Source organism: Phycisphaerae bacterium, assembly GCA_041652575.1.
Taxonomy (GTDB): domain Bacteria; phylum Planctomycetota; class Phycisphaerae; order Sedimentisphaerales; family UBA12454; genus UBA12454.
This window is the reverse complement of the sequence record JBAZHC010000009.1, coordinates 1-115,343: the sequence shown is the minus strand read 5'-3', so window position 1 is coordinate 115,343 and position 115,343 is coordinate 1. Positions and strand designations below refer to the sequence as shown.

Annotated in this window: 90 protein-coding genes (1 of these 90 running past the window's edge); 32 read left to right on the top strand and 58 right to left on the bottom strand. The window is 44.6% G+C overall.

Annotated features, from left to right (window positions below; all coding sequences use genetic code 11):
• The 23 genes from WC496_08245 to WC496_08135 all read right to left on the bottom strand — a co-directional run.
• Positions 1 to 221, bottom strand: the 5' portion of a protein-coding gene (locus tag WC496_08245) for a phosphodiester glycosidase family protein (GenBank protein ID MFA5293008.1). Its footprint begins 1,381 nt before the window's first position; only the first 221 of its 1,602 coding nucleotides appear in the window; the start codon lies at positions 219 to 221; its stop codon lies off the left edge, out of view.
• Entirely contained in the window at positions 202 to 1,245 is a 1,044-nt protein-coding gene (locus WC496_08240; GenBank protein MFA5293007.1) for a CehA/McbA family metallohydrolase, read from the bottom strand. Before WC496_08240 ends, WC496_08245 begins: the two co-directional genes overlap by 20 nt.
• Positions 1,246 to 1,269: 24 nt before the next feature.
• A complete protein-coding gene (locus tag WC496_08235) occupies positions 1,270 to 2,874 on the bottom strand; it encodes a sulfatase (protein ID MFA5293006.1) in 1,605 nt (534 codons plus the stop codon).
• A 31-nt stretch (positions 2,875 to 2,905) separates the two neighbouring features.
• Positions 2,906 to 4,939, bottom strand: coding sequence for an alginate lyase family protein (locus WC496_08230; GenBank protein ID MFA5293005.1), 2,034 nt, complete (start codon positions 4,937 to 4,939; stop codon positions 2,906 to 2,908).
• Positions 4,932 to 6,431 carry a sulfatase gene (locus WC496_08225; GenBank protein ID MFA5293004.1) on the bottom strand — a complete coding sequence of 500 codons (1,500 nt, stop codon included), beginning with the start codon at positions 6,429 to 6,431 and terminating at the stop codon, positions 4,932 to 4,934. The genes WC496_08230 and WC496_08225 overlap by 8 nt, the downstream gene beginning before the upstream one ends.
• Positions 6,432 to 6,450: 19 nt before the next feature.
• Positions 6,451 to 7,884, bottom strand: coding sequence for a sulfatase-like hydrolase/transferase (locus WC496_08220; GenBank protein MFA5293003.1), 1,434 nt, complete (start codon positions 7,882 to 7,884; stop codon positions 6,451 to 6,453).
• 14 nt (positions 7,885 to 7,898) lie between these two features.
• Positions 7,899 to 8,810, bottom strand: coding sequence for a hypothetical protein (locus WC496_08215; GenBank protein ID MFA5293002.1), 912 nt, complete (start codon positions 8,808 to 8,810; stop codon positions 7,899 to 7,901).
• On the bottom strand, positions 8,807 to 9,781 hold the full coding sequence (locus WC496_08210) for a family 43 glycosylhydrolase (protein MFA5293001.1): 975 nt from the start codon (positions 9,779 to 9,781) through the stop codon (positions 8,807 to 8,809). The genes WC496_08215 and WC496_08210 overlap by 4 nt, the downstream gene beginning before the upstream one ends.
• Positions 9,782 to 9,826: 45 nt before the next feature.
• A complete protein-coding gene (locus tag WC496_08205) occupies positions 9,827 to 10,903 on the bottom strand; it encodes a uroporphyrinogen decarboxylase family protein (GenBank protein ID MFA5293000.1) in 1,077 nt (358 codons plus the stop codon).
• Between the two features lie 29 nt (positions 10,904 to 10,932).
• Complete coding sequence (locus tag WC496_08200; protein ID MFA5292999.1) at positions 10,933 to 12,312, bottom strand: MFS transporter; 1,380 nt, start codon at positions 12,310 to 12,312, stop codon at positions 10,933 to 10,935.
• Positions 12,313 to 12,324: 12 nt separating this feature from the next.
• Complete coding sequence (locus WC496_08195; protein MFA5292998.1) at positions 12,325 to 13,566, bottom strand: hypothetical protein; 1,242 nt, start codon at positions 13,564 to 13,566, stop codon at positions 12,325 to 12,327.
• A gap of 15 nt (positions 13,567 to 13,581) precedes the next feature.
• Complete coding sequence (locus tag WC496_08190; protein MFA5292997.1) at positions 13,582 to 14,817, bottom strand: hypothetical protein; 1,236 nt, start codon at positions 14,815 to 14,817, stop codon at positions 13,582 to 13,584.
• A 24-nt stretch (positions 14,818 to 14,841) separates the two neighbouring features.
• Complete coding sequence (locus WC496_08185; GenBank protein MFA5292996.1) at positions 14,842 to 16,767, bottom strand: hypothetical protein; 1,926 nt, start codon at positions 16,765 to 16,767, stop codon at positions 14,842 to 14,844.
• Positions 16,768 to 16,780: 13 nt separating this feature from the next.
• Positions 16,781 to 17,998: a hypothetical protein gene (locus WC496_08180; GenBank protein ID MFA5292995.1), complete on the bottom strand. Its 1,218-nt coding sequence runs from the start codon at positions 17,996 to 17,998 to the stop codon at positions 16,781 to 16,783.
• Between the two features lie 46 nt (positions 17,999 to 18,044).
• The gene (locus tag WC496_08175; GenBank protein MFA5292994.1) at positions 18,045 to 19,292 is read right to left on the bottom strand and encodes a hypothetical protein; all 1,248 of its coding nucleotides are present in this window, start codon (positions 19,290 to 19,292) and stop codon (positions 18,045 to 18,047) included.
• A 49-nt stretch (positions 19,293 to 19,341) separates the two neighbouring features.
• Positions 19,342 to 20,823, bottom strand: a complete 1,482-nt coding sequence (locus WC496_08170; GenBank protein MFA5292993.1) for an arylsulfatase — start codon at positions 20,821 to 20,823, stop codon at positions 19,342 to 19,344.
• A gap of 16 nt (positions 20,824 to 20,839) precedes the next feature.
• Positions 20,840 to 22,909 carry a sulfatase-like hydrolase/transferase gene (locus WC496_08165; protein ID MFA5292992.1) on the bottom strand — a complete coding sequence of 690 codons (2,070 nt, stop codon included), beginning with the start codon at positions 22,907 to 22,909 and terminating at the stop codon, positions 20,840 to 20,842.
• A gap of 44 nt (positions 22,910 to 22,953) precedes the next feature.
• Entirely contained in the window at positions 22,954 to 25,854 is a 2,901-nt protein-coding gene (locus WC496_08160; protein MFA5292991.1) for a glycoside hydrolase family 38 C-terminal domain-containing protein, read from the bottom strand.
• A gap of 48 nt (positions 25,855 to 25,902) precedes the next feature.
• A complete protein-coding gene (locus WC496_08155; GenBank protein ID MFA5292990.1) occupies positions 25,903 to 28,695 on the bottom strand; it encodes a dockerin type I domain-containing protein in 2,793 nt (930 codons plus the stop codon).
• 75 nt (positions 28,696 to 28,770) lie between these two features.
• Positions 28,771 to 31,008 carry a hypothetical protein gene (locus WC496_08150; GenBank protein MFA5292989.1) on the bottom strand — a complete coding sequence of 746 codons (2,238 nt, stop codon included), beginning with the start codon at positions 31,006 to 31,008 and terminating at the stop codon, positions 28,771 to 28,773.
• 172 nt (positions 31,009 to 31,180) lie between these two features.
• On the bottom strand, positions 31,181 to 32,083 hold the full coding sequence (locus WC496_08145; protein MFA5292988.1) for a PEP-CTERM sorting domain-containing protein: 903 nt from the start codon (positions 32,081 to 32,083) through the stop codon (positions 31,181 to 31,183).
• Positions 32,084 to 32,232: 149 nt separating this feature from the next.
• Positions 32,233 to 33,144 (bottom strand): type II secretion system protein, encoded by a 912-nt coding sequence (locus WC496_08140; protein MFA5292987.1) that lies wholly within the window; start codon positions 33,142 to 33,144, stop codon positions 32,233 to 32,235.
• Between the two features lie 8 nt (positions 33,145 to 33,152).
• On the bottom strand, positions 33,153 to 34,286 hold the full coding sequence (locus tag WC496_08135; protein ID MFA5292986.1) for a GntR family transcriptional regulator: 1,134 nt from the start codon (positions 34,284 to 34,286) through the stop codon (positions 33,153 to 33,155).
• A gap of 485 nt (positions 34,287 to 34,771) precedes the next feature.
• Between WC496_08135 and WC496_08130 the strand changes: the two genes are divergently transcribed.
• The 4 genes from WC496_08130 to WC496_08115 all read left to right on the top strand — a co-directional run bounded on the left by WC496_08130 (position 34,772) and on the right by WC496_08115 (position 41,595).
• The gene (locus tag WC496_08130) at positions 34,772 to 36,451 is read left to right on the top strand and encodes a phosphodiester glycosidase family protein (protein MFA5292985.1); all 1,680 of its coding nucleotides are present in this window, start codon (positions 34,772 to 34,774) and stop codon (positions 36,449 to 36,451) included.
• A 131-nt stretch (positions 36,452 to 36,582) separates the two neighbouring features.
• On the top strand, positions 36,583 to 38,589 hold the full coding sequence (locus WC496_08125) for a sodium:solute symporter (protein ID MFA5292984.1): 2,007 nt from the start codon (positions 36,583 to 36,585) through the stop codon (positions 38,587 to 38,589).
• Positions 38,590 to 38,637: 48 nt separating this feature from the next.
• Positions 38,638 to 39,624 (top strand): HAD family phosphatase, encoded by a 987-nt coding sequence (locus WC496_08120; protein ID MFA5292983.1) that lies wholly within the window; start codon positions 38,638 to 38,640, stop codon positions 39,622 to 39,624.
• Between the two features lie 12 nt (positions 39,625 to 39,636).
• Entirely contained in the window at positions 39,637 to 41,595 is a 1,959-nt protein-coding gene (locus tag WC496_08115) for a sodium:solute symporter (GenBank protein ID MFA5292982.1), read from the top strand.
• 41 nt (positions 41,596 to 41,636) lie between these two features.
• Here WC496_08115 and WC496_08110 read toward each other — a convergent pair whose 3' ends face one another.
• On the bottom strand, positions 41,637 to 44,543 hold the full coding sequence (locus WC496_08110; protein ID MFA5292981.1) for a DUF4861 family protein: 2,907 nt from the start codon (positions 44,541 to 44,543) through the stop codon (positions 41,637 to 41,639).
• 187 nt (positions 44,544 to 44,730) lie between these two features.
• The gene (locus WC496_08105) at positions 44,731 to 47,253 is read right to left on the bottom strand and encodes a glycosyl hydrolase family 28-related protein (GenBank protein ID MFA5292980.1); all 2,523 of its coding nucleotides are present in this window, start codon (positions 47,251 to 47,253) and stop codon (positions 44,731 to 44,733) included.
• A gap of 285 nt (positions 47,254 to 47,538) precedes the next feature.
• Here WC496_08105 and WC496_08100 point away from each other — a divergent pair, with 285 nt between their 5' ends.
• From WC496_08100 to WC496_08090, 3 genes are all read left to right on the top strand, one after another.
• A complete protein-coding gene (locus WC496_08100) occupies positions 47,539 to 49,503 on the top strand; it encodes a sialate O-acetylesterase (protein MFA5292979.1) in 1,965 nt (654 codons plus the stop codon).
• Positions 49,504 to 49,543: 40 nt separating this feature from the next.
• On the top strand, positions 49,544 to 52,651 hold the full coding sequence (locus WC496_08095) for a hypothetical protein (protein ID MFA5292978.1): 3,108 nt from the start codon (positions 49,544 to 49,546) through the stop codon (positions 52,649 to 52,651).
• A 66-nt stretch (positions 52,652 to 52,717) separates the two neighbouring features.
• The gene (locus tag WC496_08090) at positions 52,718 to 53,518 is read left to right on the top strand and encodes a platelet-activating factor acetylhydrolase IB subunit (protein MFA5292977.1); all 801 of its coding nucleotides are present in this window, start codon (positions 52,718 to 52,720) and stop codon (positions 53,516 to 53,518) included.
• 102 nt (positions 53,519 to 53,620) lie between these two features.
• On the opposite strand, the gene WC496_08085 is transcribed toward WC496_08090, so the two are convergent.
• On the bottom strand, positions 53,621 to 54,913 hold the full coding sequence (locus tag WC496_08085) for an ATP-binding protein (GenBank protein MFA5292976.1): 1,293 nt from the start codon (positions 54,911 to 54,913) through the stop codon (positions 53,621 to 53,623).
• A gap of 275 nt (positions 54,914 to 55,188) precedes the next feature.
• Between WC496_08085 and WC496_08080 the strand changes: the two genes are divergently transcribed.
• Positions 55,189 to 55,665, top strand: coding sequence for a ferritin family protein (locus WC496_08080; GenBank protein ID MFA5292975.1), 477 nt, complete (start codon positions 55,189 to 55,191; stop codon positions 55,663 to 55,665).
• 7 nt (positions 55,666 to 55,672) lie between these two features.
• On the opposite strand, the gene WC496_08075 is transcribed toward WC496_08080, so the two are convergent.
• Complete coding sequence (locus WC496_08075; GenBank protein MFA5292974.1) at positions 55,673 to 56,932, bottom strand: ATP-binding protein; 1,260 nt, start codon at positions 56,930 to 56,932, stop codon at positions 55,673 to 55,675.
• Positions 56,929 to 57,330 carry a response regulator gene (locus tag WC496_08070; GenBank protein MFA5292973.1) on the bottom strand — a complete coding sequence of 134 codons (402 nt, stop codon included), beginning with the start codon at positions 57,328 to 57,330 and terminating at the stop codon, positions 56,929 to 56,931. Before WC496_08070 ends, WC496_08075 begins: the two co-directional genes overlap by 4 nt.
• A gap of 240 nt (positions 57,331 to 57,570) precedes the next feature.
• On the opposite strand from WC496_08070, the gene WC496_08065 reads away from it, so the two are divergent.
• The 11 genes from WC496_08065 to WC496_08015 all read left to right on the top strand — a co-directional run bounded on the left by WC496_08065 (position 57,571) and on the right by WC496_08015 (position 70,232).
• A complete protein-coding gene (locus WC496_08065) occupies positions 57,571 to 59,274 on the top strand; it encodes a GspE/PulE family protein (GenBank protein ID MFA5292972.1) in 1,704 nt (567 codons plus the stop codon).
• Positions 59,274 to 60,473 (top strand): type II secretion system F family protein, encoded by a 1,200-nt coding sequence (locus WC496_08060; protein ID MFA5292971.1) that lies wholly within the window; start codon positions 59,274 to 59,276, stop codon positions 60,471 to 60,473. The genes WC496_08065 and WC496_08060 overlap by 1 nt, the downstream gene beginning before the upstream one ends.
• A 109-nt stretch (positions 60,474 to 60,582) precedes the next feature.
• Positions 60,583 to 60,909 (top strand): prepilin-type N-terminal cleavage/methylation domain-containing protein, encoded by a 327-nt coding sequence (locus WC496_08055; protein ID MFA5292970.1) that lies wholly within the window; start codon positions 60,583 to 60,585, stop codon positions 60,907 to 60,909.
• Positions 60,910 to 61,023: 114 nt separating this feature from the next.
• Positions 61,024 to 61,476, top strand: a complete 453-nt coding sequence (locus WC496_08050) for a hypothetical protein (protein ID MFA5292969.1) — start codon at positions 61,024 to 61,026, stop codon at positions 61,474 to 61,476.
• Complete coding sequence (locus tag WC496_08045) at positions 61,464 to 61,895, top strand: prepilin-type N-terminal cleavage/methylation domain-containing protein (GenBank protein MFA5292968.1); 432 nt, start codon at positions 61,464 to 61,466, stop codon at positions 61,893 to 61,895. Before WC496_08050 ends, WC496_08045 begins: the two co-directional genes overlap by 13 nt.
• A 432-nt stretch (positions 61,896 to 62,327) precedes the next feature.
• On the top strand, positions 62,328 to 64,538 hold the full coding sequence (locus WC496_08040; protein ID MFA5292967.1) for a LamG-like jellyroll fold domain-containing protein: 2,211 nt from the start codon (positions 62,328 to 62,330) through the stop codon (positions 64,536 to 64,538).
• Positions 64,539 to 64,550: 12 nt separating this feature from the next.
• Positions 64,551 to 64,955 carry a hypothetical protein gene (locus WC496_08035; protein MFA5292966.1) on the top strand — a complete coding sequence of 135 codons (405 nt, stop codon included), beginning with the start codon at positions 64,551 to 64,553 and terminating at the stop codon, positions 64,953 to 64,955.
• Entirely contained in the window at positions 64,952 to 66,448 is a 1,497-nt protein-coding gene (locus WC496_08030) for a PilN domain-containing protein (GenBank protein MFA5292965.1), read from the top strand. The genes WC496_08035 and WC496_08030 overlap by 4 nt, the downstream gene beginning before the upstream one ends.
• Before the next feature lie 11 nt (positions 66,449 to 66,459).
• The gene (locus WC496_08025) at positions 66,460 to 67,071 is read left to right on the top strand and encodes a hypothetical protein (protein ID MFA5292964.1); all 612 of its coding nucleotides are present in this window, start codon (positions 66,460 to 66,462) and stop codon (positions 67,069 to 67,071) included.
• Positions 67,049 to 68,353, top strand: coding sequence for a secretin N-terminal domain-containing protein (locus tag WC496_08020; protein MFA5292963.1), 1,305 nt, complete (start codon positions 67,049 to 67,051; stop codon positions 68,351 to 68,353). Before WC496_08025 ends, WC496_08020 begins: the two co-directional genes overlap by 23 nt.
• A gap of 91 nt (positions 68,354 to 68,444) precedes the next feature.
• Positions 68,445 to 70,232, top strand: coding sequence for a hypothetical protein (locus WC496_08015; GenBank protein MFA5292962.1), 1,788 nt, complete (start codon positions 68,445 to 68,447; stop codon positions 70,230 to 70,232).
• 10 nt (positions 70,233 to 70,242) lie between these two features.
• Here the strand turns inward: WC496_08015 and WC496_08010 are convergent, their stop codons facing one another.
• The 3 genes from WC496_08010 to pilM form a co-directional block, all read right to left on the bottom strand.
• Complete coding sequence (locus WC496_08010; GenBank protein ID MFA5292961.1) at positions 70,243 to 72,180, bottom strand: hypothetical protein; 1,938 nt, start codon at positions 72,178 to 72,180, stop codon at positions 70,243 to 70,245.
• Positions 72,181 to 72,241: 61 nt separating this feature from the next.
• A complete protein-coding gene (locus WC496_08005) occupies positions 72,242 to 73,513 on the bottom strand; it encodes a hypothetical protein (protein MFA5292960.1) in 1,272 nt (423 codons plus the stop codon).
• Positions 73,514 to 73,573: 60 nt separating this feature from the next.
• Positions 73,574 to 75,766 (bottom strand): pilus assembly protein PilM, encoded by a 2,193-nt coding sequence (pilM, locus tag WC496_08000; GenBank protein ID MFA5292959.1) that lies wholly within the window; start codon positions 75,764 to 75,766, stop codon positions 73,574 to 73,576.
• A gap of 84 nt (positions 75,767 to 75,850) precedes the next feature.
• Here pilM and mtaB point away from each other — a divergent pair, with 84 nt between their 5' ends.
• Positions 75,851 to 77,119, top strand: coding sequence for a tRNA (N(6)-L-threonylcarbamoyladenosine(37)-C(2))-methylthiotransferase MtaB (gene mtaB, locus WC496_07995; protein ID MFA5292958.1), 1,269 nt, complete (start codon positions 75,851 to 75,853; stop codon positions 77,117 to 77,119).
• A gap of 34 nt (positions 77,120 to 77,153) precedes the next feature.
• Here mtaB and WC496_07990 read toward each other — a convergent pair whose 3' ends face one another.
• The 4 genes from WC496_07990 to WC496_07975 form a co-directional block, all read right to left on the bottom strand.
• Entirely contained in the window at positions 77,154 to 78,569 is a 1,416-nt protein-coding gene (locus tag WC496_07990) for a hypothetical protein (GenBank protein MFA5292957.1), read from the bottom strand.
• Positions 78,570 to 78,580: 11 nt separating this feature from the next.
• The gene (locus WC496_07985) at positions 78,581 to 79,510 is read right to left on the bottom strand and encodes an ABC transporter ATP-binding protein (GenBank protein ID MFA5292956.1); all 930 of its coding nucleotides are present in this window, start codon (positions 79,508 to 79,510) and stop codon (positions 78,581 to 78,583) included.
• A gap of 126 nt (positions 79,511 to 79,636) precedes the next feature.
• Positions 79,637 to 80,932 (bottom strand): hypothetical protein, encoded by a 1,296-nt coding sequence (locus tag WC496_07980; protein ID MFA5292955.1) that lies wholly within the window; start codon positions 80,930 to 80,932, stop codon positions 79,637 to 79,639.
• A gap of 116 nt (positions 80,933 to 81,048) precedes the next feature.
• Positions 81,049 to 82,074 (bottom strand): LacI family DNA-binding transcriptional regulator, encoded by a 1,026-nt coding sequence (locus WC496_07975; GenBank protein ID MFA5292954.1) that lies wholly within the window; start codon positions 82,072 to 82,074, stop codon positions 81,049 to 81,051.
• A gap of 249 nt (positions 82,075 to 82,323) precedes the next feature.
• On the opposite strand from WC496_07975, the gene efp reads away from it, so the two are divergent.
• Entirely contained in the window at positions 82,324 to 82,881 is a 558-nt protein-coding gene (gene efp, locus WC496_07970; protein MFA5292953.1) for an elongation factor P, read from the top strand.
• 8 nt (positions 82,882 to 82,889) lie between these two features.
• Here efp and recO read toward each other — a convergent pair whose 3' ends face one another.
• The 15 genes from recO to WC496_07895 form a co-directional block, all read right to left on the bottom strand.
• Positions 82,890 to 83,633 (bottom strand): DNA repair protein RecO, encoded by a 744-nt coding sequence (gene recO / locus WC496_07965; GenBank protein ID MFA5292952.1) that lies wholly within the window; start codon positions 83,631 to 83,633, stop codon positions 82,890 to 82,892.
• Positions 83,614 to 84,096, bottom strand: a complete 483-nt coding sequence (ybeY, locus tag WC496_07960; protein MFA5292951.1) for an rRNA maturation RNase YbeY — start codon at positions 84,094 to 84,096, stop codon at positions 83,614 to 83,616. Before ybeY ends, recO begins: the two co-directional genes overlap by 20 nt.
• The gene (locus WC496_07955) at positions 84,089 to 85,609 is read right to left on the bottom strand and encodes an HDIG domain-containing metalloprotein (GenBank protein ID MFA5292950.1); all 1,521 of its coding nucleotides are present in this window, start codon (positions 85,607 to 85,609) and stop codon (positions 84,089 to 84,091) included. The genes ybeY and WC496_07955 overlap by 8 nt, the downstream gene beginning before the upstream one ends.
• Before the next feature lie 3 nt (positions 85,610 to 85,612).
• Positions 85,613 to 86,551, bottom strand: coding sequence for a PhoH family protein (locus WC496_07950; GenBank protein MFA5292949.1), 939 nt, complete (start codon positions 86,549 to 86,551; stop codon positions 85,613 to 85,615).
• Between the two features lie 109 nt (positions 86,552 to 86,660).
• Positions 86,661 to 87,524: a phosphatidate cytidylyltransferase gene (locus tag WC496_07945; protein ID MFA5292948.1), complete on the bottom strand. Its 864-nt coding sequence runs from the start codon at positions 87,522 to 87,524 to the stop codon at positions 86,661 to 86,663.
• A 197-nt stretch (positions 87,525 to 87,721) separates the two neighbouring features.
• Positions 87,722 to 88,504 carry an isoprenyl transferase gene (locus WC496_07940; GenBank protein ID MFA5292947.1) on the bottom strand — a complete coding sequence of 261 codons (783 nt, stop codon included), beginning with the start codon at positions 88,502 to 88,504 and terminating at the stop codon, positions 87,722 to 87,724.
• Positions 88,505 to 88,664: 160 nt separating this feature from the next.
• Positions 88,665 to 89,942: an adenylosuccinate synthase gene (locus WC496_07935; GenBank protein ID MFA5292946.1), complete on the bottom strand. Its 1,278-nt coding sequence runs from the start codon at positions 89,940 to 89,942 to the stop codon at positions 88,665 to 88,667.
• 89 nt (positions 89,943 to 90,031) lie between these two features.
• The gene (locus WC496_07930; protein MFA5292945.1) at positions 90,032 to 90,493 is read right to left on the bottom strand and encodes a hypothetical protein; all 462 of its coding nucleotides are present in this window, start codon (positions 90,491 to 90,493) and stop codon (positions 90,032 to 90,034) included.
• A gap of 38 nt (positions 90,494 to 90,531) precedes the next feature.
• Positions 90,532 to 91,281, bottom strand: a complete 750-nt coding sequence (locus WC496_07925; protein ID MFA5292944.1) for a hypothetical protein — start codon at positions 91,279 to 91,281, stop codon at positions 90,532 to 90,534.
• A gap of 168 nt (positions 91,282 to 91,449) precedes the next feature.
• The gene (locus tag WC496_07920; protein ID MFA5292943.1) at positions 91,450 to 93,915 is read right to left on the bottom strand and encodes a hypothetical protein; all 2,466 of its coding nucleotides are present in this window, start codon (positions 93,913 to 93,915) and stop codon (positions 91,450 to 91,452) included.
• A 66-nt stretch (positions 93,916 to 93,981) separates the two neighbouring features.
• Positions 93,982 to 94,467 carry a phosphatidylglycerophosphatase A gene (locus WC496_07915; protein MFA5292942.1) on the bottom strand — a complete coding sequence of 162 codons (486 nt, stop codon included), beginning with the start codon at positions 94,465 to 94,467 and terminating at the stop codon, positions 93,982 to 93,984.
• 359 nt (positions 94,468 to 94,826) lie between these two features.
• The gene (dgt, locus tag WC496_07910; GenBank protein ID MFA5292941.1) at positions 94,827 to 95,915 is read right to left on the bottom strand and encodes a dNTP triphosphohydrolase; all 1,089 of its coding nucleotides are present in this window, start codon (positions 95,913 to 95,915) and stop codon (positions 94,827 to 94,829) included.
• A gap of 2 nt (positions 95,916 to 95,917) precedes the next feature.
• A complete protein-coding gene (locus WC496_07905) occupies positions 95,918 to 96,427 on the bottom strand; it encodes an HIT domain-containing protein (GenBank protein MFA5292940.1) in 510 nt (169 codons plus the stop codon).
• 18 nt (positions 96,428 to 96,445) lie between these two features.
• Positions 96,446 to 97,489 (bottom strand): hypothetical protein, encoded by a 1,044-nt coding sequence (locus WC496_07900; protein ID MFA5292939.1) that lies wholly within the window; start codon positions 97,487 to 97,489, stop codon positions 96,446 to 96,448.
• A gap of 44 nt (positions 97,490 to 97,533) precedes the next feature.
• Positions 97,534 to 98,484 (bottom strand): DUF6263 family protein, encoded by a 951-nt coding sequence (locus WC496_07895; protein ID MFA5292938.1) that lies wholly within the window; start codon positions 98,482 to 98,484, stop codon positions 97,534 to 97,536.
• Between the two features lie 202 nt (positions 98,485 to 98,686).
• On the opposite strand from WC496_07895, the gene ilvD reads away from it, so the two are divergent.
• The 7 genes from ilvD (at position 98,687) to WC496_07860 (ending at position 103,614) form a co-directional block, all read left to right on the top strand.
• Complete coding sequence (gene ilvD / locus WC496_07890; GenBank protein ID MFA5292937.1) at positions 98,687 to 100,354, top strand: dihydroxy-acid dehydratase; 1,668 nt, start codon at positions 98,687 to 98,689, stop codon at positions 100,352 to 100,354.
• A gap of 40 nt (positions 100,355 to 100,394) precedes the next feature.
• Entirely contained in the window at positions 100,395 to 101,078 is a 684-nt protein-coding gene (locus tag WC496_07885; protein ID MFA5292936.1) for an HNH endonuclease, read from the top strand.
• 83 nt (positions 101,079 to 101,161) lie between these two features.
• Positions 101,162 to 101,476 carry a nucleotidyltransferase domain-containing protein gene (locus tag WC496_07880; GenBank protein ID MFA5292935.1) on the top strand — a complete coding sequence of 105 codons (315 nt, stop codon included), beginning with the start codon at positions 101,162 to 101,164 and terminating at the stop codon, positions 101,474 to 101,476.
• Positions 101,473 to 101,853 (top strand): HEPN domain-containing protein, encoded by a 381-nt coding sequence (locus WC496_07875; GenBank protein ID MFA5292934.1) that lies wholly within the window; start codon positions 101,473 to 101,475, stop codon positions 101,851 to 101,853. Before WC496_07880 ends, WC496_07875 begins: the two co-directional genes overlap by 4 nt.
• Positions 101,854 to 101,887: 34 nt before the next feature.
• Positions 101,888 to 102,310 carry a YkgJ family cysteine cluster protein gene (locus tag WC496_07870; GenBank protein MFA5292933.1) on the top strand — a complete coding sequence of 141 codons (423 nt, stop codon included), beginning with the start codon at positions 101,888 to 101,890 and terminating at the stop codon, positions 102,308 to 102,310.
• Entirely contained in the window at positions 102,276 to 102,908 is a 633-nt protein-coding gene (locus tag WC496_07865; protein ID MFA5292932.1) for a hypothetical protein, read from the top strand. Before WC496_07870 ends, WC496_07865 begins: the two co-directional genes overlap by 35 nt.
• Before the next feature lie 16 nt (positions 102,909 to 102,924).
• Positions 102,925 to 103,614 carry a LysE family transporter gene (locus WC496_07860; protein MFA5292931.1) on the top strand — a complete coding sequence of 230 codons (690 nt, stop codon included), beginning with the start codon at positions 102,925 to 102,927 and terminating at the stop codon, positions 103,612 to 103,614.
• 33 nt (positions 103,615 to 103,647) lie between these two features.
• Here the strand turns inward: WC496_07860 and WC496_07855 are convergent, their stop codons facing one another.
• The 6 genes from WC496_07855 to WC496_07830 all read right to left on the bottom strand — a co-directional run bounded on the left by WC496_07855 (position 103,648) and on the right by WC496_07830 (position 109,761).
• The gene (locus WC496_07855; protein ID MFA5292930.1) at positions 103,648 to 104,160 is read right to left on the bottom strand and encodes a hypothetical protein; all 513 of its coding nucleotides are present in this window, start codon (positions 104,158 to 104,160) and stop codon (positions 103,648 to 103,650) included.
• Positions 104,161 to 104,224: 64 nt separating this feature from the next.
• The gene (locus WC496_07850) at positions 104,225 to 105,307 is read right to left on the bottom strand and encodes a DUF4340 domain-containing protein (protein ID MFA5292929.1); all 1,083 of its coding nucleotides are present in this window, start codon (positions 105,305 to 105,307) and stop codon (positions 104,225 to 104,227) included.
• 66 nt (positions 105,308 to 105,373) lie between these two features.
• Positions 105,374 to 107,350, bottom strand: a complete 1,977-nt coding sequence (locus tag WC496_07845; GenBank protein ID MFA5292928.1) for a Gldg family protein — start codon at positions 107,348 to 107,350, stop codon at positions 105,374 to 105,376.
• Positions 107,347 to 108,078: an ABC transporter permease gene (locus WC496_07840; protein MFA5292927.1), complete on the bottom strand. Its 732-nt coding sequence runs from the start codon at positions 108,076 to 108,078 to the stop codon at positions 107,347 to 107,349. The genes WC496_07845 and WC496_07840 overlap by 4 nt, the downstream gene beginning before the upstream one ends.
• 56 nt (positions 108,079 to 108,134) lie before the next feature.
• Positions 108,135 to 108,854 carry an ATP-binding cassette domain-containing protein gene (locus tag WC496_07835; protein MFA5292926.1) on the bottom strand — a complete coding sequence of 240 codons (720 nt, stop codon included), beginning with the start codon at positions 108,852 to 108,854 and terminating at the stop codon, positions 108,135 to 108,137.
• A gap of 286 nt (positions 108,855 to 109,140) precedes the next feature.
• Positions 109,141 to 109,761, bottom strand: a complete 621-nt coding sequence (locus WC496_07830; protein MFA5292925.1) for an AP2/ERF family transcription factor — start codon at positions 109,759 to 109,761, stop codon at positions 109,141 to 109,143.
• Positions 109,762 to 110,130: 369 nt separating this feature from the next.
• Between WC496_07830 and WC496_07825 the strand changes: the two genes are divergently transcribed.
• Both WC496_07825 and WC496_07820 read left to right on the top strand, forming a co-directional pair.
• The gene (locus WC496_07825; GenBank protein MFA5292924.1) at positions 110,131 to 110,388 is read left to right on the top strand and encodes a type II toxin-antitoxin system RelB/DinJ family antitoxin; all 258 of its coding nucleotides are present in this window, start codon (positions 110,131 to 110,133) and stop codon (positions 110,386 to 110,388) included.
• On the top strand, positions 110,385 to 110,654 hold the full coding sequence (locus tag WC496_07820) for a type II toxin-antitoxin system mRNA interferase toxin, RelE/StbE family (GenBank protein MFA5292923.1): 270 nt from the start codon (positions 110,385 to 110,387) through the stop codon (positions 110,652 to 110,654). The genes WC496_07825 and WC496_07820 overlap by 4 nt, the downstream gene beginning before the upstream one ends.
• Positions 110,655 to 110,825: 171 nt before the next feature.
• Here the strand turns inward: WC496_07820 and WC496_07815 are convergent, their stop codons facing one another.
• Together WC496_07815 and WC496_07810 are read right to left on the bottom strand one after the other, a co-directional pair.
• Entirely contained in the window at positions 110,826 to 112,013 is a 1,188-nt protein-coding gene (locus WC496_07815; protein ID MFA5292922.1) for a DNA methyltransferase, read from the bottom strand.
• Positions 112,014 to 112,017: 4 nt separating this feature from the next.
• On the bottom strand, positions 112,018 to 112,797 hold the full coding sequence (locus WC496_07810) for a restriction endonuclease (GenBank protein ID MFA5292921.1): 780 nt from the start codon (positions 112,795 to 112,797) through the stop codon (positions 112,018 to 112,020).
• Positions 112,798 to 113,636: 839 nt separating this feature from the next.
• Between WC496_07810 and WC496_07805 the strand changes: the two genes are divergently transcribed.
• Complete coding sequence (locus WC496_07805) at positions 113,637 to 114,266, top strand: redox-sensing transcriptional repressor Rex (protein MFA5292920.1); 630 nt, start codon at positions 113,637 to 113,639, stop codon at positions 114,264 to 114,266.
• Between the two features lie 273 nt (positions 114,267 to 114,539).
• A complete protein-coding gene (locus WC496_07800; GenBank protein MFA5292919.1) occupies positions 114,540 to 115,148 on the top strand; it encodes an isoprenylcysteine carboxylmethyltransferase family protein in 609 nt (202 codons plus the stop codon).
• Positions 115,149 to 115,343: the final 195 nt, after the last annotated feature.

Below are 115,343 nucleotides of genomic sequence, written 5' to 3'. Positions count from 1 at the left end.
GCGGCACCGTTCGAGGGTGTTGCTATAAAACGTATATTGGGGTCATAGAGGTCAATGCGAATGGCGTTGACTATTTCCGGCCTGGGGACCCCATCGGAGCTGCCTGTCGCACGGTCAACACCTTTGAAAAGCGGAACCCATGAGCCGATTGTCACACAATGTGCCGATGTATTCAAAATACATATATAGAATAGAATTAGTTTACTTGTTTTGCTGAGCATTATTACCTCGCTTCCGATTTTTAACAGTTTTATTTTTTTTCTGTATGCCTGCCTGATTGTCAGTTGCTTTTATTACAATAGGGTTTGTCCATGCATGGTTGCCTTGCGCATCAATTACCTCCGCCCTTACAAAACCACAGTTTGGTGAAAATTTCCACTGGGCCTCAGTAAGTGAATTACCATCTTTTGGGCGGATAACGCGACCAAGATGCGCACTCGCAAAGAAATTAATTTGCACAGCCGGTGAACATTTAATATTCACAAAACCATTTTCAATTTTGAAATCTTCGATAGTCGGGCCGCAGGATGCGTAATAACAACCGCTGCGCAGTGAATTCATAACAGATTCCGCAGTAAGTTCTTTGGTTTTAATCATAATCCATCCGAGAGCAAGGATACTTCCGTCTTTGTGCGTATCATCAACCGCGATAGCAGGCAGATAGCGTTTCTGGTTAAGAAGCTGGTCCCAATGAACATTACCGTAGCCTCTTGCGTTGCTTTTGTCACAGACAGCGTTGTAAACCTCAATTCCAATATAATCCTGAAGTTCAAGAAGCCGCTGCAATGTGATATTATTCCAATATGGATGAGCGATAATTACTTCTCCGCCGGAGCGTTTAACTTCATTGATAAGCTGCTGGCCGGGAATATTATCTGCCAGTTTCAGACTACGCGGGGTATTCAGGCATAAAAAATGGCACGGCGATGCAGTGGTGGTAAGTTCCAGCCCGTTAATGGCAAGAAATTTTTTATTGTTAAATCCGCTCAAGTCGTTTGTCTTTGTTTTGTCGGTAACAAAAACCACATCAAAACCCTTTGCACGGTATTGCGCAATACGTATTGCAACATTAACATCGCCGACACTGGTTGACGTATGGACGTGGAGAGCGGCTTTATGCCAGTCGCCGGCCTGTTCAAAAGGATTTATGATGTCCTGAGCATTAGCATATAGGGTGAATGATATCAGGCACAGACCTGTGAAACAGAAAAGACGCCGCACTGCAAAGTTCAGATAGTTATACATATTTTTATCCTAATATTAATTTTTTTATGTTTTCGGCAAAAACTTTTGGTTCAACTCATCGCTGTCGCCATAATGTGTTCTCAATTGTTCCAATTGGTTTTTGAGCCGTTTTACAATATCGCCGTATTCAGGATCATCATAGAGATTTTTGAGTTCATCAGGATCTGTTTGCAAATCGTATAGTTCCCAGACATCTACGTCGTAGTAGAAATGAATCAGCTTATAGCGTTCGGTACGTATTCCGTAATGGCGTTTGACCTGATGAATGGCCGGAAAATCATAAAAATGATAATACATAGCATTGCGCCAGTCGGATGGATGATGGCCTTCAAGAATCGGGACAATGCTCTGCCCCTGAATATCCTGAGGGATTGCCGTGTGTGCCGCATTAAGAAAAGTGGAGGCAAAGTCCAGGTTCAGAACTATCTCCTGCGAGACAGCGGCGGCTTTTATCTTTTTCGGCCAGCGCATCAGCAGCGGCATTCGTAATGATTCCTCATACATAAACCGTTTGTCGAACCAGCCGTGATCGCCCAGGAAAAACCCCTGATCGGATGTATAAACAACGATGGTGTTATCCGCCAATCCATTTTTATCCAGGTAATCCAGCATTCGTCCGACACTATCATCAACTGCGGCAATGCTCCCCAGATAATCGTGCATATAACGCTGATACTTCCAGCGAACAATATCTTTTTCGCTCAATTTGCCGGCCTTCATCTGCGCAATAAATTCCTGATTTCTTGGCTCGTACCAATCGTCCCATTGTTTTTTCTCCTTCAGCGTCATTCGGTTGTATTCCGTATGCTGCAAATCAGATGTGAAATATTCCGGAAACAGATTTTCACCTTTGAATTTCATATCGTGCGACCAACTGAAATGTTTTCTTATAGACATTTCGCTTTGCGATGACGCTTTTGAACGGCCGGAATGATCGTCAAACAATGTAGCAGGTTCCGGAATCGTTCCTTCTTTGTATTTATCGAAATAACGGGCAGGCGGCGACCAGCAGCGATGAGGAGCTTTATGCTGGCTAATCAGTAAAAATGGTTTGCTTTTATCTCGGCGCTGCTCAAGCCAATCTATCGAGAAATCCGCGATAAGATCGGTACAGTAGCCTTGATAGCGTTTACGTGAGCCATCCATTTGGCGAAAGACGGGATTATAATAGAACCCCTGACCCGGAAGAATCTCCCAATGATCAAAACCGGTAGGATCGCTTTCCAAATGCCATTTACCAATCATTGCAGTCTCATAGCCTGCCTTACGGAGCAATTTGGGGCATGTTTGCTGGGTTCCGTCAAAAGGAGCCATATTGTCAATCTTGCCATTAATGTGGCTATATTTGCCGGTCAGAATAACCGCACGGCTTGGAGCGCATATCGAATTAGTGCAGAAGCAGTTTTGAAATCGCATTCCTTCGTTTGCCAGACGATCGATATTAGGAGTTGTGTTGATTCGGCTGCCATAACAACTCATCGCCCCGATAGCATGGTCGTCGGCCATTATAAAAAGAATATTTGGTGGATTTTTGTTTGAAGATTTAAGAAATTGCGGTTGTCGGCACCCAATAACAAAAGATGCCGCACAAAGTGTACCTGCATGTAAAAAATCACGACGATTCAACATAATAACTTTCCTGTTTCCAATTTATCTAACATTACGATTTTATTTCTACTGTAAGCAGACCGGCAAGCGGAATTTTTAATTCCATCGGAACTTTATCATCGGAGGCAATTTCCAGTACCACACTGTCATCTTCGACAGAAATAATTTTACCTTCCGCCATCGGAACTTTACCCATTGCAGGAACGAGCAGCCATGCAAAGACAGAAGTCTTTTCGATTCCTGCTGAGTATATCGACACTATTGAGGGAACGAATTGATTATATTCTCTGCTGTACCAACCCTGCATATTCGGTTCGCCGCGGCCTTTGACCAAATCCGTTTTCCAGTTAAGCTTACTTATGGGCACAATGCGAAGGTTGCCTTTATCAGTATCCACGGAAACCGTGGAAGAGTCATCTTCAATCTTAACCGTACATTCCGGATGCCAGTGCCACAACGCCTGAATATTTCGCGGCCGGTCCGTATCAATCCTGTCCACGACAATCCAGCAATTATTTCTTAGATAAACAACTGCGCGAGTGTGCGAGACCTGACCTTCGATATTAACGTAGCCACTGTCAAAAATGCCTCGCGCGTAATCATAGTCTTTGCTTATCAGAACGTTATCTTTTACCACCCTGGTTTCACGTTCACAATGTTTCTGACCCCGGCTGTCAATAAGAATAGTATTGTGAGCGGCTGTGCTGACAACATAATTGCGGGCTGGGCTGAGGCGGTAAGCGTATCGGCCGCTATCAACAAGAATATCCCTGCCGAAAGCAGCAACAGAGAGGTGGAGTTTGTCATCATGAAAGTGGCCTCCAGTTCCCAATTGTCCGAAATCGAAAAACGCCCATTGAGCATCAGCGGCATAGCTGTTGCGCATTATAAGCTGGCCTGCCCATGGGAAAACAATCGAAGGCTGCCCTGCCGGTACTTTGCCAAGCTTACCGTTAGAGGCAATCCATTGCCAATCCGGCCGATTTAAAATTTCGGCGTATTTGAGTACTATATCCCTGTTGAAATCTCTGTCCGAATCGTTATTAAGCAGACCATAACCATCAGGCCGCATTGAACAGGCCACATAGTTCCACATTTGCTCAAGACGCTGATTATATTCAGCAGGTACTGTCTTTTTGGAATGGCTTACTAAATCGGCAAAAAGCTGGAAGCCATCCTGCAATGAAGCCAGATGATAATGACCGGTCAGTTCTTTTTGGACTCCATCGGGATAGACCTGAGTGGAAATTTGCGACGACATTTTGGCAATTCCATAGTCGAGCCAGTCGGGGGAATTTTTAAACTCCGGCCAACATACTGTGGCGATAGCCAGGCCAGACATCTCCATTGTAATCCAGTTGCCGCCAGCCGCGTGAAAATTCCGCAGGTAGTGGGCGTGTTCAGGAATGCTCGAAAGCATCAAAATACGGGCCGCCGGGGTAAATTCATTGGAATCCTGCAGTGCGTAAAAAATCCGGCTCCAGTGACGGAGTCTCCAATACACCTCAAGGCCTCGCCACTGCGGCGTGTTACTTTTGACGCCGGGATACGGACTTGAGGCCGCCCAATCGCGGATATGTTCATCTATACAACGGGCATAAACGGCATTACCGGTTTGCAGATATGCATCTAATAATGTTTCAAGGTGATAATGGCGATTCAGGAACCATGCCCATTCCTTATCGTTATCAGGGCCGTTATAAGTCCAGTCGAGGCCGCCGTTATTCAATCTCGGAACTTTGGCGCGAACTGTTTGGGATGTAATAGTATCATCGATAATTTCCTGTGCCTGTTGAATCGTGCCGGCGTCGGTTTTGGGTAGTTGTTTTCTGAGCCAGCCGCCTGAATCGCATTTTTTATAATATTCAATAAGCGCATTACAGGCAGCAGGCAAATCGTTTTTCTTCACCGCGGCGGCAACCTGTTCTATTCCATCTTTTGTCAAATCAAGATTTTTAAAAAGGTTAACAACGCGTTCAGGATATTTGCCGCATACCCATTCTATGCCGGTTCCCGACGACCCGGCAAAGACCGGGCCATCCAGACATAATAAAATACTAAACAGAATAATAATCGTTTTATTCATTCGCTTCTTCCACCGCATCAAAACCATCCCATGGACTTTTGCCTTCTGCCCGCGGGTCTTTGGTTTTTTGCTGATATTGATAAAGCTTCTGTCGAATCTTTTTTTTTGTTTCAGCAAAAGCAGGTTTATCCGCAAGATTATTAAGCTGGTCCGGGTCATTTTCGGTATCGTACAGCTCTTCAGCAGGCCTTTTGGCAAATGCCTTTTGAAACAAAGGCATCACTTCAGGAACATTTTTATGCTCAACCATATACGCCTTGGTCGGCCCATTGTCGCAGTCTCCGAAATTCTCCGGATCGCCCGCCGGCCAGCGATCAGGTTCATAATTATGGATATAAAGCCAGCGATGGTCTCTTATTGCCCGTATAGGATAACCCTCTCCTTTGGGCCTGCACATACTGTGACGTTCCGTCGCGGTACATACAAAATCCCGCTTTGAATCCACTCTACCTTTCTTGGTTGATAATAAAATATCCATGAAGCTGCGGCCTGTCATCTCGACAGGGATTTGCAAGCCGGCAGCAGCAAGAAACGTAGGCGCAAAGTCAGTATGACTTATGAAATCATCTACGACACGACCGCCTCTGACATTTTCGGCCCAGCGTACAGCAAGCGGCATACGAACGCCAAGGTCATAAAGATTGGCCTTTGCGCGAGGGAAAGGCATACCATTGTCCGATGTCGCCACAATGAGTGTGTTATCAAGCTCGCCTTTATCTTTCAGAATCTTAAGCATTTGTCCGAGATGTTTATCGTACCACTCGATTTCCATATAATAATCCAGAATGTCGCTGCGTATTTCAGTGACATCGGGCAATGATTTCGGTACAGAGGCATCCTTCAGTTTTTTGCCGGATTTTAAACCGGAACCTTTTTCGTAATCTCGGTGAGGCTCCTTTGGGCCGAACCAGAAACAGAACGGCTGTTTGTCTTCTCGACAGCCGAGAAAACTATCAAAATTTGCCGCATAGTCCAATTTTCCTATCCCATTGGAAGGAGAAACAGTGGTTTTACTATTGTATTGTTTGCCGGCCGGGTTACGGTCGCCCCAGCCGCCGGCCCTTGTACTGCCCGGCGCCCAGCCTTTGCCTGTAAAACCGACATGGTAACCCGCCTCTTCCAAAAGCGATGTATAAACCTTAAACTTGTCCCTGGACAATGTTCCTTTCAGCATCGCGCCCTGTTCCAATCGCCATATTTCCTGGCCGGTCAGAACCGCCGCCCGTGAAGGCGTACAGGAAGGCGAGGAACAGAATGAATGCGTAAAAAGCACACCCTCTTTCGCAATCCGGTCGAAATTCGGTGTTTGCACAACCTTATCGCCATAAGCTCCTGCGTGCAGCCACGACTGGTCATCCGCAATGCAGAAAAGTATATTGGGCCTTTTACTTATCGCTTTTTGAGGAGAAGCTTTGAAGGCACTGCACGACCCTGAAACCGTCAGCGAAACAGTTCCAACACTCACAGCTTTCAAAAAATCTCTTCGGTTCATTAATTATCCGGTTTATAAATTATTTGTAATCTTCGCCATTAAGACTTCGAACAACGGATTTCATCCATCGTTCGAGTTCGAATTCCATTTTTTTTGTGCGTTTCGGCTGTTGCGATAACAAATTGCTGCTTTCCCGCGGGTCCTTCGCAATATCATATAATTCCATTTTTACGCCCTGCGGAGTCTCAATCCTGTGAAGTTTCCACGGCCAATCAAGCCATGCGGCGTGGCCCGGAAAGGAATTGTCGGAATACTTTTTTGAGATTATGCCGGCATTAAAATTCGCAGGTGAATCTTTTACTTCTTTACCGGCTTTTTGCGCATCCAAAAGTGCCGCCATTTCATCTGTGCTTGAAATAACCAAACCTTCGGCCGGATAACGCCAAAAACCTATCGGGCTGGGCCGTACGTTCATTTTATTATTAATTAACGGAACAAGACTGATTCCATCGAGCGGTAATTTTTTATTCAGTTTGGCCCCGGCAAGTTCCGCAATCGTCGGGTAAATATCACTGGTATCGCAGGGAGTATTCGTATTTCGCGGCGAACCGATTTGCGCGGGCCATTCAAGCAAGGCAGGAACACGAAGACCTCCTTCATATATGTCAGCTTTATGACCCCGTCCTCCCGTTCTGCTGACTTTTAGACCGCCGTTATCGCTGCAGTACCAGAGCATCGTGTTTTGATGAATACCGAGCGTTCGCAGTTCCTGTCGAAGTTTACCCATGGCACGGTCCATGCCTGTGATTTCACCGTAGAAATTCTGCAATTTATCACGTTGATCTTTATATACAGCACGGTCCTGTTCAGAGGCTTCATGAGGATTGTGAGGAGAGCCGAACCAAATAACCGCAAGGAACGGCCGGGGCGAGCCGGCATGTTTGCGAATGAATTCAAGGGCAACCTCTACCGTCACCATTGAACTTTCGCCGGTGTACTGAACGGCGGTACCTTTTTTGCTGAGAATTGGGTCATTATCGAAATAATTCGGCGCCGATACCCATTCATCAAAGCCGCTGCTGCCCGGATTGACGGAACTGTTTTTTAAAACTGAACCGAGATGCCATTTCCCGAAATGGCCGGTTACATAACCTGCGGATTTCAGCGTTTCAGCGATTGTAATTTCCTGAGGTCGAAGATTACAGCCCCAGGTAAAACATCCGAATCTATTCGGATGACGGCCGGTCATTACACTCCCGCGTGTAGGGGAACAAACCGGCGAGGCGGCGTAGAACCTGTCAAACCGCAGTGATGCGGCAGCCATTTCATCAAAATTAGGAGTTTTGAGAACAGGATGACCATTGTAGCCCATATCGCCCCATCCCTGGTCGTCAGCCATGCAGAGAATCACATTCGGCCTTTGGGGCGTTTGTTTACCAAAGGCCGGCAAATCTCCCATTGTTACAAGCAGTGCTCCGGCACCGGCGGCTTTTAAAAATTCACGTCTTTTCATCGCAGCTATTTAAGTTAATTACACGGACTATATGTTAACCATTTTAAAGTGAATTCGGCAAAGTCACTCATATCAACGGTACAATTATTATCCAAATCACCCAGTGGTTTTGGGAAACAATCATCACTAAACCATTCTGCGGCGATAGTCTGAAGGTCCTGAAAATTTACAGTACCGTCTTTATTTAAGTCAGGCTGTCTTTCGATGCTGAAAAAATCAAACTCTGCCCTGTAATTTTCCGATACAGGGCCGCCCTTATTGGCTCCAATTCCCACATATATATCGCTCAGGTCGGACTCGAACGTGGGACCGAATTCCTGCCAGTTCTGACCATCAGAACTGAAGAGGAAACTATAATATTTGCCGCAGGTTTTTCGTATCTGTAAGTAAAAAGTATTGGGAACTGTATATATTTCACCGTAGGAAGTTGTCTGTACTTTTTTTTCACTTATGGCATGCAGAAGCGGCAACACTCCGCCATCGGGAAAGGTCCACTGTGTGGCCCGAAGCATGACATAATTATTGGTATCCTGCCATACTATTATAAATGCCTGTTCTGTATACGCAGCAGTTAGAGGTATCATAGTAACTTTGGTGGTAATGTGCCAGTCGCCGGCAGGCGCTTTTTGCAGAAAAATATTTTTTATATTGGTATTTTCGCCCAGGATATCGCCATTGGACATGGTAACCTTCAGTTTACCATCTATAACAGACCACAAATAATTATCTTCTGCCCATGCATTCGACCAGATGGAGCGGTCAAGGGTATCGCCTGTAAATTCATCCGTCTCAGCACTGTAAGGATATGCCGAACCGGAAGGATAAGGCCTGGGCTGACGGGTCGGAGCTCTATTCCCAACCTGGTCGATTTCCATCCGGTCCGGTCTGCCCGACTCCGGAGTAAATATGACACGGTCGATATTCATTTGACGCTGACCTTCAAATTTCGTCCCGATTTTCGTGTGATAGCAAATGAATAATTCATTGCCATCGGGAGACAGGGCGAAACCGTTATGTCCGGGACTGGAATAACCGATATTGTTCGGGTCAATTTGGTTCGGATCAGGATTGTAGGATTCGGGTTTGTATACTGCGGATAGGTGAGCCATTGCTTTAACAAAGGATTGTAGGAAGATTTCGTATAAGGCCCTATAGGATTGGAAGCCGTCGCATAGCCTACAGCATACATGTGGCCTCCCCAGTACTGAGACGACCACGTCAAGTAATAGGTGCCGTTGTGTTTGATAACAGATACGCCCTCCTGCCAGGTATTTTCCCAAGTTTGTGAAGGCTGCAAAAGAAAATATTTAGTACCATCTGTTTCATACATATTCTGTTTGAGTTTAACTACATCGATTTTACACGCCTGTCCGCTCCTGGCCAGGTCACGGGTCAGGAACATATATGGCGTACCATCGTCATCAATAAACACATGCGGATCAATGATGCTGACATTATTTGGAAGTTCGAGGACAGGCTGCCAGACACCGCCAACCGGTACAGGCAATGGGGAAAAAACACCATCCGGTGAATTGGCATCAGCGACAAAGATTGCACGCTTGCCAAGAGAATCCACAGGTGTGCAAAAATAAAAATAGAAATGGCCATCTTTTTCCACCAGTTCCGAAGCCCATAGATTAGTATAGGTCAAATAGGGCGTCAGATTGATATAGTCCCCGGTTCTGATCCAATTTACCATATCATTCGAGACATATCGTTCGGTCCCGGTACCCGCTAAATAGTATGTGTAGTTGCCATTTGATGTTTTTAAAATTGCAGGGTCGGCAATTTTAACCGCCAAGGGATTAGTATATTCGGCGGTGGCGGCCTGAGCATTTGCCGCAATCAGAAGAATACTCACGAACAATAACGAGTTTATGATGATTATTTTGCACATATTTTACTCCTGTAATATTCTACTTCAGTCAGTCCAAAAATTTCTTCAACCTTTTGTAACGGTTTCAACCATTGCGATAATATTTTCCACGGGTGTTCCGGCCTGCACATTATGGCAACTGCAAACAATATACCCCCTGCCGTCGGAGGCGAGTGTATCGAGACAATTTCGCGTTTCATTACGCACATCCTGCGGCCTGCCAAACGGCAAAACCGACTGATTATCGATGCCGCCATGAAACACGACACGGCTGCCGTATTTCTTTTTCAGTTCGGCCGTATCCATTCCGGGGCAGGCGTGCTGTATGGGATTAAGCACATCTATGCCGCAATCCAGTAAGAACGGAATTAGAGGTTCCACGGCACCATCGGAATGATAAAATACTTTTTTGTCGTATGAATGAATCAGGCCGCACCAGCGTTTCATACGCTCCTGAAAGAATGTTTTCCAGATTGCAGGAGATATTAGAAGGCTTTGCTGCATGCCCATATCGTCACTGATAAATACCAAATCGAGATGGTCGCCGAGAACCTGCAGATATTTTTTCAGCATTTTTGTCTGGCAATCTTCTATACGGTCAAGGATTGCGACGGCAAGAGACTCGTTCGTCAAAAGGTCCATCAATGACTGTTCCAGTCCCCGCATCTGACAATAAACCTCAAAGAAGGAAATCCACGGTCCGATAGTCACATAACTGGGCGAAACTTTTTTCGCTGTTTCGAGTGAACCCTGGTAATCGAAACAGTCCGGGTCAGGCCAGAATTCGTACCTGTCCAGCATTTCGGCAGAGTCATATTCCTTCAACGGCGGCGTCCCGAATTCGTGATAGACGGCTTTTCCGGATTGAATGGGTTTTAAGGGAACGCCCCATGTGGTGCGTTCTCCCACGGCCTGGGCACCTACCTGTGAGCCGGTAAATTTATCGGCGGCGGGACTTTTATAACCGGGAAACAGCCACACAATTTTGTCAAGGTTCATTGCACGGTATAATTCAAAATCGTCTGCGACATTAAAATACTCTTTTAGTGAAGCGGCAACTTCATCTGTGTACCATAAATCCACTGGTATCCGGTCAACCGGCTCATTATTAAGAATAGCCAGTATTCTTTTCTTTGGCGTCATAAAATCTCCAAATAAACAGGTTGTATATTCTAATCATTCTGCTTTGTACTGTTCAACTGCAGACGAATCTGTTCCATCTTTGTTTTCGAAAGAGGATATAAGAATGTGAGAGCAATTGCGGCCACCATGAATACCATCGGCAGGAACACGAAAAATAGCCGCAGGTTATATACAGCTTCCGGCATCTGCTGAGACACTTTCTGGTCATATCCGGCGATTGCAAGTACATAACCGCTCATCAACATAACGATGGACACACCTATCTTGACTAACAGTGTAAAAATCGAACCGTATGCTCCTTCCCTGCGTAATCCCGTCTTCAACTCGTCAAGGTCGCAGACATCCGCCATCATTGACGAAGTCAATACCCATACAAAAGAAAGGCCGGGCGAAACCAGTGCGGCAAAAATAAGCTGCAGCCATGGATGTTTCGGGTCGAACAAAAACCAACTGGCCGGAAACATCAAGGAAACAATTACTAAACCCGCTAAAAGGACCGGTTTTTTCCCAAACCGCTGCCCCAGATAATTAATGACAGGCACGCCTAATATTCCCATCACGCCGTAGACCGTCTGATACAAAAACCACGATGCGGCAGTACGGTCATGGTCATTCGGGGAAATGTAAGAAAGGTTAATAAAATACACCAGGGGGAACACCGCCAATACTCCCACCAAAACACTGACTACTATCATCGATAAAAGCAGGAAAGTCTTATTAGAGAAGGTGTATTTTAACGCCAATGAAATATTAATCTTATTCTGATTGTGCACTTTTTCACGGGAAAAAATGGCAGAAAGTATTCCGAAGACCGCGATTAGTCCTCCGAATAAAACACCGACGACACGAGCTCCCTCAACAAGATTGTTTCCGAACTGCGGCCGCATACAGAGCCATAAAATGCTCGGCAGGATAAAAGCCGCACCGGCATTCATAAAAAAAGTTTTGTAAGACATTATGCTGGTTCGCTCGTCATAGTCGTCGGACATTTCATATCCAAGCGCATTGAACGGCACGGAATATATCGTATAAGCTGTAAAAAATAATATGGAGGTCACGAGAAAATATATGAATATTCCTGTCTCACTCAGAGAACTCGGCGGCATCCAGAGCAATGCACACAAAAGTCCTCCGAGTATTGCTCCAATGAACATATATGGTCTGCGCCGCCCCCATCGTAGTCTCGTATTATCTGAAATATTGCCCATCACTGGGTCGGTGACCGCATCCCATAGCCGCGGAATTGAAAGAGCATAACCGATTAGTATCGGGCTGATTCCCAGTCCGGTTACATAGAGCGGAAATGCCAGAGTTGAGATAATATTCGCCATGATGACATCCGATATCGCACCAGTGGCATACATCGATTTAAGGCCAAACGACAACTTATTCCCAGACAATTTATTCATTTTGTATACTTTCTATTTATTGTTGGCATCTTCCGCAACGGCAGGTACGCTTTCAAGGCACAACTCATGTATCGCCTGGATAACAGGCTTGTTATCAGCGATTCCTCTCCAGCCGTAAACACACAACATTTTACAGCCGGGAAGGTTAAGTACCGTCCTGACGGCCTGTTTCCACGGTTCTTTTTCACGCGGCTGCGGCAAAGTCCATTCCGCTATCACCCAGTATGGTGCGTCACTTTTCCGGACATTTCGCATTATGCCCGCATTTTCCGCCGGGTTTTTGGAGTACCAATACTCACTCCATCCGGGGCAACTATATTGATTCACTGCCGCATCATACATCAATTCTCCGTTTTCATTGCCCCAGCCGTGAGTAATAATTTTGCCTCTGGGGAATCCGAAGTCATAGGCGCGTTTACAAATGTCTTCGAGATGCATTTTGACAACTTTATAAAGGTCTTCCTCGGTAATATCTCCCGAATCGCGAATACCCGCTGTTTTGACCGCTGCGAATCCCTGCTGCACAACTCCCCTGCTTAATACATCCGCTCTGACCGCACCTGATGTTGGGTCTTCCGATTTCGGTTTATCGCGCAACTGATTCCCATTCGGATAATAAAAGGAATTAATTCCAATCGAACTCTCCCATCCGAGATTCAAACCGGCAAATAGGTATTTTTTATCTTCAGGCAGTGATTTGTACCAGTTCAAAATCACCGGCATTAAAATATCCATCGATTCATGGCAGGCTTTTCGATATGCCGGACTCATCAGATTTGGAGGCGGCAGAACACGCAGTTGACTGCCCCAGTTTCGCCAGCAAATCTTCAACGCGTATTCAGGCCCCCACCACCGCCATTCGACATTATTGCGATTGTTGGGATCGTAGCCCGGCTTATTGGGATCCCACCAGTTCCATAAATCAGGACGATTTTGCCACCACTGTTCCCCGTCAAATTTTATCAGGACCGGAGTGTTTGTTTTTTCAGAGTAGGACAAAACATTTTTCAGCGACTCGGCAAGACCGTTAACATCCTCTCTGAGATAGGAAAAAATAAATATAACGCCTATTTTGACTCGAGCCTGTGACAAGCCTGGGAAATTATTTATCACTTCCGAAAACTTGGCTTCGTTGACATTTGCAGGTTTTGGCATCATAAACATTACATACTGTTCATCGAATTTTGTGTCAGATATAGCCGACGATATTTGCGGGATAAACAATATTAAAATTAAAAATAAATAATACTTCATAAATTCTCCGTTAATTTATTTTTTTACAGGCAGTGTGCTTCCAATACTCACTTGCCGAATTGCTTCTATGATAGGTTCGTTTGTAGAAATTCCCTTCCAACCGTAAATGCAAATCAGCTTGCAGCCGGAATAATTGAGAGTTTTGGCAATAGCTTCTTTCCAGATATTCGTTTCATGCGGCCTTGGCAGCCACCATTCAACTGCGGCCCAATAAGGCGCGTCACTTTTTCGAATATTCCTTGTTACACCTTTGTCTTCGTTTGGGTCGTGTGCATACCAGTAAATACTCCAGCCCGGACAACTGTATGAGTTTACTGCAGCATCATAGAGAAGTTCGCCGCTTTCATTGCCCCAGCCGTGAGTGATAATTTTGTCTCTGGGAAATCCGAAATCATAGGCGCGTTTACAAAGATCTTCAAGGTATATATGAACAACCTTGCACAAATCTTCTTCAGTAATATCTCCTGACTGACGAATACCAGCAGTCTTAACAGCGGCAAATCCCTGTTGTACAACACCTCGACTCAAAACATCGGCTCTTGCAAACCCCATTGGATCATCCTTCTCCGGCTTGTCCATTAGCTCATCGCCATTTGGATAATAATAAGCGTTTACGCCAATTGAAGTTTCCCATCCCAAATTTAAACCCGCAAACAGAAACTTCTTTTCTTCAGGCAAGGCTTTATACCAGTTAAGAATCACCGGCATCAAAACATCCATCGCGTCATGGCAGGCTTTTCTATATGCCGGGCTCATCAGATTAGGAGGAGGCAGAACTCGCAGTTGTCTTCCCCAGTTTCGCCAGCAGATTTTCATCGCGTATTCCGGCCCCCACCACCGCCACTCGACATTGCTGCGATTATTCGGATCATAGCCCGGCTTATTGGGATCCCACCAGTTCCACAAATCCGGGCGGTTATTCCACCATTGTTCACCGTCAAATTTAATCATTATTGGAGTATTTGTCTTTTCGGCGAAGAACAAAATACGTTCCAGTGATTTGGAAATAGTGCTGACATTCGTTTTCAGATAGGAAAGAATCACAGCCGTGCCAATTTTAATCTGAGAATGGGAGGAGTCCGGAAAACGGCTCATCATATCAGTAAAATTACCTTCATTTATGTTGGCAGGCCTCGAAACATCAAAATCCTTCATAATCAACAAATATTTATCGGTAATATTCGAATCGGACATCGCCTGCAATGTGCACGAGACAGATAAAACTAAACTTAACATTATTAATAATCTCATATTACCTCTTGCCATAATCTAAAATTACACTTTTTTATGTTCAACCCATATCGGGGTTGACCAGGCTTTATGACCATTTTTCTGAACAGCTCTTAAATAATAGAAATGATTAATATCCAGGCCGCTGTCTTCAAATGAAACTTTGACAATGCCGTTTGCAGATTTATCTGTTCTGCAGGTCTGGTTGTCTTTCAGTAATATCACTTCGATGTCTTCATCAGCACCGATTACTTCATATTCAATAGAGCACGAATCAGCGGCCTTTAACTGACTACCCATTATCTGGCCGTTTATTTTGAAATCGACATATATTCTGTCAAAACTTGCAGCGTAAACACGGTAATTCCACCATGCATCCCATATACTTTCACGGGTCAAATCTTTTGCCAGAAAGGCACCCAATGAACCTGCATACATCAGGTAATTCGATCTGCCCGGCCGAGAAACATGAGTATCAGAAGAACCAAATACCCCAAACCGCTTGCCTAAAGCCAATCCAGCCTGCATAGTTTTATTAGTGTTGGTTGTATGTAAAGGTTTGTCGTTGCCGGCATATTCACTTGTTCCATGGTTTGAAAAGATTTCTGCAAATCTCATAAAACGCTCATCCCATGACTGCCACGGGTAAATCTCCTGCCCGCGATCGAAAGCAAAATGATGAGGTCCGCCAATCACATCTAAACCTTTACTTAAATAATCATTCTCAACAATTTTATAAAACTGTTCAATTTTCTTCGGATTTTTACTTATAGGAGGAGCATCACAGGTCTTATGATATAAATTTATATGGTCCTGATTGGTGCCTGACTCTTCAGCAAGGAAAGTAACGAAGCGGCCTGGTTTATAATATTTTTTTGCCATTTGCTTCATTAATTCCCAATCGTTATGCCAGTGATCTGTTAACGCGCAAACATCGAGATTTGACTCATCCCTGCCGAATGAATAATATTCATCCGGAGTGCCGCAGCCGTCCGAAACGCGAGTATGACCGTGCATATCGCCAAAATAAATCCGTAATTCAGGTGCCTTATCAAAAATACGTATCGGCTCACTTCGCCCGGATAACTGTTTTGAAGTAAACCGCAAACGATAAGCACCCGGTTCATCAATGCGTATATTGAGCCGTGCCATACCATTAATTAATTTGACATTTGACGCCAATAGACGGTTGTTCTCATCCTTAATATCAACCGTCCCTTTATAATCCCTGGCAGTATTAAAATACTTGTCTTCCGCTTTCACAAGCAGTTCAAATTTTTTACCTGCCTCCTGAACCATTTGAGCCGAACCTGTAAAATGGTCGGCTTCCTGAGCAACCAAATCTATTTTGGGATAATCGCCGATACCTTTATATATTCCGCCTGCATCAGAATCCACCGCCACGAAAAATTCATGGTCTTTATCTGTACAAATCGGCGGAATCGCCCCGAATTCCTCGTTGCCGATAGTTACAAGAATTTTTGTACCGGCCTTTAATGGCGTATTTGTTATTTTAGCCTTCATGCACTGATGAAAGATAAGCGGGGTCGACCCGCACCAATCCGGCGCAGGAGGTCCGCCCGGTTTTCTATGGAAAGGTGGCGGCGCCCAACTATACCATTTGCTTTCAAAATTGTCGGCTTGTTTGCCAATTACACCGATATATTTTTTGCCTTTCGGATTATCCGTCTGGAAATCGGACCAGAAACCGTAATCCTGATTCCAAATCGCAGCGTGATGTACACCAACCCATATTCCGCCGCCAACTGGGATACCATTCTTTCCGACAGTGATCTCAAGGAGAACCCTGGTTTTTTTACCGGTAATCAATTTATTAGGTTCAAGGATGCGAGCATATCCCTCGCCGCTCCCATCAAAGGCTTCCGCTATTAACGGCATAAATGCAACGGCAGCCAGACCTTCTGTGACACGCACCAAAAACTTTCGTCTATTCATATTAGCTCTATTCATATTATCTCCCTAATTAATTTTCGTTACAAACTTCGCGTATTGCTTCATGAATTTCTTCGTTTTTATCAAAAAACCACCACCAGTAGATGCCTATCATTTTGCATCCGGGAAGACTTAAAGTTTTGCTGATTGCCTGTTTCCATCTTTGTTTTTCATACGGCTGCGGCAGAACCCATTCCACGACTCCCCAATATGGAGCATCGCTTATCTTCACGTTTCGCATTATGCCCTGATCCTGACCCGGGTCGTCAACATACCAGTATTCACTCCATCCCGGGCAACTGTATTGATTCACGGCCGCATCATACATAAGTTCGCCGCTTTCGTTGCCCCAGCCGTGAGAAATTATTTTATCTCTGCTGAAACCAAAATCAAAAGCGTACTTACAAAGGTCTTCAAGGTGTATCTTAATAACCCTGTACAGGTCTTCTTCTGTGATATCACCGGATTGACGAATGCCTGCCGTACTGACTGCCGCATAACCCTGTTGTACAACACCACGGCTCAGTACATCCGCTCTTACCGCACCTGACTGCGGATCATTTTCTTCAGGCTGGTCGTATAACCGGTCTCCATTTGGATAATAAAATGCGTTTATTCCGATTGAACTTTCCCAGCCGAGGTTCAACCCGACAAAAAGAAATTTTTTATCTTCAGGCAGAGATTCGTACCAGTTCAAAATAATCGGCATCAAAACATCCATCGCCTCATGACACGCTTTGCGGTACTTCGGACTCATAAGATTCGGCGGCGGCAGAACGCGAAGTTGTCTGCCCCAGTTCCGCCAGCAGATTTTCAACGCATACTCAGATCCCCACCATCGCCATTCGACATTGCTGCGGTTATTCGGGTCATAGCCCGGCTTATTGGGGTCCCACCAATTCCACAGGTCTGGACGTTTTGGCCACCACTGCTCTCCGTCGAGCTTAATGAATATGGGAGTATTTGTCTTTTCCGCAAAAAACAAAATGCGTTCAAGTGATTTTGCAATTATATTTACATCCGTATTAAAATAAGAGACTATAAATTTAATCCCCACCTTAATTTCATGACCGGATACATCTTTAAAATGGTCCATCATCTCATTGAATTTAGCTTCACTTATGGAGTCCGGCCTGGAGAGATTGAAATCTTTCCTTATCATTATATATTTGCTGCCGATATTGACATCCGATATCGCCAGCAACGTACAAGGCATAAATAAAACTGCAAACAGAAACAAGTACTTCATAATACCTGCCCCGTTTCAAACATATACAATTGGAAACATTCCCGTATCATTTAATTGCATTTTCCTTTATGACTTCACGAGCGGCTTCGATTACTTCATTGCTGTTTCTGACAAGTTCCCAGTTAAACACACAAAGGTATTTGCAATTTCGATAATTAAGCGTTTTCTCGAATGCGTTTTTCCAAAGAGCCTTTTCGTGAGGTGCCAGCAGCAGCCATTCGGTAGCGGCCCACTGTTTGGCATCGCTCATATCTAAGCACCTGTTTATCCCAATATTTGATTCCGGCATATCAGGCTTATCATACGTACTCCATCCGGGACAGGAGTAACTATTGACGGCGGCATCATACAGTTTTTCGCCTTTCGGATTTCCAACTCCGTGTGAAAATATCTTTTCTCGCGGGAATCCGAAATCATAGGCGCGTTTGCATAAATCTTCCATATGCATTTGCGCAACCATTACCAGATCGGCTTCACTTATATCTCCGCTTGTCCTGATTCCGGCAGATTTTACCGCAGCATAACCTATCTGCACATAACCGCGACTCAATACGTCATCATGTACGTATTGTTTTACCGGATCATTGACTTCGGGCACATCGATTAAGTCGTTTCCATTAGGGAAATAATATGCGTTCATTCCAATCGAACTTTCCCAGCCGAGATTAAGGCCGATGAAAAGATATTTTTTATCATCAGGCAATGCTTTATACCAATCCAAAACAATCGGCATCAATTGGTCCATCGCCTCATGACAGGCCTTTCTGTACGCCGGGCTCATCAAATTAGGAGGCGGTAAAACCCTCAACTGCCTGCCCCAGTTTCGCCATGCTATTTTCAAGGCATATTCCGGTTCCCACCATCGCCATTCGACATTGTTCCTGTTATTCGGGTCGTAGCCTGGCAATTCAGGATCCCACCAATTCCACAGGTCCGGACGATTCTGCCACCATTGCTCACCGTCAAGCTTTACAAGCACCGGAGTATTGGTCTTTATCGATAAAGCCAGAAATCTCTTAAGGTCGACCTGTACAGTATCAATATCCGTTTTCAAATATGAAAATATAAAGCCGATACCCGGTTTTACCCGCGACTCAGGCAAGTCCGCAAAATGACTGGTAATCTCTTTAAAGCCCGCCATATTTATTGTTTCAGGGTGGTGCTGATTGAACACATCTTCAGGTGTTCTCATGAACGCCAAATATTTGATATCCTCTGTGGTATTGGAATCCTGACCAAATAAAGCGGAACAAAATGCCATAATAACAAATAAAAATAATGTATTTTTTTTCATTTTAAGCCTTCCGAGTAATTAAAATCTTGTGTTAAACCAAACCTTGCCCTCATCGTGACTTTCCGTTTACATAATACTCTTTTAAAAGATTTTGCAGCTTATTTACAATCTCCGGGCGCTGCGAATACATATCCGCGGATTCGTATGGATCGTTTTTAAGGTCGAATAATTGTCCCTGTGCCGGCTGGTCCGGAGCAGGATACCCGCCTTTGACACGCTCACCGTTACCCTGGCCATGAATGTATTTCCAGTCTCCTTCAATGATGGCATACAGTCCGCCCCGGCTGTGCAATATCAGGCCTCTTTCGGGATAAAGGTTTTGTTTGCCCTTAAAAGTATCAAAAACATTGTAACTATCGGGGCCTGCGACACTGGGAATATCTCGTCCGAGCATAGCGGCGAAAGTTGCAAGCATATCATTAAACCCAAGCAGCTGGTCATTTTTTTGTCCGGCTTTTATAACACCAGGCCAGCGGGCAATAAACGGAATTCGCAGGGCGCCTTCATAGATGTCGCCCTTGTCGCCCCGCCATTTCCCATTGGGATTGTAGTTATATTCCTTTAAAGCAGCATTGGCCGCATTCTCGCCGCCATTGTCACTCGTAAAAATTATCAAAGTTTCATCATCAATTTTATTTTTCTCAAGCGATTTAATAATTTCCCCTACAGCCCAGTCAGTTTCCATAACAAAATCGCCATAGTCTCCCAGTTTACTTTTACCTTTGAACTTTTGTGAAGGAGCGTATGGGTCGTGCGGAGAGCTTGGTGCAAAATAGAGGAAGAATTGTTCGTCTTTGTTTTTACTGATATACTCAACCGCTTTTTTTGTCAGGTCTCCGATAACCTGGTCTTTTTTGTATCTTGCCGCCTCGGCACCATGTTCCAGTTCTTCCTTTGATTTCGCCAATACGAGTGGGTCATTGGGGTCATATTTATAAATGCTGTCATTTTCCATATATATGCCGGGCGGATAGAAATGCCCAATCGGAAGGCCGAAGAAATAATCAAATCCTATATCGTTCGGTCCCGGCTTTATCGGCGGAACATAATGCGTATCCGGATCGAATTTCCCCGTAGACTTATCACGCATACCAAGATGCCATTTGCCTATACACGCTGTCTGATAGCCGCATTGTTTGAAAATCGAAGGCAAAGTAATACTTCCCGGCTCAATGAGCAGAGGTTTATGTCCAATCACGCCTTTCTTTAGCGACGTTCGCCAGCAATATTTGCCTGTAAGCAAGGCAAAGCGAGAGGGAGTACAAATAGAAGTCGGAGCATGTGCATTAGTAAACCGCATCCCCTGCCGGGCAAGCTTATCGATATTCGGAGTTTTGATTCTGCCCTGACCATAACATCCCACATCGTTCCATCCAAGGTCATCGGTAAGTATCAATATCACATTGGTTTTTTTGCGATTTCCAGCACTGCTCGATATTGCCTCTGCCAGTGACGGCCCAAAAAAGGCAAGTGAAGAAATACCGGCGATTGAATTCTTGAGAAAATCACGTCTATTCTGAAAATTTTTCATATTCACCGCATCCTGTTTATAACTGTGAAATTTGTTTAGACGTCAACATATTGTCGTACATACGCAGCCGGGAAACATAACCTGTAAATCCATCGGACATGATTCCCGAAAGTACTTTCTGCTCATCACAACCGAGGTGTATTTTACCGGTCGGCTCATTCATCCAGTAGAAAGGCCCGACCGCCAGTTCTGAAACTTTTCTGCCGTCAATAAATAATTGCGCCTTTCCGTTGCAGACCGACCCTGTAACCCTGACCAATTTGCCCGTGTATTTTCTGTCGGCATCGACAATAAATAACGACCCGTTGGCACGGTACGCAAATGCAGGCATACCCTCTTCGACAAAAACAGCAAAGCCGTTGTTCTGGTCGCCCCATGCGGCTACTATCCCGTCACTCTCAGGTTTGAATGTAATATCAAATGCGAAGGGTCCTCTTGCAAATTTGGTATTATTGAACACCGCCGAAGCGATACATCCTCCACTGCAATGAAGTTTGTCTTTTTCTCCGGCTCCGGCGGAAAGTAATAATGCGTGATTATTACGGCCAGATGAATCCTCAATAATATTATTTTTAATTTTATGAAAATCATACTGCATTACCAGGCCGGAACCTGCCCGCTTTGGTATATGATTTACAGGATTCGCCTTCCATGCTGATTTATTGTAACCCGTTTCATCCTTGAGTTTTTCAATCAAATCCATAAGCTCTTTCTTTTTGTTTTCAAATGCAGGCTCAAGGATAAGATTCTTTTTCTCAAATGGGTCATTGACCAAATCGTATAATTCATCGATATCATTTATGTCCGGGTAATGAATAAGCTTCCACTCCTTCGTACGCACACCTATCATTGTAGGAACAGCAGGAGTCAAATCCACAAAGTATTCATACAGGAATGCATTTCGCCAGTTTCGGCCTGTTCCATTGAACAAAGGTCTCCATGACCGGCCCTGCATATATGATGGCACTTTAATACCTGCAAGGTCGAGCAGTGTCGGAGCCAGGTCTATATTCAAAACCATTTCATCGGTAGAAGAGCCTTTCTTTATCATTTTAGGATAACGCATTACTACTGGTATTCGAAGGGATTCTTCATACATAAGTCTCTTATCGAGACGACCGCTGTGCTCACCGAGGAAATACCCGTTATCCCCTGCGAAGATAATGACGGTGTTGTCCAGCATGCCCTTAGTTTCAAGAGTATCATATATATTTGCGATACCTTCATCTACCGCACTAATGGCCCGATAGTAATCTATATAAATTTTCTTTTGACCATCGAAAGGTTTCTGACCTTTTTCTTCTAATTTGATATAGCTGCCGGGGGTTTTAGTTCTGTATATACCTTTCATACCACTATGTGCCAGCCACTCCGGCTTACTTTGAATATCTTCATTAAAGTTAGGCGGCTCAGGAAGTTTCACATCGGAATATTGACTGGCATGTCTCGGCGCCGGTGTAAACGGCTGATGCACGGCCTTATGGGACAGGTACAACGCAAATGGCGTATCCGAATCCTGTTCTTTTATATAATCAACCGTCTTGGCATTAAGAACATCTGTGATATAGCCCTTGCTGGTAAACTCACGGCCATTTTCGTTCAAAACGCAATTTTCATATACTCCTTGCGCGTCAAAACTAAACCAGTATTTAAAACCAGGACGAGGCTGGTTCCCGTAGGCCAGATGCCATTTACCAAGAAACGCTGTATTGTAGCCATGTTTTTCGAGAATTTGCGCAAAAGACGGAGTTTTATTGAAATCATAATCTCTGCTCTCATTCTGAATTACACCATGTATATGAGAATATGTTCCGGTAAGAAAACTCGCTCTGCTCGGCGAACAGATAGAATGAGTTACAAAGGCATTTTTAAAGTGCATCCCTTCCTGCCGAATGCGATCTATGTTAGGCGTTTTGAGCCAGGGATACTTACCCATAAATCCCATTGCATCCCACCGCTGATCATCAGTAAGGATAAATATAAAGTTGGGCCTTTTTTCCGGCCTGGCCATTGCACTAACAATATATCCAGCGCTTAGCGCTGCTGCGCCGGTGACGCACTGTTTTAAAAAGGTCCTTCTTTTCATTTTATCCTGTCACCCCGTCTTAAATTATTAAACTCATTCTTCAACTATCTGGCCATTAAAATAGAATATATTTCGCCCGCCATAACATCTATTTTAATAGTATTGTCCTTGTCTATTACGAGCGTATCTATCCAATTTTCTTCAAGCCCTACCTTGCTGGCATGGTGAATAACTTTAGGAATCTTAACCGTTACGACTATCTTTTTGCCTGATGCATTGTATCCGCGAAGAATATAACCGCTGCTGTGTTCGGCTTTTTTCAGAGCTGTCACGATAAAATCAGGGTTGTCTATTGCGAAGAATGAATGTCTCTGTGGTAATACACCCCGATGTTTTGTACATTGAACGACTCTCATCGGAGCATTAAAGTGTTCGGCAATGCCAATGATATCACCTTCCTGCCATGAACCGGCATGAGAAACTATCGCATATCTGAATACATGCTTTCCCTGGCATTGTGCAAGCGGCTGAGGAACATAGGTTTCAGAATTATTCCCTGCCGTTCCAAAGCATCTCAGCAAAGTAAGTGCGATAGTGCGTTTCTTATTGTCGACCACTTCGTATTCCGGCAGGCCTGTCTGCAACAAAGCCATACCGTTAGTTTCATCGTTTACATCGATAAACGAATGTGCCGGCAGTGTTCTGGCCGCTGCTTCGTACCATCCGCTTGAATCAGGTATTGCGATTTCTCTTTTAACAACATCGAAAGGCGAATCAGCGTAGCAATAGCGAGCCTTCGATAAATTTGTGTCAAAACAAACACGCAGCCGATGATCTTTTATGGCATTCTGAACTGTTGTTTCAAATTCGAGACACCTGCCGTGCTTTCGCAAAGTTACATCCGTAATAATACTGAGTATTTCTTTTCGCTGCGACCTCTTTACCCTCTCCTGGCCAACCCACTCATTTCCATGAGGCACATAAACCTTCATTTCAGCATCAACACCTTCGGGTAATTCCCAGCGTCTCTCAATCCTGTAAGTGGCATAAAGTTTTCCTGAAAAAACCAGAGAACATTGTGCGTTCTGTTCCAAAGTATTATATATGCTGCTGCCATAAGGCTGATGATGAATAAGCGGCCCGCCCATTTCCCCGGTATCCTCAAAATAATGCAGCCTGTCGTATTTACGCCCGGTTTCCTTATCGAGCAATTCCAGCGTACCATCGCCGCGAATCTCGGCACGGATAAAATCATTTTCCAGCACATTTTTTTCGGGACAAAGTGTTTCGACCGGACGGTCCGCTGTCTGCTGAGGAACCACTTTAAAACAGGCATATCCCATTGACGGTATATTCTCTGCACTGAATGCTATCCTGACGCGTGCAACATCAAAACTGATATGAGAACCATATTTGAGGTACGCAAACCGGGTATCATCCTCCACGGTAAGCAATTGTGATTCCACCCGATTACCAGCCGTGTCATATACCCAAACCGTCAGGGGCCTCTTATATTTACCGCCGGAAACAAACCTCTGCCCCCACTCATGAGGAATATCGACTTCTGCGATTATTTCTTCGGTCCTTGAAACGGCTGATGGATTAAATACCGTAACTCCAATTTCCTGTTCGCCCAGTTGTGAATAATCAATTTCGGTTACTATTTTTACGAGAGAGTCCCTGGTGATAACCTCTGCAAGGTCCTTGACATTGCGGTATCTTTCTTCCATAGTTGTCGTAATCCTGTCTACGTGACAACCGCCAATGCCGTCATGCTGTTGATTCTGCAAAAGTTCACGCCATGCCAATTCAAATACTCTGCACGGATACTCTCTGCCAAGAAGATTAGCCCATACTGCCGCGGGTTCCGCCCAGTTTTCAAGCCGATTCTCACAATCCGTATTCTGCTGCTTCAGCGGCATCCTTGCTGAAAACACTCCGATATAGAGCGGAGCGAATGGGTCGCTGCTTCTTTCAACATTTAACATCTCGCCATGGAACACATTAAGTTTATTGTAAAGGCCTTTTTCATTTAGCCCGCGGCGAACTTCTTTCAAATATGTACCAAGATCGCTTATTTCAATTTTCCCAAAATCAATGTCGCGATTAAGTTTTTCAACAAGGTCCGGAACGGCAGGATCGGGATTTTCCTGATCGAATCCCTGCAGGAATAAAAGATTCTCAGTGGAAGACTTATCTTTTACCGTATCCAGAAGCGTGTCCAGGCCGGCCCTGGCGTCTTTGAAACTTTTCAACTGCGGTTGATTTATAACCCAGTGATTAAAATCGCTGCTGTACGTATCGCAAAGATTAAAAAGAAAACCATTATTATTGACTATTTTTTCTCTATTGAGTCCGCCCTGGTCATTATAAGGCCGATACACATAAACCCAAAAATTGAGCCTGTGATATGAGCCGAATGTAATACCGAGCGCCTCGCTCCCATCAGGAGCTTTCCATTTGAATTCCAGCTTATCTATATTCGACTGGTCGATGCCTCGATAAAACATTATTGTATCCATGCCGAATTGACGGTATATCTGCGGAAGCTGTGAAACCTGTCCCCATGAAAAAATATTATAACCTGTTTTCATCACACGACCCAGGTTGCCGGCTATTTTATGACCCATGAGAAGATTGCGAACCAATGCCTCTCCGCTCACCAAAAACTCTGCGGGCAATGTGTACCAGGGGCCCGTTAACAGCCTGCCATCCTTTACAAGTTTTTTCACACGTTCGGTATTCTCCGGACGAACCTCAAGATAATCATCCAAAAACGAGGCCTGTGAATCGGTATGGAAATATGCGAAACGCGGATCTTTTTCCATTGTGTCTATCAGGATATCGACAGCTTCAACCAATCTTGTGCGTGTCTCAACAAAAGACCACCGGTACTCGCGATCCCAATGAGTATTTATAGCCAGATACATCTTGTATTTCTTTGCCGTCGTTTTTTCCGCATCGACCCCGTTGATAACTTGTTCCTGCAAATCTTTATTATTCATTATTGTCCGCCATTCATATTGTTAAAATCCTATAATGTAATTATTTTATCAGTTCGCACCGCTGACGGCCAGCCATTCCTGAACTGTCTCAGCAATATCTTCAATATCTATCTGTCCGTCTCTTGTCAGGTCAACACAGATACTATCTTCATCAGAAGAGAGCCAGAATTGGGTCAGCAACGCGTAATCAGAAAAATTGACCAACCCGTCATTATCAATATCCGATAATAGACCAAAACCGGCAGGAGTTACGGATGCCGCATTTGTTCCCCCGTATGATCCCATATCTATTCTTTTGTTGTCAACGGAAAGAGGCTCATCAGCAGGAATATCGCCAGGGCATCCGGCGTCGATCATCTGGCTTGTGGAATCATCCGCCAGCAGACCTGTGCCGAAAGTAACGCTGCGGCCGGAAATTGACCGCAAATGATAATCGTCTTTCTCGGCATCGACGAAACCGGCATCTTTATCCACATTGCCGGGACCCCACATCAGATTGCCGGCTCCCTCAAGCAAAATACTGGACTGGCCGTTCTGAATATTGCAAAAATTGATCACAGCAGCAGAATCCCTGATTCCTGCCTGGCATAAAAACTCTGGCTGGTTATTGCATAGAATTGAATTATGCAATTTGATATTTGTTCCGCTGTTAGCACGGATTGCAGTGCCCTTATTCGTAGTATGATTCCCTGTAAATGTAGAGTTTATAATATTAACATCGCTATTGCTGGCATAAACCGCACCGCCGTACACTGAAACATTGTCGAACAACAGACAATTTTTGATATTTACTTCGGCACCCTGAAGATATAACCCGCCGCCGAAATCTCTGGTAGTGCAATCATATATCCGGCAGTTTTCAATATTGAGATTGCCACCTATGCAGTTGATCGCCCCGCCATTTATTCCCTGGCCGTTTTTTATGGTAATTCCTTTTATGGTCACAGTTTTCCCTGCATTTTGAATATCAAAAGCACTGCCCAAACTACCGGCATCGATGACCGTATCAAATACTACATCCCAATCATTCTGGTCTTCGGAGACTATGGTTAGCGATTTGCCCTGCCATTGTATATTTTCATAATAATAACCTCTGGGAACGGTTATGGTGCCACCTTCAGCTGTCGAATCCACAGCATTTTGCAATGAAAAAGACTCCGTGTATTCGTTCTGCAGATTTCTAATTGCGTTAAGCCTTACCTGGCTTTCTGTTATATTGTCCCAATTGAATAAATTTATGAATTTACATCTTGTATCCAGATTATTTTCGAAAAAAGTCTGCCATGCTGAAGTCGTATCAGAACCCTGAAAAAGAGTTTCAGACACAGCCCAACAGGACGCGTTGGAATTATTAATAGCGTTATTTATATCTGCGTCAAGATTTCGAATGCCGCTGTTATTATTAGTATAATATGACCATCCGGGATTGGAATAATTATTAACCGCGGCCAGCATATTCGTGCCGCTGTTTTTGAAATGCCAGCTATGAGTAAATATCTTGTCCCTCGGAATCCCCAATTCATTGGCTTTCATCGCAAGATCGGTCAAGTGCATTCCCGTTACGCGTGCAAGGTCAGATTCGGTTATTGATCCTGAAGTCTTGATTCCCGCAGAAGTCAGCGCCGCATATCCTATCTGCTGTACGCCATAAGCCGGCGGTAACGTACCATTGACGCTGTAAGTCGGATCATGAGACGAATCAGTAGGCCAGTTTTCATAATAATAATTGCCGTTCGGATAATAGAAGCTGTTTAAACCTATTGAACTTTCCCACCCGACTTTGAGCCCTATAAAAAGATCCTTTTTTCCGGCTGGAAGATTATTCCACCATTGCACAATGACCGGAAGCGCCAACTCATATAACCTATGAACCTCGGCGCGATATTGAGGACTCATAAGATTCGGGGCCGGTTTGACTCTCAGCAGACTGCCCCAATTACGCCAGGATATCTTGATAGCGTTTTGCGATCCCCAGCCATACCATTCGACATTATTGCGATTATTCGGATTATAACCGGACATTGACGAATCCCACCAGTTCCACAAATCCTGTCTGTTCGTCCACCAGTTTTCGATATCGATTTGTACTACTATCGGCACGTTATTCAGTTCTGCAAGTTCTAAAAATATTCTAAGTCCGGTTAAAGCATTTGTTGCGTCAGGATTCTCCATTAACCTAATCATACGGCTTGCACCCGCTTTTATCTTTGCCTGCGGATGATTCGGAAGTTTTGTTTTCAAATCGTCAAAAAGAGCCTGATTTACAACTGGGCCGGTAGTGGAGAAATTAACCACTATGAACTGCCCCTTCTCATCTGCGGCGACAAACTCGTCGTTATTGGTAGCCGCAATCCAGTCAATACGTATTTCCGCTTCGCTAAGGTCGGAATAGCTTAATGTAGGCGCCTTAGGCATATCGAACCTGATCTTATTGATTGTACCTTCATAGTATTGTCCGCTGTTGTAAACTTCAGATGCATTAAAACGGACTATGCTTTGACCTGGATAGATATTAAAATAACCGACGCCGTATCCGTCTGAATTCCAGTAAAGAAATCGGCATAGCATGCCCTCGGCAGGAATTTTATACGCCGTAACTTTCAATGATATCTCTTCATGTCCTGCAGCATCGTAACTTAGCGAAGGCCTCTGAATGATGGGATACCATTCGCCGCCTGGCTCCTGATATCTCACCACAAGACAATTGTCTTCATGCGAAAGAATCATTGAGTCGTTATAGCGTGACCAGCCCTGCATATCGTCTTTAAAATCAAAAATAACGTGAGCATTTACACACTCAGAAACCAGGATTGCAATCACTATGATGTATATTTTGCACATCAATTCTGTTCTCAAAGAAGAACAGGGAGAATTTAATATATTCTCCCTGCTCAATACGTCAAAACAATTACTCAATTAAAATTGATTGATGGACAAAAACGATGCTTCCAGCCAGGCTCCGGCAATTTCAGCCATATCCAGAAAATCGACCTGTTCATCCAAATTAAACTCTCCGGCAGGATATATCGCGTCCGGATCGCCCTGGGCTACGCCCGAGACGTTGTTAAATACACTTACGTCATCGAAAATGATGACTCCCTTATCAGGAAATACATTATCGTAGTAATAACCCTTGCCGATCATTATCACACTTGTCCCGGGAAATTCAGCAGGTGTAAAATTACGAATCAGGGTATTATTGAAATAAACATCGGTTCCGTTTTCCGGTGTAAGAACAAACTGCACCTTATTCCAGCCGGTATTTACAACTGCCGTACTATCGACCCAGGTCCCGCTACCGCCCTGAGTTGTTTTCACGACGTTGGTGCCTAAACCCGGATTTTCTGGGTCGTACGCATAACCCGCGTAAACACGGAGAAGAGCGTCGCCGCTATAAGTCTCTTCCAGAAGATTGATTTCCAGCGGTCCGACATATGTGTTTGCAGGATAATACAGCCAGGCTGTTACAGTACAATTGTTATTGTTGAACGCCCAGAACTCTCTCCACAAACGGCCGTATCTTCCCTTGGGAATGCTCAAAGCCTCATTGCCGCTGCGGGAGACGCTGTGAGTAACAAACCCAGCACCACTGCGGCCCCAGCCGCCGTTATCCACTGCACCTCTTAAATTACCATATTCCATATTAAAAAATATGTCGGAGCCAACTGCGTAATCCGTATCATTTTCAGCAAGCCAGTTTTGACCAATAATCGCAAGGTCTTTAAACTCAACCCGGTAATTTCTATCCAGATCGGCCGGCAAAAATAAAATATTATTTAATTTCACTATATTAGGATCCTCGACCGGCAGACTCCCAACTTTATCTTCATCGCGTGCTAATGCCTTGACCTCCAGATCGTCAAATATAGTCCTTACGTTAGGCCCTTCATAGTCTTTACCCTTCCACTGGCCGATGATGATATCACGAAAGCCGTTCATTAAAGGATTGAAAGCGGCAGGTATATCGTTCATATACATCGTAACATGGCCCTGGCTGTTAACGGTCGCTCTGAATTCATTCCAGCCTGGTTCCGCCCAAACGCGAGCATACGGTGCTGGCGGAGAATTCCAGCCGCCGCCAGCAGATGGGCTGGTCCAAGCCAACTGGTGATTGGATGCCAATACTTGTATTGTCGTATACACACCTTTCGTGTCCGACACTCGTATTACAGAACCTTTAGAATCGATTGCCGTAAGGCCGGGAGAAACGTTGCCGTTGTATTGCGTTAGATATGTCGGCATCTCGTAAAATCGTATCTTCAGCTCAAGATCGCGGCCGTCAGAAGCTCCCGCAAACGGCTTGAGCGTCATACGACGATAATCTGAGGCGTTTCCCCATGGAAATTCAACTGCGTAAGTTCCGCTGCGAACATAATCGGTGGTAACTACGCCCCCGCCAACCGCTCCTACCCAGCCCGGTAATGCCGGGTCTTCAAACGAATCCTGAACAATATATTCAGGTGCAGGAACTATCACGCCAAAAACACGGGAAGTTTTCCAATCAGCTTCAGTACCTGCCGCCTGCAAACGCATCTCAACAACATCGCCTGCGGTAAGCTGGTAACTGGGCTGGAACCAGTTTATTCTTTGTGCATTTACGCCGATAAGACTTTCAATGTCCTGGTATCCTTCCAATGGCTTGCCATTGATAGAGAAAGTAACCTTTACTGTGTAAGAATTGAACATAATGCCCATTTGAATATAGTACTTGCCTGTCGCAGGCGCAGTCCAGCGGAGATAGCTGTCATAACGCTCTGTGACAAGTTGTGGATCATTGGAATCAATATATGACCTCAGAGCTACGCAGCCATCCGAACCGTATGCAAGCACTGCCGTGTAAGAACCAAAATTCAAAGCCGAACGATTGATAAAAGCATGAATATTAGGATCGGCCGTTAAGCTGCTGCTGCCAAGCTTGTATATCACTTTGTTCACATTTGCATCAAAAATGTCTTGCGAGAAAGTATCGAAATCATAGTCACCTTCGGCATAGAGGGAAGATGTCACTATTTCTGTGCCAATGGTCCAGCCATTGTACGGAATTGTAAAACCTGACGCAGCAGGGAAGTCTGCTTTAATGTCCCATGTTTGCCCCAGGCAGTTAAAAGCAAAAAGACTGCTTACAAACATTATTGCCAAGCACAATTTTTTCATTTTTACGCCCTTCCATTACAAAACCACTTTTAAAGATGAGTCGGCCCGTATGGACCGACCACATCATTCAACATTAAATCCAGTTACACTCCGTCCCTGTCAGCTGCAACAAAGCCTGTTATACAAAAAAATATGTTATTTGTATTACTCACAGAAACTCACGGCATTGAAATTATTTTTTTCTTCTAACAAGAATCAATGAACCCATGCTAAGCAGCATTATAGTCGCCGGCTCCGGAATCGCTGTTACTTCCGTCATCGTTTTAAACGTACCATCAAATGGGTCATAAGCTTCCACAAGTCGAATCTGGAGATTGTGACCGACGCCATAACCGGCTTCGCCGTATCCGGTAAGTATGCCGCTATTGGCAAAATCATACATCTGGGTAAGACGGTCGTTGTTAAGAAGCAGCTTGCCGCCGGTAATATCCATCTGGAAACGGTCACGTGCACCTCTGGCAGCGTCAACACCAGTTGTAGATGTCGCGTTATATGCTCTCCATCCATTGGCATGCAATGTGCCATCAACGAGAAAAATATTACCATATCCTGCCGACTCTGTTGCAGTCGGGCCCGATGTCCAAAGTGCGTTATGGATGTCAACAAATCCACCATTTGTGATAGTCAATGTACCAAGTCCCGCGCGGCCTACATAACAAACACCGGTTGTTGCTGCTATGCCGCCTGTGTAATTGGCCGTTACAGTTCCTCCATCGACGTTCATGAAGCCATTCGATAGAGCTGTCTGGCCGCCGACCCTGAAATTCACTACAACGTCCAACTCTCCATAGACATTCAGCGTTATAGGATTTTTACTGTAAGCGACATCAAGCTGCTGCGCACTTGCGGAAGAACTGGCAGAAATATTAACAATTGCTCCTGCCACATTAATGTTGGCACGATCCGTTGTTGTCCCGGGCAGTGTCCCGACCGGTGTCGTGGTTCCATTTCCCCAGTTGCCTGCCGTCATCCAGTCACCGTCACCGGCAGCGCCGGTCCAGTAATTCTCGACTCCAAACGCCGTGCCTGCCATCAGGCAAGCCATTAAAAAAAACACTGTTAACTTCTTCTTCATCTCACACCTCCGTAAAAAAGTATTAAAATTTAGCAGTAATCTTTCCGGGTCCTGACATCTTTAAGCAACACACCTATTATCGATTCCCTTTATCTCACTGCACCTGCTTCACTCATACACTTGTACTCCAAAAAGACTTATTATTACCATTACCAACCTATACGATGACCATTCACCCATCCGGCATGAAGATCACCGAAAAGAACGTTTGTACCGCCTTTACCCTGTTTTTTGTGCGACCCATAATTATTAATTGAATTTGTTTGGCTAACGCGTCCGCAGTGCTGTCCACGGTCACACATCAGAACAATAACATCTGAAAGGCTTGCTGCGCCTACACTTTTAACCTGAGTTGCATCCCATTTCGTAGGTCTAATACTATTTTCCCATGTCCAAAGCGATGTACCGCCATTTGTTTTAATTTTGCCTATATCTTGTGGATTAACCCAATTCATTACTCCATATTCCGGCAACCCATACGGCTCGCCTAATGGGTGCCCGCCCCACCAGCCAGACTGCGTCGTTATTGTGTCCTTTATTATCTTAAATTTTTCAGTCACATAGCTATCGTCACTGCCTACTCTCTTATAGAGACCTACTCTTTGACCATTCAGTTCTATTGCACCATCACTTTGACGGTCGATTTTAGGTTTGCCGCTCGTTGCAAATGGACAAACAAAATATTTTGGCACATATTTTGTCGCGTATGTTTCATACTGGCTTGGAACCCAATCTAATGTGAAGTCCATCGGACAATTTCGAAGTTCCGGTATATAATTTTTAAAGGCTGCCGACAAATAAGCGTACTTGGCTAATTCGTAATACTTTTGAGCTATTTTAGGAACCTCATTATCATTATCCGCACGGTATACGGGAATAAGATACCCCAGTTGTTTGATATTAGCGGAGCACATGACAACTTTCGCTGTATTTCTCGCGCTACTTAATGCCGGCATTAAAATCGCCAGAAGCATTGCAATAACTGAAATTACCACAAGCAGTTCCACTAAGGTAAACCCCAATCTTCTCTTTCGATTCTTCATGCCAATTCCTTTTTTCATTAAAGTTTTTATTTAATTGAAGCTGCAGATTCACGTATGACCAATTGCGGTTCCAGCATAATTTTCTGGCGTCTCTGATTGGTTTTTTTGGAATAAGAGTCCACTATGATCTCAGTGGCTATCTGACCCATTTTGTAAAAATCCTGGTGAATAGTAGTCAATGGAACCGGCATACGTGAACTGATGTCAATATCATCATACCCCACCAGTGAAATATCATTGGGATATTTGATGCCAAGTTCATTTAAAAACGAACATAACTTGACAAGAAATCTGTCATGACTTGCAAAAACAGCCGTGGGCCTCTGCGATGGATCAGTCTCAAATAACGAACGAATCCGCTCATTAAATGACGACTCATCATTTTCGTCGATCTTAATCACCGAACGAGGGCCAATCTCGATATCATGATTGATCAAACCTGATATAAAACCCGTCAAACGGTCTCTTATACTGCCCTTTCTGGCATCTTCTGTTATATAAGATATTTTCTTATGGCCAAGCGAAACGAGGTAATCCACCGTTTTGCCTGCGCCTTTTACATTGTCAGTTCCGACGAAATGCACATCTCTTCCTTCGGGCATGGAATCAACAAACACATAGGTTATGCCGGAATTATCCAGCGTCTCGTAAATGCTGTCGCTTAGCTCGAAATCATAGCCCCATATAACCAAACCAACACATTCGTAGCCCGCAGATTTAACTATTTTATTGGCCCAATCAGATTCGTCTGAAACAAACTCCAATTGGGTATGAAAGCCAAGTTTTGAGCCGACCGAATATATCCCTTCCATAACCCCATGGCTTACCGGGAACTTGCCCCAGTTGCCGGGGACTACATATTTCAAGACTTTGCTGGATACATGGCCTGATGCAAACTTACCGGAGTCCCTATGAGTAGCGTCTATGCCATTGGCCGAAGATAGAAAGGTGCCTTTTTTACCGGCTTCTTTACACAACACACCTTCGGCAATAAGACGCGTTAAGGCCTTGCTTACCGTCGGTCTGCTTACTCGAAATCTCTCGACGAATTCTCTTTCAGGTGGAATTCGGTCTCCGTTACGGCAACCTTCCTTGTGGAGCATGCGTATGATTTCGGAGTAAACTTTTTCACACTGATTTTCAAAAGCATCAACTGCCATCGTCTCATCCAGCCTTTTAATTTTTTTACATCTTTACGATATAGATAGTATCAATGGCACATATTTTTGTCAAGCAAAAATACAGCCATTTGACAATTTTTATGAAATGCTCGACAGTTTACGTAAAATGGCAGGCAAAAACTATTAATATTTTTACATAACACCTTTAAAAATAATTAATTACAACAAATATAACCCGCCGCCACTATCCTCGCTTATTTGCCGTAAATTCAAGACTTACAAGCCAACAATATGGGAAAATACGCTCTTTTTGGTAAGATATTCAGGTCTATTTACACAAATTATGTCTTACATAATTTAGATTTTTTGATTGACACAAAATACTTTTGCATTACAGTAGCGGCCATGAATATTTACTCACGAGTTATTCTGCATAGTTGTGTCCTCACCTTAAGTCATGAGTCTGAGCGTTCTGACTCAGAGTAAACTTTTTAGTTTGTGCCAAAGGCACTAAAGGAGGCTCTATGAAAAAAGTAGTAACATTTCTAATGGTTGTGATTTTGTTATCGCTGTTTGCTGTTTGGGCAGATACTGCATCGGCAGCACGTGTCATCAGCGATTGGAGTTACATTTATGACGGTGTCTGGTATGCGACAGGCTCGGATACTTCCCCCCGGCTGATGAGGGCCTATGCGATTCGAATCGACCTTGACAATCCGGATATATCCCTTCGGGCTACAAATACCAATGGCGATGCAACAGGAGAAACAGATTTGAAGACCCCGTCCCAGTTCCTAACGGGTCAGAGTCTTGAAGCAGCAATCAACGCCAATTTCTTTGTGAATCTTGACGGTGTTCATGCCAATGTTAATGGATTATTGATGAGAGCCGGCTCGGTAATTTCTTCTCATTCGTCGTCCTATCCCATCCAGTTGCGTGTCACAAGCGACAACGAGGCGAGCATAGTCGATGCAAGCGGTAATCCATCCGGCGTCTACACCGCTGTCGCCGGCGATGCATGGCACCTGACCAATGGCGGTTGTTATGGAGCCAATGATACTGCTGACCCTCGCACCAGCGTTGGAATATCACAGGATGGACGTTTTCTGATTATGTGCGTCGTTGATGGTCGTCAGCCGGGCTACAGCATGGGAGCGACAATTCTGGATATGTCTTATTGGATGAAAGATTTCGGAGCGCACAATGCCATGAACCTCGACGGCGGCGGCTCAACCTGTATGGTACGAAAGAACGGAGGCGACGCACAGATTCTTAACAGCCCTTCAGAAAACCGCGAAGTCGGCGCCAATCTGGGCGTAAACGCACTAGATAGAGAAACTCGACATGATATTTTCGTACGCGGAGGCCAACAAGGTAATATTAATTGCAAGCACAAAATCGGCAATGACGATTGGAGCAATTGGCAATATCTTGGCAAGCCTGACGTTGGGACAGTAGGCGATCCCGCCGCCATATCAAGATCGCCTGAGAAAATCAGCCTTTATGTTACGGGCGGTGACGGACAAATATATCGTAAGTTTTACAATGGCAGCTGGAGTGATACGTGGGTAGCGTTTGACGGCAACTCCATAGTTGGCGGCCCAAGCGCTTGTGCTATGAATAGCGACCGAATAGACCTCTTTGCCCGCGACACGAACAACCATCTGCTTCATAAAAAGTGGACGGTAGATGACGGCTGGGGCGATTGGGTCAACCGCGGCGGCTCTATAGCATCGGATCCCGCAGCAACATCATGGGGACCCGGCCGAATCGATGTATTTGCAAGAAGCACCGATGGAACTCTGGTGCAGATAGCGTATGATAACGGCAGTTGGGGCAGTTGGTATGACCATGGCCATTCGATGATCGGTTCTCCTGCCGTCTGTGCCAGAGACAAAAATATTCTTGATGTCTTCTGGCGTGAAGCTGACGGAAGGCTTAAGCATAAAGCATGGTTAGGCTTGGGTTGGACTGATATAACCAATCTTGGTGGCGCAGGCCTAAATTGTGGAGACCCAGGTGCGACCAGTCGTGATACAGGTGTCGTAACAGTATTTATTCCGCAATCGGATGGATATATATGGTCAAGAAATTGGAACAGCAACGGATGGTATGCATGGAGCAATGCTGCTGGTGATAGTATGAACACACAGCACGGTGTCGATGCCTGCTCATGGACAAACGATGCCGGTACGCACCAATAAAATATTTGGGAATTTAACGTAAAATATTAACGCTGCGAGGAACCAAAGTTAATGTGGATTTCCTCGCAGCATTTTTCTATGATGTGCAACTGCAGGTAATTATTGAATCATTTACATCTAACGGAGAACATATGAATTTTTACTGGATTGATTGGGCAGTTGTTTTTGCCGTGGCAATTTTCTTCATTGTTATGGCTTATGCCACAAAAAAATACACTCAATCAACAGTTGACTTTCTGGCTGCCAACCGCTGCGCCGGGCGATATCTGCTGACAATGGCAGAAGGTATGTCTACCCTCGGCACGATATCGATATTGGCTATGTGGCAGATGAATTACAAAATAGGCTTTGCCGCAGGATGGTGGGGAAACCTCGGAATACCGGTAGGAATGATAGTGGCCCTGACCGGATGGGTAATATACCGTTATCGTGAAACACGCGTTTTGACGATAGCCCAGTTTTTTGAAATTCGCTACAGCCGAAACTTCAGAATCTTCGCAGGAATAATCTGCTGGGTTTCCGGTATTATCAATTTCGGTATTTTTCCCGCTGTCAGCGCAAACTTCTTTCTCTATTATTGTGGTTTACCCGAAAGCTATGAACTGGCAGGGGTTACCTTGTCTACCTATCATACACTAATAATCATTCTGGTAGGTATCGCCCTGTACTTTACATTTATCGGAGGACAGATAGCGATATTGATTACAGATTTCTCCCAGTCATTCTTCTGCAATATCGTGCTGGCAGTAATTCTTGTCATACTGCTGGTAAAATTCTCGCTCAAGGATGTTTTCGATACCCTTATGGTAGCTGAAAAAGGCAAATCGCTGATAAATCCATTCGATGCGGGAAAAACTGATTTCAATCCATGGTATTTCATTATTGGCATCATAGGACTCATTTTTAATCGGCTGTCATGGCAGGGTTCACAGGGTTATAACTGCTCTGCTAAATCACCTCACGAGGCTAAAATGGCCGGTGTGCTTGGCGGCATTCGCGGATGGGGGCTCATGTACGCCCTTTTCCTTATACCTCTCGTTGCATATATGATAATGCATCATCCGGATTATACCACGCAGGCTCAACAGGTAAATCAGATGATCAGCACTATTCAAAATGAACAAATTCGTGACCAGATGCTCGTACCAATGACAATGACAGTTTATATGCCGATCGGTTTAATGGGAGCTTTTGCGGCGGTGATGTTTGCCGCCTCCATATGTACGTTCGATACCTATCTGCATTCATGGGGCTCCATATTCGTACAAGATATAATCGTACCGCTGCGTAAAAAACCTTTTACAAGCAGACAGCATATCTGGGCATTACGGCTGTCGATTCTGTTCGTGGGCGTATTTATCTGTCTTTTCAGCAGTTTTTTCCGTCAGACACAACACATCTTTTATTTTCTGGCACTTACCGGAGCGATTTGGCTTGGCGGCATTGGCGCGGTTATTATCGGCGGACTTTACACAAAGTGGGGTAATACTGCCGGCGCTTATGCGGCCCTTATCAGCGGCTCAGTTTTGGCCACAACCGGTATGATTTGTGACCAGCTTTGGATGACCTGGTATGGTAAGAATTTCTTCCTCACGGGACAGGAGATTTATTTTTTCGCCATGCTTATCGCTGTAAGTCTTTATACCGTATTTTCATTGATTGGCAAGCGGACCCATTTTAATCTGGAAAAAATGCTTCACCGGGGCCAGTACAGAATTGCAAGTGAAAATGAGTCTGACATATCGATAGAGAGCCACAGTAAGTTCTCAATTAAGAGAGCTTTCGGAATTACTAAAGATTTCACACGAGGAGACAAGCTTATTTATGGTATTTCCATTGTCCACACTTTACTTTTGTTTTCAGTTTTCGCGGGAATCACTGCTTTGGCTTTTTTGTTCGAATTTACAGACCAGCAGTGGAAGAATTACCACTACTACATGTTATGGTTCACAATGAGTATGTCTTTGATGATTGCCGTCTGGCTGGCAATTGGAGGCATAAAGGACGCTATTCATCTCTTCAGAGATTTACGTACCGCCAAAAAAGATTTTAGTGATGACGGCAAAGTTATTGATCACGATTACCATGAAAAAATTGCAAAGGAAAAACCTGGTGTTCAGGACTTTCAACCGAAATAGTAACCGGTTTTTTACAGTTTTAAATATTGATATTTTTCAGGAGCAGCAATGAGCAATCTGGCAACAATAGCGTCTATCGGAGATATACCGCATAGTTCCGGAATGATTAAGCTGGAAGCATCAGGCGATGGCCGGTTCAGAACCGGTGAAAACGGCGTTAAATGCATTGTCGCAACCGGCGATAGAAAAGTTGAATTCATTAGTTTTGGCAGCCACAGTTTAGCCTATGTCAAATCCGCACTGGGTTATCCTGCCTACTATCCGGTAAACGAAGTCAAACTGGAAAAACCTGTCAAAGCCATACTTATGGATCTCGACGGCACGAGTGTGCAAAGTGAAAATTTCTGGATTTGGATAATTGAAAAAACAACGGCAAACCTGCTTAATAATCCGGGGTTTCGCCTTGAAGATGCGGACCTGCCTTTTGTATCAGGCCACAGCGTATCCGAACATCTGCAATACTGCATCCGAAAATACTGCCCCGCTAAAACGGTCGAAGAGGCCAGAAAATATTATTTCAAACATACTAATTATGAAATGAATGAGATTCTGGAAGGCAGAGGCAAAGAAGGTGCCTTTACACCTTCACCGGGCCTCAGGGAATTTCTTAACGAGTTAAAATCCATGGGAATTAAAATAGGCCTCGTAACCTCCGGGCTTTACGAAAAGGCCTGGCCCGAAATTCTTTCCGCATTCAGAACTTTGAAGATGGGCGATCCGAAAGATTTCTATGATGCAATCATTACGGCCGGATTTCCGCTTAGAAAAGGCGAGCCGGGCACGCTGGGTGAATTGTCGCCAAAACCGCATCCATGGCTTTATAGTGAAGTTTGCAGAATCGGACTTGGCCTTGGACCGGAAGAAAGCAGTCACGTAGTCGGCATAGAAGACAGCGCCGCAGGCGTTTGTTCCATCAGGCTTGCGGGATTCCCAGTTATAGGTTTTGGCGGCGGAAACATAAAAAAAAGCGGAACCATCGCCTTATGTCACAGTTTCTGCAACAGTTTTGAAGAAGTTCTCAGAATTATAAAATAATATGGAGAAAAAATGAGATATTTAAATCTGCTCGATTACTCAATAATAGTCATATATATGCTCGTGCTCGTGGCGATTGGCCAGGTGCTGCGCAAACGCGCCTCTGCAAGTATGGAAGATTATTTCCTCGGCGGAAGAAAAATGCCCTGGTGGGCTTTAGGTATGTCTTCGATGGCCGCATGGATTGATATGACAGGCACAATGGTAATAGTTTCTTTCCTATACCTGCTCGGCCCGCGTGCAATGTATATCGAAGGATTCAGAGGCGGCGGCTGCCTTATCCTTATTTTCATTCTCTTATTTACCGCAAAATGGCATAGACGCAGCGGCGTCTTGACCGGAGCTGAATGGATTATTTTCCGTTTTGGCAATGATGGATGGGCGAAATTTGCAAGAATCTCCTCTGTTCTTGGTATGGTCGGCCTGGCTCTCGGCCTGCTCGCTTATTCCTTTAAGGGTGCAGGATTGTTCCTCTCGATGTTCCTGCCGTTTTCGCCAATCACCTGTTCGATAATAATGCTAATAGTAACTGTTCTATATACAATGGAAGCAGGTTTTTATGGCGTAATCGTAACGGATATTTTTCAGTCCTTCTGCATTTGGATAGCGGTAATTTTCATCACTATTCTTGCGGTCGTAAAAACTGCCGGTATGGATTTAACCGTCCTGAGCGAAGGCGTTACCGGCAATTCCAATTGGGTTTCGAGTTTTCCGCACTGGAAAACTGAAATGCCCACCGGCTATGAAGTTTACAGTCCCCTGATGCTCGTAGGCGCATATTTCCTTTTCAAGATTATGTTTACAGGACTTGGATCCGGAGCGGATCCTAAATCTTTTGGTGCACGAAGCGATCGTGATTGTGGACTTCTCAATTTCACCTGCGGCTGGCTTATGGCTTTCCGCTGGCCCCTGATGATGGGTTTTGCGATGCTCGGCCTGCTGCTTGTTAAAAATCTGTTTCCCGACCAGTCAACTTTGACTGCCGCTGCGGAACTCATTAAATCCCATTTGGGAAATGTGCCTGATTATAGATGGGAGGAAATAACCGCAAACATCATAAATAATCCCTCCGCTTATTCGCCGGATTTGATAAACGGACTCAAAGGTATTTTCGGCCAGGATTTCGCCACAAGGCTAATGCTTTTAAACAGCAGCGGGACTATCAATCCGGAAAGAATTTTACCTGCCGTGCTGCTCAATGACGTGCCGATGGGTTTAAGGGGTTTGATTATTGTCGCTCTGCTTGCAGCGGCAATGTCAACTTTCAACGCCATCATCAATATGGCCACCGGCTTTTTAACCCGCGATATCTGGCAGGCGTATATTCGTCCGAAAGCTTCGAATAAAGAGCTTATTTATATAAGTTACCTTTTTGGTCTGCTGCTGGTTATTATTGGTTTTGCCATGGCTTACACTACTCGAAGCATTAATGATATATGGGGCTGGGTAATGGGCGGACTTGCGGCAGGTACTGCATGGCCTTTAGTATTGAGATTTTACTGGCACCGATTCAATGCCGGCGGATATGCCATAGGTACTATCGTTGGGCTTGTTGGTGCAATTATACAAAGACTTGTTTTGAAAAACATGCTCGAATGGAATCAATTTGCCTATATCCTTGTCCTGGGTTTGGCAGGTTCAATTATTGGAACTTATATTACCAAACCGACAGACCCGAAAGTATTAAGTAATTTTTATAGAATCACAAGGCCTTTCGGTTTTTGGGGACCGCTTAAAAATGCTTTTGGGCCGGAATTCAGGGCCGCCGCGAAACACGAACATTTTTACGACATCATCTCAATACCTTTCGCCTTTGGCTGGTTTATAAGCATCCTCTTTCTGCCGATGCAGATGATGATTCGTCAGTGGTATGCTGTTACCGTAACTTCCATTATTTTTGTGATATCAATGATTGGACTTTATTTTTTCTGGTATAGACAGTTGCCGCCGGCAGAATCAGATAAAGCCTGATATTGAATTGCCGCTCTCAAAACAATAGATGCAGCCTGATTTTATTGTGAAATTATCTTTGAGCCGGATTTGATGATGACAGGATTTGCCTTCGAAGCGGCCAGTCTGTCTACATAAGAATAAAAATCCTCATCGCTATCTATCGACTGTTCTTTTTCACCATTATAAGTGGCAAATGAGTAATAAGTAATATGTTCTGCGAGTTTAAAAACAGCCTCGAATTCAACGTCGCTGCTCTTTAATTCCTTTAGTTGTCCTCTTTCCCATAATAATCCTAATCCCATTTTCTCGGTACTTTTTTTGGCTAATTTTTTGTTAGCATCCGCAAAAACCTGCTTCCCAAATGTCGCCACGTAGTCAAATTTGCCTTTGTTATTCAATGCATCTTTCATTGTAACATCATTCATATCGGAATGATTAGTCAGAGCCGCAAGAAGCTGACATTTACCGCCTTTTGTGATTGTTACATCGTGCATCATCGCATGCTGCCCGGCCCAGATGGCTATATCCCAGGTCATATCATATTTCTTTCCCTCATAGTCGATCCCTTTATATATCATTCGATAGCTGCTGAATATCGGCCCCATATTGCCGACCACTATTTCGCCATAATCAGCGGATGACGGACTAAATCGTTTATTGTCAATACCGACTCCCAGCCCGCCTGCGCCTAAAGCGATACCGTTATGCAGGATATCTCTGCCCCACGGCTGCATAGTATGATGGCTTTTTTTCGCCGTATGTGCATCGCCTATAAAAGCCTGATTCGTCTTGCCATACGCATCGATAGCTCCGCGATTATCCCAGTACAAACGATACCCGATTTTGTCGCTCTCTATCAAAGGCCCTTCAAAACGGTAATCAGAGCTTTTCTTATCACCGCGTCTCACCATTATTTTTTTCGATATGAAACATCCCTCATCGACCAGCTTACCGCTGCCCATTGCTTCGGGTAACAGAGCACGAACAGATAATTCAGCGTGCGTCATCTTTGCCGATACCTGGTCGTTCGCAGTTGCATTTTCTATTCTCACGGTAACAGTCTCTTCGGCATCCAAATCGACAAGAAAAACCACCGCGTCATTTATCCCGTCGAAATCGAAATCGGCAAGCTGGCAAGGCAGTACTCGTTCTTCCCGCTTCACGCTGTACGATGCCGAATCGATTCCCTTTAGTTCACCGAATGGGATTGTTATTAATTCATTTTTTCTGCTTACTTTAAGCGGATTTTCCAAAACAAACTCAACAGTGTCGCCCTTCCTGAAATCTGTAAACTCCACTGTCCTGACAAATTCAGACAGTTTTTCAAAATCCGCTGTGAAAAAGTATTTTTGCAGAACAGCACGTTTCTCAGGTCTGTCTCTGAGTTTTGAGTCTATCATCCAAAACAGCTTTTCTTTGAGCTTGGCCCCGTCTGAATATTTCTGCCATACTGAAGCCGGCGATGCTATTTCACTCATATTCGCATCGACCAGACCTCTGGCCCGGCACACTGCGTATAAATCGTATGCCTGACGCCATGATTTTTTGGCTTGTTGCGTAAATGCCTTATTGATACCGCTCCATCCTGCTTTGTCTGTATCAAGCAGCGGCCGCTCATCACTGCCGTATTTCAGCAGTGACACAAAACAATCCGTTTGCCTGTCACCGTCAAAATCCCATTCAATCAAGTCAAAAAAACCGTTGCCGTTTGTATCTCTATAATGCACTACTTCTCCGACTTTTTCCGGAGTTTTTGCCGATGTCGCCTGGCCCGCATTGATTCCGTTATGATACTGGGCATTGCTGTCAACTGTCCATGCTCCCCACTCAGCTCCATATAAATGTACTCTGCCATCCCATGGGCTGAAATAAAGCTGTCCTTTTCCGCTGTTATCGGAGTCGAATTCCCCCCGATCGCCAAGTATATCGCTTTGGATATGGTGAGATAAACCGCCGACTCTTAGCGTGTAAGGGTCTCTGGGCTGATACATTTCAACCCGCTCCCACCTGTGATCGTCATCATCTTCATCAAAAACAAACCAGCAGGTTTTCCAATCCGTATTAAAAGTCGCCTCGAAACACTCATTATGTTCAATGTACGATAATTCATCAATAGTACGCCATTCCTGATGCTGAAAATACGGCAGCGCCCAATCGGAAGCTTTCAATCCCGGTATGGAGTGAAATTTCGAACTATAATCCAGTTCTCCACCAGTGAAATATAAAGTAAAGTCATAATCTGTTTCATTACCTGCCTGGCTGTCATTATCAATGTCAAAACCGATGTGCACATCATTGATTGTTCCATCAGGAGGAAGTTTGTCCGTCATTCTAATACACATTTCACTACAGCCGTCGTCATCAAAATCATAAAACGCAAAAGGATTTTCCCAGTTATATTGAATGTTTTTCAACGCATGCGGAGCTACATGTGTTTTGATGAAAAGCGAATTGCCGTTGTAATCAGGGAAAAACTGTGCCCCCTGATTTGCCCAACTTTCGAGAGTGAATGTTCGCCAGTCAATATAATGCATCACTCCGTCACCATCGACGTCCTCGAACGCCATAAAAACCGCTTTCCCGCCTGTGTTTTTGCCTTGATTCGGGACAGGATTTCTCACATAAAACTGCCAGTCTGCCCGCCCATCCTTGTTCGTATCGACCCACTTTACCGTAACATCAGATGACCCGTCATAAAACCCGTCATCATCCATATCGATTTGCAGACAATCTCCTGTCATGTCTCCATTTGTGTCAGATGCCGACATATTGCCGTTTTCGTCAAACCATCGCACCCTTTTCCCATTACAGTACCGCTCGATAATATCGATGTTGCCGTCTCCGGTAATATCGGTACGAAGAATCTCATCCTGCCCGGCCAGTTGGCTCTTCACCTTCGAATCTCCGGAAATTGCCGCACTGTTTACAATAAAAACCATTGTCAACGTGACAAATAGATACTTCATCGAAGACCCTTCCAATTTGAAGCTTAGTGTTCATACAATGTACCTGAGTATATGTAAGATTTCATGTGAATAAAGAAAAAAACTTGTTATTGCGAATTACAACAAGCAAGGCTGGATAAAATGTTATCCTGCTATTTATGCTTTAATTTACATTGTTCAGGCATTAAACACGAGGAAGGCAAACTAATTACGGCTGCAGCCATTGTTCCGCAAGGACTTTCAAATCTAACATATCCACGAAGTTATCGCCGCCGTTAGCCGGCGTTATGTCGGCAGAAGGAACACCGGGCAACTGATGCCATTGAATGGCTAAAGTCGCAAAGTCTTCAAAATCTACTATTCCATCACCATTAAAATCCGCATTGGGATTGCAGTCGACCATAATTTCCTGTGAATAATTTGATTCATTATTGGTCTCATCGACGGCGGTTACTGCGTAATAGCAGATTTCACCGTCTGTATCGTAATCAATATATGCGCTGTCTGCGACATCGGTGGCAATCCACATATAAGGCCCCCCGGAAGATAACGCACGGTACACATTATAATGCGACAAATAAATCTCCTGATTATCATTCCAATCAAGAACCACCGTTCCATCATTGACATCGGCATTTAAGTTTGTCGGCGCCGCCGGCACTGTAATACTGCCGAGGCCCCCGGTGACATATCCGCCATTGCCCCTTACTACCGAATGGCTGCCCGGCACATAAACCGAACCGAGAAATTGGTTAGCCGAGAAAATCAGGTAATCAACATTGCCGGATGTCATCAAAAAAACAGGTACTGTTCCCTGGGCGGATGTGCAGCCTTCAATTGTAATACCATGGGCATTCTTAATGTTTATAGTGGTGGGGTTGGTACGAAATACACAGGCCTTAATCTGCACGTTGGCATTTTGCGTAGCAGCATAGTCAAAATCAATCGCGATTTTATTAATATCCATATAACAGTTATAAATCAGGGTACTGGCAGGATTTGATGACGGATTTACGAATCGGATTCCTGCCTCATAGCTACGGTCAATGTGCGTGTTCAATATCTGATTTCCGCCGGGGCCGCTTATTTGTACTCCGGAACCGTCATCTCCGCATGCAACATAACTGGAATTTATTATATTACCGGTACCGGTAATTATCACCTGCCATCCATCGGCACCTAAGATGCAGTTTGCGATTAAATTATTATCGCCGCCTAAATAAATCCCGTCTCCTGTTACAGTATTTATGTTTACACGGTCTATCACAAAATTCGTTGCCTTATCCAGATACAAGGCACATCCAACAGTATAGGGACCGGTACTTGAAGTACCATAAAGGCACATATTTGCTATCGTAACATCGCTGACAGCGGATGGAGTATTGAACATAGATGTCAGGTTCGCACGGACCTGTATACGAGTATGATAATTCAGTGACTTACCGTCACCCAAAAGTGTGATTCCGCTTTTGGTAAGATTAATGGTTGAATAAATCGCATATTTGCCCTTTGGAAAATAAACCACATCGCCCGGCTGTGCCGCGTTTATGGCGTTCTGAATATTAGGGGCATCATCATGCGTCCCGTTACCGACTGTCCCGTAATCTTTGACATTTATTACATTGGGATTAAGAGGATCGACGAAGTTCCTGCTTTCAGCTTCAAATAACGGCGGCCACATAGCAACAGAAAACTTGTTGTTAACAGAACACGAATTAGAGCCTGTCATTGCCTGACTGCTCCCGGCAAACCAGTTATCGACCGCTGAAATATAATCCACATCACCGGTCATATAAATATTTTGCCCCAGCGAAGGATTGGCCGTTTTAAACTTGTTTTCAACCAGACTGATATGGTTGGCATTTTTCAGATACACGTCCGCAGATGAATTGTTCTCGAACTCACAATTCTGAATGGTTGCATAAGTTTGAAAAGCGCTTGTGTAATTAAAATATACCCCGTACGTGTTATTCCTGAATCTGCTGTTTACAACGGATATAAAGTTATTACTGCCGCCGGGTGTTTGCACAATTAAACCATATACACAATTTTCAACGATGCAATCCCGATATACATTGCCTGAGTTCTCGTCTTCATAAAGGCCCAGCCCGCCATTGACATAAAGCCCCTTTATAAAAGAATCGCTTGATCCCAACCGAAGGGCATAATTATTCCCGGTAATGTATATCTCCGAATCTATGAACCAGTTAACCCAGCTTGGCCCGGTACCTGAGCTGCGCGACCAGATTCCGCCGCCGTTAATATTGAAGATTTTCACCGAACCGATTCGGCTGGCAAGAAAGTCTGCCAAATCCAATGCCCAGGTAACGCTGTAACCCTGATTGGCTGAACCGTCAAAAGTTAAATCATCAATGGCCAGATACGAACCTTGGTCCTGAAGTGTTTGAATCATCGCTGACAGGTTGCCGCCGGCTTTTATAATGCTCCCCCCGACGCTGCCCTGTGAATCGCCTAATAAGGAAACACGAGCCTTCAACTGCAGAGTGCTTGTGATTCGATATGTTCCGTATGGAACAAATACCACCCCTGTCCCCGCCGCAGATACCGCGTTTATCGCGGCCTGAATTGCCGAGGTGTCATCCGCTATGCCGTCACCTGCCGCGCCATAGTCCCTGACATTGAAATAAGCATAATCCGAAGCATGCACTTCCGTATAGAGGAATACGGTAATAACCAGTAAAATATAGAATTTAAGATGTTTTGAAAACATAGCCACCGATTTTTAAAGTATACCTTTTATAGCATCAATTGTCAATGATATTAGTCTTTTACATTAATCCATATTATCGCCGGCATCTTTACATCTGCAGCAGACAGAAATTTTTTGATATGTTCCGTATCGAAAGTAAATTTTTCCCGACGAATAATTTACCTCTTGAAACAGCATCAATATCTTCAGGATACCGTGTTTTTTATAGACAGTTTGGGGACTATATATTAGAATATGCGAAAATTATTTCCTGATATCGAAAGTATTGTCTCGGAAGATTTTATTATGGGAAAAAAGTCAATCTCTGTAAGTTGTTTTTTTATAATAATCCTGCTCGTATCCTCCGCTTATTCCGATATTAAACCTGCGGCTATTTTTTGTGACCACATGGTACTTCAGCAGAAAAGTGATGCGCCGATATGGGGCTGGTCTTCGCCGGGTGAAAAAATAACTGTTCAAGCAAGCTGGTTGAAGGATAGCGTATCCGCTGTTGCCGACAAACATGGCAGCTGGAAGCTTGAAATCAGAACCCCCGACGCGGGAGGACCATATAATATTAAAATCAGCGGGCAAAACGAGATTATTCTGTCAGATGTTTTAATCGGCGAGGTTTGGCTCTGTTCCGGACAGTCAAATATGGTGATTCCTTTGGATTGGCTCGGCACGGAAAAAAGCAAAAAAGATATCGAAGAAGCAAATAACCCGCAAATAAGAATTTTCGATATAAAGGACAGATTTTCAATTTACGAAGAAAAGGATTGTATAGGGTCGTGGAACGCCTGGCTGCCCGCAACAAGTGACAATATAAAATTATTCTCTGCGGTCGGATATTATTTCGGCGAAAGGCTTCAGGAAGAACTGAATGTTCCAATCGGACTTATCTCTTCGCACTGGGGCGGAACTGCTGCCGAGTCATGGATGGACCTCGATACAATCAAAAAGTTTCAGAGACTGAAAAAGTCGGCCGAAATTATTTCCCGCGCCAGAGACAGGAACGAACCCCCTGACGACGCCTTTAGGAAAGTGGCGGATGACTGGCTTAAAAAAGTTAACGTTCAGGACGATGGAATAAAACACAAATGGTTCGAAAAGGATATGAATGACGCCGATTGGCCGCAAATGAACCAGCCTTCGCGGTGGAGCGGGACTTCTCTTAATGGCGTGTATGGAATCGTCTGGTTCAGAAAAGAATTTGCTTTGCCGACAACTGCCTCGCCGCAAAATATGGTTTTGGATTTGGGAAATATAGACGACATCGACAGCGTCTGGATTAACAATAATTATATCAGCACCACCATAGGATACAGTACAAGAAGAACATATAAAATACCTGCCGCGTTTCTGAATGAAGGCAGGAATGTAATTGCCGTTCGTATAATTAACACCGGCGGTGACGGCGGGTTTGCCGCAGCAAAAGAAAATCTTAAAATCACTTCTGCCGGCAAAGAAACATACTCTCTGGCAGGACAGTGGAGGTACAAAACCTCCAATCCGAAAACTGACTGGCAGACGCCGCAGTTTACAGTTATTAATCAAAGTTCCCCTACCGCGTTGTTTAACACGATGATTGCGCCGCTCATACCTTTCAGAATAGCGGGTGTGATATGGTATCAGGGAGAAAGTAATGTTTTATTTCCAATTGAATACAGAACATTATTTCCTGCGATGATTAAAAACTGGCGAAACAGATGGCAACAGGGAGCTTTCCCGTTTTATTATGTTCAGATTGCACCGTGTAATTATGGCGATAATGCTTACAGCCAGGCCCTGCGCGAGGCGCAAATGATGACTCTTTCTGAGCCGAATACGGGAATGGCCGTTACGATGGATATAGGAGAGGAAAAAAATATTCATCCGAGAAACAAATATGACGTCGGCGACAGGCTTGCGAAATGGGCTCTCAGCAAAGACTATGGCAGAACAGATATTGTTTTTTCAGGACCGTTATACAAAAAAATGAAAATCGAAGGGAATTCGATTCGGTTGTTTTTCGATTATACACACGGCGGATTGATTGCCGAAGGTAATGAGTTGACGGACTTTACAATCGCCGGAAAAGACAGGAATTTTTTGCCCGCTAAGGCTGTCATCGACGGAGAAACTGTCGTCGTGTCAAGCCCACGGGTAGAAAAACCGGTTGCTGTTCGATTTGCATGGAGTAATTATGCCCAGCCAAATCTTTTCAATACGGCATCTCTGCCGGCATCGTCTTTTAGAACAGATAACTGGCCCCTGGCAGTTCCCCATTAAACAATTAAAATCTGCCCACCTCGGTAAAAGGTAAAAATATATGGGAAATGAAATAAACTGGTTCGAAAATTTCAAAAAACCCCCGATAGATTTTCGTCCTGTTGTATTCTGGAGCTGGAATGAAGCCATGCAGCCGGATGAAGTCAGACGGCAGGTAAGGCTTTTAGCCCGGGGCGGTATGGGCGGAGGATTCATTCACTCCCGTATCGGTTTGCTTACAGAATATCTGGGCGATAAATGGTTTACTGCAGTAGACGCCGCTCTCGACGAAGCTCAAAAATGCGGCATTCTTATGTATCTTTATGATGAAGATAAATGGCCCAGCGGATTTGCCGGAGGCAAAGTGCCTCTTGCAGACAAAAATTTCAGAATGAAAACTCTTCTGGCTCGCCCGGCCTCTGATAACGCACCGGCCGACTGCGAGCCTATCGGCCCTGTTTTCGGCGATTTGATGGTTTACAAATATACTTCGCCGCTTGGGCACTCCTGGTTCAACGGCACCTGCTACGTTGATACAATGAGCCAGGAAGCTATGAAATGTTTCATTGAAAACGGTTATAAACCATATTTTGATCGCTATTCTAAATTCTATGGAAATTTGATTCCTGCCGAATTCACTGACGAGCCCTGCGTCTGTTTTCGAGGCAGACTGCCGGCCGGCTCAGTGCCTTTTACAGATGCTGTGATTGAAACGTTTAAAGATATGAACGGCTACGATCCTCTTTCCAGACTGGATTTGCTTTTCCGTGACGAACCCGGTGCGGCCGAATTTCGCCTGGATTACTTCCGCACAATCAATCATCTCTTTGAACAAAATTTTTCAAAACAGATAGGCGACTGGTGCCGCAGTCACAATTTGGCGTGGACAGGTCATTATATGTGCGAACACGATCTTTTGCATCAGCAGCTTTGGGGCGTAAAGATTATGCCAAACTATCGACATCAGGATTATCCCGGAATAGACCACCTCGGCAGACAAATCGATGAAAGAATCGCAGCCAAGCAATGTCAAAGCGCCGTTAACCAATTCGGAAAAAAAAGAATGCTTTCCGAGCTTTTCGGCTGCAGCGGCCAGAATGTCAGTTTCGAAGATCGTTTCTGGATTGCCGCCCAGCAGATTTGTCTCGGTGTCAATTTCCTCAATCCTCATCTTTCGCTTTATACGATGGCCGGTTGCCGCAAACGCGATTACCCTCCCAATATTTTTTATCAGCAGCCATGGTGGCCTGCAAACATCGCAATCGACGAACCGCTCTCTCGTCTGTGTTTTGCTATGAGCCGTGGAAAATATGTACCGGAATTTTTGCTTCTGCACCCACAGGAATCGACCTTCGTTTTATCGCAGGCACGAACCGACCGGCCGGCACAAATAGACCATAACGTCCCGTGGGATTTCGAGCCGCTAATCGAAAAAAACACAAATGAAATAAAAAATATAGATTCCAATTTCAAACAGGTCGTCGATTCTTTGCTCACTTCGCAGCGTACTTTCGATATTGGCGACGAAACTATAATTGCCGAAAATGCACTTATAGACCCTCAAACCGCATCCCCGGCAATTGTAATTGGCCGGATGCGGTATCAATGCATCATTATTCCCAACATGACCACAATTGCAAAATCCACTTTTGACTTGCTGCGCAAATTTCATGCCAAAGGCGGCAAAATCGTCCGATACTCAAAAACAACAAAGCTGCTCGATGGCAAATATTCATCCGAGCTTGAGGCATGGCTGCAAAATATCCCAGAAATTTCAAAACCTGATCTCTGCCGACAATGCCCTCCTCTGGTCAAAGTAATATCGGAAAAAGATACTTCCCTGCTCTGGGTACACCTCCGTGATCTTGAAGACGGGACGCGTCTGGCGTATCTGGCAAACTTAAACAGATTGGCTGCTATTGACTGCCGTATCGAATTGGCTGGTAATTGGCAAAGTGCCCGACTTCTGGATTTCTGGACAGGCGATTGCAAACCAGTTACAGGACATACCGACAAGGATGCGTTTATAATTGATGCCCATTTCGAACCTGCCGAAGTGTTGCTTTTAAACCTTTCGCCTTTGCCCCAATCCCTCAAGTCAAACATCGAACCGGTAGTTACAAGGCAAATCCAGTTAGACTCGATCAACTGGCAGGTTACTCGCCTTGATGACAACTCTATGCCTCTGGATTGCGCTCTTTATCGTACAGAAGCTGATTGGTCCCAAACGCCCCTGCCGCTTACGGCTATTCAGAAACTTATGAACGAAACCCGTTATACGGGTCCGCTGACACTCAAGTACACATTCAATGCTGACAAAGAAAAACTCACCGGCCGCAAGCTTCATCTCATTATCGAGCACCCGGAATATTGCAGTATCTGCATTAATGATATAGAGGCAGTTTACAATGGTTTGCCGTACTGGAAAGATCCGCGATGGCTGCCAATTGATATCGCTAAGCAAATATGCCGGGGCAAAAATGAAATTAAGCTGCATTATAATAATTTCAGATTTGGCGACTTGAGCAGTACCGAGGATATGTGGGCACGTTACGGAACGGAAATCGAACCGATTTATATCATCGGCGATTTTAGCATTGAGGCCCGGATAGATATAAACGCAGCCGTATCACAGGATCCTTTTAAAACAAATATTCATAAACTCACCGCCGGCTCAGCAATGCTCACAGCCCCGAAGTCAATTGAAACCGGAGATTTTACATTGCAGGGCTTGCCATTTTATTCCGGCCGTATCAGCCTTAAGGGCATGCTTGATAATATTAATTTTCCTGAAAATGCTCGCGTCTTCCTGCGTATTAACACATTTAACGCTCCTGTGATTGAAATCAAACTCGATGGCATACACGCAGGCTATATCATCGGCAGACAATCTAAAATCTTAATTACGCAGGAAATGCAAAACGCCAGGGAAATTGAATTGATCCTTTATGGTTCATTGTGTAATTTACTTGGCCCGCATCATCATCCTCAAGGTGAACCGATATGGGTTACTCCTGAGCATTTCGTACCGCATTTCAACGAACCGGATTTCCGCAAAGCTGTTGAACAGTGGCTTTCCGGTGATTTACAGCCGTTGGACTGGCAAAACGATTATTACCTGTTAAAATTCGGTAATCTGAATGGTTTGCGTTTTGAAATAGAAACATGATTTCTCTTTGAAAGATGTGTCAAAACCATAAAACGTAAAGTTATCTATTTTTTAGGAGTATTTGTTGTGAAAAAGTTATTTTTCCTGGCGTTAATCATTACAGCAATTTTATACGGCAATACCTGTCAGGCTGGTTTATTTGGTCGGACAAAAGCTAATCCCTGTGATGTAAAAATCGGCTCGCATGCCGCGGTTACTCCGGAATCGAGAGCCAAAAAAAAGGACTGGTGGCTGCCGCGCCATCAGGCTGTCATTGACAGGGTCAGGCAGGGAAATGTTGATTTGATAATAATTGGCGATTCAATCACACAAGGCTGGGGAGGGGTCGGCAAAAAAGTGTGGGATAAGTATTATGCAGGTCGCAATGCTGTTAATATGGGCTTTAACGGAGACTGCACTCAGCACGTTCTATGGCGGCTGCAAAACGGTGAAATCGATGGTATCAACCCGAAACTCGCGGTAATATTGATTGGAATAAATAACGACGTAGATTCATCGGCTGAACAAATCGCCGACGGCATTAAGGCTGTCGTTTGTCAACTGAGAACAAAACTGCCGGAGACTAAGGTTTTAGTGCTGGGAATTTTCCCGAGAGGCTATGGGAAACAAATGAGAAACAAAAAATCCGATGCCACAATGAATCTGATGTGGGAAAAGAACGATCAGGCAAACAAACTCGCCTCGAAAATCGCCGATAATAAAATGATATTTTATTTGAATATAAATAAAAAGTTTTTAAACAAAAAGGGCGTGCTTACCAGGGAGATAATGCCCGACCTGGTGCACCCGAACGAAAAGGGTTATCAGATATGGGCCGAGGCTGTGGAGCCGACGATTGTGAAACTTATGGGCGAGAAAAAGAAATAACCTTATTTAATTACCGAATTTATCATAATTAAGGACAGCCCATTTCAGAACAAAAGAAGAATATAAAACAGAGTGAAAAGATGGGGGTTTTTAGAGGTATCCTTAGTTATTTAGCCGAATGACGGCTACTTCATTTTCGCATAACTCCTCGGCAGCCTTGTCCTCGTTCATAATTGCCATATCAGGGTTTGCTCCTGCGTGTGCCATATTTTCTAAATTTATAAGATGCAAAAAATCCTGCTGCCCAAGCATCCTCTGCTGCGAAGTCAGCAATTCAGTATTAAGCACAATCGTAAATACCGAACCTTTGCCGGCCGCGCTTTTTAGACTCAATTTTCCGCCAAGTATTTCTGTAAGCTGTTTTGTTATTGCAAGTCCCAGCCCTGTTCCGCCATATTTTCTCGCTGTGCCGGCATCGACCTGCGTAAAAGCGTTAAATATTATCGCCTGTTTGTCATGCGGTATTCCTATGCCCGTATCCTCAACATCAAAAACCAATTCCGCTTTGTCCCCTGCCCGCTGATACCGCAGATATAAATATACGTGCCCCCGCTCGGTAAACTTTATCGCATTACTCAAGAGATTGATAAGGCACTGCCTAAGCCTGGCAGGGTCGGTTTTAATTCTTTCCGGCAGAGATGTCTGAGGGATAACCTTAAAATCAAGCTGCTTCTGCCTTGCCAAATGGCCCATAAGAGCCGCAATGGCAATTATCAGGTCGTCCAGCGAAAATTCCATAATATCCATATCAAGTATGCCCGACTCTATTTTAGAAAAATCGAGAATGTCATTTATAATCTCAAGCAGATTTTCCGAACTCTGTTTGATAATGCCTACATATTCAGCCTGCTCGGCAGTCAACTGCTGCTCCGACAGGATTTCACTAAACCCGATTATGGCATTCATCGGAGTACGTATTTCATGGCTCATATGTGCGAGAAACTCGCCTTTGGCGTGGTTTGCCTTGTCTGCCTGTTCAGCCATCTGTTTGGCCTGCTTGCGGGCATTTTCAAGGTCTTCCTCAATCAGTTTTTTCTCTGTAATATCCTCGCCTGCGGCCAGCATACCGGTAACTTTTCCGCTGTCATCGCAAATCGGCATATTGTGCCAGGCGATAATCCGCTGTTTTCCATCTAAGGCAACTATGGGATTTTCATGATATGTAATAGTTCCTGTCTGACTGGCGATAAGCTGTTGATGAAATTGTCTGATGGCCGGCCTTATTTCTTCCGGCAGGAAATTTTCAAACCAGTTTTTGCCGATTATCTGGTCCCGTCCGCACCGGAGCAACTGACAGGTCTTTTTATTGGCGACCATTATGTTGCCGTCAATATCCAGTGCAACAAATATCACAGGTGCAAAATCAAGGTACTGCTGCGGCTCTATACGACTCATAAAAAAGTACCTTTTGCAAAATTATTTTTGGTAATATCTCCCTGATATAACTGTCTGTATTATCGGCAAATAAGGGCCTTCGATAAATTTATATTGTAAAAAAATGTGTAATTTTACTGTCTAATAATATTCTTAAACCTCTATCTTATTTGGAAAAAGGATTTTATCAGACCTTTACTGTCTGTTTTGTCTCTCGGCATTTAGCGTAATAAAAAAATAATGGAACTCATCCAATATATAGCTATAATTATTTCTACTTTCGAGGAAGGTAAAAAATGGCAAATCTTGAAAGTGTTGAGGATGTTCTGCGTTTTGCTGTCGGCAGAGAGGTAGAGGCCAACGTTTTTTACAACCTGCTTTCGCAATACACGGATAATCCGCAGATTCGGGCATTGTGCGTTGAATTTGCCGCCGATGAGCTCGAACACAAGGCAAAACTCGAACTTGAACTAATGAAGCTCGGCAGCGTGGTAAAGCCTTATGCGGCAAACAATACATTTTTGCCGAAACCGCTCGATTATATGGTCGATATGGCAAAGGTTATGCAGATGGATTATGAGAACCTGCTGATTTTTGCAATGGGAAAGGAAAAAACGTCCTTCAGATTATATGTCGATCTGCTGCCGAGGGTAACCAGGCCGTCGCTTCGGGAAGTTCTGATGGAACTGGCCGAGGAGGAAGCGAGACATAAAGTAAGTTTCGAGCTCGAATACGATATGATTTCCGCCGACAAGGAACAGGAGTCTAAATAACAAAAGGCTATTGAGAGATTGTTTTTTCTATTATTTCATCTTTCTTATTATCAAGCTCGTCAGAATCGATGGGCGGCTTTTTAGGCAGGAAAACCGTGAATGTTGTTCCTTTTTCAGGCTCGCTGTCAACCATTATTCTTCCGCCGTGACAAGTAACTATCTGCGCTACAATCGGCAGACCAAGGCCCGTGCCCTGGATTTCCTTGCCCGGCCTTTTAACCCTGTAAAACCTTTCAAAGATTTTGGACAGTTCCTCTTTAGGTATTCCCATACCAGTATCGGAGACAGCGATAATAATCTCGTCATTCTGCTGCTGGGCTTTGATTGTAACTTTCCCCCCTGCCGGCGTGAATTTTATCGCATTGCTCAGAAGATTATTGAGCACCTGAATTACTTTATTGTGGTCGAACACAGACTGAGATACTTCCTGTTCAATTTCGATTAAGAGACTGATTTTGGCTTTTTCCGCCATGAGGGTCATCGTATGGGCCGCTTCTTTTATTGTTTCGGCTATATTGCCAGCGGCGAAATCAAATTTCATTCTGCCAGATTCGAGTTTCTGGAAATCCAGTACATCGTTAATAAGCAGACTCAGGCGGTCAACGTTTCTTTTTGAAAGTTCGAGAAACTCTTTCTGTTTTTTCTTTACCCTCCCCGCCACTCCTTCAAGGACGATGTTTATGCCCTCTCTAATCGCGGTCAGAGGCGTTCGCAATTCGTGCGAGACGGTCGAGATAAACTGCTGTTTCATTTCCATCGTCTCGGCAAGTTTTTCCTCGGCAAGTTTTCTTTCGGTAATATCATTGAGGCAGACAACGACAAGGTTACTGCCTCCGATGTTTACAGGTTCGATATTTAAAGCGAACCATGGTTTTACGGTCTTGTCCAGAAAATGAGTTTCGCTCTGAAATTCCACTCCCCTGACAGGCTGTGATGTTTCAAAAACTTTCTGAATATTCAGTTTTAAGGGACATTTTTTGCAGTACTCTCCAGTACCGCATAAATTCCCCTCGATTTCAGTATTTTTACAGTTTAGTGCCTGGCTGAGGGGTTTATTGATTATATCCTTAAAGTCTTTTCCGACCAATTTTCGAATAGCGTCATTTATTCTTACGACGGTTAGATTTGCATCAACAAGTAAAAGGCCTACGGGGACAGCGTCAAAAATTGCTTCGAGATCCCTGCGCTTGCGTTCGATGATGTTTTCTATCGTTTCGCTGCGAAGCGGTTCGACAGAAGTAATATTGCTTGATTCTTCAGGTTTCATTTTTTGTCGAGAATCCGCGAAATTTTTCCAAGTAATTGCGCAAAGTCAAATGGTTTTGTAATGTATTCAGTTACTCCGAGTGAGCCTGCCGAGGCGATATCATTCGCTTCGCATACGGCAGTTAACATTATTACGGGGATATCTTTCAGTGCCTTGTCCTGCCGCATCCGCTCGAGCATCTGAAGTCCTGACATTATGGGCATATTGCCGTCAAGCAGTATCAGGTCGGGCCTTATGGCTTCGGCTTTTTCAAGGCCGTCCTCGCCGTTTATAGCCGTTTCCACTTTGAATTTGTTCCATTCAAGACGGGTTTTGATTGTACTGACAAGGTCAGGTTCATCATCCACCACAAGAATGGTGACGTTTGCAGTTTTCTTCGATTTAAATAAACCAAGCATAGTTTTTTCCTGTAAAAAGTTTCTGTCAATTCCTTTTCGACTATCTAAAAAGCAATTTTAATTAAAAACTTCATATATTCGCACAACAGCATTTGCAACGGGTTTTATCCTTCGAGTCTCTGGTATTATCGGTCTTTGTGCGGAACTATTTAACATGTAGAATCCTACGTTAAGCCTTCAGTGGTTTTTGACGATTTTTATAATACGCTAAAAGTATGTTGATATTGTGTGAGACTGTTTATGCAAAAACTGCAAACCGACAATGCGTTGTTCGATGAAATTATCCGGCTCGGTATCGCTGACGAAAAAAGACTGGGTGAACTATATGAGCAGTGCGAAAAAAACGGCAAAAACATCATAACGTTTCTGAAGGAAAACAACCTCGCTACCGATGAGCAGCTCGGCAGGCTTGTCGCACATGTACAGAAAATAGAATTTATAAATCTCTCGCCTGATATGGTTGAGCCGATTGCGGCACATATGATTCCGTATGAACTGTCGAACGAGCATAATCTCATCGGTATTCGTATGGAAGCGGACAAGCTTTATGTGGCGATGGGTTCGCCTATGGACCTTGCCGTTCGCGACCAGATAGAAATGCGAACCGGCAGCAGGGTCATACCGCAGGCGGCGGCGCCGAATGCCATAAAGGCGGCAATTCGTTATCATTTCAACGTCCAGAATGTAACCAAGCAGACTATCGCATCGATGAGACTCAAGAAGACTTCCGAACAGGAAAAACCTTCGGCAGCGGCAATTCTGGAACAGCTTCAGGAAAGCCAGGACCCCGTCAGCGGGCTTGTAGCTTCAATTATTTCCGGCGCGATAGATTCGCGTGCAAGCGATATTCATATCGAGCCGCAGGAAAAAGATATGGTCGTCAGGTACAGAATCGACGGTGTTTTGCGAAAGGAACTCAGCATACCATCCTCGGCCCAGGCGGAAATACTCAGTCATATCAAAATTCTTGCGAATATGGATATAGCTGAAAAACGTCTGCCGCAGGACGGACATATCACAACAGTTCATCAGGACACAGAATACGACCTGCGAGTTTCTTCGCTACCTTCCGTTATCGCCGAAAAAATCGTTATAAGAATTCTCAATAAAAGCGGCAGTAAATGGAACCTCGACAATATCGCACCCGATTCTCTCGATAATCAGAGCATCAGAAAACTTGTAGATAATCCTTACGGAATGATTCTTCTTACCGGCCCTACCGGAAGCGGCAAGACCACAACTCTTTATTCTCTTTTGCAGCTTCTGAACACCGGTAAAAATAATATTGTAACCGTCGAAGACCCTGTGGAATACAGGCTTGCGGGCATTACACAGGTACAAACTAATCCCCGAGCCGGCCTTACGTTCGCATCGGCACTGAGGAGTATTTTAAGGCAGGACCCGGATGTTATCCTGATTGGCGAAATAAGAGACTATGAGACGGCGGAAATCGCCGTAAGCGCCGCAATGACCGGCCACCTGGTGCTTTCGACGCTTCATACTAATGACGCGGCCGGCGCAATATCGCGTCTGGTCAATCTCGGCATACCGCCTTTTATGCTCGCTTCGTCTCTTCTGGGCACAGTGGCTCAAAGACTTATGAGAACATCCTGTATCGCCTGTAAACAATCTTATACGCCAGAACCGCAGATAAAAAAAATGCTTTTTGCCGATGAGCCTGAAGATATGGTTCTTCACCGCAGCGACGGCTGTGACAATTGCTCCAAAACCGGTTACCTCGGAAGAAAGGCGATATACGAAATTCTTCATATTACAAAAACTATTCAGGATATGATAGTCGCCGGCAAAAGCGATACTGAAATAAAGCGGCAGGCGATAAGCGAAGGAATGAGAACCCTGAGAAAAAGCGGAATTCAGCAGGTGCTTTCCGGCTCGACAACGCTCGAAGAATTATACCGTGTAGTTGATATGCAGGTGGACTAATGGCAGCATACGAATATACAGCCCGTGACGAGATGGGGCATATTTGCAGCGGCGTTTATGAGGACGTAAGCGGCACAGGCGCTCTTCGCAATGAACTCGCCAAAATCGGCTACAATCTCCTCAAGGCAAAGAAAAGAAAAATAACATTTAACCCCGCCTCAATCAAAATAAAAAAGGCCGACGTAGTATCCTTTGCGTACAAATTGGCCGGAATGTGCACCGCGGGTCTTTCAATCATACAGTGCCTTGAAACCCTTGAAAAACAGACAGAGAATCCGTCTTTGAAGTTTATTATTTCCGACATAAAAAAGAATATCGAGATTGGCTCATCGCTTACCGATGCGTTTAACAAGTATCGCGAGATTTTCTCCGACTTCTTCATCGGAATGATTGAAGCGGGCGAGTCCAGCGGGAAACTGGCGGAAAGTCTCGATATAAGCGCACGGTATCTCGAAAAACAGGCCGACCTGAGAAACCGGCTGAAAAGCGCATTTACATATCCGCTGATTGTTATAACTATGTGCTCCGTCATAGTAACAGCTCTCGTATTATTTGTCGTTCCTGTCTTTTCAAAAATATATCATCAGCTCGGCGTCCCACTTCCGGGACCTACCCAGGTACTTATTATACTTAGTGTTATTATGAGAAAATTCTGGCCTATTCTTCTTGCAGTCGCAGTTTCTATGCCGTTCTGCATCAAATACATAAGCAAAAATTCTTATATAAAAACCAAATGGGATTATTTAAAATTCTCGATGCCTGGATTCGGCAGGCTCAACAGAATGGTCGCAGCATCTAATTTCATCAGAAGTTTCGCCCTGCTTATAATGACCGGTGTGCCGATAATCAAGGCTCTTCAGGTGGCCGGTCTTGTGGGAAACAATGAAAAAATTGCTTCTATAAGCAGAGATATTCAAAAATCCATCCAGTCAGGTCTCGGTTTTGCCGAATCACTGGAGAGTCATAATATTTTCCCGCCAATAATAGTTCAACTGGCAGGCTCGGGAGAACAGGCAGGCCAACTCGGCCAGATGCTTAATAAGGGCGTTGACTTTCTCGAAAAAGATATTGACCGGACCGTCAACTCTATGCTGGTTAAACTTGAGCCGGCACTTACTCTCGGAATGGGAGTGGTTATCGGACTTATCCTGATGGCCGTTTATCTGCCAATGTTCGATTATATGGCTCAATTGAAATAAATTCGTCCCAAATGACAGATTTAAAGAAAGTAGCCCGGCTTTATCGCCGAATAATTGTTATGTTTTAATGTAAATATAAAGATTTATCGCTTTCGAAAGGAGATAAAAGATGAATTCGAGAAAAGGCTTTACATTGATTGAATTGCTCATCGTGATTCTGATTCTTGGAGCTCTTGCAGCTATTGCAATACCGAGAATCACAGCCAGTGCGGACAACGCCAAGATACGTGCCTGTCAGACAAATATCGATCTGATGAACACGCAGATTGAGTTGTATGCCGCCGACCACAACGACGTCTATCCGGCAACGCTTGCCACAATTACCGGCAACACGAATTATTTTCCTGACGGCCCGCCAAAGTGCAATGCCGGAGGAACTTACTCGATGAGCGCCAACCACAGAGTTAGCTGCAGCATCGCTGCACACAATGATTAGTGGTAATTTATGATGAGCCATTTTCAGGCTCGTCTAAAGTTAAAAAAACGGATCCGTAGAGGATAGAATAAAGGGATGGCCGGCAAACCATCCCTTTAATTTTGGTAAAAATATATGAAGACGGCTAAAAAAGGTACAACACTTGTTGAGCTGCTTATCGTCTTACTGATGATGGGAGCGATTATATTCATTGCTGTTCCCAGACTCGGCTCGGCGACTATCGCGCTGGGTAAATCTCAAACCGCCGCCAACAAAATGGCCGCCGCAATCCGCCACTGCAGAACACTTGCGATTTCCAATGCGGCTCAGTATCCGCAGGGCTTTACACTCAATATGATAGGTTCGGGCAGTTATACCAGCTTTCAAATCGTCAATGTCCAAACAGGTCAGGTTGTCGAATCCGGCACTATACCCGCGAATGTTTCCTGTACCGGAGCCGGGCAATTCCAGTTTGGGCCTCTCGGCAACAGAACCGGCGGCACCGGCAATCTCACCGTCACTATGAGCGGAAAAACTTATGTGATATCCGTTATCACCGCTACAGGAATGGTACAATGTACAAAATAACAAAAAAACTTCGGATAAACATATTCAAACGACAGAGCCGAAAGGGCCTGACACTGCCGGAAGTCATAGTCGCTTCAGCCCTGCTGCTTATCGCCCTTGTCCCAATATTAAAGGCCCTTACGCAGGTAAATATGAACGCGGTAACCATCGAAAGAAAAACACAAAGTCTCTGCCTGGCCAAAACAAAACTAAACCAGATACAGGCACAATCCATTTATAACTTTGACAGTGTTATCTCTCAAAGCAATGAAGTTCTAAGCGGTTCATATCTTTGCAATACCACAAGCCAGGCAGTGCCCGGCAACAGTAATCTCAAGTCTATTACAATCGCCGTCGGTATGGACCGAAATTCGAGCGGCACCCTTAACGGCACTGAGATTGAAATTACACTTCAGACACAAATCGCCCGCCGACAGTAACACTATTGAAGATTTGAGATTGTAAACCAAGTTATGGGTATCGGTATGGGTAATGGTAACGTCCCGTGTCCACCCCCTTGGGCGAGACCCATTTGCTCGAAAGCCGCGAGGCTTACGGCTCGCTACGGGCGGGTTTAGGTTTCGTTATGGTGTTTGTGTTGACGAATCACGAAAACCAATAACGATAACGCGACTTTACCGATACCGAAACCAAAAACGAAATATTCAATTTTCAATGTTATAGGACTTGTCCTTCAAAATAACAAAACACTCCCCTGTTAATCATGAATGTCCCATAAAAAACCATTTCTTTTCTTATCTGCCGGGGATTTTAATGGTTTCGAGCTTTTTGTGCCGTCACTGGCTTTGAAGTTAGCATAGTCGTTACACAAGCCGATATTTTAATAGCAGAAATGTAAGGAAAATGCGCAGATGTGCAGAAAAAAACACAATAAAGCATTCAGTCTGGTCGAGCTGATGGTAGCCATGGCCATAATGGTGCTTATCTTCGCGGCGATAGTGCCGCAATTTCGTGCCATACGAAACAGTTGGGCAACCACTGAAGAATCTTCCACTATCATTCAGAACGCAGGAGTTCTTGCCGAGCACATAAACAGAAATCTTGCAACGGCAAAACAAATCGTTAGTGTCAGTTCAAGCAGCATCGCCAGCGGCTTTATCGTTTTCAAAGACAATCTCGGCGCCACAAAAAAATATATGGTCAGCAGCGGTTACGTTGTTTTCGGAGACGCCGGCAGTGAACAACAGCTCGCAGGCCCTGTGAGCAAATTCAAGATAAGCAGCTATTCGATTAATCCTTCTGTTGCGCTGACAACCGACGCCAACACAATCAGACTTGTAAAAGTGGAAACAGATTTCGTAAACAGTTCCACAGGAGCCAACAAGACCTTCATCACATCCGTCTATCTGCCGACAAACGCCTCTACCCATTGCGGACTGGCGGGGTATTGGAAATTTGACGAGACCAGCGGAATAACCGCAGTGGATTCATCAGGCAACGGCAATAACGGAACGCTGATTAGTATGAGTTCGCCGAGCTGCTGGATAACAGGACAAATCGGCGGAGGACTTAATTACGACGGATGGAACGATTATGTTAATTGCGGAAACGGCGCAAGCCTTGATATTACAGGCGATATTACTATCGCTCTTTGGCTTTACGCAAACAACTTTAACTGGGACCCGGACCTCATCACAAGAGGTTCTTATTTTACATCATACTCTATATGGGCGACTTCTTCGGGGTACATAAGATTTTCGCTCGATAACGACCGTTTAACTTCCAACACCGCGCTTTCAACAGGGACATGGCATCATATCGCAGTTACAAGAGGCGGAAACCAAAGAAAAATTTACATAAACGGACAACAGGATACCTCGGATACTTATGGAAGCCCCATAGGTTCAACATTCGGAGCTTTGAATATCAGCACCAATAGTTATCCCTTCAACGGCATAATGGATGATGTTCGCATCTACGACCGTGCGCTCAGCGCCGCTGAAGTCGCACAACTGGCTAACACCCTCAGATATATGGGGTCGCATACTGAGAATACATCCAATGCGATGGCTCTTTCAATTGGAATTCCGGCCGGCACAAGTGCCGGAGATTTGCTTATTGCCGCTGTCGCCAGGAGCGGAAACGCCGCCATTTTAACACCTGCGGGCTGGACACTTATCGACCAGGGCAATTCGAGCAGCGGTCAGGTAACACTTGGCGTCTGGCGAAAAATTGCAGGCGCATCGGAGCCGGCTCTTACTTTCAACTTGTCGGGAAATCAACCGGCTTACGGCTGGATGATGCGGTTTACCGGGCATGATGCTGCTAATCCGATTAATGGTACACCAGTGGCCTATAACCAAACCAGCGTAACACCTCAAAGTCCTGCGGTAACTACCACGGTTAATAATTGTATAATTCTTCGCCTCGGAGCATTTGACAGCGGCGACATTACAGTAGGCGACCCCGGACTTCACAGCCCTGTCAACCACACCGCGATTACGATGGGCAAAGCAGGAAACGTAATATTTGAAGACGGATTCGAGAGCAATTTTTTTAACAAGTGGACTGACGGTGGAACCACAGACTGGGACAGGATGACAGACCAGGCACATTCCGGGAGTTACTCGGCTCGCGGCCGTAAAAATGATGATTACCTGAGATCGGATAATATAGATACAAGCACTTATAACTCTTTCACGGTTGAGTTCTGGTATAGAGACCACCGCCTCGACCCCGGTGACAATGTTTATCTTCAGTTTTATAACGGCAGTACATACAATAATATAGACAACTTAGGTGATGATACATCGCCTGAGGATACCTGGTACAAATATCAAACTACCATTACTAATGTACAATACCGCAAGGTCAACTTTCGTATCAATTTTGATAGTTCCCACATCAGTAACGGCAGTGAATATCTCTGGATAGATGATGTAACGATAAGTGCCGGCGGAGTTTCCGGCGGAGCAGGATATGTAAAACAATCAACGGCAGGAAGCAGCGGAACTTCGAACTTCTCGCTCGGCTCATCGGCCGAGGCAAGAATGCTTACGATAGCGATAGCCCCTGACAGTTCCGGTTCCGGCGATTGTTCGGGAGGCCAGATAAGCCCTTAGAGCAGAATTATTATGAAAATAGAAATGAAAAATAACGGTTCAATTTTGATTGTTGTGGTTTTCGCCATAGCGCTTCTGACGGCCTTTGTCGTCGGTATGCTCCAGATGAATTCTGAACAGATACAGATTATGAAAAACGAAATTTTTGTCGCACAGGCTACTGCCATCGCCCATGCGGGGCTTGCCGACGCTTTCAGCCAGTTGCGAAACAATTCGAGCTGGAACAGCGGTTTCAACAATAAAACTTTTGGCAGCGGAAGATATACCGTTACGGTAGTCGGCTCATTGCCGGACCCGAATATTATCTCGACGGGCACCTCAGCACAGGGCTTCGTTACCAAAATAGAAGCAGAAATTACAATCGGCAGCACAAATCCTTATGTGATTCAAGTTAATAATTTGAGGATAAATCAATGAAGTTAAATTATAAAACAGCGATTGGAATAGATATATGCAAAGGCTTCGTGAGCACCGTTCATCTCGAGAAAAAAGGCCATAAGATTATTCTTACGGGCTGCAGCCGTGTGGCAACCGGCAAAGGCCAGTCCTGCGATGATAACTCCAAGTCTCTTGCCAATGCCGTAAAGAAACCGAAGTCGGCAAGTTACCTGCAGCATTTCGATACAGGTCTGTGCTTTTGTTCATCACCTGAACTGCTCCAGATTCTCAATCTGCCGGATAATTCGCCGGATACCGCTGTGAAATTTATCCATGAAGAAATAAGGCAGTATGCCGTCCTGCCGCTTAAAGATATCCAGATAGATTACTGCGCCCTGAGGGGCACCAGCAGTACGGAACAGAAACGCGTTCTGGTCGGGGCCGCCCAGGCTCAGCCGCTGGCCTTAATGACAAAAGAGCTTGGGAAAAACCGTTTCGATATTCAATCGGTGGAACCGGCGATAGTTGCGCTTATCAGGGCCTGTTACAATAAAGTTATAAAATCCGCCGGGCGGAAAAATATAATGTTTGTTCTCCTGCGCGATGACAATATGAGCCTGTGCGTTTTCAGCGGGCAGAAGTTCGACTTTCTCCGCACAAAGAAGTTCGACTTTGACATCGTCAATTCAGCAGATAACGCCGCGGCGATTGCCGAGCAGATAGAATCTGTCGTACAGTTTTATGAAATTGAAAAAGTTTCGGACCAGAAAGACTGGCCGGTATTTCTGACCTGCTGCAGCGAAACATCGAAAACAAATGAATTTGCCGGGCAGATTAAAAGCAGTCTGCATTACGAGAATATTGAAATTTCTGTAATTGACGCCAGCCATACTGATATTATCTGTGAAGGCCCGGCCGGTACTGATTTTTCTCCGGTTGCGGCAGGGGCGGCAATGAAACTGCTCGATGTCAATGACTCGGGAATAAATATCAATCTGCTGCCGAATGAAATTTCTGAAATCCGAAAGTCCCGCATCCAGCTGGTCGTCATAGCAAACATCGCCGCTGTGATTTTAGTGCTTGTATTTATGTACATAGCGCTTTTGTCGCAAAAAACCACAAAAATCAAAAATGAGCTTAGTCAGAAAAAGGAGAGCCAGTTAAATATCAATATACCCCAATTGATTCAGACACGGGCCGATGTCAACAGTGTAACCGAGCAAATCACCAAAAATATTGACGCTCTCGATACTGCACTTAAGGACAAGAAGTGGAGAAACTGGGCTCTTGTATTGGCCGAAGTATGCACAAAGGCTCCGCAAACTGTACAGATTAAGGATTTGCGGTCACAGGATTCATCGAAATTAGAGATTGAGGGCATGGCTATAAATTACAGTGCCATTAATGATTTCGTAAATAAACTGACTTCATGCAAAACTATAAGTTCCGCTCAGCTTGCGGACGCAAAACAGAATACGCAGTACGGCAATGGTTTAATTGATTATTCGATAATTTGTACTCTTACGGAATAAAAGGATAAAGGATGATTGATATGTCACTGAAATATCCAGGCTTGTCAAAACAAAATGCATTGGCTGTAACGATGTTGCTTATATGCGTTGCCGCGATGTATAACTGGTTCATCTCGCCTCATATACAATATCTGGCAGCGGCTCAGAAATATCAGGAAGTAATGGAATCGACTGAAAAAACAAGCAAAATCCTGAGCAGCGACCTGAAATTGCGCCAGAAAAAACTTGATGAACTTACACAACAATTCGAACTTCAGAAACAGGGCTTTTTTGATATTGACCAGGCAAAAATTTTTCTTTCAGAGATTCAGTCAATAGCTGAAAAGAGCGGCTGCCTGGTTTCAAATCTCAAACTTTCGCCGGCAAGAGCTGTCCCTGTGAAAAACAGGGACTCTATTGATATCCGGCAGTATCAGACCGAAATAGGTCTTTTGGGAAATTATGGAAACATAATTAAATTTTTAAACACGATTCAGAAAAGAAACGCGAGGGTCTGGATTAATTCGATAGATGTCGGTATGAAACACGCAGAAAGCGGCTATCTTGGCTGCAATATTACTTTTAGTATATACACATTAAAGGTTAAGGAGAATACGAGCAATGTTGACAATACACAAAAATAGCAGATTAGCGTTAGCGGCGATAATCCTTTTAAGCGCTACAGCAATGGCCTATGCCGCTGATGCGCCGGAAATCGACATTAACGCGATAACTCAAACTAATCCTTTTGCCCAGTTTACACAAAGGCAGAATGCTCCCGCTGCAACGGCTGTTGCAGTCGAAAAGCCCGACCTGTTTGTCGAGACCGCAACGTTGAAATTCTTCGACGCAAAGAGCATAAAGTCCTCGATTTCGAGTATGTCGGGCGATTTCGGCAATATAGAGCCGGACAGCAAAAGCAATGCGCTGATAATCTGCGATACGAAGGAAAATGTTGAAAAAATCCTTGAGCAGATTAGAAAAATCGACCGTAAGCCTGAGCAGGTTATGATTGAGGTTGTCCTTCTCGATGTAAAACTCAATGACAAAATGGAAGTCGGCGTCAACTGGGATATGCTTACCGATGACCTCGCAAATACAGCGACTTTTAGGCAAAATCTTGGGTTCTCACCTCGTCTGCAAAGTACAGTTGGCTCCATTGAAGGTACAGATACCACTGCCGCTACAGATAATATTGGTAACGCTACTGCATGGAACACCACCGGAACAGGCTCTGATTTCTGGCTTATTAACGGCGATGTCAGAAATGTAATTCATGTGCTGCAGGAGAAAACCAACGTTGAAATTATCGCCAGCCCGCGGGTAATGGTTGTCAGCGGTCAAACAGCTTCTATCGAAGCGGTCGAAGAAATACCTTATGAACAGCAGTCCGATACGAGCAATGGCGGACAGTTGACCAGCGTTCAATTCAAGAATGTCGGCGTAACGCTTAATGTCGGAGCAACACTGACAGACGACAGATTTATTCTGCTGAATGTCAAAGCCGAACAGAAGGTCAGCACAGGCGTAAGCGGAGTCAGCGGCGTACCGATTGTCGATGCAAGAATAGTGCAAAGTGCACTTTTGCTCGAAGACAGCCAGATACTCGTAATAGGCGGTCTGCGGCGTAAAGAGACCCAAAAACAGACAAATCAACTTCCTTTCCTCGGAGATTTGCCGATAGTAGGCTTGGCCTTCAAGGCGACAAATAACGTCGAAAACAGTTCGGAATTGCTGATAATTCTGTCGCCTCATATATATACTAAAAACGACAAATTAACAAACGACCAAATGCTGAAGTATAAAGAAATTACACAAAAACCTCTCCTGACAATTCCGGAAGTTGAGGAAAATAAGAAAAAAGCCGAAGCCGAAAAAGCAAAAAAAGCAAAAGCGGCAAAAAAAATTAAAAAACAATCGAAATAAATTTTCCGTATTTGAGATTCATTTTTTATGCTTTAACAGCGTAATTGACGATGAATTAACAACATGACATTTGCAGAAGGGAAACAGTGTAATGAATTATAAGACCAACATTGTTCATGTAACTCACGAAGCGATAGGCAAAATCGGCGGCATCGGGGCAGTTCTGGATGGTATGCTTACGAACAAAGTTTATCTCGACGCCACAGGCCGAACAATTCTCGTAAGTCCTCTTTTCACAATCGAAGGTCCCATTCAAAACCGGCTCGGGCCGGGCGGTGAGGTGCTTTATTCGAGCGTCGACGGTTTTATTCAAACCGGATACAGCGACGCCTTCAGGCATATCGAAAAATATTTTAATGTCGATATTGTTTACGGCAGAAAACTTTTTGAAGACAAACGCACCGGCATAAAGAGTATGCCGGAAATAATACTGATTGACGTTCGCCAGACAAATTCCCGCCCGATGAATGAATTCAAGGGTCAGTTGTTCAACCATTTCGGCATCGAGAGCAATCGATACGAGCATCTTTGGGAATATGAAGAATGGGTAAGACTCGCCCCGCCGGCGATTGCCGCAATAAAGGCGATAGGCGCTGCGCCTCACGACGCAAGCACTATCGTAGTCGGACACGAATTTATGGGTATTCCGACCGCACTGGCCGCAAAAATTGATAAAGAGTGCGATTTCAAAGCTGTTTTTTATGCGCACGAGGTCGCTACGGTCAGGCGAATCGTCGAGGAAAAAACAGGTCACGACACGATGTTTTACAATGTTATGAAGGCCGCCCAGGAGGACGGCCTTTCGCTGCCGGAAGTTTTTGGAGACCAGAGCGCCTATGCAAAGCACGCCCTTGTCGATGCCTCCCGGCACTGCGATAACATTTTTGTTGTGGGCGATTACGTCGGAGACGAACTTAAATTCCTCTCTCACGATTTCGCTTCCGCCGAAATCAGCCTCGCGTATAACGGGATTCCGGCTTATCATATAAGTCTTGAAGAGAAGAAACGTTCGAAGGACCGTCTCCGGCAGTATTGTCAAAATCTGCTTGGCTTCGAGCCGGATTACGTATTCACTCACGTAACAAGACTTGTGCGGAGCAAGGGCCTGTGGCGCGACATCCGGGTTCTCGAACACATCGAAAAAGAACTGAGGCCGCTGCATAAGAGCGCTGTAATGATTCTGTTAAGCACCGAAGTAGGTCCGCGAAGGACCCGCGACATTATGCGGATGGAATCCGAGTATCGCTGGCCGGTTGCGCATCATGAAGGACTGCCCGACCTCAGTGGCGGCGAAACCTCTTTTTATGCTGCAGTACAGGAATTCAACGCGAAAAGCAGAAATATAAAAATGCTCTTTGTAAATCAATTCGGCTTCGAGCAGCAGCGCTGCGGCATGAGAATGCCCGAAGATATGGAATTTATGGATATTCGCAAAGGCTCCGATGTCGAGTTCGGCCAGAGTATTTATGAACCATTCGGCATAGCTCAGTTTGAGCCGTTAAGTTTCGGCGGAATATGCGTCGTAACCAACGTTTGCGGCTGTGCGGGTTTTCTCAAAAAGATTTGCAATCCTGAAGAAATCCGCAATGTAATAATCGCCGATTACACGGACCTTAACGGACTGAAATTCGACACCATCGAAGATATGCTCAAAATAGATATGGGAGTGAGAGACCAGCTTGAACATTACGTCAGCGAGAAGGTCGCGATGGAAATATTCGCAAGACTGCCCAAAAACGACGACGAAACTGTAGAGATGATAAGAACCGGCTACGAATTGGCCGAACAGATGAGCTGGGACGTTGCTGTCGAGAATTATATTCTGCCGGGTTTTGCAAGAGCGGCAGCCGGCCGGAATGCAAGTGTTTCAGTTACCTGATTTGCTCGTATCAGGGACCCATTCTCGGAGTGAACGGGTCAAATCCGCCGCCAGGCACAGGTTCCTGCATCGGCATACGTTGCTGTTGAGGTGTTCTTGTTCCACCTCCGCCTCCTGCCGCCTGACCCCAGTCAAGTAACATTACCGGCTCAGCGTCAAGAGCCGCCGATATTTCCTTGTAAACCTTTGAAACATCTCCGGGCCAGAATCTTTCCTTGATAGGCATCTTTTCAATTTCTTTCCCATCGAGGCTATACAGCAGTTCATTATATTCGCGAGACCGCAGAGAGCCTGTGCCAATCCATTCTGTTACCCTTCGCGCATCAACCATTACGGCTCCCGTTGAAAAATCTATCGTATCGCTGCTGATTCCTGCCTGTTCGAGCCGTGCATCGGCCGGTTCGCCGGCCTTGCCGATTTCCTCGCCGCTTTTAACGCTGTATTTTCGGATTACCCAGTTGCCAAGCATATATCGCGCAACCGTAACCTCAACAGTTTTATCAACACTTGAACCTTTTTCGATTTCCCGGATATCGGTCGCAAAAAAGTGAAGTGTTTGAGGAATTTCAACCATATCTGTTGCTTCGGTAAAATCGCTCCAAAGAACTACCTGGTCGCGGAGGTTCTGCTGTTCTTCGCTGAACCAGTTTGTGGCCGCTATGGGGTTAAACACTCCGATTCTTATGCGATACTGATATTTTTCTCCCGGCTTTGTGGTATCGTCGTGAGCCCAGAAAACAAGTTTTTCGAGGTCGGCCGGATTCGTATCCGGCCTGAGCCTGATGGCATCGTACATTTCCATTTCGCTTGTACTGGCCTGAGGCTGAGTTGCGACAGTTTTTTCAGTTCGGGCCGGTCTTTCAATGGTCCTTCTCGTCGTTGTCGGCTGCTGCCTCGGGTCCTGACGGCCGCCGGCATCTCTTCCGCCCGGAAACATGTCGCCCTGAGGTGCAACAGCAGGCCTTGTCGATTGTCTTGTTGGCTGCCGCAGCGAAGATGGATTCGCCCTTTCCTGAAGTTTTCTTGCTTTTTCAGCTTCAATTTCCTGACGGCGGACATCTTCCTGCTCTTTAACAATTCTCTTCTGGCGTTCGTTATAAAAAGGCGGGCTTATCCACGGCTCTGAAGGTATCGCATTGTAATAAACACGCGGCTGAAGCACCTCATCACGAAATTCGCTTTTGGAAAACTGAACTATCGCCATTTCCATTCCAAATTCGGTGGCCTGTTTGGGAAGTTCGAGGTTTTTCTTCAGATGACATACTTTTGTTTGCGGCACATCGGCCCAATCGCTCCAGCTTCCATCGGGCTGCTGCGTTCTTCTCTGAAGCTGAACTTTCGCAAAAACAGGCTTTGCATACTGTTCCTTACGCCATTCCTGTGATATATTCCTGCCGGCAAAAGACTCCCGGAACTGACTGTAAAGCTTGCCTGAATCGATTGACGATTCGACAGTTACAAGGTCTATATCCTCAAGCTTTGTTTCAGCACTTTCATAGGTAAGCGTAGGCGAAAGTTCTTCTGTCGGCACAAATGCCGCCATCCTTACTATCGCCACAGAAGGTTCTTCTATCTTTCCTACCTGCGGAACCCGGTAAACACGATTCGTCGGCCCCAAAGATTGTGTCGAGTAGCCCGGTAATGGAAAACTTATCGTCGTGTTAACATCTTTAATGGAATTTTGCATCATCGACAGATATTCAGTTTCCTTTGATTTGTATTGTTTGCCGGCATTTGGTTCATTTCTCAGTTGATTCTGGAGCTGGATGGCCTTTTGGTTGACAAGGTTGTCTATCGCCGTCGGACTAAGTTCTTTGCCGGCGTATTCGATTGAATTAGGATTACGTATGACAAAAATATATAGTACTATCAGTGCAATAAGCCCTGCGACGGCCAGCACCGCTTTATCAGCAAAAAGCTCTATTATATTTCCTTTTTTACTACTCATAATCTCAACAAAAATTTAAAACTTTTATCTTTTTTATATCCCGCTGCTCACCAAAATTTCTTCAGCGTCTTCCTCCCGGCGATATCATATCGTACTGCTGCTGCTGTTGCTGCTGCTGCATTCCACCCATTCCCGGCTCCGAAGAGTCTATCTCCATCTGAACCAATTTTGGCTTTATAGTATCATAGCCCTGACGATTGAAAACATATTCGCAAATAATGTTCAGGAAAACAACTGCATTTTGTCCATAGTAATATCTTTTGTGTTCCGGACTATTTCTGTCGACCGGCTGCACGCTACTCTGAAGAACGGTTATCTGATTGTGTTTGTATTTTTTGCGTTCCTGGTCGCCTTTATATCCCGCGAAGTAATGTTGTTTTTCACTGCAAAGCTCAGCCATAAATTTAAGGACATCATCGGCTTTGACGATTACCGCCAGACTGAAATGAATGACATCTAACTGGTCATTACACTTTCTTGCCGTCCATGGCATATACAGACCGCCGCTTTTTTCAGTAACATAAACAGGCAGTTCAAGACCATTATCTTTGCTGAAATCGGCAGCATCGCCGCTGGCGAATCGGATGCTGAGAAGCCTTTTTACTGATGAGTCAGACACACTGGCAGAGCCTGAATTTATAGTATTTATGGTATTGACGATATCCTGATGAATCCAGTATGCAAGCTGGCTATACCAGCAGTCCCTTACAGCTCCTTCAGTACCGGCATATTCCCAGTTATTCCAGAATGCGTATCCGCTGAAGACTCTCGGGTCGGCGTAGACTGTTATTTCTTCGCTGCGGCGTCTGCAGATAAGTTCTACGATTCTCTCATCGCCGGTGCCTGCCTGGCCGCCTTCGTTCCTGACCCCTGCGGCTGAGATCTCGATTGCACCGGCCTGTTTTCTGATTTCTGTGTCCGTTGGAGCGTCCAGTGCATTAATGTCATTTACAAGTTTTGCGAAAGCATTGTTACAGGACTTCTTGAACTCATTGAAAATCTGCATTGATTTTTCGTTTGGTTCCGGGAATATTTTATAACTAAGCAGTTCTCTCTGGCTCGTTTGCTGCGCAAGTTTTTCAATTTCGTTGGCGTCAGCCTGATGCATATCCTCGTACTCCCTGGCAACTTCATATTGCTTGCCCGACACAACCGTTCGCAGTGCGGAGTCCACTTCGCTGCCAAGTCTTGTGCTCTCCTCGAGCCTGGAGCTTATTTTCCCCTGCATCATAATTGTCGGAACAAATAACAGCGCAGCCGCCGCTGCTATTGCTGACGGTATTATTATCGCAATATTCTTCTTAGCTATTTTTACAATATCGATTTTTATCATAACAAAACAAAAAAATAAAAATTGTATAGTCCCAAATTTATTTACTTCTACGCTCTGCTTTTACATCCCTGCCGGTTGACCCTGCAACGGCAAAGTATCTTTCCAGAGGAATTTCGCTTTAATTCTGAACCATCTGTCTCTTTCTATATAAACAGGCTGTCCGAAAGAGTCGAACTTTTTTTTGCCTTTTGCATCGAGATCGAACGTCCTGCTCATTTCTTCTTTTGTAAGCGGGTCGACAAGAACCTGTTCGCTCGTTACACGGTCTGCCGTCTCAACCTGACCGGTATTACCTCTGCCGCCGCGTCCGGCGTCCGACTGCTGTTCTTCAGCAGAGCCTCTTAATTTAAGCTGCGGAATACCGATACCTGCCGGCGTTCGAATGTCAGCAATGTCGACAACGCCTGTTTCGGGCCTGAAGTGTTCTATTTTGTCTTTGGAAAATAATTCAAACGGACTATTGCTGTCAAACAATGCGTTGAGATTCATCATTCGCGTTACGATGCCCCATTTATTTTTGTCATCGCCGACCCCTACCGGGTCCATAAGCTCACCGATTTTTTCGTAAGGCGTATAACCTTCGATAACAACGACAAATCCTTTTCCGTCCGTTACCTGCCCCTGCTGTGAAGAGTTGTCCGATGACATTTGCATTGTCGGTTCGTAACTCCTGCCTGACCGTTCTGCTCTGCCACTTGTTTCAAACACTGCCGAAGCCAGACTATCGGCGTAGTTAATCGATATACTGGTTACAAAAACCTGTTTGCGCTTATTTCGCGGTATGGCGGTTACCTCTTCAATGTTTCCCTTCGCATAGGCCTTATAAAGCTCTGCCTGTTCAGGATTATTCCGGGCGTCCGGAAGGCATTTCAGGATTGTCTTATGGAGAAATGGAATAACATCCCGATATTTAAATACTTCCATCTGCTTTTTTATTTGTTCATCGTAAGTAGTGCCTCTTCCTTCCTGCTGCCTTAATTCGTCCGCTACCGTTTTTACCTGCTGAAGAACATTTTCTGTTTCCTGTCTTCTTAATTGTGCGTTTCTGTCTCCACAGGCTTTTAAGTCAAGATATGTTCTAAAGAAAGCAAGCAGTGATACGGCCAGCAGAATGCCTGCTGCGATTATAAAGAATTTACTTTTTCTTGCCCACATCATCCTTCGGGCGATTCCGCTCGGCAGAAGGCTGCTTTCTATTCTTGCCAGACCGAGCGCCTGAATTCCAAGTCCGTATGTAATCGCCAGGTCGCATATATTATCGTGCAGTTTCGCGCTCGAAATATTCGCAGCCGGAACAAGTTTTTCAAACGAATCAGGCCGGACGGCCACAAGCTGCGTTGTCTGTTGAATATACTTATTCAGGCCCTGCAGTTTGAAACTGCCGCCGAGCAGTACCATTTTCGTAAAAGTCGTTCCCTTATGACTGCTGCTGTAATATCCGAGAGAACGCTGCACTTCGGCTCCGAAATCGGTAAAGACAGGTTTCATGGCGTGAAAGATTTGTCTGGCGTATTTGCTGACCGGAGCGCCGCGTTTAAGTTTTTCAGCCTTTTCGAAGTCGAGCTTGAAAGCATCGGCTATGGCCTTTGTGAAATTATTGCCGCCAAGGGGGATACATCTTTGCCAGACGGTTAATTTTGTGCATATAACAAGGTTCGTATTGTCCGAACCCATATCGAGAAGTATTACCGCTTTTTTGTCGGCGTCATCAAGGTCGTTGCGGTCAAAATTTGCGTAGTTATAAAGAGCCATTGGCGCCATTTGAACGATTGTAACCCGCAGATTTTCAGAGGTGAAATTTTCGAGATGCCTGCCTATGAGTTCATTTTTTATGGCGAATATTCCGACTTCAACCTCAGGACTGTCCGGTTTGGCCATCAGTTGCCAGTCCCATTCCACTTCGTTTATATCGAATGGTATTTGCTGAACAGCTTCAAATTTAATTATTTCAGGAATTTTTTTCGGCTCTACAGGCGGAAGTTTTATAAATCTGGCGAAACTTGTCTGGCCCGGAACCGATACCGCTATTTCATCTTTGCCAAGTTCGTTTCTGCCGGCAAATGTGGCAAGGCTTGCGCGGATAATCTGTTTTTTTTCTTCTTCGCTGGTTCCTTCAACACTCAGGATTTTGGAATGTTCTATATAGTCCAGGCCGATTACCTCTATACGGTCCCCTGCCTGCTGAAGACGAAGGGCCTTCAGAGAATCATTGCCTATGTCGATTGCCCATACAGAGCGAGCACCTGCAGCCATTTTTGGCTTCTCCAGAAACGTCGGATAGCTTATTATTGTACTTCTTTTTCTATATTTTTAAAGAATAACGGATTATAACAAATTATGCAAACTTTTGCTATAAATACTCTCGGTTGCAAGGTAAATCAATACGAAGCCCAGCAGATTATTAAATTTCTGACCGGCTGTAATTTACTATACGTACAGGAGTTCGAAAACGCCGATTTAATTATCATACATACCTGCTGCGTTACACATATAGCATCGGCAAAAAGCAGGCAGCTTGTTCGAAAAGCACAAAAACAAAACCCAAACGCAAAAATCGTCGTTTCAGGATGCCTTCTTCGCTCAGACCCGAAAGAATTCGAAACTCTCGAAGGAAAATTACTATTCGCGCCTAACCTCAAAGAGCTGTTTTCACTGCTGAAACAGGAATTTAATCTTGAAGCTAACCTTTTTGATTATAACAGCTTAGATAAATTCTGCGGACAAACCAGAGCCTTCCTCAAAGTTCAGGATGGCTGCGATGGATTCTGCTCATACTGCATAATCCCAACAACAAGACCTGATATCACTTTCAAACCTTTAGACAACGTAATAAAAGAAACGCAAGACCTTGTAAAAGCTGGACATAAAGAAATTATCCTGACTGGAATTTTTCTCGGAGCATACGGCCAAAATACCGTAAAACGGAAACACTGGCCCGACAGCGAAAATCCTCTGCTGGCTGAATTGCTCGAAAAAGTAGCGCAAGTCCCTGACCTTAAACGAATTAGATTAAGCTCGCTGGAGCCGGCCGATGTTACTGACAGGCTTTTAAATGTTATAAAAAATTATCCCAACATTATGCCGCACCTGCATTTATCGCTGCAGTCCGGCTCGGACAAAATCCTGAAAAAAATGAACCGCCAATATACCGTTAAAGATTTTATTAACTCCATTGAAAATATCAATTTACAACTCGACCGCCCTGCCATCACAACTGATATTATAGTCGGATTCCCAGGCGAAACCACACAGGACTTTGCGCAAAGCCTTGCAGTCGCTAAACTTGCGGGTTTTTCAAAAATCCATATCTTCCCCTTCAGCAAGAGAGTCGGCACAGCGGCCGCTAAACTTCAGGACCATATAGATAAAAAGGTTATAACCGAAAGAACGCTGAAACTAAGAGAACTGGAAAAACAACTGGCCAATAATTTCAGAAAACAATTCATCGGCCAAACGGCGCAAGTCCTTATAGAAGATGACGTTAAAAACACCGGAAGATGCGAAAGATACTACGAAATCACGGTTAAATGCGATACTACCTTAGCAAAAGGCGAAATCGTAAATTGCAGGATTAACGAAGATGCCGTCACGGCATTATTAAGCTGACAGTTAAAAATTTTCGTAAAATGCGCAGGTTTTTTTATGTCGACAGAAGCATTTCCTTACGGGTTTTGATTATATAAAAATACCTGCGGGCGATAAAAAAAGCCGGCAGCGATGACAAAGCTATATTATAAACAATAAAAAACGCGAAAAATTTGTAGTGAACTTCCTTAGAATCCAGCAGCATCACCATAAGACCAAAAGGAGAATATTTAACAAGCTGCTCGTTATCGAAAACGCCGGCCAATATCAGAGGCAGTACAACATACAAGCCGAAGATGAATCCAAGCAGGATGCCTATTTTTTTTATGGACGGGCTTATAACATTAAAAAGCTCGAGCATTAATACAAAGAACATATAGGAAGTAAAATACGTCGCTATTATTAATAATTTATAAACAAAATCTGATTTCGCGATCCACAAAGACACAAGAGCAAATACGGTCCAAATCAAATAAAGAAAAACGCCGGTCAGCAGATTGGAATTACAAAACATCGCAAGTCTGAAACTGCGGCCGGACGACTGAAATTGTTTTCCGCCGAGATATTCGATATAATTTTCAAAACTTTTGCGGGATAAAAACGGTATAACTATAACAGGAATGAAACAGACCCACCAAAAAGCATAAACATTAACGCCTTCGCAAATATCTAAAGACAAAAATCTTTTGAATAAACCAAGTATAACGAATCCATAGCCAATCAGAAAAAGGAACGCACCGAACGGCGTAAAAAGAGGAGAACGTTCATAAGTGAATTTCCGCAGGACTCCTTTTATTGTCCAGCAGGCAAAATATAAGGCAATCAGGGCTATCAGCCAAATTAGCGGAATTTCGAGCGTGTAAAAATAGACGGTTAATTTTTCCAGTTCCTGCCCGCCATAGATTGCCGCGACAGCATTGCCAATCAAAGGGATAAAGAAGAACATCATTAAAACAATGAGGGCTATGCCAGAGTGATTTTTTTTCATGTCGGGCTGAATGGAACCCAGCAGGGCAAAAGAATTGATAAGAATCGAAACGGCAGCGGTAACACTGATTATCTGCAATTGAAGCATCATATTAATTTCCGCGACAAATCCGCAAATAGTCATCAGTATAAAATTTATCGCCGCGAGAATAAGGACAAAAAGGTTTTTACCTATTAATATACCGACAGTTTTCTGGTTGGCGGTAAGAGGAAGCATTTTGAAGAAATCGAAACTGTTCGTGACAATTTCCTCTCTAATCGCCGCCGATGAATTATATGACGACCACGCGAGAAGGAACATCGCCTGGATAAAAAACAACTGGAAATAGAGCTGTTTGAACAGTTCGGGACAAAAGCCGTAAAGCTTTTCGTTTATCATCCCCATAATGGATAAAACCACAAGATAGATAACAACATAAATAACAACCTGCGCGGGCCGCATGGCACTTAAACGGTATCTTTTAATCAGCGGGTTATTGAACATAATTCAAACCTTTATTTAGAAGCGGAAATTTTCATATACAAATCTTCCAGTCCTACTTTTTGCTCGGCGAATTCGACAACTTTCACCCCTGCCTTTACAAGCAGAGAATTCAACTGGGCCATATCTTCGGATGTGCCTGTCAAATTGACGACTATGTTTTTATTTTCAGCTTTTTCTATCACGGCCTTATTGAAGCCTGAGATGACAGTTCTGGCTTTTTCCAAATCGTCTAAAAGTGTAATGCGGATTTTTTTAGATGTGTAAATCCGATTGTGAATTTCATCGACACTGCCGTAGGTTACGAGTTTGCCGTTGTTCATAATCGCTATGTGGGTGCAAAAGCCTGAAAGTTCGGTTAAAATATGAGAAGAAATTACAATGGTCTTGCCCATCGAGCTTAATCTCTTCAGAATTTCTCTCAACTGGATTCTCGACTGAGGGTCAAGACCTGACGCCGGTTCGTCGAGGAGGCAAACATCCGGGTCCCTGACCAGCAGCGACGCGACGCCCATTCTCTGCACCATTCCGCGCGAAAGGTGCCTGATAAATTCGTTGCGTTTATCCAAAAGAGCGACGAACTCGAGCGACTCTTCGACTTTTTGCGGGATAAGGCTTTTTTCGACGCCATAGGATTCGGCAAAAAATTCGAGACATTCCCTTAGAGTCAAATCGGAATAAAGATTGAAAAAATCAGGCATATAGCCGATATGTTTTCTTGCCTTGAGATAATCCTCTTTGATATCATAGCCTGCGACTTTGACCTCGCCGCTGGTCGGCGGCAGAAGCGTGCAAAGCATCCTGATGAGGGTTGTTTTGCCGGCGCCGTTCGGGCCGATAAGGCCTAAAACCTGACCTTCCTGAAGTTCAAATGTGATATCATTTACAGCGACAAGAGTACCAAATTCTTTTCTAAGCTTAACGGTTTCAATTTTCGACACCATACGTTCCTCATATTTAATAATGGCATTATATAGCATAAAATGTAGAAATTATTTGTCAACTATATATAAAATTCGATTTTCAAAAAAAATGGGAATTTACGGCTCGATTCCGGGGATGAAACAACGTTAATAAACAGTTTCATCGGCGATTTTTTTGCGGTGTTTTTCGAATGTTTCCTTGTCTGCGAAAATCACTTCGTTAAGCGTCATAGCATAAGCGCCGGGCGGCAGGACCTTGTGGTCGGCTGTGTAGTTATTCGAATAGCATAACCACGCGGTTCGGCCGTCACGCTGAATAAACTTCGACGGGAAATTGACGAAATAAGCCTGCTGGCCGAATTTAGGCATATACGTCGCCAGCTTCCACGGGCCTGTAATATCGGCGGATTCGGCAATCCAGGTGTTCATCTCCGGAAATGCATCCAGGACTTTAGGGTAGCCTTCCGTAACGCACATCCAGTATCTTTTCAGGACAGGATTGTATGTCATAGTAACGCAGCCGCAATTATTATTCCATTCGACGAGTGGTTTAATATCTGAAAAATTTCTGTTCCATAGTGGTTTGTCATTTTTATCGCGGCCTGCAAAAAATTCGTACTGATTCGGGTCGTTGATGGTTTCAAGGCCGGGCGTTACGCGAATCAAATAAATCTGGTCGCCATTAATCCAGCTCACATCGGCCGGACGAACGTTCGGCTCTGCGACTCCGCCGCCGTGCGCAACGAGATATGCTTTGCCGTCCGGAGAATGCTCCATATTCCTGCCGAAGTCAACGAAATGAGGCTCGCCGATTTTAACCCTTGCGCCGTTTTTGCCTGTTTCGCCGAAAATCGGCCTTTCAGGAGTCCATTCGGTTTCAGTCCATGTTTTGCCGTAGTCTTTTGAGGTTCTGAAACCCACAAACGGACCAAGCGTTCCCCAATGGTAGCCTTTGGGAGTCCAGTCGAGGCAGTATGTGCCGTAATACCAGATGCCGTTATAGATAAGCGAAGCGGAGGGATATCTGCCGCCATAAGGTTCCGCGGGGCCGGGACATCTGCCGAGATTTTCTATCGTCAGATTCATCGGGTCATTACCGATAATTTTCGCCTGGCCGGTGTGAGCCTTGTATCCTTTTGCATTGAGGAACGATGCGCATCTGAAACGCCAGATATAGCCGTCGGTCCACGGCGAATATAGATTGCCGTTCGATGCCCACGTGGGATACCATGTATCGGCGGCAGTGTATGTCGCGCATCTGCCGGTAAAGATAAGGCCTTCGAAATCTTTCGACCGCTCGAAAGGACAGTCATTCGGAGCATTAGAAACAATGCCAATGCTCGGGAAAGTATGAATACTTTTTTGAATTTTATTCTTGTCGGCTTTGCCGAAGCAGCTTGCGACAATCAAAACGCTTAGAACGACGGAAATCCATTTTGCCATAATACCTCCCAAAGAAAAGACTGTTCATATATTCATACAAAAATTATATCGAACTATCAAGAATTATCTTTACCAGCGAACATACAGATTCGGGAGATGAGAAGATAACCCGCAGTTTATTCGGCCAGGAGCGGAGCGGTGGAAGCGCGTCTTACCAATTCCTGCGACAGTTTTATGCACTGGGGCGAATAATCCTGCGGCGACTGGAGATGTTTTAGCAGTTCCTGAGCCGCTATTCGGCCCATCTGCCGCAGCGGCACGCCGATGGTGGTAAGCGAAGGCGTAACGACGTTGCACAAATATTCGTCATTGAAACAAATCAGGCTGACCTGCTTGGGAATCTGGATATCGAGCGTATGGGCGCCATGGAGAATCTTCAGCGCTTCTACGTGGTCATAAGCAAGAATTGCAGTAGCTTTATTGCTCAAAACCGCAGAGGCCAGAAAAGCAGTCGGCGACTGGAAAACAGTGTCATGGCCGGGAATCAGTTCAAGGCCATGAGCCGATAATTCAGAAACATACGTATCGTGCCGGTCATTAATACTTCTATGCGCCTTGTGTCCAATCGTCGGACCTGCATAAGCTATGCGGCGATGGCCAAGGTCCATCAGGTGGCTTATCGCCCGGCGGGCGCCTTCGATATCGTCAGGAATAACAGAAGCACCGCTCGGGCCGCTGACGCCGTTAATAACTACATAAGCCAGCCCGCTTTTCTCCATAACTTCTATGGTTCGCGGGGAACATTCCTGCATTACAATCGCTCCGTCAACTCTCCATGACGGCAATTCGGTATCGCTTTTCTCCGGGTTCGGCACAGTGATACAAACATCATAACCGCGAATATGAAGGGCACGAACGGAAGCATTAATGATTGTCTGGTAGATGTTGCCGGGCCAGCCTAAAACTATATCGGAACCGAGAATCGCCACCATTTGAGTCTGGCGCTGGACAAGGTTCTTGGCGGCAAGATTGGGTCGATAGCCCAAGGTCTCAGCCGTATCAAGAATTCGCTTACGAACCTCTTCCCTGACGGAAAAACCGTGTTTGTAATTATCATTCAATACACGGCTGACCGTAGCCTCGCTGACCCCGCACTGAGCAGCAATTTCCCTGACTGTTGGTATTAGATGAGCTTCGGCCATTTTTGTTTCCGTATTATTGTCATAGAAATATATTATACCTCTTATATACGCATAAAAACAAGCAAAAACTCATCCGTTTCGGTGGCAGACACGATAGCGGCAAGTGGAATAATTTTCAATAACCTCAAAACCGCAATTTTAACCACAGCAGGGCAATATTCTGCTTGACCGCAGGGCAAAATAAAAGTATATTTTGACCCTAATCGTTTTAAAAAACAGGACTTACAAGGTTTTATTTAAGGGATAACTGTGAAGGCAAGTGAGTTAAGGCCCGGCATGGGCGTAATAATGGACGGTAAACTATGTATCTGTGCTCAATCTGTACATGTTACGCCGGGAAACCTTCGGGCGTTTGTGCAGGCAAAGCTTCGCGGTGTAAAAGACGGCGTTATGTTCGAAAAAAGACTCCGCTCGACTGAAGATATCGAACAGGCCTTCCTCGACAGACGCCAAATGCAATATCTCTACTCGGATGCAATCGGACTGGTACTGATGGATAACGAAACTTACGACCAGACTACCATACCGAAAGAAATGGTCGCCGAACAGGTCGGATACCTCAAGCCCGATACAAATATCACAGTTCTCGTACACGATGGAAATGTAGTGTCCATCGAATTGCCGAACGTCGTCGAACTGGCCATTACCGAAACTACACCTCAGCCGAAAGGCGCGACAGCGACTAACCAGATGAAAGACGCCACACTCGAAACGGGCCTGCATACGCGCGTTCCGCCATTCATCGAGGTCGGCGAAGTCGTGAGAATAAGCACAGAAGATGGTTCATACCTGAGCAAGGCAAAATAGCCGATTACTTATTTCATAAGTTTTAAAATCATATCGGCGGTTCTCGGCGGTCTTTCGAGAACGCCTGTAATATACTCAATCAGAATCTTTTCAACGCCGGCAAGCACTGAAGCCTGACTGTTCAGGATTTTTGTCGGCTGACTCAAACAGCTTGCACATTCGAAACTTATTACCTTTTTATCGACAAAGGCGGATTCACAATCCCTGCATACAAGGCCGCTGGCCGATGCGCTGAAATAAAATTGTTTCCATGCGGGGTCAAATTTTCTTTTGCAGTTGGCGCAACTGTCGCAAACAGGCTGTGAGCCTGTTTGAGAAAGCAGGGAAAGCTGGAAATGTATCAGAAATGCCAGTGCCTTGTCGTCCGGATTTTCGCAGAGCCTGTGTAAAAACAATACCGCCTCGTCAAAAAGTTCCGGATGACCGTCGTGCTCTTTCGTAAATAAATTCAAAAGCTCGGCGGCGAAAAACGCACAGTTAAGGGCGAAAAGTTTTTTGCGAATCTCATGGCCGAAGAAAGTCGGATTAAACTCCGTCAGCGTTCCAAGTTTTTCGTTGTCTCTGAGCGAAAAAACCATATCCCCGATAACGCAAACTTCAATGGTACCGGAAAAAGACGATTTTGGCCGTCTCGAACCTTTTGCGATTACGCCTATCTTGCCGCTGTCCCTCGTAAAAAAAGTCAGTATCTGCGAGCTTTCGGAATAATCCGTTGTACGGATGCAAATGCCTTTATCTTTTTTCAGCGTCATATACGGCACCGAAACCAAATTTTTTCAGAATATCATCTTCCGTCCTGTGCATTTTAGCGGCCTGTCGGACTGTTATATCGTCAAATCCGAGATGGTGCAGCAGGCCGTGCAGAACATAAAGAGCAAGCTCGGCCTGGCCGTCATGGCCGCGAGTTTTGGCCTGTCTGGCGGCCATCTGAGCATTTACGGCGATATCGAAAAATTTTTCTTTGTCCGTCTCGTCCGAAACATCGAAGCTGATAACATCGGTAGTGCTGCTCTTATCGAGAAATCGGCGGTTTATATTTATAATCCGCTCGTCGTCAACAATCGCGATATTTATTTGAGCCTTTTTCAGATTGAAATGTTCCGCTGCCTGCCGGATAAGATTAATAATGCGCCGCTTGTCAAAATCGACAGCTTCGCAGTTTGTGCAGATATTTATCTTAATACCTGATAAGGAGGTGATGTTCTTCTTAGGCATTTTCATTTCCGTTTTCGGCGGCCAGATGCTGAAGTTTATCAGTAGACGGATAGGCCACTCTGCCGTGATAATGCCCCGCAAGGCTTTTCGAAATCGCTTCTTCTATCCTGCTTAGTTCCTTCAGTGTAAGTTCGCACTGGTCGAATTGGCCGTCCTGAAGCCGTTTCATCGCCATATTGTGCACCACTGTTTCAATCTTCGTAGGCGTAACTTCCGCAAGAGACCTTACCGCACCTTCAACCGCGTCGGCAAGCATAACTATCGCGGCCTCTTTGGTCTGAGGACGCGGGCCCGGATACCTGAACTCCGACTCCTGAGGCAGATTGCCGTTTTCAGCCTTTTTCCTGGCTTCTTCGTAAAAATACTCAATCAGCGTAGTGCCGTGATGAGTTTCGATAAATTGTCTTATCACCGCAGGTAAACCGTATTCTTCGGCCATCTCCAGACCATCCCTGACGTGGCCGACAATTATTAACTGACTCATAATGGGAGAAAGCACATCGTGCCGGCTTGCCGTACCCATCTGGTTTTCAATAAAATAGCGAGGCTTGCCGATTTTACCGATATCGTGATAATAAGCGCCGACTCTGCACAAAAGACCGTTTGCGCCAATCGATTCGGCGGCCGCCTCGGAAATAGAACCTATCAGCAGACTATGGCTGTAAGTGCCGGGCGCTTCCATCGCGAGTTTCTTGAGCAGAGGCTGGTTGGCATCGCTGTAATCCAGCAGCGTCATACTCGTGGCGATACGAAATACTTTTTCAATTATAGGCAAAAGTGCCTGAATGACTACACCGACGCATATTACCGCAGTCGCGGTCCAGCCTGCATCGGCGAAAATACGCCCGGTAAAACCGCTTTCAAAAAGGTCTGTCGAAAAACTTAGGACAAAAACGGCAGCGGCGGTAAAAACGCCTACTTCGAGAATCTTAATGCGAGTCCTGATTTCCCGCAACAGGAAACAACTTGTGATTACCCCGGCAGCCATGGTAAGAAAAATTCCGAAATCCGTCTCGAAGCCGGCGGCTATGCAGGCAAGCATCGCGTAAAAAATCCCCATAGCCATGGCGAATCTCTGTTCGTAAACAATCGTAAGAATTATCGAACATGTTATTGCGGCAGCAACCGTCATATAATCGCTGCCGGGGAAAAAAGTACTGAATTTTGTAAGTGCAAGCATGATTAAAAACAAACATGCCATCGCTACGGCGCGAAGAGGAGTTTTGATAAGTCTGTAATTATAACGATGAATATACACGGCGGAAGCTAAAGACAAGGACGCAACAAAAATAATAACCGAAATTATCTGATGCGCAGGCCTGTAGGCAATAATATCCCTGCCTGTTTTAAGACTCAACAGCAGCGAGCACGCTGCGGCGAAAACCAGAAGTATCGATACCGCTGTCAGCATACCGCTGTTGACAAACTCGGTGAGCCTGGCAAACCTCTCGGCGGCCATCGTCTCCCTGAGCTGCTTGCGCCTCGGATTCATATTTCTTTTAAATATAGACATATATTAACGCTTCTTCTTTTTCGCTTCGTAAGCCTGAACGATATTCTGAACAAGATTGTGCCGTACAATGTCCGTATCGTCAAGACCTATTAAAGATATGCCCTCTGTGCCGGCAAGAGTCTCCATCGCATCGAGCATCCCGCTTTTAACGCCCTTGTCCAGGTCAATCTGGGTAATATCGCCGGTTATAATCATCTTCGAGCCCCTGCCCATTCGGGTAAGAAACATCAGCATCTGCGTCGAAGAAGTATTCTGAGCCTCGTCGCAGATAATCGCCGCGTCATTGAGAGTCCTGCCCCGCATAAACGCCAGCGGAATAACCTCTATAATATCCATCTCCATCAGCTTCCGCATTTGAGAAAATTCCATCATATCCTCAAGGCTGTCGAAAAGCGGCCGCAGATACGGATTGACTTTTGCCTGCATATCGCCCGGCAGAAAACCGAGCTTTTCGCCAGCCTCAACTGCGGGACGAGCAAGAACTATTTTTCTTATCTGCTTTTTCTTGAGCATCGAAACCGCCGCCGCTACCGCAAGATAAGTTTTGCCCGTGCCGGCAGGCCCCGTACAGAAAGTCAAATCGAAATTCAGCATCGCTTCGATATAACGTCTTTGGCCGCGGGTAAACGGCTTTATAAATCTCTTCGGCGAATATACCGAGATGCCAAAACCTTCGTCCGGCTCAACCGTAAGTTCGACTTTGCTCATCAGGCCGATTACGTCATTGGCGTTGAGCCTGCCGAATCGTGCCAAATGCTTCTGCATCAGCTCGACAACCTGCGAAGCTTTTTCAACGGCTTCGTCCGGACCGGATATGATAACCGAATCTTCCCTTGCGGCTATATGCACTCCGCAGCGTGCGCGAACCATCCGCAGATGCTCATCGGCAGGGCCGAATAATTCGAGCCTTTTTTTTGAATGCAGTTGAATAGTAGTTTCCAATTGCCACCTTAACTTTTTGTCATTTCGACCGGAATCCCGATGCAATCGGGATGAAGCGGAGAAATCCGTGAATCCTTCGATTTCGCTCAAAATGACAATATAGAAATTATTAAATCACAAACAGAAAAAACAAATAAGCTAAAACCGCGGTGCCCAGCGGCGAATCAATTATATCGAGAACCCCGCCAAAACCGGGGACCGTACCGGCAGAATCCTTCTGCTCGGCCGCACGTTTGAGCATCGATTCTGCCAAATCGCCAAGCTGGCCGAGAAAAGCGAAACAGACTCCGAAAATCACCGCCTGCCAGAGCGGCATTATATCAAAAACTTTTGCAATTATCGAGGCCGCAACTGCAGAAAAAAGCGATCCTCCCGCCATACCCTCCCAGGTCTTTTTCGGGCTTATGACAGGCGAAAATTTGTGCTTTCCGAAAAGCCTGCCTGCCGTATAAGCCCCTATGTCGGCAAATTTTACAACAAAAATAAACATCAAAAATATAATGGGGCCAAAATCAATTCTTATCTTAATAAAGAAACCTGCCAATGCTCCCAGATATGCTATCGAAAGCAGATTTGCCCCGCAGTTTGCAAAGGCCCCGACAGAGGCGTATTTCAATCCCTGCCATAAAAAAATCGCCAGGGTGCTCAACGCGAAAACCGAAATAAAGAAAACGGCCGCGAACTGATTTTTGTCCGCGAAGAATTGTGAAATGTACCATCCAGTTGAAAGCAAAACGCTCGAAGTAATCGTAACAGGCAGAAAAATTTTCGCCCCGCCTGCGCTTATGAGTTTGGCCAGTTCGATGTTCGCCGGAATCGCTACGAGAATTAACATAATCACAAGAAGTGTCGCCTGCACGGCCGCATCGGGTTTTTGAGAACTTAAACTGCCGTCTAAAAAACCATCGAAAAGCACAAGACCGATAAAACAAATCGTCATTAGTGTTCCGAATATCAATCTATATTTAAGCATAGTTTATTCCCGGTCATAGTTATTAGAAGTAAGGATGTAAAGAAACAAAGAAGTAAGGAAAAAATATTAATAGAAATGCAAATTCCTTACTTCCTTAAATCTTTATTTCCTTACTTCTTTTTCAACCAGCATCGCAATTTTAATCCTGTAAGGACCGCAACCGTCTAACGCAACCTCATAAATTGTTCGGTAAAAATTTATACTAAAGACGGCTTGATATCGCCCATACGTCTTGCACGTTTTGAAAATTCCATTATCGCCTTGTCAACATCGGCAGGAGTGAAATCGGGCCAGAGAGTATCAGTAATATAAAACTCGGCATACGAAAGCTGCCACAAAAGAAAATTGCTGATTCTCTTTTCATCTGAGGTTCTTATCAGCAAATCCGGGTCCGGCAAACCGGCCGTATAAAGACTATTAGTTACAACCTGTTCGTCAATCTGTTCAGGTTTTAATTTGCCATTGACACAATCGAGTGAAATTTTCTTCGCCGCGTCGATAATCTCCTCTCTGCTGCCGTAATTGAGGGCTATCCCGAGAGTCATCCCGGTATATTCCGAGGAAATTTCAATCGTTTTATGCATTTCCCTGACAAGTTTGGGAGGCAGTTTTTCGGTCCTGCCAAGGTGTATCAACTTTACATTGTGCTCTTTGAGAGTTTTTCTTATCCCGATAAAATAACGGGTATAAAGCTGCATCAGGAAAGCAATTTCCAATTTAGGCCGTTTCCAGTTCTGCATACTGAACGAATAAAGCGTCAGACAATCCAGCCCCACATCGACGCAGTAATCGACAATTTTCTCCACCGTTCTTGCGCCCTGCCGATGACCCTGGAAACGAGGCAGGTGCCGATTAGTCGCCCATCTGCCGTTGCCGTCCATTATAATCGCGACGTGACGCGGAATCTTTTCAGGCTCGATACCGAGTCGTTTGGCTGTCGCGATACGATTTGCCTTTAAATCCGGTATTTCCTTCGACACTATTTACCTCTAACAAAATTAAGGTTTGCCACAGAGGAAATATTATTTTTAGCCACAGAGAACACAGAGATATTTTTTTTATAAACAGTGTTAATCCGTGTTCCGCCGCTGCGGAATCCGTGTCTAAAAATATCCGTGTAAATCCGTGTCTTTAACATTGTTACTTCCTGAAAATTGTCTGTTTTCTTGACGGGCCGACGCCGATGATTGTAACAGGAAGACCGACGGCGTCCTCGACCGCTTTGACGTATTGTTTCGCCTCGGCAGGAAGTTTTTCGAAGCTGTCGACCTCGGTTAAATCCTGGCCAAAGCCTTTCAGGGTTTTATAAACGCATTTAACTTTCGCGAGCCTGTCGATATTCGACGGGAACATTTTCACTTCTTTGCCATCGATGGTATAACCTGTGCATATTTTAACTTCGTCAAGACCGGCGAGCGTATCGAGATGCATCATAGCGATTTCATTTATGCCGCCGATTTTCGCGGCGTATTTGACAACCATAGCGTCGAACCAGCCGCAGCGCCGCGGTCTGCCAGTCGTCGTACCGTATTCGTGACCCTTGTCGCGAATGTATTGGCCGATTTCGTTATCAAGCTCCGAAGGGAAAGGCCCTGCTCCCACACGGGTAGTATATGCCTTGACTACGCCTATAAAATCATTAATCATCTGAACAGGCACACCGCAGCCGGGCCCTACGCCGAGCGAACTGGCGTTGGAACTTGTAACGAACGGAAACGTGCCGTGGTCAAGGTCGAGCAATGCGCCCTGAGCGCCTTCGAAAAGAATATTTCTGCCCGATTCAATCTGTTCGTGCAGATACGCTGTGGTATCGCAGACAAATTTCGACAATTTCTGTGAATATATTTTGCATTTTTCATAAATCTCTGCCGCATTCATCGGAGGAGCGTTGTAAAGCGCAGCGAAAATCTTATTTTTGTAATTAACTATATTTTCAAGTTTGCCCTTTAACGTTTCGATATTGAGTAAATCCGCCATCCTGACGGCGTAACTTCTGCCGACCTTGTCTGAATAGCACGGCCCGATGCCGCGGACAGTAGTTCCGATTTTATTTTTACCAAGCGACTCTTCTCTGTATCTGTCTTCGGCCTTATGATAATCGAGAACGACGTGGGCGTTTTCACTGATAAGCAGTCTTCCGTCGAGAGTTATGCCTCTTTCCGAAAGCGAATCGATTTCCCCGAGCAAAACTTCCGGGTCGACGACAACGCCGTTTGCGATGACGCATGCGGTATTGGGTCTGATAGCGCCGCTGGGCAGAAGATGCAGGGCAAATTTCTTGTCGCCGATAACGACCGTATGGCCGGCGTTTGCACCGCCGCCGTAGCGGACGACAATATCGTTCTTCTCGGCAAGGATATCGACAACCTTGCCCTTACCCTCATCGCCCCACTGCAGACCAACAACGCAGATATTCATAAATTTGCCTCACAAAATACAGGCCGAACAGAGTCACAAAACCACCATTACGGCATAAAAAATTGTTAAAAAACGACAATGACGGCTTTTCAGCCGGTGATTTTAGATACAAGCAGTTCGAGAACTGCGTCAAGATTATCAAAATCCCGGTTATCTATCTTCTTTTGCAGAGTTTTGCCCGCATCGTCCTTATAGGCAATGACAAAATAACCTTTTGAATCATAATTTGTTTTGTTAATGCTCTCAATGGAACTATACGGTATTTTTTCCTTTTCACTGAGGATAAGCTGCTGTTCATCGGCAATAATTTTTTTACCGTTTATCATAAAAGCATAAATTGCCACTGCCGCCGCGGCCGCCAGAAGATAAGGCGGAGACTTCCTGTGAAAAACAAGCGTCGAGTCGCGTTTCCCGTTGGTGGTATGTTTCTTTATAAATTTCTCGTTGCGGAAACCATCATAGGCAAACCACACACCCGCTACAGCCAGAATAAGAATCCAGATTTTATAATTTGTTTTTTTATACTTACTCAATGTGGCAACAACAGCCATTTTTAACCTCCGGAAAATCCCTTAAAATTATAATCCTTTTATCTCCTGTGCGCTATCGCATTGGTAAGCGGCATAACAATATTCGGCACAACCTTTTCGTCCATAAACTCAACCGCCAGTCCGCAGAGCCTGTTAAAAACAGGAATCATTTCAAAATCCTTTCCGGATTGCGGATACTGCCTGACGGTCAAATAAAAACTTATTGGCTTGTCGGCGTCGAATTTTCCGCTTCGTATCTCGCTCTCTTCGGTTCTGGCTTCGATGGCAAGCCTTGCCCTGGTCGAACAATCATTATCAAGAGCAAGTATGACCGAAGGCGAAAGGTTCAGCGGACCTGCGCCGGGGACATCGAAAATCCGTGAAAAAGCCGAGCCTCCGAAAAGCGCCTCGGCAATTATATCATTGTGATTGCCCGCATAATCGAAATCCATTCCGAAAGTCAAATCCAGCGACTCGATATCAAGGCTGCGAATCCCAAGCATATAAGGAACAAGCTCAAGTACAAATTTCGGCAGTTCGAATGCCTGCTGGAAAGATGCCGGATTGACACAGCCTGCGCCGAGACGGTCGACATCGACGCTGGCCCAGCGGTTCTGACCCGAACCTGGGTCCTCATCGAGACAAAATTCGGTCCCGTCCCTGCCGAGAGTCGTCATCGTGGGAAATTGTTTTTTGATTCTCTCGAAGAATGCAAGAAGGATATCCCTGTCCGAAGGCAGGTCGAACCTTGTATTTATATACATATCAACGTAAAAATCGTCACAAAACGAATTGTAACTAATCGACATAAAGCCTCGTCCTGTTAGAAAAAAAGCAATTATCAGCAAATCCTGTTAGAAAAAAATGCGATTTACTATCAGCCGGCAATTTTCTAACGGGACTCGCTCCATTAATCATTAAGGCCCTATTTTCTCATAAAATAATATCAAAAACAAGAAATAAAATCCGCAAAGCCGTTAATCAATATTGCGTTTTTCGACGTCAGGCAGGGATATTTCAGTTAAAATCGCTCCAATTACCGCCGTTAGTGTAAAACCAAAGCAATGCCACAGTGCCGGAATTATGATATGAGACGCGGAACCGGCACTTGTTTTTTTAAAGAAGACGTTGAAAATCGTATAAAAAACCGCCGCCAAAAAGCCGGTTCCGGCCGAGGCCAGGAATCTTTTCAAAAGCGTCGCCCTGCCGCAGAAAATCGTCGTAAGAGAGCCGCTAATAAGGAAAATCAAAATGACAGCCGTGGTAAAATGCCACTTTACAAAAAATTTCAATATTATCGAAGCCGCCGCCGCTATCGGCATAATATGCAGATATTGCAGGCTTAATTTTTCCCGCATCGCCGCCCTGGCCCGCATCCGCCTGCGAATCGTCAGAGGCCAGTTATAAAAAATGCAGAATATCGAATGTTCCAGCAGTGCGCCTCTTTCTCCGAAAACCGGAACAATATGCACCGCATCGGTCGCCCAGTGAGCCGCCATAAATCTCGCCAGTGCCGGATAACGGTAAGTCATCTGTATCGGAAAGGCAAGATACCCGACATATTTCATAAAGCCCAAAAAGACCGCGATATTGTAGTCCCTGAAACTCTTGTCTTTTATAACCATATAAACTACATACGAACCGCGTGCAATGGAGCCGGGCGAAATCGGTATCACCTGAAAGAACGCGATTATTCCCAAACCATACGCCCATGCGTTCGGGTCGGCCCGATGCGTCAGCCAGTAAATAATCGCAATCGTAACCGAGACAATCTGCGTTACAGGCAGCGTACAAACGTGAACGGCAAGACTCTTTAAATATTTGTCTATGAAAGGTTCGTCAACCTGCGACAGAATCGTTTTTGCATCCTCATCGGTAAGAATATGTTTTTTCTGACCCTGCTCGACCATATCGCAAAGCCACTGTTTCCGAAGCTCTGCATTAAAATACAGCCTGACAGGTCGTATCGTGAAATAATAAATTTTTTCCCTGGCGAACTGCCAATCGGTCAAAAGCCTGTGCAGAGACGGAAATACCAAAAGCAGAAACGGCAGATGATACAAAATCCGCCACCGCTGCCGTAAACGCAGTTCTGTTTTTTCCTGAGAAATCCTGCCCGCCCTGTGCCAGGACGCGAGCAATTCAATAACTTTGCCGTTTAAGGCTTTATTGAAATATCCGAAACTTGTCAAAACGCCGATATAATGTTTTCGCCACTTTTCGTGGCACCAGAATTTCCGCAATACCCTGCCAAGAATCGGTATCAATCCTATAAGGAAGAAAATAAAAGTTTTGAATTTGCTTTGCCGCAATTTCTCAAAACCTTTTTCGTCGATAATATTTCTTACCTTCCAGCCGAGGGCCGCACTGTCGAAAATAGTTGACCATAATTTGCCGCTGTACAACAATCGAAAACGATTATGCGTTATATCCGGAATTGAATTTCGATAAATATCCTCAGCTCTGACAAGCCCGTCATAAAGACCCGCCATATCGCTGAAATTTTCTTTATGACTGTCGATGAAACTTGCAAGTTTATTCAAATCGCCCCTGTCGAACTGGACGAGCGAGCCTCGCTTAATACCCTGGCAGATTAATTTAAAATCGCCTGGACTCATCGGCAGAAACGGCAGCAAAGCCAGACCCGCCCGAAAATCGACAGCGACAAGCCCTTTATCCGGCTCGTTGCCGGTATCAAGACGCTTGAGGCAATTCGGCTGGCTCTTCAGTGTTGTCCATTCGTATTGCCGGGCGAATTCGTGTGCGCCGACTTCGTGCAGCAGTTTTACGAATTCATGCATAAAAATATATTTTGCGCGGTATTCAGGCGACCCAGCCTTATTAGCGTCGATGCTGCCTTTGCGCCATTTTTTCAGCAAATCGATATGGTCGTCCACTTCCAGCCGCCATGTGCGCCCGTCAATCCATTCGCTCAGTTCGCCGCAGCTTCCCATCTGACTATCGACAAATGTTCCGAAGATATCGACAATGCTTTTTTCGTCATCGAATCTTATTTTCGCCGCCCTGCGGATAAATTTCTGCCATAACGCCCCGGATTTAGCCGCGGCGGGATTGACCTGAAGCTGAAACGGGCCGCCGAAACCGACCCAGTATAGAAAATTACGGAACAGCCTGCTAAGGCCGGAAGGAGGAATAAGAATTTTCATCGCGCAGATTTTGCCGATTGATAAATCAGGGCAAAGCTGCGGCTGAGAGATTTCAACAATCCTCACCTTGTAAACCTGTCCCGCGAACCCGCCGCCGACAAAATGCTCGACAGCCAGTTTTATTCCGACCTTTTCGCCGGAACCTATCGGCTCGAAATCATAAACAAGCTCCGTTTGCGGTTCGTAACGGCCGGCCTGGGCCGGACGCGACAGACCCAATTGCTTAAAACGAAGCTCTAAGCTTTTGCATAAATCTGCGGAATATTCAATTGCCATGGATTCTCTTAACGATTATTAAAATTTTATGAAATGATACTCTACTAAAGATGATTTTACAATCCGTTATTGGATAAATGTAAAAAGGAACGAAAGTATACACAATATCGTCCCTGCCATGACACCGGCAACCAAATCGTCGATAAGCACGCCTAATCCGCCGTCAAGCTGCTGAATTTCGCGTATTGGCGGCGGTTTGAGAATATCGAAAATCCGGAAAAGCACAAAAGCGGCGATAGCAACCGTTAAAACTCTCCTGTTCGTTACGGCCGCCGTTAACAAAGCTACGGACTGGCCGGCGACTTCATCTATTACAATCCAGCCGGGGTCTTTTTTATCCTCCAGTTTCTCCGCCTGACCTGCAAACAGAAGGCAAAGAACGCTCGATGCTATTATTACGACAAAAAGAAAAATAATAGAAACAATATCTATCGGAAGAAAATAATGAACAACCAGAAAAACCGCCAAAGTCAGTAAGCTGGCCATTGTACCCGGAGCGAAAGGTATAAATCCGACTCCGAAACAGGATAGAATAAGTTTTTTCACGCTCATAAAACTATTATAGCCTCAGAGAAATAATAAAGATATATTTTTTTAGCCACAGTACGGTACAACATAATGAGAAAGACACAGGTTTATACATTGATTTCGTATTCCCTATATTTAGGTTGCGATGCTCGTTTAGTCTATAGTATTTCAGTTGTGTTTTGTTAGCTGGGTCGGCTTCAGACGCCTTACGATTGACACAGCCGATACCAGCCTCGTTTTAATCCCGTAGGGGCAACCACAACCGATTGACGTAACCTTTTATTTAAATTTTCTCTGTGACCTCTGCCTGCCTTGCCGTAGCTTTTAACGAAGACAGGTGTTTCTCTGTGGCTAAAAACGTAAATCTTAATAAAACTCTGTGGCTATTTAATAATCTCAAGACAGTACCAGTCTGTCATACCGGCCACATAATCGCAGATTGCCCTTTCGAGGCCGAACTCGCCTGCGAGATTCTGGTAGAACCTCGGCAATTGCCTCGGGTCGTTTTTGAATTTGTTAAATATCTTCGCCAGCCAGCCCGCCGCCTGACCGGAAACGGATTTTACGGCAGGGTTTTCATACATATTACTATGCAGAAATTTTTCCAATTCGACAAGTCCCTTTTCCGCATCGCCGCTTAACGTTATAAAATTCTCGCCCCTGTCCAGTACCTGCTGCAGATTTTCCAGATGAACGGACATTATCGCGCCTCGGCTCGTTTCGATACAATCGCCGACAAGCATATCTATGATTGTCTTGGCGATTCGCGTGTTCCTGATAACCGTTTCGCTGATTTTCTCGGCCTCGCACCTCTCGGCAGCCTGTGCGCAGAGATTAATATCCATAATCATTTTATAGTTCAGCAGGTTTGAACGCAGGCCGTCTTCGAGGTCATGGCAGTTATAGGCGATTCTGTCGGATAAATCCGCGATTTGACCTTCGAGCGAACAGTTCTTTTCCGTAAAACCGTTTCCCTGCGGTTTATCATAAAAAGTTCTGTGTTTTGCAAGGCCCAGTCTCGTCTCGTACATCAGATTCAGCCCGACAAAATCAGGATAGGGCCTTTCGAGCACATCGACAATCCGCAGTGTCTGGGCGTTGTGTTCGAACCCCCCGAAGTCTTTCATAATCTCGTTAAGCGCCGCTTCGCCGCTGTGGCCGAACGGACTGTGTCCCAAATCGTGGGCAAGACATATCGCTTCGGTAAGAGCTTCGTTCAGGCCGAGCGATTTTGCTATTGTCCTGCCTATCTGCGAAACTTCGATACTATGCGTAAGACGTGTACGGTACTGGTCGTTTGTCTGCGGCATAAATACCTGTGTTTTGCCTTCCAGCCGTCGAAACGCAGATGTGTGAATTATTCTGTCCCTGTCGCGTTCGAAAGGCATTCGGTAGGCGTGAGCAGGCTCTTTAAATCTTCTGCCCTTGCTGTTTGTTTCGGTTACGGCGTATAATTGAATAAACTCAGACATAATCAAAACCCCGGAAGATTATTTTCGCCGCTTGCATTTTTAAGCTGCTTGTATAAATCTTTCATCCCCTGGCTAATAACATCAGTACCGGCACAAGTATCCATAAAATTGGTGTCGCCGTCCCATCGCGGAACGATATGGATATGCAAATGGCCGGGAAGACCCGCCCCTGCGCATCTGCCGAAGTTCATACCGACATTAAAACCGTGCGGCTTTATCGCGGCCGTTAAAACCTTCTGAGAGGCGACGATAAGTTTTGTAATCTCCGGCAATTCGCCGTCATTGAGTTCGTCGAGACCGGCTATATGTCTGACAGGAGCTAAAAGCAGATGACCGTTGTTGTAGGGAAACTTATTGAGCATTACAAGGCTGTTACTGGTCCGCCATAATACAAAATTTTCTCCATCCTGCTGCGGATGTTTTACATTATGGCAGATAAAGCAGTCGTGTTTTTCGCTCAAGCCCTGAATATATCCAATCCTCCACGGCGCCCAAAGATTATTTCTTTCCAATTGGGCCTCCCTCCGGCTTTATTCCACAAGCGTCATAGTAATTATCTGGTTGACTTCTATATTCGGCTCAAGCGCATCGTTGCCTAAGCCCATAATAGAGGCGCTGACTTTTGCCTTATATTGCTGTGTATCGCTTTTAACCAGACCTCTTTCGATATCGTAAAGCTGTTTGCCGCTGCCTTCGATGGAAAGCACTTTATAACCCTGAAGGAAGCCGAACATTCCTCTCATCTGGAACGAACCGGTGTAAGGCATTGGCACATCCGCCGGCGGCGACCCAAGACTGTAACTACTTGTTATCTCGGCATAAGAAATATTGTCGGTCTTAACAACCCCTGCCAGCTCGTATTCGACATTTCTGCCGATTTTCGAGACAAACGGCATTGGAGCAAGAAGCTGCGATTCCCATCGTTGTCCTTTTTTCAGACCTTTCACAGGATTTTCTATGCTCGCTATGGTATCCCAGATGCCCCACTGCGTTGCGATAAAATCCATAATCATATCGGAACTTTTCACTCTGCCCCTTTTTGGATCGCCTCCAAAGGCCTTATCGCCAAGTTCTTTAACGATTGAACCGAGACTTGAATAATCGGCGATTTTGCCGGTCGGAGTAATTTTCAGCGTAAAAGTTTTGCCTGCAAGGGATTCGACTGCGTCGGCCCTTTCCTGGCCTCTGCTGTTCGACGAAGTTCTTGTAACCTTTGCCGAATTGCACTTTGCCTCGATTGTCGAATACCCGTAAGGGTCTATCTGCAGCGCCTTATAGGTAATTTGCATCTCGAGTTTTTCAGTCGTATTCTGAGTCTGGCTGCTTTTGCCCCCTTTGGAATATCGGCCCGACGGGTCAAGATTAATGGAAATCTGTCTTTCGCTGACAAAATCATACTTCAACTCCGTAGCGGAATTAAAATCAACGGTTAAGAGCAGCGGACCTTTAACACTTGCCCGCTTGCCGGCCGATTTTGACTTTACAGATTTAGTCGAAGCCTGCTGTTCCTGGCATCCGACAAAATAAAAAATACCTGTCGCCAGAAATAATCCTGCAAAAATCCATTTTTTCATAATTTATCCTGTCAACTCAATCCCTTGGTTACATTTGGTTATACTCAGTCAACTTTCTCGATACTATAAATACTCGTAAATCCCATTGTTAACTGGTCAGGCCCTTTATCGCTTTTCTGGTCATCGGGAGATTCCGCCGCAAGCCACTGTGCCTTTAAAGTTTCCTGATAACTGCTGATTACGCCGGTAGTCAAATTGACGACCATTTTGCCGGTATACTCGTCTTTCTCATCGAACATATTGGCAAAGAAACCCATTGCAGGCTCTTTTCCCGCAAGCTCTTCCGATCGTTTCGAACTTGGAACGGCATTCATAGTTACCACTGCCGTTGTTTGCTTGTTCTGCTGTTTTACGTCGGTTACAGTATAAATCTTTTCAAAGGTTTTCGGTTTGAGCATCCCGCCCGGAGAAGCCGCCAGTGAACTCCATTTGTCGCCCTTCTTGCATGGACCCTTGGCATCGAACAGGGCCATAACCTGATGGCGTCTTGCTATTTCCTCATCGCTGAACAGACGCTCGGCTACTTTCCCGGCCGAACCGCTTTTCAAAATCCCCCTCGCAGCGGCCACATCGACGACCTCGACGCTTCCCTTCGGCGTAATTTTGATTTTATAGCTAACGCCGACAAGTTTGGCGAGCGGGTCTGCTTTGCCCTGCTCGTTTTCACTGTCAAACTCTACCGACTTGCCTTCCGGATTCTGCGAGAGATACTTCAGTTGTTTTACGCTAATATCCGCTATCGCGCTGCCCTGTCCGTCGACAGATTCAATCTTTTGAGCGAAGACCATTTCGACTTTGCCGACCGTATGGCGCTCTTTAGTCTTGTTTATGGAAGGCTGAACAAACGAATAATCCTTGCTCGTTTCCATAGTAACTTTATATACTGTTTCGCTCTGCGGCGCAAGGCTGAGTTTCATCTGGGCGGTCGGAACGCAGCCGCCAATAACAATCGCTAAAGAAATGCAGATAACAGCACAAAGTTTTTCCACTTTCATAATTTTCTCCTAAAATCAATCAGACCAGATAGTTAATCCATTTAGAAACAAACCAGAATTATAACAACTATAATTTATGTAGCAATTTTTTTCGGAAAAATAAATTTTTCACTTTGGCCATTTATTTATCCGAGGCCAGGGTTTATAATACCTGTTTAAGTAATTTTCTTACTTTTTGTAACTTATTCAGGAGCAAATACCTATGAAAAGCGATATGATTAAAAAAGGTTTTCAGCGTGCACCTCACAGGGCGCTTTTAAGGGCCTGTGGCCTCAAAGATTCGGATATGAATAAGCCGTTTATCGGCATCGCAAACAGCTTTTGCGAAGTCGTTCCCGGCCATATACACCTTAATATCGTGGCGCAAAAAGTTAAAGCCGCTGTCCGCGCCGCAGGCGGTATTCCTTTCGAATTTAACACTATCGCCATCTGCGACGGCATCGCAATGGGGCATACCGGTATGAAATACTCCCTCGCTTCACGCGAGATTATCGCCGATTCGGTCGAATCGATGGTTCGTGCCCACTGCTTCGACGGCCTTATCTGTATCCCGAATTGCGACAAGGTTATCCCCGGTATGCTTATGGCTTCGGTGCGCGTCAATGTTCCGACAATTTTCGTCTCAGGCGGACCAATGGCCGCAGGCAAAGATTCAAAAGGAAACGCCGTCGATTTAATTTCTGTATTCGAAGGCGTCGCCTCATTCAAAGCAGGAAAAATTAATAAAGCAAGACTTTACGACCTCGAATGCACAGGCTGCCCTTCCGAGGGAAGCTGCTCTGGAATGTTTACCGCAAACAGTATGAACTGTTTATGCGAAGCTATTGGTATGGCTCTGCCGGGCAATGGAACAATCCTCGCAATCAGCCCGGAAAGAGACAAACTTTACAAAGCCGCCGGAAAACAGATTATCACTCTTATCAAAAAGAACCTCAAACCGCTCGACATCATTACGCCGAAATCTCTCGATAACGCTTTTGTTCTCGATATGGCGATGGGCGGCTCGACAAATACCGTTTTGCACACTCTGGCAATCGCAAACGAAGCGGAAATTAAATACGACCTCGAAAGAATTAATAAAATCAGCAAAAAATGTCCCAACATCTGCAAAGTTTCGCCTTCGAGCAAATGGCACGTCGAAGACGTCAACAAAGCAGGCGGAATCAGCGCCATTCTAAACGAAATTAGCAAACTGAAAGGCATTCTTAATCTCAATTGCATTACCGTTACAGGAAAAACTCTCGGCCAAAACATCGCGAAATCGAAAATCAAAAATTACGATTGCATTCACAAAATTGAAAACGCTTACTCCAAAACCGGCGGCCTTGCTATCCTTCGCGGAAATCTCGCTCCGAACGGCTGCGTTGTCAAAACCGCGGGCGTTTCCGCAAAGATGTTGAAACATACCGGCCCTGCCGTCATTTTTGAAAGCCAGGAAGACGCCTGCGACGGCATCCTCGCAGGAAAAGTCAAGGCCGGCAATGTCGTCATTATCAGAAACGAAGGTCCCAAAGGCGGCCCAGGTATGCAGGAAATGCTCAGCCCGACAAGTTACATTATGGGCGCAGGACTCGGCGAATCGGTCGCGCTCATTACCGACGGCAGATTCAGCGGCGGAACTCGCGGCGCCTGCATCGGACACGTCAGCCCGGAAGCATCTGTCGGCGGCCCGATTGGACTGTTAAAGAAAGGCGACATTATTGAAATCGACATCCCCGCAAAGAAAATTTCAGTGAAACTTTCAAATGCTGAACTTGCAAAACGAAAAAAACAGTTCGTTCCGCCAAAGCCGAGAATTACAAAAGGCTGCCTCGCTAAATACGCCGCTATGGCGACAAGCGCCGATACCGGTGCAGTTTTGAAATGGTAAAATTAAAAAGCTATTCGTGCGAAAACAAGGGCGTACTCAAATGAAATTCGAGCTCGAGGATTTCCATCGCAATATACTCGATGAAGAATTAATCAATGATATGAAGCGAGTGGCCGCTGAATTAAAACAGAACACCCTAACCACCAGGCAGTACGATAAACATGGTAAGTATCATAGTCAAACGATTATAAGTAGGTTAGGCTCTTGGCTTATGGCGATTGAAAAAGCTGGCCTAATGGAAACGAGACAACAAATTAAAGGGGCTACCGAAGAAGAACTTTTTGAAAACCTTGAAGAAGTGTGGGTTAAGTTAGGGCGGCAACCGCGGTGGCGAGATATGCGACTTCCAATATCAAAGTATGGGTCAAGTCGTTACGACCATTGGCGGAAGACCTTAGAAAAATTTGTAGCGTATGTTAACAAGGAAGGATATATTTCCTCAGAAGCCGAGATTAAAAGTCTAAAAATTGAACCAACAACAAAACATAAAACGTCCAGAACAGTAAATTGGCGGTTGCGTTTTTTGGTAATGCATAGAGATGACTTCAAATGTAAATTATGCGGTGTAAGTCCAGCGATAAAACCGGGGACAATTCTTCACGTAGATCATATTAAGGCTTGGACTAACGGCGGAGAAACAGTAATCGAGAACCTTCAAACCCTTTGCAACCAGTGTAATATAGGAAAAAGTAATTTATCGTTGGAAAATAAGGGTCAAAGTTAATTATAGATATACCAATTTGATATTTCCGACTGTTTGTGGTACAATTCCGGCAGAAAGGTCTATATTATAAAAGAAGGCGAATTATGCAAATAGAACAAATACTCAAAGAATTTAGGGAAAACATCACTCAACTGTACAAAAAAAGGCTTAAGAGCATTATACTCTACGGCTCATGGGCAAGAGGTACTGCTACGGATAATTCAGATATCGATTTGGCAATTGTACTCGAAAGTGATGTTGCGGCAGGCCGCGAAATAGACCGGATGATAGATATTGTAACCGAAATAAACCTCAAATACGGCGTATTGATTTCCATATATCCGGTATCAGAAAAGGATTACGCTTCTGTTAACAGTCCTTTGCTCTTAAATCTGCGAAGGGAAGGAGTGGCCGCATGAAAGAAATCCAGTTGCTTATTAACAAGGCACAGCGATATATCAAAAGTGCAAAGCTGCTTCTCGATGACGGCGACTACGAATCTGCGGTCTCAAGAATTTATTATGCTATGTTTTTTTGTACTGAGGCAACTCTCTTAACAAAAAATTTATCATTCTCCTCTCACAAAGGCGTAATATCTGCTTTCGGCGAGCATTTTATTAAAACAGGTATTTTTGATAAAAAACTGTGGAAAGAACTCAACAGGGCATTTGAAAAAAGACAGCTTGGTGATTATGGGTATACCTCTGTAATTGAACATAACGAAGCTGAACTTATGCTTCAAAGCGGGTCCGATTTTGTCAATTCAGTAGCCAAGTGGTTAAAAGAACAACAATAGAATTGATAATCTTAATTATAAATCTGTGAAATCTGTGTCTAAAAATATTTGGTACATCGGCGGTCTTCATTTCTCCTGTCAGGAGTGTGGCCGATGCTGCTCCGGCCCTGAAGAAGGCGTTATATGGATATCGAAACCGGAAATCGAAAAACTCGCCGAGCATCTTAAAATAACTGTCTCGGAGCTTCACAAAAAATATTTGAGAAGGTTCGGCTTTCGAATATCGATAAAGGAAAATCCGCAGACAAAGGATTGCATCTTCCTCGTTAATATAAATAATTCGAAAGGCTGTGCGGTTTATAACGTCAGGCCGATGCAGTGTCGAACCTGGCCCTTCTGGTCGAGTAATCTGGCCGGTCCAGACGATTGGAACTGTGCCGCGCAAAAATGTCCCGGAATAAACAAAGGCAGACTCTATACTTTTGAAGAAATTGAAAAAAACAGAAAACAAAAATAACGATTGTTTAGCCTCCGAACCTGTGGCGGGGGGCATAAAACAGGTTAATTCCATAAACCCAGAACCTGCCGCGGAACTTCAGAGCCGCGAGTGTTGGAGCGAAGCGGAAACCCTGCGCAAGGGTAAACGAGCGGTTACGTTGAAAATTTGTAAACAGGTTTCACAAATTTACGACTGGCTCAACTCGCAGATTAAATCACTCGATGTCGATTGCTCAGCCTGCGGTAAATGCTGCGACTTCAAATCTTTCGGCCATAAACTCTTCGTAACAACGCCGGAACTCCTCTATTTTTATAAAAATGTCAAACCCTTAAGGAAAATGACCGGCTCATCCTGCCCCTGCCTCGAAAATGGCAAATGCACCGCAAGAGATTTTCGTTTTTCAGGCTGTCGAATCTTCTTCTGCAAAGCGGACAGCGAAAAAATAAACGAACTCAGCGAACAGACAATAAAAAAAATCAAGACGTTATGCGACGAATTCGATTTTCCGTATCGTTACGTCGATTGGGCGACAGCGTTAAATAATATCGATTTTTACAACAGTGTTAATCCGCGTTCCGTCGCTGCGGAATCCGTGTCTGAAAAAGAGCCGCATTAATCTGTGTCCAAAAACTATGAGTCTATTTTTATTTTTACTGCAGGTTTTCATAATTTCTCTTTCCGGCGTTTTAGCGCCCGGCCCGGTTACTGCCGCGACGATTGCCGCCGGCACAAAATCCCGTCACGCCGGAATCTCAATTTCTATCGGCCATTCATCCATCGAACTGCCTCTGATTGCCGCGATTATGCTCGGCCTGGGTTTCGTCTTTGAAAACCATGTCGCAAAACTCATTATCGGCCTTGCAGGCGGTGCCTTTCTTATCTGGATGGGCTGGCAAATGTTTAAGGATTATTTAGCCCCCGCACCCGTGGCGGGGGAACAGAGCCGCGACAGTTGGAGTGAAGCGGAAATCCTGCGCAAGGGTAATGGAGCGGTAAATCAAAATAATAATAACAATTTTAAAACCCATTTAATGACCGGCGTAATACTCTCGGCCACTAATCCGTATTTTTTATTATGGTGGGCCACGGTCGGTTTGAATCTTGCAAAGGATGCTGTCGGTTTTGGTTATATTGCCGTTATATTATTTGCGTTGGTTCATTCGCTTTGCGATATGGGCTGGCTGGAGATTTTGTCTTTTACAAGTTACAAAGGCACGAAGTTTTTAAATGAGAAAAACCAGAAAGTTGTACTCGCCCTTTGCGCCGCAGCTATTATGTTCTTTGGATTTTACTTTATCTATAAAAGTCTTTTGACTCTATAAAAAAATCGGCACAGTCCTTCCTCAAATCTTCAATTATTCCTGCGGCGAGTTCGCGTCATTCGGCTCAGGTGCAATATCCTCCGCAGGAGCAGAAGCTGCACGATTCAGTCCCGTAACAAGACCTTCAAAGAAATTACTGGTACCGTTCGTAACCTGAGCATCATAATCTATAAGGGGTGTATGCAGAGCTATATTGTGTTTTACACTGGTTGCCATAATTATTTCCCCGTTTTTGTAAAAATCGATTCCCGGCCAGCCTGAACATGCACAAAATGCCTCTCTCTGGAAACAGGAGAAACGAATGGCATCAACAAAATCGTAGATACTGCAGGGGTCGTCCAGTATTATTAACGCTTTATTGCTGTAACATTCCTCGGCAGGATTGAAGCTGCCGTCTCTGATAATAATTTTGTCGCAGCCGATCAGCGTTTTATGGAAAACTGTATCGACATTTGGAGCATATCGGGGAACTGGCGGCATAATGAAATATATGGAACAAATAATGACTGTTATAATAACCGGCAGAACGAATACTCTCTTTTTCATGCAGCACCTCGTTTAATGACGCCTTAAAGCAATTTGACAGTGTCAATTCGTGTTTATTCGTGGTTTATTTTTCTTGTGGTTCATTCGCGTCATTCGGCTCAGGTGCATCTTCCACAAGTTCCTTCATCGGCTTTGTCATTTTATCTGCGTAGTAAGAAGGAATCTCGTAAACCCACCCGCTGGTAGCGTCCTGAAACTTTTTGACTTTTTCCCTGGCCAGCAGTTTCGCTTCTTTCTTTTTAAGTTCTTCCTGCGATTCGACGCCTTCTTCTTTCCTTACCTGTGTCTTATCCGTAAAATCAGCGCTGCATTTTATATAGGTCTTCGAATCTTTCTGTGCGATTTCGATAAGAAACAAAGTTGAATTCTTCAGCAGGCATCCGTACTCGCGGTCGAATTTCAAATCTGGTTTGTCCGAAACTGTATTTACGTCTTCGAAACTTAAGTTGGTAAGAGCGCTGAAAACCGCCTCGCACTCGCTGTTTTTCTGTATTTTACCGGCAGGAAGTTCTTTAAGGGCAACTTCTGCACTGTTGGCTTCCGGAGCAAGCGTATAGGATTCGCTCGGCGATTTTACGGTTACCGATGCGATTTCAGCTTTGTTCAGAGTTATAAGCTCTTTAGTGATATATTCGTTCGGTGAAGCGCCCGGCCACGGCACATTATCCATAACATAAACTTTATTATCGTTGACGAGCCTGCCGTAATACAGCCCGCCGGACGGACAATCCTTCCCGATGATTAGGCCGGTAATAACATTCCCGTTGGCGTCGAGAAACTTTACGACAGCCTGTCCGCTTTCTTCTGTTACACCGAGGTCTTCGTAATTCGCTTTGTCTTCGGTATAAAATTCCACCATTTTAATATCGAGGCAGGAAGTTATCAGGGCGTTTATTGTTTTCGTCGATGCCGGATAGTTCGACCTGTTTTCGACGACAAATCCGTTTTGCTGGCGGTCAAGCGTAATTGTATTGCTGTCTGTGCTGATAATTATCTTCGCTATCGAGGCCGGGTCAAGGCCCTGGATAAGATAACCTGCCGTCGCGGAGACCTGTTTGCTTTTATTGACACATTGCGAAACAAAAACAGCGAGAACTATTGACGCTGACGCAAGAATTCCCAAAACCGAAAGTTTCTTATTACTCATTTATTCGACTCCATTTCCCATGCTACTGTATTCTGTATTCTGAGTTCTGTGTTCTGCGTTCTATTCTTACGCATCAGACGCATGGCTGATATAACGCCGTTTCTTCGTACTTTTATATAGACCCAGTATTATGGCGATTACCAGGATTACCGCCGGTGCCGCCAGCATATTGAAGCTTCTAAGCTTATTGCCAAGTTTTTCCTTGCGCTGCAGTTTTATTTTCTTTATTTCCTGAAGCTGTTTTTTGGCCTCGAGTATTTTCAGTTCCACTTCTTTTTTCTTTTGCAGGATGGAGCTTCCGACAACTTCTTCCTGCCCCTGCTGCGCCGAGCTTAGAATCGTCTGCAGTTCATTTTCGAATCCCGCTATTTCAGCGTTGATTTTACTTTCTTCTTCAGCGGTCTGCGCATCGGCTTCAGCCTCGATTTTATCGACCACGATGAATGGCCGTTTGAAGTTGCCTCTCGACCTGATGGAAATCAGTTCCCCTGACCCGCAGAAATCATCGACTCCGTTAATCAGCAGTGCGCTGTTGTCGCCGATAATCATTGTCCCGAAAATAGAAGAACTGTAAGCAATCATATCGCCGATGAAATCGACATCCGCGAATACGATAACCGCGCAATTTGCCGTTGCCGCCGGCAGTGCCTCGATATGTTTTTTGCTTTTCTTGGGTGCGTTCGCATCATCGGCGTTTTTCGGAGCGTCAACTTCGATATCTATCCCCTGAGGGAAAGCGCTTTTGAACTTCCCTGTAACAAGATATGCCATATCGACCGGCTCGGTGCCTTCGACGAACCTTTTCATCAGGCTTTGCATATCGTTCGTCATCAGGTCCATCTGGTCCCTGACCGCCCAGCTGTTTCCACGGCTGGTTGTCATAACTAAAGGCGTTCTTTCGATATTCGCTTCCTTCTTATCCGCATCCGACAACGGCAGTTCCTTCAGCACTCCGCTGAAAAGAAATCGAACCTGGTTCAGTTCCGCCGTGATAACCGTATTTTTATTGAAGCATTCCGGCGTCGTCTCTAAAAATCCGATAATTTTCTGTGGACGTTCTCCTGCTCTAAGGGCAGCCTCTAAAGCGAGTGTCCTGTCGCCGGCAAAAGTATTCTTCGGCATCTCCAATCCCCAGTTGACCATCAGCTTATCGAGTTCCGATGAAGGGTCGTGTTCCGTCCGCATCTGCATCGCCGGCTGTGACGGCTGGTCGGACACACAATACGGGTCGACGCATACAATCGTTCTGCCGCCATTGACTACGAACTGGTCGATTGCGAAAAGCGTCTGTTCCGGAAGTTTTTTCGGATGGATAACCAGCAGAATATCAACGTCTTCTATTTTATTGACATCGGCCGGAATATTTTTCATCTCGTACTGCTGACCCAACTGCGTAATAATGGCCCATGCCTTATTCGGCTGCTGCCCCTGCAATTGCATCATTCGTGCCATATAAGGCGTAACCTCGTCGCCCATCACATTCAGCGAGCTTAACACGCCGATGCGTTTTTTCTGCCGCGTTACAGCCGTATCGATTAGATAGCTTATGTCGTACTCGACAAAATTCTGCCGTGTCGGTGAAAAGAACGGAATGGTTTTTTGCACTCCGAATTGCGTCTGCACGACAAGTCCGAAGAAGAAATTTTCTTCCTGTGTTATTGGAAATTTCTTCAGCCCGTATCTTATCGCCGCGACCTCATCGTCCGAATATGGTCTTGGGTCGATTATTTCGAGTTTTATCTTTCCATTGGCCGCTGCCGCGTATTCTTCGAGCAGTGATTTGACAAAATCGTAATAATTATTGAAGTATCGAATCTGGTCCGGCCCCTTTATCGCCGCCGTTTTGCCGTAATAAAGTTTCATAATTATCGGCTGGTTGAGCTTGGCCAGGATTGTTTTTGTTCCGTTCGAGAGCGTATAAATCTTCTGTCCGGTCACATCGGCTTTCCAGCTTTTGCCTATATTCTGACAGATACTGATAAGGCTGAACGTTATTATCAGAATGAATATTACCGCGACGATTGCCCTTATTGTTCTGCTCATCCCGCCTTCCTTTCATCGAGAACCACTCCGCATGCCGCCACCCAGCCCGCTATAAGAATGACAAAATATGATATATCCTTGAATTCAAGCACTCCATTACTGACAGAATCGAAATGTTCCTGAAAGCTCATCATGCTTATCGTATTCACCGCCCCCGCCGGCAGAAAACTTGACAAATAATTCATCGTCGTCGGCATCCCCGCGAACACGAGCACCGCACAGGCCACCACCGACATCACGAACGATATAACCTGATTATTCGATATCGCAGAGAAGAAACATCCGACTGCAAGGAACCCGCCGGCCATCAGAATCGTCGCCAGATACCCCGTCGCCAGCAATCCCATATCAGGGTCGCCGAGATAGCATATCGTTATCACCATCGGAAAAGTCAACGCTATCGCGACAATAAGAAACAGCCACGCCGCCAAAAACTTGCCTAAAACCGCCTGCGTCACCGTAATCGGCAGCGTAAATAACAACTCAATCGAACCGGTCTTTTTCTCCTCCGCCCATAACCTCATCGCCGCCGCAGGAACAAGAAAAACGAACAACAGCGGTATGTTGTAGAAAAACGACGTCATATCCGCCTGGCGAGCCTCGAAAAAACCATTCTTAAAGGCCAAATAGCCGGAGAAAAACAAAAATACCACCAAAAACACATACGCCAGCGGCGTTGCGAAATACGACTTGAACTCCCTTTTAAATACCGCCCAAAAACCAGTCATCTTTTTTCCCTTTTATTCCATAATTTTGATTTTTGATGTTTGATATTTGATTTTTCTTATGCCACTTTACTCGTCGTAACTTTCCTGAAGACTTCATCGAGCGAGCCGCCATACTCGGCCTTTAGTTTTGCCGGCGTGGAATCGGCAAGTATTTTGCCCTTTGCGATTATTATCGCCCTGCTGCATACCGCCTCGACCTCTTCGAGTATATGAGTCGATACGACGATAACTTTTTCCTTTGCCATCTGCTCGATAAGCAGTCTTACTTCGTGCTTCTGATTCGGGTCAAGTCCGTCTGTCGGCTCATCGAGAATCAAAACCTGCGGGTCGTGAATCAGTGCCTGCGCAAGGCCGACCCTTCTCTTGTAACCCTTCGACAGCGTTTCAATCGTCTGATGATAAACCGATTCGATATGGCACAACGACAAAGCCCTGTCCAAAGCGTCTTTGCGTTTCTTGCCTTCAAGACCTCTCGCGTCGCAGATAAAATTCAAAAACGCACCGGCCGTCATCTCGCTGTACGAAGGCACATTTTCCGCAAGGTATCCGATGCACCGGCGAACCTGGATTGGATTTTTGATAATATCGTATCCGCAGATAGACGCTGTCCCGCTGTCAGGCCGAAGGAAACATGCAAGCATCCGCATCACGGTACTCTTACCGGCTCCGTTAGGACCAAGAAAGCCGAGTACCTGCCCCTTTTCAACCTCGAAAGACACACCGTCAACGGCAACTATCGGCCCGAACGATTTCCGTAACTCTTTGATTTTTATCATTTAATATACCCTTATACTGTCATTCCCGCGAAGTTTATCCCTTAGGGAGCGGTTGAAAACCCCTGTGGGGGAATCCATTTCAATATTTAGCCCCCACTTTTAGTGGGGGTTTGTTATTTCACATTTCCTTACATCCTGCTTCTTTACGTCTTTACTTCTAAAGACTTGCAATTATATATCATAAACTCTTACCGTCAAGTACGCGGAATCCTGTTTTTTGGTTCATCCCGCATCGATTATTATTCTCCATTTTTTTCGGTGCGGCGGTTCATCCCGCACCTTTTTATTATTCATTTTTTGTATTTTTTGAAAGGTGTGGCGATTCGTCAGGAAAATTCAGGGTTGCAAATTTGCCATGATAAATCTTTGCGGCCTCATCGTATGCCCTGGCAGCATCTTCTTCATTATCGAAATGCCCTAAATATATGGATTTGCCGTTATGATATATCACCGCCCGCCATTTTACCGTACCTGTCAGTCTGCACACTCCCCTGTATTTCGAACTGCCGTTCTTTGTCAGTCGGCTGTTGCATACATTTTGTGAAGGCGTTGCGAACCGCAGATTTCTTTTCGTATTATCCAGTCCGTTATGATTTATATGGTCCACCAGCACCCCTTTAGGAGCATCCATAATAACCCGATGCATACGTACAAGATATTTCCCTTCCAGCCGGACGGCGTAATCGTTTCTTTTATCGTTTTCAAAAAGCAGCCAGTTCTCCCCCGCCAGTTTCTCGTAATCTTCCGGGTCAACGATAGCAAATTTTGTCTCGGCTGATTTGCCGCTGATTAACTTTATTTTCCGAAATGCAAAACCGTAATGTTTCTTCCTGTAGCGAAGCAGGAAATAAAGGCAGATGCTTTCAATGAATGTGGGGTATGGGATTTGTAGATTTATTTTGGGCATAATGACACCAATGAATTGAAAAATGAATTGTTATTTAAGAGCCCTAAGCGTAAGCGCAGGGTATATAAAATTTGATTGCCTTGCCATCTTGTATGGCAGATTTGTCCTTTTTACCTCTCTTTTTACCATAAAAATTAGATGCACATCTAACTTTGCGTGTATTATACCATATTTTTAACAAAAGTCAAACGAAAATTTGCAAATTTTGCGTAAATTTTCGCCCTGAGCTTGTCGAATAGGTCAAGAAAAAAACCTTTTTGCGAATAAATCCCAACAAAACTTAAGAAAAAGCAAGAAAAATCTTGACTTTTACTCATTTACAACGTATATATATTGTAATGACATTGTATTCAATTTGTGGAGTCAATTATGAGTACTTCTGCTACAATTAACGTTCGAATGGACGCTGAAACAAAGTCTAAAGTTTCCGAAATATTGGATTTATTGGGGATGACGCCATCGGAGGCGATAAATCTGTTTTTTAAACAAATTATCTATACCCAAAGCATCCCTTTTGAAGTAAAATTGCCAAATAGAGAGACATTGCGAGCCATGAAAGAACTGGATTCCGGCAAAGGCGTGAAATTCAATAGTGTGGATGAATTATTGAAGGATTTAAAAGGTTGATACTTACTCGTTCGACCCAATTCAAAAAGGATTATGAATTGCTTGTCCGTCAGGGAAAAGACATATCGAAACTGGACAGCATTATTATCGATTTAGCAAATAGCGTTAACCTCGAAGACAAATACAAAATTTATCAGCACAGCGGCTGGCAAAAACTTTATCGTACTTTGTATATTGAGCCGAACTGGATTTTGATTTATAAATTTGACGAAGCCAAAGGCGAACTCGCCTTAGCCAGAACCGGCGATCCTGCTAATGTAAATTAAAATGTGCTTTTGACTATGTTGCCACAGTCCTAAGGACTCCTTACGGAGAGAACACAGAACACACAGAGATATTTTAAAAACGTAGCCACAAAGGCATCAAAGGAAAAATGATGCCGGATTCATTTCCCCAAAAAAGTTATCCTCGCAAATGCGGGAAACAAGAAAACACTTTTACATTAAACTGTTTTGATATTTTTCACCATTTGGCTGCATTAGTTCAGGTGATGTATCGGCGTCCAATTCCCAATATTCAAAGCTCGAACAAGAAAAAAAACTGGATTCAATTTTATTTAGTTTCTTTTGACTTACTTCAATAGCATGTTTCGATTGATCAATCCCAATCCATGTACGATTATGTAGATTTGCTGAAACTAGTGTAGTGCCAGAACCGGAGAAACAATCCATTACCAAATCTCCTTCATTTGACGATGCCGAAATCAATAGATTAACTAATTCTATATTCTTTTCGGTTGGATAGGTTGGATACTGGGGGTCTTTGTATTCCCATATATCTTGAATTTTCTTTCCGTTGGCCTCCGCATCTTCCGCAAAAATCTTTTTCCGAGGAACATCATTAGATGACCATTCTATTAAACCAGCCCTATCTAATTCATCCAAAACTTTGGGGTCGCTGCGCCAATGCCTCCCTTTGGGCGGTGCAACTCCGCGCCAAGGTTGTCCTGTTGGTCCATCTTTCGTTTCACCAGGGGCATGCAATGGAACTGTTGTATATCGTTTACCATTCTTGTCAATTTTTTTGAATAAGCGTGAAACATCATTATCAGTGATGTCCTCTTTGGGTTCATTCCAAACATATGAATCTGTTTTGGTATAAAAAAGGATCAGGTCTTTAATATTGCCGTAAGCTTTGCGACTAAAGTTTTTTGGATTACACTTTATCCTAGTAATATCATTACGAAAGTTATTGATACCAAAAACCTCATCCATCAAAACTTTTATATAATGACCTATTTTATAATCTATATGCAGATAGATCGATGCTTTTTCTGACATGAGTTCCCGCAATAAAATAAGTCTCTCTCTTAAAAATTCCACAAATTGACTCCCGACGAGATCGTCAGTATAAGCAGTATGGTCTGAGTGGCTTGAACTTATGCTATTAGCTCTGTCAGTACCTATTTTAAATGTGTTGTTGGTTGCAAAAGGCGGATCAATATAAATAAAATCTACTTTATTCCTGTAATCATAATCATACAGCAGACATTTCAAAACATGCAAATTGTCGCCGTGTATTAACTTGTTTTTTGATTCAACAAGTGTTATTTTTTTGAGAGAACCTCGTCCGTTCGGATCTAATATTGCCTGTTCGTTTTTTTTATTTGGATATTCCAAAAGCATTTTATTATACCTGATATAGAAAATCTCTTAACACCAATGCACTCATTATATTATATTGTTCTTTGTGTTCAACTATATATGAATACATTTTATTTTTGCCATGGATGTAAAGAACCCCATCCAAAATACCAACTTTTATTGCAGAACATTCTGCTTCCAGAGTAGATAGAGCATCTGCAAACTGTGCATTTTGATGTCCACCGAAGTCCGTTAAAAACTTTGCTTCTGCAATTATATATTTGCCATTAAACCGAGCAACCATATCAAGACCTTTGTTATGCGTATAATTAAGTCGCTCTCTTGCAAATGCCATAAGATCAGCATCTGAACCATCCAGAATTGCGTTATCCTTGGATTTTAAAAATTTATGAACAGGTAAACATTCAACTCCCAATGCTTTAGATTTTAACCAACGTTTGAACAATGGACCAATTTGTCTATTAGTTTCTTTAGGCTCCGAACATCGCTCAAATATTTTGTCCAATCCCATCTCATAAAGTCGACCACATAATCTACTAACAGTTGCTGGATTACGTTTTATAGCAGATTGGTCACGTTTCAGATAGGCAACATAAGAGTCTTTAATTGGGAAAATTTCACAGTCTAACAACTCATCCATAAGAGCAATGTTATCTTTTTTCTTAAAGGCACGTTCTATATGCAAGAGCTTACTTTTCTCAATATCCCTGATTCCTTCAGGAATGGTTGGATATACTACAAATAGATCGTCTAAATAGTGTCTTTGATTTGCATATTCAATACTAAGTTTTGTCCAATAATTCATTAAACATCCTGTTTATAACAGCGATTATACCCCTCCGCCGGAGGCGAACAAGTCTTTTTTATCAATTCAAAGGTTATTTTCAGGGTATAGGGTTCCCTGCTCCCAACTCAGGAAGCCGCACTCGGGAATGACCTTTTTTCGCTTTCTGACACAAGCAGCTTTTTCTTGACTTTTGGCTCGTTATTTCCGATATTATTATTGCTGGTGCCGCTTTTAGGCGTTGGCTCAGAGGGTTGATTTTCAACAGCACTGGGCGCACCGGCTGTTTTTTTATATATTGTTTTGGAAAACCGAAATTGTCCTCCCCCGTTTCGTGTTAAACTTATTGCACCACGAAGACACGAAGATAATTTTTAGTTTTTAATTTTAAATTATCCGCGAAACTTGTCCGCCACCCTGTCCGTTCGTAGTCTTTTGGCAAAGACGGAAGTCCCTTATTCCCTGTGGGACGACGGCGGAGCCGAAACCGTTTTGCATTTGCTTTAAGTCGCAGCCGTATAACGGCAGAAAAATTCAAAACGATATGCCGACGTCAAGTTTTACCCGCAGAAGCTTTAGCGAAGGCGGGTTACTTGTAAGTAAGGCACACGTTTTGAATTTATAATGTTCGCAGAACATCGCCTTAAAGCAAATTAACCGTGTTAATCCGTGTTGTTCCGTGTCTGAATATCTCTGTGTCCATCCGCGGTTAAAGCCCTCTTTTTCGTGAATAAAATCACAAAATATCACTTGACTATCACTACAATCAAGCCTATTATATATTTTATAAGTATTTTTTGGCGTACAAGTTGGTTTCAAATCGCAAAAAAGCTCATTTTTTACACTGAAAGGCATTGAAAATGTCGAACAGGAGCAGGATATTAAGGCTTTCGCGGTACAAGAATGCCGCTTTGCGTCTCAAATCTCTCAATTTCATGAAGGTTTTTTCTGACAATCTCGCTGATGCCACAGGAGTCACAGCATCCCAGGTCAGGAAGGATTTTTCGCTGTTCGGCATTTCAGGCAACCGCAGGGGCGGATACCAAATAGACGAACTGCTGACACAACTCAATAGAGTACTGGGCAAAGATAAACTTCAAAAATTCATCGTGGTCGGTGTCGGGAACCTCGGCCGAGCACTGATTAACTACCCCGGCTTCGCCAAAAGCGAAATAAGAATCGTCGCAGGCTTCGATATCGACCCTGCAAAATATAACCGAAAAGCCGATGCACTCATCCTGCCCATGGACGAACTGGCAGGCTTCGCAAAAACCAACGAAATCGAACTGGCTATCATAGCCGTACCCGACTTCGCCGCACAGGAAGCATTCGAAAAACTAATACCGGCAGGCATAAAAGGTGTACTAAACTTCGCGCCAATAAGATTAAAAGGCGATGACAAAATCGTAGTCCATAACCTCAACCTCGAAACAGAATTCGAAAACCTTATCTACTTCGTAAATACAAAAGCTAATACGACAGAAGGATAAAAAAACAGTAATTGCCGTTATTTAACCGCTGATTAACGCAGATTAAAGCTGCCATTAAGAATTCAGGTATCGGTATAGGTATCGGTAACGTTCCGTTTTTCGGTTTCGTTACGGGTTTAGTTGACCGGGCACGACAACAAATAACGATAACGCGACTTTACCAATACCGAAACCCAAAACGAATTTTTCAATCCTGCTTAAAAAGAGAAATCTATTGTCGGCAGGACAAATTCCGGCTATTATCACATCTTTATAACTTTCAGGAGTATTATAGTGGCCAAAAGAAGCTTCGCACGAAAACAAAGAATCCTCGCCAGCAGGTTTTTCGGCCTGGGGGTTGTCGCACTGTTATTAATATCCAAAAGCCAATGGGAAAACAGCCTGTGGGGTTCGATGTTCTTCCTGATAGGGGCGGCCTTAATCGGCATCGCCGTGACGGGCCGATTGTGGTGCTCGCTGTATATATCAGGATATAAGAGCGGCACACTCATAACGACAGGACCCTATTCGCTGTCCAGAAACCCATTGTATTTTTTCTCGTTTTTAGGCGCGATAGGAATCGGCCTTGCAACGGAAACGCTGACAATACCCGCTTGCCTTGCTGCTGCCTTCGCGCTGTATTATCCGTATGTGATAAAGGCCGAGGAAGCGAAACTTGCCGGCATTCATAAAGAGGCGTTCGACGATTATCGCAAAAGCACACCGGCGTTTTTCCCGTCATTTAAGTTATTGACCGAGCCGGAAGAATATACCGTAAAGCCGAAGATTTTCAGGAGAACACTTTTCGAGGTTTGGTGGTTCGTAGCACTGATTGGCGTTGTTGAATTTAAAGAGGCTCTCCAGCAGCTTAAGCTGCTGCCGACGATACTGAATTTGTATTAAGAGTTAGCCACTAAGGCGCAAAGAAAATTAACCACGAATAAACACGAAGGAATTAACCGCGGATGACTTGTCGCGGCCTTTAGGCCGCAACCAAAATCCTAAATACTAAATCCGAAATCCTAAACAATATTGAATTACCAAAATTCTAATGTTCAAAACTAAAACGTAACACCGTATTTGAAAGCAAGTTATAAA

Coding starts and splice junctions, on each gene's coding strand:
- WC496_08240 (MFA5293007.1), bottom strand. CDS start 1,245: ATGTATAACTATCTGAACTTTGCAGTGCGGCGTCTTTTCTGTTTCACA.
- WC496_08235 (MFA5293006.1), bottom strand. CDS start 2,874: ATGTTGAATCGTCGTGATTTTTTACATGCAGGTACACTTTGTGCGGCA.
- WC496_08230 (MFA5293005.1), bottom strand. CDS start 4,939: ATGAATAAAACGATTATTATTCTGTTTAGTATTTTATTATGTCTGGAT.
- WC496_08225 (MFA5293004.1), bottom strand. CDS start 6,431: ATGAACCGAAGAGATTTTTTGAAAGCTGTGAGTGTTGGAACTGTTTCG.
- WC496_08220 (MFA5293003.1), bottom strand. CDS start 7,884: ATGAAAAGACGTGAATTTTTAAAAGCCGCCGGTGCCGGAGCACTGCTT.
- WC496_08215 (MFA5293002.1), bottom strand. CDS start 8,810: ATGAATATCGACCGTGTCATATTTACTCCGGAGTCGGGCAGACCGGAC.
- WC496_08210 (MFA5293001.1), bottom strand. CDS start 9,781: ATGTGCAAAATAATCATCATAAACTCGTTATTGTTCGTGAGTATTCTT.
- WC496_08205 (MFA5293000.1), bottom strand. CDS start 10,903: ATGACGCCAAAGAAAAGAATACTGGCTATTCTTAATAATGAGCCGGTT.
- WC496_08200 (MFA5292999.1), bottom strand. CDS start 12,312: ATGAATAAATTGTCTGGGAATAAGTTGTCGTTTGGCCTTAAATCGATG.
- WC496_08195 (MFA5292998.1), bottom strand. CDS start 13,566: ATGAAGTATTATTTATTTTTAATTTTAATATTGTTTATCCCGCAAATA.
- WC496_08190 (MFA5292997.1), bottom strand. CDS start 14,817: ATGAGATTATTAATAATGTTAAGTTTAGTTTTATCTGTCTCGTGCACA.
- WC496_08185 (MFA5292996.1), bottom strand. CDS start 16,767: ATGAATAGAGCTAATATGAATAGACGAAAGTTTTTGGTGCGTGTCACA.
- WC496_08180 (MFA5292995.1), bottom strand. CDS start 17,998: ATGAAGTACTTGTTTCTGTTTGCAGTTTTATTTATGCCTTGTACGTTG.
- WC496_08175 (MFA5292994.1), bottom strand. CDS start 19,292: ATGAAAAAAAATACATTATTTTTATTTGTTATTATGGCATTTTGTTCC.
- WC496_08170 (MFA5292993.1), bottom strand. CDS start 20,823: ATGAAAAATTTTCAGAATAGACGTGATTTTCTCAAGAATTCAATCGCC.
- WC496_08165 (MFA5292992.1), bottom strand. CDS start 22,909: ATGAAAAGAAGGACCTTTTTAAAACAGTGCGTCACCGGCGCAGCAGCG.
- WC496_08160 (MFA5292991.1), bottom strand. CDS start 25,854: ATGAATAATAAAGATTTGCAGGAACAAGTTATCAACGGGGTCGATGCG.
- WC496_08155 (MFA5292990.1), bottom strand. CDS start 28,695: ATGTGCAAAATATACATCATAGTGATTGCAATCCTGGTTTCTGAGTGT.
- WC496_08150 (MFA5292989.1), bottom strand. CDS start 31,008: ATGAAAAAATTGTGCTTGGCAATAATGTTTGTAAGCAGTCTTTTTGCT.
- WC496_08145 (MFA5292988.1), bottom strand. CDS start 32,083: ATGAAGAAGAAGTTAACAGTGTTTTTTTTAATGGCTTGCCTGATGGCA.
- WC496_08140 (MFA5292987.1), bottom strand. CDS start 33,144: ATGAAAAAAGGAATTGGCATGAAGAATCGAAAGAGAAGATTGGGGTTT.
- WC496_08135 (MFA5292986.1), bottom strand. CDS start 34,286: ATGGCAGTTGATGCTTTTGAAAATCAGTGTGAAAAAGTTTACTCCGAA.
- WC496_08130 (MFA5292985.1), top strand. CDS start 34,772: ATGAAAAAAGTAGTAACATTTCTAATGGTTGTGATTTTGTTATCGCTG.
- WC496_08125 (MFA5292984.1), top strand. CDS start 36,583: ATGAATTTTTACTGGATTGATTGGGCAGTTGTTTTTGCCGTGGCAATT.
- WC496_08120 (MFA5292983.1), top strand. CDS start 38,638: ATGAGCAATCTGGCAACAATAGCGTCTATCGGAGATATACCGCATAGT.
- WC496_08115 (MFA5292982.1), top strand. CDS start 39,637: ATGAGATATTTAAATCTGCTCGATTACTCAATAATAGTCATATATATG.
- WC496_08110 (MFA5292981.1), bottom strand. CDS start 44,543: ATGAAGTATCTATTTGTCACGTTGACAATGGTTTTTATTGTAAACAGT.
- WC496_08105 (MFA5292980.1), bottom strand. CDS start 47,253: ATGTTTTCAAAACATCTTAAATTCTATATTTTACTGGTTATTACCGTA.
- WC496_08100 (MFA5292979.1), top strand. CDS start 47,539: ATGGGAAAAAAGTCAATCTCTGTAAGTTGTTTTTTTATAATAATCCTG.
- WC496_08095 (MFA5292978.1), top strand. CDS start 49,544: ATGGGAAATGAAATAAACTGGTTCGAAAATTTCAAAAAACCCCCGATA.
- WC496_08085 (MFA5292976.1), bottom strand. CDS start 54,913: ATGAGTCGTATAGAGCCGCAGCAGTACCTTGATTTTGCACCTGTGATA.
- WC496_08080 (MFA5292975.1), top strand. CDS start 55,189: ATGGCAAATCTTGAAAGTGTTGAGGATGTTCTGCGTTTTGCTGTCGGC.
- WC496_08075 (MFA5292974.1), bottom strand. CDS start 56,932: ATGAAACCTGAAGAATCAAGCAATATTACTTCTGTCGAACCGCTTCGC.
- WC496_08070 (MFA5292973.1), bottom strand. CDS start 57,330: ATGCTTGGTTTATTTAAATCGAAGAAAACTGCAAACGTCACCATTCTT.
- WC496_08065 (MFA5292972.1), top strand. CDS start 57,571: ATGCAAAAACTGCAAACCGACAATGCGTTGTTCGATGAAATTATCCGG.
- WC496_08060 (MFA5292971.1), top strand. CDS start 59,274: ATGGCAGCATACGAATATACAGCCCGTGACGAGATGGGGCATATTTGC.
- WC496_08055 (MFA5292970.1), top strand. CDS start 60,583: ATGAATTCGAGAAAAGGCTTTACATTGATTGAATTGCTCATCGTGATT.
- WC496_08050 (MFA5292969.1), top strand. CDS start 61,024: ATGAAGACGGCTAAAAAAGGTACAACACTTGTTGAGCTGCTTATCGTC.
- WC496_08045 (MFA5292968.1), top strand. CDS start 61,464: ATGTACAAAATAACAAAAAAACTTCGGATAAACATATTCAAACGACAG.
- WC496_08040 (MFA5292967.1), top strand. CDS start 62,328: ATGTGCAGAAAAAAACACAATAAAGCATTCAGTCTGGTCGAGCTGATG.
- WC496_08035 (MFA5292966.1), top strand. CDS start 64,551: ATGAAAATAGAAATGAAAAATAACGGTTCAATTTTGATTGTTGTGGTT.
- WC496_08030 (MFA5292965.1), top strand. CDS start 64,952: ATGAAGTTAAATTATAAAACAGCGATTGGAATAGATATATGCAAAGGC.
- WC496_08025 (MFA5292964.1), top strand. CDS start 66,460: ATGATTGATATGTCACTGAAATATCCAGGCTTGTCAAAACAAAATGCA.
- WC496_08020 (MFA5292963.1), top strand. CDS start 67,049: ATGTTGACAATACACAAAAATAGCAGATTAGCGTTAGCGGCGATAATC.
- WC496_08015 (MFA5292962.1), top strand. CDS start 68,445: ATGAATTATAAGACCAACATTGTTCATGTAACTCACGAAGCGATAGGC.
- WC496_08010 (MFA5292961.1), bottom strand. CDS start 72,180: ATGAGTAGTAAAAAAGGAAATATAATAGAGCTTTTTGCTGATAAAGCG.
- WC496_08005 (MFA5292960.1), bottom strand. CDS start 73,513: ATGATAAAAATCGATATTGTAAAAATAGCTAAGAAGAATATTGCGATA.
- pilM (MFA5292959.1), bottom strand. CDS start 75,766: ATGGCTGCAGGTGCTCGCTCTGTATGGGCAATCGACATAGGCAATGAT.
- mtaB (MFA5292958.1), top strand. CDS start 75,851: ATGCAAACTTTTGCTATAAATACTCTCGGTTGCAAGGTAAATCAATAC.
- WC496_07990 (MFA5292957.1), bottom strand. CDS start 78,569: ATGTTCAATAACCCGCTGATTAAAAGATACCGTTTAAGTGCCATGCGG.
- WC496_07985 (MFA5292956.1), bottom strand. CDS start 79,510: ATGGTGTCGAAAATTGAAACCGTTAAGCTTAGAAAAGAATTTGGTACT.
- WC496_07980 (MFA5292955.1), bottom strand. CDS start 80,932: ATGGCAAAATGGATTTCCGTCGTTCTAAGCGTTTTGATTGTCGCAAGC.
- WC496_07975 (MFA5292954.1), bottom strand. CDS start 82,074: ATGGCCGAAGCTCATCTAATACCAACAGTCAGGGAAATTGCTGCTCAG.
- recO (MFA5292952.1), bottom strand. CDS start 83,633: ATGACGCTGAAAAAAGATAAAGGCATTTGCATCCGTACAACGGATTAT.
- ybeY (MFA5292951.1), bottom strand. CDS start 84,096: ATGCCTAAGAAGAACATCACCTCCTTATCAGGTATTAAGATAAATATC.
- WC496_07955 (MFA5292950.1), bottom strand. CDS start 85,609: ATGTCTATATTTAAAAGAAATATGAATCCGAGGCGCAAGCAGCTCAGG.
- WC496_07945 (MFA5292948.1), bottom strand. CDS start 87,524: ATGCTTAAATATAGATTGATATTCGGAACACTAATGACGATTTGTTTT.
- WC496_07935 (MFA5292946.1), bottom strand. CDS start 89,942: ATGAATATCTGCGTTGTTGGTCTGCAGTGGGGCGATGAGGGTAAGGGC.
- WC496_07930 (MFA5292945.1), bottom strand. CDS start 90,493: ATGGCTGTTGTTGCCACATTGAGTAAGTATAAAAAAACAAATTATAAA.
- WC496_07925 (MFA5292944.1), bottom strand. CDS start 91,281: ATGTCGATTAGTTACAATTCGTTTTGTGACGATTTTTACGTTGATATG.
- WC496_07920 (MFA5292943.1), bottom strand. CDS start 93,915: ATGGCAATTGAATATTCCGCAGATTTATGCAAAAGCTTAGAGCTTCGT.
- WC496_07915 (MFA5292942.1), bottom strand. CDS start 94,467: ATGAGCGTGAAAAAACTTATTCTATCCTGTTTCGGAGTCGGATTTATA.
- dgt (MFA5292941.1), bottom strand. CDS start 95,915: ATGTCTGAGTTTATTCAATTATACGCCGTAACCGAAACAAACAGCAAG.
- WC496_07900 (MFA5292939.1), bottom strand. CDS start 97,489: ATGAAAAAATGGATTTTTGCAGGATTATTTCTGGCGACAGGTATTTTT.
- WC496_07895 (MFA5292938.1), bottom strand. CDS start 98,484: ATGAAAGTGGAAAAACTTTGTGCTGTTATCTGCATTTCTTTAGCGATT.
- ilvD (MFA5292937.1), top strand. CDS start 98,687: ATGAAAAGCGATATGATTAAAAAAGGTTTTCAGCGTGCACCTCACAGG.
- WC496_07885 (MFA5292936.1), top strand. CDS start 100,395: ATGAAATTCGAGCTCGAGGATTTCCATCGCAATATACTCGATGAAGAA.
- WC496_07880 (MFA5292935.1), top strand. CDS start 101,162: ATGCAAATAGAACAAATACTCAAAGAATTTAGGGAAAACATCACTCAA.
- WC496_07875 (MFA5292934.1), top strand. CDS start 101,473: ATGAAAGAAATCCAGTTGCTTATTAACAAGGCACAGCGATATATCAAA.
- WC496_07860 (MFA5292931.1), top strand. CDS start 102,925: ATGAGTCTATTTTTATTTTTACTGCAGGTTTTCATAATTTCTCTTTCC.
- WC496_07855 (MFA5292930.1), bottom strand. CDS start 104,160: ATGAAAAAGAGAGTATTCGTTCTGCCGGTTATTATAACAGTCATTATT.
- WC496_07850 (MFA5292929.1), bottom strand. CDS start 105,307: ATGAGTAATAAGAAACTTTCGGTTTTGGGAATTCTTGCGTCAGCGTCA.
- WC496_07845 (MFA5292928.1), bottom strand. CDS start 107,350: ATGAGCAGAACAATAAGGGCAATCGTCGCGGTAATATTCATTCTGATA.
- WC496_07840 (MFA5292927.1), bottom strand. CDS start 108,078: ATGACTGGTTTTTGGGCGGTATTTAAAAGGGAGTTCAAGTCGTATTTC.
- WC496_07835 (MFA5292926.1), bottom strand. CDS start 108,854: ATGATAAAAATCAAAGAGTTACGGAAATCGTTCGGGCCGATAGTTGCC.
- WC496_07830 (MFA5292925.1), bottom strand. CDS start 109,761: ATGCCCAAAATAAATCTACAAATCCCATACCCCACATTCATTGAAAGC.
- WC496_07825 (MFA5292924.1), top strand. CDS start 110,131: ATGAGTACTTCTGCTACAATTAACGTTCGAATGGACGCTGAAACAAAG.
- WC496_07815 (MFA5292922.1), bottom strand. CDS start 112,013: ATGCTTTTGGAATATCCAAATAAAAAAAACGAACAGGCAATATTAGAT.
- WC496_07810 (MFA5292921.1), bottom strand. CDS start 112,797: ATGAATTATTGGACAAAACTTAGTATTGAATATGCAAATCAAAGACAC.
- WC496_07805 (MFA5292920.1), top strand. CDS start 113,637: ATGTCGAACAGGAGCAGGATATTAAGGCTTTCGCGGTACAAGAATGCC.